The sequence below is a fragment of the Marinobacter sp. P4B1 genome, from assembly GCF_001447135.1.
Taxonomy (GTDB): Bacteria; Pseudomonadota; Gammaproteobacteria; order Pseudomonadales; family Oleiphilaceae; genus Marinobacter; species Marinobacter vinifirmus.
This window is the reverse complement of sequence record NZ_LLXM01000015.1, coordinates 220,705-334,245: the sequence shown is the minus strand read 5'-3', so window position 1 is coordinate 334,245 and position 113,541 is coordinate 220,705. Positions and strand designations below refer to the sequence as shown.

Below are 113,541 nucleotides of genomic sequence, written 5' to 3'. Positions count from 1 at the left end.
ATATTCCGGGCCTGAATGTGCCGCGCAGCAGGTTCCCGACCCCGGAACAGGAACTGCCTGAAACCGGCAGCGAAGCCCATGTGGTGCTGGCCGGTGGTTGCTTCTGGTGCGTGGAAGCGGTGTTCCTGGCTATCGACGGAGTTACCCGGGTTGAATCCGGCTATGCCGGCGGTTCGGCTGACACGGCGAATTATGAGGCGGTCTGTTCCGGCAGCACCGGTCATGCTGAAGTGGTAGATGTGCACTACAACCCGGAAAAGGTCGGTTTCGGCGAACTGCTGCGGGTGTTTTTCTCGGTGGCCCACGACCCGACCCAGCTGAACCGGCAGGGCAACGACATCGGCAGCCAGTATCGGTCTGCCGTATTCTATGAAACCGATGCCCAGAAGCAGCTGGTGCAGGCCTACATCCGGCAACTGGATGAGTCCGGCGTTTACCCGGCACCGGTGGTTACCACCCTGGAGCCGCTGACGGCGTTTTACCCGGCCGAGGCGCACCACCAGAACTTTGCGGCCCGTAATCCGTACCAGCCTTATATCATGGCCGTAGCCGCCCCGAAGATGGAAAAGCTGGCCAGCGCATGGCCGGACCGACTAAAACCCGAATTCAGCCAGGACGACCCGGACCTGGCCTGAGGAGAATGCAATGAGTGTATCGGCATCAGGCTATGACCTGACCCCGCTGAGCGAAGCGGACATTGAAGACAAGGCCAGCGCACTGAGCGCGGAAGAGCGACGGGTGTTGCTGGACCACGGCACCGAGCACCCGTTCTGCGGTACCCTGCTGGACAACAAGAAGACCGGGGTATACCACTGCCGGCTGTGTGACCTGCCGTTGTTCAGCTCCGATGCCAAGTTTGATTCCGGCACAGGCTGGCCGAGCTTCTTCCAGCCGTTTGACCCGGAACATATCCGCTACATTGAGGACACCAGCTTTGGCATGGTGCGAACCGAGATCCGCTGTGCCCGCTGCGACAGCCACCAGGGCCATGTGTTCCCCGATGGTCCGCCACCCACCGGTCAGCGGTATTGCCTGAATTCGGTGTCTCTGGTGTTCCGGGAGACAGAGCATTCAGCATGAAACGACTGAACTTGAGCCCGTTAACTGAATCGGCAACCCTGCTGCGGCGCGCGGCTGTGGTGCTGGGGTCTGTGGGATTGACGGCGCTTTATTCGTTGCTGGTTTTATTACGGGCTCTGTTCGGCAAGCTGGACCGGCGGATTGTCGACAAGTACTGCCGGGAGTGGTCTGCCGCGTTGCTGAAACTGGTACGAACCAGCCTGACCGTTCGCGGGGAGGTTCCGGACTTCAACGACGGCCGGCGGTATATCATCATGAGCACCCATGCCAGTCACTACGATATTCCGGTCAGCTTTGTTTCGCTGCCCGGCTCCATTCGTATGCTCGCGAAGAAAGAACTGTTCAAGATCCCTTTGTTAGGCCAGGCCATGGCGGCCGCCGAGTTTCCGTCCATAGACCGTTCCAACCGGCAAAATGCCGTGCATGACCTGGACCGGGCGCGGGCGATGATGGAGAGCGGGATAGTGCTGTGGGCGGCGCCTGAAGGTACCCGGTCACCGGATGGTAACTTGCTGCCCTTCAAGAAGGGGTGTTTCCACCTGGCGCTGGACACCGAAGCGGTGATTGTTCCGGTGGCCATCCGGGGTATTCACCGGGTGCTGCCCGCCCGGAGCATGCAGATTAACCTCGGGCAGCCAGTCGATGTTCGGGTAGGAACGCCCATCGATACGGCAGGAAAATCCAAGGAAGACCTGGCCGGGGTCATGGAAGAAGTGCGCCAGCGGCTGGAAGAGTTACTGGGGGATGGCGAGGCTGGCTGATGCGCCAGCCTCGCGGACGGCAAGTGGTTCAGCTTGCTGCCATGGTGGAGAACAAATAACCGGTGTAACCAACGTACACCAGCAGCAACAGGGCACCATCTACCCTTGATATCAGCTTGCGCCAGCCGGTCAGGCCGAAGCCCATCACCAGCAAGGCCAGTGTCAGCCCGAACATCAGGGTCCAGTCCCGGTAGAGTACTTCCGGGGCGACCGACAGCGGCTCAATAACAGCGGCAAGGCCCACTACAGCCAGGGTGTTGAAAATCCCGGAACCCAGAATGTTGCCAAGGATCAGGTCGTGCTCGTTCTTCTTTACTGCGGCCAGTGCCGATGCCAGTTCCGGCAAGGAGGTACCGATCGCGACGATGGTCAACCCGATAATCAGGTCGCTGATGCCCAGGCTCTGGGCGATGGTTACCGCGCCCCAGACCAGAATCCGGGAGCTGACAATCAACAGAACCAGCCCGACCACCAGCCAGGTGATGGCGCTTTTCAGGGGCATGGGGTGAGCGATCATCTCGGTTTCGGTGTCCCCGGCTAGCGGATCTTCCTTGCCCTGATAACCCTGGTAGATAGACCAGCCCATAACGGCCGCAAAAACACCCAGCAGCACCCAGCCATCAAGCCGTGACAGTTCGCCGTCCAGCAGTTGTGCACCGGCAATCAGGGTCAGCACCAGCAGCAGTGGCAGCTCCTTGCGGATAACCTGGGAATGCACGGCAATGGGCGCGATGATGGCGGTCAGGCCGACAATCAGGGCAATGTTGGTAATGTTCGAACCGTAGCCGTTCCCCAGGGCCAATCCCGGGTTGCCATCTGAAGCCGCCATGGCAGAGACCGCCAGTTCCGGTGCCGAGGTGCCGAAGCCGATAATCACCATGCCAATCAGCAAGGTAGGCATGCCCAGGTGCTTGGCCGTGGCGGCCGCACCTTCCACAAATTTGTCTGCACTCCAGACCAGCAGTACCAGCCCGGCAATAATGGCACCTATAGCCATTAACATAGGAAGACCTCGTTAGGTTCAGGTTGTCGCCGCAGGTTACGCAGGCGAGGTCACAGTTGGCGCACAAAGATACAGTAAGTGGGCGTTTCAGGTCAGCCCCCGGGCTATCGGAAATACCGCTATACGGGGTGATCCGCATAGGCCCCTGGCCGGTATCAGACTAAAGTGGCGCTGATATTGTTAACAAAACAGGCGAGAATTGCCGCAAACAAAATAGTTTGCCCGACACACGTCGATTGACAATCGCAATTTATTATTCCGTTAAAAATCGGGATAATCGCGCTCAATCTCATACCGGAAGCATACGGCAGCGCCGTCTACCTCGCGCCCGACCGGCTTCCGACAGGCCGCTTTGCTGATCGTGGAGTGGCATCAGGCTTCAACACTAAGCTAGGGTGAAAACCAATGGCCGTAAGACAGGCAGACGTAGTGCTGGTCGGAGGGGGCGTCATGAGCGCTACTCTCGGCATGATGCTCAGGCAGCTGGATCCGTCTCTGGACATCGTCATGGTGGAGCGTCTTGACCACGTTGCCCATGAAAGCACCGATGGATGGAATAATGCAGGCACCGGCCACGCCGGCTACTGCGAACTGAACTACACCCCCGAAACCGAAAACGGCGATGTTGAAATTGCCCGGGCTTTGCAGATCAACGCACAGTTCGAGGTTTCCCTGCAGTTCTGGTCTTACCTGGTAGAGCAGGGCATTCTGCCCGAGCCGTCCACCTTTATTAACCGCACGCCGCACCAGAGTTTTGTCTGGGGCGAGAAAGACGTTGCCTTCCTCAAGCGCCGTTTCCAGAAGCTGAAAGCCCACCACCTGTTCCGGGAAATGGAATACACCGAAAACCCGGAAGACCTGGCTGAGTGGATGCCACTGGTTGTCAGCAATCGGGACCCGATGCAGAAAGTTGCCGCTACCCGCATCAAGCACGGTTCTGATGTGGACTTCGGTTCACTGACCCGCAGCATGGTGAAGTGGCTGGAAACCCAGCCCAATTTCGAACTGATGCTCAGCTGCCCGGTGCACTACATCGACCAGCGTGACAACGGCCGCTGGAAAGTCCGGGTGAAGAACCAGAAAACCGGTGAGCTGACCAAGCTGGAAGCCGGTTTTGTATTCCTGGGTGCCGGTGGTGGTGCGTTGCCGCTGCTGCAGAAGTCCGGTATTGACGAAGCCCGCGGTTACGGTGGTTTCCCGGTCAGTGGCCAGTGGCTGGTTTGCCAGAAGCCGGATGTGGTCAAAGCCCACCATTCCAAGGTTTACGGCAAGGCGCCGATTGGCGCGCCGCCCATGTCGGTTCCGCACCTGGACACCCGGATCATCAACGGTGAGCCGGCGCTGCTGTTCGGACCGTTTGCCGGCTTCACCACCCGCTTCCTGAAGCAGGGCTCGGTGTTTGACTTGTTTGGTTCGGTGCGGGCGACCAACCTGCGGCCAATGCTGTCGGTGAGCAAGAGCAACATGGACCTTACCAAGTATCTGATCGGCGAAGTGTTCCAGTCCCACACTGACCGTGTGGAATCCCTGCGCAACTTCTTCCCGGATGCCCAGGAAGACGACTGGGCCCTGCAGATGGCTGGCCAGCGGGTGCAGATCATCAAGCAGACCGCCGAAGGTGGCGGCAAGCTGGAGTTTGGTACCGAGATCGTGGCGGCCAAAGATGGTTCGCTGGCGGCGCTGCTGGGTGCTTCCCCGGGCGCGTCTACCGCAGCCAATGCCATGCTGAATGTATTGGAGCGCTGCTTCCCCGAGAAGATGCAGTCTGCCGATTGGCAGGAGCGCATGAAAGAGCTGGTGCCGTCATACGGCCAGACCCTGGTGGAAGACGAGCAGTTGCTGAACAAGGTGCGGGAGCGTACGCTTTCAACCCTGAAGCTGGGCTGATACTGCAACAAAAAACCGGGTGCTTGCCTTGGCAAACCACCCGGTTTTCATCCGATCGAAATCTCTCTTCCTGAATTCAGAGTTTGCCGAAAGCTGCATCAAAATCTTTGGCGGCAGCGTCGGTAAATTCAAAGTTCTTGCGAATGTAAGCCAGGGTGGCCTTCTCGGTATCGGTCACGCCCGGGCCATCCTGGGCAGATTTGAACAGATCGGCGACCTCATCCTTCGATAACTTGCCTTCACCTCGCCCGGTTGTGTGTTTGCGGGCCAGATCGAGCAGTTCTTTTTCGTATTTTTGTCCGTCTATCGTTTCGTAAGCCATAACAATACAAACTCCGTTTCCAGTGATTCGACACCCGGACTGCCTGTTGTGGCGCCGGGTAACCGCGGGCGAAAGGCTGTGCCATCCAACTGGCCTATCGGTTTTATCCAAGCACAGGGTTTGGGGTTGTGCAAATAATGGGCAGGTTGTTTTGGTGGGACATAAACGAAAAAGCCCCGGTTTACTGGTCACCACATCCAAGCTTTCGCGCAACAGTCTCGGCCTGCGTCGGGTTATCAATTGTTTGTTTCGTTTGTTTCGTTTGTTGGTTATAGTGCTCCTTTATATATTTGTCGCTTTCACATCAGGGGGGAGATGCGATGTCTGCTCAGAAAATTGTGCATTTGCCTACGGCGGCCGAGGTGGAAGAGGCCAAACTCTCCAGTCGCACCCTGTCCAAGTACGCCGATGTAGATCGAGTACAGCTTTCGCTACGCGGCAGCAACGGCGAGTCTGACGAGTTGGTGCTGCCGGGGCATGTATTGCAGATTTTATTGGACGTACTGGCGGAGGTGTCTCAGGGCAATGCCATCAGTTTGATCCCCTATCATCAGGAAATCAGCACGCAGGATGCGGCCAACCTCCTGAACGTCAGCCGCCCGTTCCTTGTGCGGCTTTTGGAAGCTGGGGATATACCCTTCCGGAAGGTGGGTGCTCACCGGCGAGTTAAGCTGCAGGACGTATTGAGCTACAAGGAGCGGGTAGACGGCCAGCGGCAAGCAACACTGGACGAGCTGGCGCAACTGTCACAGGACGAGGGAATGGGATACTGACAGGTAATGAGTAAATTTACCGCCGTTTACGATGCCTGTGTTCTGTATCCGGCGCCATTGAGAGATGCGCTAATGCGGCTGGCATTAACTGACCTGTTCAAGGCGCACTGGACAGATCGCATCCACGACGAGTGGATCAACGCGCTATTGAGGGCGAAAAAACATTCGCCGGAAAGTTTGTTGCGGGTGAAGGAGCTGATGGATCGGCACGTGCGAGATGCAAAAGTTTACGGTTACGAACCGCTTATTGAGGGGCTGGACCTTCCGGATCCGGATGATCGACATGGCGCCAACGGTGTGTTGTCGTGCCTTTCAGGCCCAGCGGTCGGCACTGAAGAATCCGTCGCTCAGTGTCGATACCTTTCTGGCAACGCTGCAAAAGCAGCAATTACCCCAAACAGTTTCGAAGCTTCGGGAGTTTGCGGATTTTCTCTAACCACAGGTTCCTGAATGGAACACATGGGTTTGGCTGCTAACCCGGTGGAGCACTAGAGGCCGAAACTCCACAGACTGCATGTTAAGGAACTGCCGAGAAAACCTCGGTGGTTGCCGGTTTCGTATGTATGCGTCTAATCCTTGATCAAACTTTCCGGAAATGCCGGATAGTTCAAGTTATTCTGGTTTTGGCAGTTACTGCAAAATTTGCAACAACTGAACTCCCAAGGATTCTTTAGCAGTTCTGGCCCTGGCTTTTTCCAACGGGCTGAGGCTGGAGCGCGGGGTTTTCTGGTTCAAGTGTGCAATCCGTCAAGCGCCGTTGATACTTGGTTGGCACTTCAAGAAAAAGCCGAAGGGCTGAAACGAAAAAAGCCCCGGAAGTCCGGGGCTTTTTTCTGGAAGGTGGTGGAGACGGCGTCCACTGAAGTAGCGCTTCAACTTGATGATTTTGTTTTGTTTGTGGTCTTTATTGACCGAAGAATACCCACATTTATACCCACAAATATCTCTCGCTACCTCAGGGATTGCTAGGTACCCAAACCCTAGATTTTCGGCCATTGTGTGCCGGCCGGTGGCATTTTCGAGGTCAACATTTGTCAACATTTGGATTTGAGAGCCGTTCTTTGTTCAACATTTTTCAACATGGGGCATCAACTCGATTGTCCACGATGAGTAAAACATTACTCAGCTGTTTCTCATAGCCTCAACTTCTGTCGTCGGTAGCCACTCGATAGACAAGGCCTGGCCGTCCACATGGACAACACCCTGGCTCGCGTTCGGTTGGCCGTGCTGTGCCCGATAGGTCAGCAACGTGTCCAACAGCTCCATCATCTGGAACTTAAAGTCTGAGCCTTTGATTGCTTCGTAGTCTTCGTCGTTATCCAGCTGCCAGGTCGCCAGATCCAACCGGTTTTCCTCAGGGTCTCCGAAGAACAGTATCCGCCCGCTAATGTTGGTGCCGCCCAGGTGCTGCTGGGCCAGCTGGTCGAGGCGGGTTTGGTCAAAGGTACTGTCATAGGTCATCAGGCTGCTCCCGTGGCGTTCCAGTGGCTGGAGATGTGGTCGATGAATCGTTGCTTGCTGCTCATACCGTCCTGCTTCCGGTTCCACCAGGGGCAAGCGGGGTGGTGAAAGCCTGAAGAGCTCTGGCTAAGGTGCTTGCCAACGGCTCGCTTAGCTTTGGTAGAAACGAAAACGATGTGGTCGGGCCGCAGGGTATCGATCACCTGGTTGATGGTCTCAACTGCCACTTCAACATCCTGTTTCGTATGTTTAATGGAGTCTCCCTCCTTCGCTGGCCGCTGGAATGCATTCATAAAGGCCACTTGCTGGAATACGCTATCGCTTATTGGCAGGCCAGCTTTGACCAGCGCCGACTCAAGGTGACGATAGATGGCGTGGCCCCGCTTTTTCCAGCCACGGTAAGGCTTGCTCAATATTCCCCTAGTGCGCATCCATGGCTGCTCTTTCTCGGGGTTCAGGTCGCTTTCCAAGCCTAGGTACCAGCTCTCTGAGTCGTTATGAGCGGTACTGCTGGCAGGCAGGTAGTGGCTCTCAGCAATCAAAAGAATCCTCGGCCCATTGCGCCCATAGTCTGAGCCAACAAAGGGCTTCAGCAGAGGATAACGCTGGTAAATCTCGATCTTGTCCAGCTGGTCGTCGAAGTCCTCGGTGTAGTAATACATTACTTCGTCCAGTGGTTAGACAGGGCTTCCGCCTGCTCCATAATCAACTCAATAGCCGCCGGCGCTTTATCCGGCGGATACTTGTAACGCTGCAACGTCCGCCGCACCAGAATCCGCAGCTTGGCCCGCACGCTCTCTCGCACCTGCCAGTCCACGGTGGTGGATTTGCGCAGCTTGTCGGTGATTTCCACGGCGATCTTCTTCAGGATCTCGTCGCCCAGTTCCCGCACCGCGCTTTCATTGCTGGCCAGGGCGTCGTAGAAGGCCACTTCGTCCGGGTTCAGACCGAGGGCGGCATCCCGCTCCAGTTCGGCCTGGAACTGCTTGGCCATGGCGATCAGCTCTTCGATCACCTGGGCTGTCTCGATGCCCCGGTTGTTGTACTTGCGCAGCGTCTCCTGCAGGCGGTCGGCGTACTTCTTCTCCTGGACCACGTTGTTGCGGGTCTTGGCCTTGATGTCGTCCTTGAGCAGCTTCTCCAGCAGTTCCACGGCGAAGTTCTTGTAGGGCATCTGCCGCACGTCTTCCAGGAACTCGTCTGAGAGCAGGCCGATGTTGGGCTTGTCCAGCCCGCACAGGGCGAAGACATCGGTTACCCCTTCGGAGACCAGCGCGTTGTCCAGAATCTGCTTCAGGGCGGTATTCTTTTCTTCCTCGGTCAGCTTCTTGTCTACGCTGGTGAACTTCGTAATGGCGGTCTTCACCTGCGACAGGAACGCCACCTCCTTCTGCAACGCCTGAGCTTCGTCCAGGGTGGCGCACAGGGAGAAGGCCTTGTTCATGGCCAGCACGGTATCCAGGAAGCGTTTCTTGCCATCATCCAGGCTGAGCACGTAGTTGGCGGTGGGCACCAGATACTTGTGGGGCTCGGTCTCGAATCCGCTGTAGCTGAATCCCTTGCCTTTGGGGCCTGGCGCAAACATGCCGTGGATGATGTCCAGCTTCTCCAGCAGGATGGCGTAGGCTTCTTCGGCGCTGTGGGTGGGGGAGCCCTTGCCCTTGGCGTCTGTATAGGTTTTCAGGGCCTGCTTGAGCTCGTTAGCAATGCCGATGTAATCCACCACCAGCCCGCCGGGCTTGTCCTTGAACACGCGGTTTACCCGGGCAATGGCCTGCATCAGGTTGTGGCCCTTCATGGGCTTGTCCACATACATGGTGTGACAGCAGGGCGCATCGAAGCCGGTCAGCCACATATCCCGCACGATCACCAGCCTGAGCGGGTCGTTGATGTCCTTGAAGCGCTTCTCGAACCGTTTCTTGGTCTGCTTGTTGTGGATGTGCGGCTGCAGCAGGGCCCGGTCAGAGGCGGAGCCGGTCATCACTACCTTGATGGCACCTTTCTCCGGGTCGTCGTCGTGCCACTCTGGGCGCAGGGCAACAATCTCGTTATACAGGTGAACCGCAATCTCCCGGCTCATGGCCACAATCATGGCCTTGCCATCGATGGTGCTGGAGCGGGTTTCAAAGTGGTTTACCAGGTCTTCCGCCACCTGCTTCAGGCGCGGGCCGGCGCCGACCAGCTTCTCCAGCCGGCTCCACTCGCCCTTGGTTTTCTCGCGGCTGCCAACGTCTTCGTCGTCTTCAACCACTTCCTCCACCTGATCCGACAATTCCTCGATCTGTTCGCGGTTGATGTCGAGTTTGGCCAGGCGGGATTCGTAGAAGATGGGCACGGTCGCACCATCGTCCACCGCGTCCTGGATGTCGTAGATCGACACGTAATCGCCGAACACGGCCCGGGTGTCTTTGTCTTCGCTCTCGATGGGGGTGCCGGTAAAGCCGATGAACGAGGCATTGGGCAGGGCATCGCGCATGTGGCGGGCGTAGCCGAACTTGTAGGTGCCGTCCTTCTTGAGGGTGGCTTTCAGGCCGTACTGGCTGCGGTGGGCTTCGTCCGAGATCACCACGATGTTGTGGCGGTCGTTCAGAATTGGGTGGCCGGACTCATCGTTGAGCAGGGCGAATTTCTGAACCGTGGTGAAGATGATGCCGCCGGATTCCCGCTCAGATAGCAGGCGGCGCAGGGTATCCCGGTCATCGGCCTGCACGGGCTCTTGCTTCAACAATTCCCGGGCGGCGCTGAAAGTGGCGAACAGCTGGCCGTCCAGATCGTTGCGGTCGGTGACCACGATCAGCGTGGGGTTGTTCATCTCCGGTTGTTGCAGCAGCTTGCCGGCGTAACAGCACATGGAAATACTCTTGCCGGAACCCTGGGTATGCCATACCACGCCAGCTTTTTTGCTGCCGGGCAGAACCTCATCACCGTAGGTGGCCCGCTTCTCGCTGATACCATCACTGCTCATATCCCGAGCGGCAATCACGGTTGCACGAACAGCCTCACGTACAGCATGGAACTGATGGTAACCGGCGATCTTCTTGATCAGCTTGTCGGAGTCCGTCTCGAAGATCACAAAGTAGCGGATGTAATCCAGGAACAGCTCGCGGTCGAAGAAGCCCCGCACCATGGTTTCCAGCTGCCATTCCAGCAGGGGCTTGTCGTCCTCATGCTTGATGGTGCGCCAGGGCATGTAGCGTTCCTGGCTGGCGGTTAGGGAACCCACGCGGGCCAGATAGCCGTCGCTGATAATCGCCGCCTCGTTGTAGGCGAACAGATCGGAGCATTCGTCTTTGTAGGTCTGGATCTGGTTGTAGGCATCCCAGATGTTCACGTTCTCGGCGCCGGGGCTCTTCAGCTCCAGCACCGCGAGAGGCAGTCCGTTGATAAAGCAGATCACATCCGGCCGGCGCAGCTGCTTGGAGCCTTCAAGGGTGAACTGGTTGATAGCCCGGAAACGGTTGGCGGAAAGGTCGCCGAAATCCACTAGAAAGGCCAGGTCGTGGATCACCTTGTCGTCGCGTTTGTACTCAACCGGCACGCCGTCGAGCAGCAGGCGGTGAAAGGCCCGGTTGCTGATCACCACATCGAGGCTTTCCGGTTTGCGGACGACCGCTACGGCTTGCTCAATAGCACTCTGGGGCAGGTGAGGGTTAATTCGTTGTATCGCGGCCTCAAGATCCGCTAGCAACAACACCTGCCGGTAATCGGCCCGTTCCGGGGCTTCGCCCTCCGGTGCCAGGTCTGGCCCATGGGCGATCTCCCAGCCGCCTTCGGCGAACCATTGCAGGCATTGTTGTTCCAGCTGATCTTCCGTCATACATCCGTCCTATTCCCGGGTGGGCTCCTTCAGCAGCAGGAAATGCTCAATCAGCCGGATCATCAGGGTTTTCTGATCCGGCAGGCTTTCCGCCACCAGCAGGGCCAAGGCCACCAGGGTGTTGTCATTAATCAGTTGTTCCACCGGTCGCGCCAGCAAAGCGGCGTTGCGGCGCAGATACCATAAAAACAGAAACGAGCCGCACCGCTTGTTGCCGTCGGCCAGCGGGTGGTTCTTGATCACGAAGTAGAGCAGGTGAGCGGCACGGGTAGCCACGTTCGGATAAAAGAGCTCATCACCAAAGCCCTGCTCGATCGTCGCCAGCGCAGAAGCCAGACCGTCACCCCGTAACTGGCCGAACAGCTCGGTAGCCTCGCCTTTGGCGATCAGAGTCTGTTTAAGCTCGCCAATGGCCTTGAGCGCTTCGTCCAGCTCGAGTGGCTGCATATCCGGTTGCTTGATGCCGACCTCGGCCAGCTGCTGCTCGTCGTAGCCTTGCAGTAAGCTCCAGGAGCGGGCGTAGTCGCTGATCACCCGGGCAACGGCTTCGCCTTCATTGGATATCAGGCCTTGATTGGTAAGAGTGCGGCTGAGTAGATTTACGGCTTGCTCAAATTCGATGCCGCGTTCTGCCATACGGCGCTGGTTAAGGGTATAGCCCTGAACGAGGTGGTCTTTGAGAACCTGGGTGGCCCATTTGCGAAATTGCACGCCGCGCTGGGATTTCACCCGGTAGCCGACGGAGATGATCATATCCAGATTGTAGTGATCAATTTCGCGCTGAACCTGGCGCTTGCCCTCCTGGCGAACTATCCGGAATTTCCGGATAGTTGGTTCTTTCTCCAGTTCACCCTCCTGGAACACATTGCTCACGTGCTCGTTGACGGTTCGCACGTCTTTACCAAACAGCTCCGCCATCTGGATTTGGCTGAGCCAGACCGTTTCCTGATCCAGCGCCACTTCCAGCTGCGCCTGGCCATCGGTTGACGTAAAAATTCTGACTTGCTGTTCGGGCATGACATCTCTTTATGGCGTTTGGTTTGATCGGTCAATCTATTGGCGTGTCATCTAATGACGGCTGATCTTCGGCACCAACTAGAGCTGGGTGGCTCACTGTGATAATTGTTCAGTTGTAGGATCTTGCTCTCCATTAGAAGAAGCGTCCTCGAAAGACATGTCCTCTTGTCTCGGTTTTGAGAAAACCCGCTCAAGAAGGCTATCGGTGGATGCCGCGCCATATCGACTTGCCAGCGTTTTGCGGAGCTTTAGCAAACGAGCGTTGGCCGTATCGACCAAGGAACTGAACGTAACGGCTCTTACTCGTCCATACTCGGGAGATCCGAGTCGTTTGTCACGCTCTACACCGGGGGACACTCGTTGCCCTACAACCCATGCGGAAATATACGGGGTTCCGGCCATAGCACCAGAGCTGGATATGTCTTGAACATAGCCGTCCGCTTGGTTTACCTCTTTACGAGTCAGAGGGAAATCCCCACGCTTTAACTCGATGACCAGCACGCTCTGTATCTGCACTACTGTTGGATCGCTTGGATCGAACCCTTCACAGCCCGTCATCTGCCAAGTAGTTTTATCTGGGAGCACGACGATGTCAGGTCTATGCCTTTCGTTGATAAAGGTTGCGTCTTCGGAACCAAACAATTGTCGAGCGATAGTCTGGAGTGTGACGTTGGAGCAGAACTCTTGGGATTCATATTCGGGGCCGAATAGCCAGCGAGAACGTAGGATTAGGGGGTGCAGAGTATGCAGTTCGTCTGTCTCAGGGTCATCAGCTAGTCGCTTGATAGTTTCTATGACGCTGAGCCGGCTATCGATTTCGTCCAGAACCCGCAGCGCATCTTTGATTGTCCATTCTTCAAGTAATCGGTCCAGGCCATCGATGTCGCCAGCAGATAAAGCCGAGAGTTTCTGCAAGAGTGCTGCGCCGCTCTTCGTTTTTTCGAGATTGATAACAGCTTGAACAGCGGTCGATAAAAAGTCGGGGGAAATGGTCGGATGTTCTTCTGCAATAATTTTCGTGAATTCAGCGACCTCTAGGCGTGCGCCTTGACCTAATGATTCCAAGTCCGAGCGGTTCTTGATCAGTGCATCTTCTGATGTTGCCTCAACAACTTCCTTGGCGAGTTCTTGTGAAACTTTTTCTATCTGGTGGGCTGTCGCTTCGTGCAATTCTTTAACTGCGTCTGTTGAGCGGAATGCTGTCCAATCTTGCTCCACATCGGATTCGTATCCCTCAGTATCCACAATCACTTTATAGCGGCGCGCAAACCGTGTTCGGCCATCAAAGGTCAATAAATTACCAACGGACCAAGAAGGGGTCCCTACAAGTCTCTTCTGTACCCAAAAAGCTACTCCTTGGTGTATTGATGAATGGTTGAGCTTGGTTGAATCAATAACTGTAACTGTGGCGCTTCGTCCATTTCCAAGGTCGAGTGTTTCCTCGCTGACCTTGCCATCCAGTTCGTGAAAGGATAGCCGCCGATTATTTACTCTGATCTCAAATTCAGGATCGTGAACAAATCGGGCGGCCAGTACGGTTAGTATCTCTTCCGGATCAGGCAGCTTTCGAGTGACTGAGACAAGTAATCTGGTCCCAGTACCTTCTCGGTGTTCCAGAGTCTCGCTTCGAAGAACGAAGGGGCTGGGCCCCGATTCTGTGCCCACGATAAACTTTCCCAATGTCCCGTCTCGCCAAGTCTCGACTGCGTATTCATCAGCGAAGCAGAGCAGTCCATGACGCCCAACCCCATTCCGCCCATAGGCTCGGCGAGGACGTGCAGATCGATTGGCTGGAAATTCAACACTTAGCCCTTGATGCTTCTCGCGGCTGTATCGAAGAGTCATCCACCGCTTTTTAAATTGATCGGGTGTCATACCGTGACCATCGTCCGTAACGGTCAACGTGCCCCCTGTTTCATTCGGAAGAACCAGATCAACTTTTGATGCTCCGGCATCCCACGCATTAGCTACCAATTCCGTCAGAGCAACTTGTGGCACGTGAGCGACTTGGCCCAGTTCTCGTAACAGGTAATCTTCCTCAAACAATGAGCTCTGTAACGACGGGTCAGACATCATCAATTCCCTTATTGTTTTGGTCCGGCGAGGTAGGCCTGATATCTCCAGAGTTGCTACAGGCCGGCCGTAAGTCCCTTATTGAGATCCGCAGTCTTCAATTCCGGGCGAATCTTTTCCAGCGGTCCTCTTAAAGCTGTCTCTAAACGAGACATATGCTCCACAAGCCATGCAACAATATCTGACCAGTTGTCTTTATCATAGCCGTCAACGGATTCGCCGTGCTGAATGCGGCATGCTTTACGATTGGGTAAACGCAGCCAGATAAGAGGCGCACCGAAAATTCTTTCGATTTCTTGTTTCTGGGCTTCGAGTCGATCGAATACAAATTTATTAGCTTCGGCTTGAGTTCGTGCCATGGAGAACTCGACCCGTACCTCACTCTTGCCGAAAATCAGATTAAACGTCATTCCCGACAAGCCAGAGCCCGCCGCTAACCAATGGTCTTTACCCGGGCTGATGTTGTTATAAAGGTCACAGCTGCTTTGACTGAATGCTTCCAGCGTCTGGTCCCAGAACTCCAGACGCAGTCGGTGGCTTAGTCTCTGTTCTTTACTGGCGCTCTTCTCCTCAGCCTCCTTGGCCATCATGCCAATCATAAAGTCGGAGGCTTCCGGGGTGGGGATGATCTGCTCCACGTTGAGGAACAGCTCTGCACCGGCCTGGTAGGGCGTGACCTTGAAACACTGGCAGTTGACGCCGAACTGGCTCAGCCAGAGCACCGTATTGGTGACTTCCTTGCGGTAGTGGGCGGCCACCAGAATCAGGCGTTGGCTTTTCAGGGTATTTAGTTGCACAGATTGCAGGTCGTCTGCCTGCAGGAACTCCAGCAACACGCTCTCTGCATCCGCCGGTGCGCCGCCTTCGTTCTGGGCTTTCTGGTTCAGGTAGCGCTGGAAGATCTCCACCACCTGCTGCTTTTTCAGATTGGCGCAGTAGCTGGCGTACTTGAGCGCCTGCCACACTACATCCCGGCCACTGTCATCGAGTTTGTTTTCGATGATGACTAGATTGCCGTCCTTGTCGATGGCCAGCAGATCCAGCCGTTCGCGGGTGTCGTCGAAGCCGTCGAATTCCTTCTGGATAATCAGTAGTTCCTCGCCATCGCCTTGGGTAAGCGCTTGCGGGTAGTTTTCCAACCATTCCTGCAGGTGTTTGCGCTCGGTGAAGCCGAGGTCGCTGAAGCGTTTGGCTTCCAGTGGGTTGATGCGGTTGGCGGTGGAGTCGATCTTAAACATTGGTTGGTTCCACCTTTTCCAACGTTTGGTTCGCGGTTTCCGATACAGAGAGTTCGCCGGATAGGAGTTTGGGAAGCAGCGCATCGCGTAGTTCAGACAAGTATTTACTCTCTAGCCGAAGCTCAATCTGTTTATTCAGAACACTACTTAGAACCTTGCCGGCACTCTCTATAAATTTCCCATCGGGAATTGCGCACAACGCGCTCTTGAGGTGCTCGCGTTTTATATGTCCCATCGTGACCGCTTTGTCTGCAGCGATGCGCTGGAATTCTTCTAAATGATGTCGGGTGAAGTGGAAATACAACCATTTCGGATAGTTCTCAGAGGTCACCTTGAACAAGTGCTGGTTTAGTGCCGCCCTGCCTCCACACCATGTATCAACCATCAGTGAACCAGACCAAGAAAACACAACATCACCGTTGTCGATGATGCAATCTGGTTTGATATTGGGAGAGGCTTTTTCTTCGTGATCTGCGTAGCCTTTCTTGAGCTGGGCAATTTTTACCACTGGCAAATAATCGTCTTCGTTTTCGGGACGGAATTTTTGGAGAGCCAATCCGTTCTGGTACTTGGCTATCTGGTCAAGTGCCAAGCATTCCCACCCCTCCGGAATCTCCACCAGCTCACTCTCCTGCATAGCCGACGGAAACAGCTCGGCGGTCGCGCGGAGCTCGGCGTATTGCTCGGGCTGTTCGGCCTGGAGGCGGGTTAGCTCCGCCTCGTCTTTGCCGGAAACGGTCTGCATCGCGGCGAGCAGGGCGTCTTCCTCGCTGCCGTCGGCTTCCAGTGCGGCGATCTTGGCTTTGACCGGCTCGAAATCGACAAACCAGCTTTTGAAGATGGCCTGGACCATCTGTTCGAGGGTTTGGTTGATTTGGTTGTTGAGTTGGATTTTGTCATCAAGTGCAGCAAGAATCTTGGCTGCTTGGTTCTGGTGCCTGATATCAGGCAACTGAACCTGCACCTTGCCAAAGTGCCCTTTATTCAGAATCGGAGTAGCTGAACCGCCTGCAATATCTTTCAAGTCTTGCTGCATAGTTGATAGCAGATAGTAGAGATAATCAGGGTCGCATTTTTCAGCGTTAGGGATGAGCGTGTTGATTTGTTGATTTGTTACACTGTCAACGGGAATACGAACGGCTTTGCCCATATCAGAGCCGATGCAGGAAACCGCTATGCTTCCCGCAGGAACAATAGATTTTCGGACTGAGTTCGTTCCTTCTTCTGAGAGGCAGCGCTCGGTAGTCAGCACCCATTTCCTGCCGTCCATATCCTTTGGTGTGAGAAATGGCATTCCTGAATCCGAGTAAGCATTTTGGACGGCCTTTGGTGGGGTTTTTCCCGTAACAATTTGCCCTAATGCTTCTAGTGTCCACTCAGAGGTCATAGCCCAGCCCCCCAAGATTCCGCTTAATCTCAGCCTCCAGCCGGTCACTCTCCGCAAACTGCTCCCGCAACTGCAGGGTCAGCCGTGCCATCTTTTCAGCAAACGGCTCCCCATCGTCTTCCTGTTCCTGAGCACCAACATAACGCCCTGGCGTCAGCACAAAATCATGTTTCTTGATCTCGTCCAGGCTGGCGGACTTGCAGAAGCCGGCGATATCCTCATAGCCCTCGCCACGCTGCCAGGCATGGAAGGTGTCGGCGACCTTGGCGATGTCGTCGTTGGTGAAGTCCCGCAGTACCCGATCCCGCATAAAGCCCAGGTTGCGGGCGTCGATAAACAGAAACTCCTCCCGGCGGTCCCGCTTCTTCTCATTGCGCACCATGCCGTTGGCTTTGTCTTTGGTCAGGAACCAGATACAGGCCGGGATCTGGGTGTTGGTGAACAGCTGGCCGGGCAGGGCGACCATGCATTCCACCAGGTCTTCCTCCACCAGACGCTTGCGGATTTCGCCTTCGTTGTTGGTGTTGGAACTCATGGACCCGTTGGCCAGCAGCAGGGCCATGCTGCCAGTGGGCGCCAGGTGGTGGATCATGTGCTGCATCCAGCCGAAGTTGGCGTTGCCCTTGGGCGGGGTGCCGTACTTCCAGCGCACGTCGTCGGCCAGGGACTCGCTCCACCAGTCTTTGATGTTGAACGGCGGGTTGGCCATCACGAAGTCGGCGCGCAAGTCCGGGTGCTGATCGTCCAGGAAGGTGTCGGCGTTCTTCTTGCCGAAATTGAAGTCGATACCCCGGATGGCCATGTTCATGGCGGCCAGCTTCCAGGTGGTGGGGTTGGATTCCTGGCCGTACACGGAGATGTGCTTCTTCTGCTCGCTGGCGTCGTAGTGTTGTTCGCTGGCGTGTTCCTCGATGAACTTGTCGCTGGAGACAAAGAAACCGCCGGAGCCCATGGCCGGGTCGTACACACGGCCGGAGTAGGGCTGCAGCATTTCGACAATCAGGGTGACGATGCTTTTGGGGGTGTAATACTGGCCGCCCTGCTTGCCTTCGGCCAGGGCGAACTGGCCGAGGAAGTATTCGTACACATGGCCGAGGATGTCTTTGCTGTGCAGGCTCAGCTTCTCGCCCTCGAACACCGGCCGGGTGAAGGAGGTGTCGGAGAAGGTGTTGATCAGGCCCAGCAGTTTGTCGTTGTCCAGCTGGTACTGGCTGATGCGGTTGAGGATGCCCTTGAGCTTGGCGTTGCTCTTCTCGATTTCTTCCAGGGCGTTGTCGATCAGCCAGGACACGGAGCGCAGCTTTACGTCGTTACCGGCATCGTCCTGCCAGAGCACGGTGCCCACGGGCAGCACGGCTTTCTCTTTCAGGGTGCTCCAGCGGGCGGCCTTGGGCACCCAAAACACGTTGGCCTCGCGGTAGTAATCTAATACTTCCAGTTCTTCCAGCAGGGCTTGCTGGTAGTCCTCGTCGCCGTCGTAATCTTCCGGCGGCAAGTAGTAGATGTCGTCGTTCTCATCCTTGAACCGTTCCAGCAACTCTTCCTGGCGCTCCTCGAAGGCATCGGAGACGTACTTCAGGAAGATCAGGCCCAGCACCACGTGCTTGTAGTTGGCGGCATCCAGGTTGGCGCGGAGCTTGTCGGCGGCTTTCCAGAGCTTGTCGTCCAGGGCTTTGAGGAATTGCTGTTCCGTGTTGTTCATTGCTCGGTTGTTCCCTATGAGAAGTTACGACTTTCGTTCTCTGATAAAGCGTAAAGGCACGGAGCGACAGGCTGTGTCGGTTCGTGCCTTGGATTGTTCCGGAGCGTAACGGGCAATACCGGGGGTGTATTGCTTGCTAACCACTCGATATAGGGTTGTTTTACGTCAGTTGGTGGGGTTAGGCAAGGTTAAGCGCCGATGACACCTGAAGAAAAAACGGAAGGTCAGAAACGAAAAAAGCCCCTGAAATCAGGGGCTTTTCTCTTGAAAGGTGGTGGAGACGGCGGGAATTGAACCCGATGCCGCACCTGTCTATTGGCCCACATAAAACCACAATAGCCCATAAAACAGCCACTTACAAAAACGGCATTCCACACATAACCACTCAAAACCGCACTTGCGTTGACACTTTGTGGACACCTAGAAGGACTTGTAAACGGTATCTCTACGGCCAACCGTGATCACAGTGACAACCACTTTGCCATCGTCTACATGGTAGACCAGGCGAAAGCCCTGGGATCTCAGTTTGATTTTGTAGAAATCCGAAGATCCCTTCAGTTGATGCTTTGGGACCCTCGGATTCTCCAGACGGCGCTCCAGAATGTTCAGAAACTCTGCCTGGACAGTAGGGTTAAGCTTGTTCCACTCCTTGAGCGCTTTTTTCTTGAATTCCAGCTCGTAGCTCATTGATGCTCACCGGTATTGATTCATCATCCATACGCTTGCGAGCCTCCTGGAGTAACCGGTAATCCTCAAGCTGCTCTTGCATCTGCTCGAATGTTTCGACAGGCACCATATAGGCTCTTGGCTTGTTGTGACTCAGGATCACAATCGGTTCGCCATTAGCCTGGTTGAGCACCTCATTCGGATTAGCCTTCAGCTCCGAAATGGTGGCCGCAAGCCTCGCAAATAGGCTTCTCATTAAAGGTTCTCCTGTGCCGTGATCCTTCGTGCTGGTTTAATTGCCGCTTTGTGTTTCGTATCGTTTCAGCGACTTCTTCATCATGTTGCCCTTAATTTCGGCGGCACAAAAAAATTATACCAAAAAATAGACCTAAAAAAAGGGCTAAAAAAAGATCCATGGTTTTTGGCGAATTAAATTCAAGCCTCAGTTGCTAGCTAACGATAGCTTTGGGTAGTCTTTCCAGTACCGATTCAAAGGAGTGAAAAATGTCCTGGTTCAAAATGTTCTCTGCGGTTCTGGTTGCCAATATTGTCTCTTGGGTCATCGTGACCATCATCGGGTGGCTCGTCTTTTTCGTCTTTATGGACGCTCTTGGTGATGAGTTTGAGCGCAGAATGTCCAGTGGCCCCAAAATCGAGTTTCCTCAGATAACAACGCCACCGCCACCTACGCCCCAGGAGATCCAGGCGCGGAAAGAAAGGGAGCGTCAACTGGCTGCAGACCGTAAGAGGCAAGAACGAGAGAGACAGCAAAAACAGGCCGCTATTGCCGGGGCCCGTGAAAACTGCAATTTTTGGAGAACGCAGTATCAAAAAGACAACGACCCCAAAAGCCGAGCCTATCGGGATATGGCTTGTACAAGGCTTCAGAGCTATTTGAGGCAATAAAAGAAGGAGGCCAGCCATGTGCGGCCGATTCAACGTATCCGACGACCCCTTAGTCCAGGGCCTCCTGGACGAACTCGGCATCCCGCTCCGGATAGAGCCCCGGGTTAACATCGCCCCCGGAGCCAAAGCCCAGATCGTTTACGAAACCCACCAGGGCCGCACCCTGCAGGACGCCATCTGGTCACTGCTCATAGAGCGCAAACCAGACGGCACCGGCTGCCGCCCCTCGCCAAAGTACAGCACCTTCAACGCCCGATCGGGCAGCCTGGGTACCAGCCCACTCTGGAAAAAACGCTTTCACAGCCAGCGGGCCATCATACCGGCCAGCGGCTTCCATGAATGGACAGGCGAGAAAGGCCACAAACAGTGCTACAACATCCGCCCGGCCAACAGCGCCATAGCCTTTGCCGGCCTGTATGAGCTGTGGGACTTCCAGGAAGAAGTGTTGCCGTCGTTCACCATTATCACCCTGCCACCACACCCCAGGTTCAGCCACATCCATCCGAAAAGCATACCGCTCATGCTCAACCGGGAAGACTTCGACATGTGGCTAGACCCAAGCCTGACCAACACAGACCCATTCCAGGACTTACTCAAAACCCGAATCCGGCAACCCCTCCTGGTAGAGCCCATAAAATCACCTGCCACCCTGGAACAAACCGGCCAGGCAGAACGAATCGAACCGGATTAACCGGCTTCGCACAAAAGGCAGTGTGGGAAAAGTCTCACGCCGGATTAAGACAAAACGCCTAAACGTAACAGCGTGTAACGGTACACTGGCAGTGAGCCGTTTGGTCAGGAAGACCGGGGCTCACCGCCGGCAGGGATGCCAGGCAAGCGCGACACCTGCAGAGTGGTGTGACTACAGGGAGAGGTCTGTTTTGGTTCTTGTGTCGCGATATGTTATATGCTTAGATTTCATGCTAATCCTAGATTTAATTTGGTTTTTTTGGTTCAGGGAAGGCGCGCATGGCCCACAAGAAAAAGATTGAAGTTTCCGGCTTAAACATTCGTTTAACCACAAAGAACCACACTTCTGAAGATTATGTGGATCTTTTGAAGTTTGTTCAGCGTTTAGGGATTCAGGGTAAGATAGCCGGAAACGATTGGGGAGAGTTACGAGGTATTAGTCAGGAGCGTGACTATATCCAGGACTATTGTTTTTCGGGTGATATTTTACGCTTTACAGTTATTGGAGGGTGGTTTGACACAGAGAATAACTCTCAGGTATCTGATAGAGATCTAAAGAAAATTTCGATTCCGGAAAAGTTTCGTGCAAACGGCCAAAGATTGTCATTCCTTTTTTTTCCTGAGCATCATCTTTTGTTTTTTGAGGCCTACGCAGATGGCAAGCGGTTAGGGCCAACATCTTGCGAACGTCTAATGAAAGATATTTTCAGTGATTCGCGTGTAAGAGAAAAGTTTGGTGATATTGAGGTGACTAAAATTCCCGATAGGGATTCCCTCGACGAAGCTTTTGAGATTTATCTGATGGAGACACTCTCTCTACGAATTAATAGGCCTAATCCAGATGGATTTGCTGAAAACGAGAGGCGTGTGTTAGAGAGGATGGCTCGTTTAAATGTTAGAACCATTGAGTCTTCTTATAAGTCAGTCAGGGACGAAGGTATAGACGTTGACGAAGATCTCAGGAGTGAGGCTGATATCGCTGCCCGAAATGGTAAGGTATACCTCAAGGGAAAAGATGACGAGGGGAGAAAGAAGGAGTTTGATACCAGTGAGCACCCCGTTCGGCGCCCTGTGATTTATGATGAAGAAGTTGAGTTGGGCACTCAGGCATTTTTTAGTCTTGCAAAAACAATAAAAGATGAAGTCGTTAGATGGATTAATAGTTGATGAGTGATCAAAACCAAGAAACCTCAGGGTTTTGGATGGCCTATGGCGGGTATAGGGCTTTGCTGACAAGCCCTTTCTTTCACTTTTCGTTGATTTTTTCTTTGGTTTTCTTTTTCTTCGGTTTGCGTGAAAACTGGGTTGGTTACGCTCAAGACTTCTTCCCAGATTTGTTGGGCTTTACGCTTGGTGGCTTTGCTATCTTCGTATCCTTCGGTAACGAGAAGTTCGTTTCTATTCTGACGGGATCCGATGATGATGGGAAGCCATCACCATTACTTTCAATAAGTGCAAGTTTTGCTTATTTTATATTCTGTCAGATAATTGCGCTTATTTACTCAATGGCATTTGAATTTTTGCCTAATGTTTTTTCGTCTATTCCTGAGTTCCCGAAATCAAAGCTTTTCTTTTATTATGTTGAAATTATTTTCTCTTTCATAGGTGCATTTTTTACGGTTTATGCACTGTCACTAGCTATTGCGGCTACGCATTCGATATTCAGGTTGGTTTGTTTGTTTGATTTATTTGATAGTAATAAACCTAATTAGATTTCAGCTGATCCATGAAGGCCTTTCTCGCCCGTATCTTATGATTTTGGCACTCCACCATGTGCCTGTCATTCTTCCAATTATCACAACCATCAGGAGCCATGTACTGAGATTCAAATTGCTGGATTCGTGGTTTGTCGGCCGAATAGGGGCTTAGTAGGTACGGGGGAGCCTCTTTCCTCGGTGACGGAATCTCTTCTTTGTCTAGATGCTTTCGCAGAGAACGCTGAAGGGGGGTCTTACCCTCTCCTGCCATGTGTTCCAAGATCAGACGTTGTTGACACCTAGGGACAAAAAAGCCGTTCAGAAACGAAAAAAGCCCCTGAAATCAGGGGCTTTTCTCTTGAAAGGTGGTGGAGACGGCGGGAATTGAACCCGCGTCCGCCAGCACTAGGCCTTGAGATCTACATGCTTAGTGTCCTTCTATTGTTTTAACCTCAAGCGACCCGAAGGCCAGGGTGCAAGAGGCGAGCTCTTTAAATCTTAGCCTTTAGCCAGTGAGCTCTGGATAAAGGAGCATCCCGTAAGCGATGACGTCCTGAGATGTTGCTTCCGAGCTACGGGCGACCCGGTCAGGACGACTAGCAGCTTACGCTGCTAGTGCGTAGTTTTCGTCGTTTGCGACTATTGCGTTGCAGCTTTGGATTAACGAGATTGGCTGCCATCTCGACATGCACCCAAGGGTTCGCCACCAGCGTCGAAGCCATGTCGTCCCCTCTTACTTGGAGTATATGTGGGCGGCTCCCGATACTTCAAGGGGTGTTTCACTATCGTGGCGGTTATTTGTACCTATCTGTATCACGACGCAGCGCGAAGATCCCCTGCCGAGCCCTTGGCCTTTGCGGCCTGGTACAGATTCCGGAAGCTGTCGCGGAAGTATTCCATCACTGCAACCGGGTCTGCCGGGATGCCTTTGTCCACGGTAATGCCGAACTGAACGGTGCCGGCGTAGCTGAAGATACTCATGCCGATACCGATGTTGCCGCTCTGGGGCACCCAGAACATGGGTTGCACCAGTTTGCTGCCGGCCAGGTACACAGCGTGTCGGGGGCCGGGCACGTTGGTCAGTACCGCAGAGGCTTTGTTGCTGAGCAGGTCCAGTGCCCGTCGTTCCAGGATATCGGGGCCGCGACCGAACAGATCAAGCAGGCTGTAGGTGACCTGGGCCTGGTAGGAACGCTTTAGCCGGTTCATGTTTTCCTGCACCTGGCGGAAGCACATGAGAGGGTCGGTAACTTCAACGGGCAGGCCCACCAGTACCAGGCCGAACTGGTTGCCCAGGGTCTCGATCGGCTGGTCCAGCGGGCGCAGGTTGAAAGGCACTGCCACCCGAATGCCGCAGTCCGGGATGGTCTGGTGTTGTTCGGTGAAGTGCCGGCTCAGGGCACCGGTGGCGGCGCACAACAGAACATCGTTAACGGTGCCGCCGAGTATTTTGGCGCAGGCTTTGACGTCATCAAGGTCGAGCGGTTCGGCCCAGGCGACCTGTTTGCGGCCAACCAGTTGTTGTTTCAGGCTGGTTTTTGGTTCGAAGGGAGCCAGCCCGAGTTTTACCAGGTCCGCAGCAATGCCGCCGGCCGTGGTGGCGAGCTTGAGCGGGTAGTTGGGTTCTTCACGGACGGAGTCCAGGAACAGTCTCGCCTGCTGCCATCCTGCCTGGCTGCTGTCTACCAAGCGGTGCAGGAAGCGGGAGGCGGCCGTGCCTTCCGGTTTTTTGGCAGGTTTCGGTTTGCTGGAGATTTTTTTCAGCCTGGCTTCGGGGGATTTATCCGTAAGGGAAAGCAGTACCCGAACCAGGGAGATGCCGTCTGCTATGCAGTGATGAATGCGCACCAGCAGCGCGCAGCCGCCGTTAAAATTGTCGATATAGTGGATTTGCCAGAGCGGGCGCCGGAAATCCAGGGCGCTGCTGTTGAAGTCGCTGGTCAGCGCCTGGAGTTCATCCTTGCCAGCTTTGCCGGGCAGGGCAATGCGATGCAGGTGGTTGTCGAGATCGAACAGCGGGTCGTCTTCCCAGTAAACCCTGTCGCCTTTGTCTACGATGCGCTGGCGGAAACGCCGGAACTTAAGGAAGCGCTCCTCCAGGGTGCGCTTCAGGCGAGTGATGTCGATCGGTTTTTCGAACATCAACACCGCCGAAATCATCATGGGGTTTTCCGGGGTGTCCATGCGCAGCCACGACCGGTCTACCGACGACATGGCTGCCCGTTGTGGTGACATACCCCCTCCTTGTGTCTCAGCTTCAGGTGTTGGCTTCGCGCATAATTCGCTGCTTCTGCCGGTTCCAGTCCCGCTCTTTTTCTGTCGCCCGCTTGTCGAACAGCTTCTTGCCTTTTACCAGGGCGATCTCGCACTTCACTTTGTTGCCTTTCCAGTATAGCGCCAGCGGGATACATGTGTGCCCGGCCTGGTTGACCTGGCCGATAATCTTTGCAATTTCCTTGGCGTGCAGCAGCAGTTTCCGGGTGCGGGTGGGGTCGGCAATCACATGGGTAGACGCCGTGTTGAGCGGTGTAATGTGGGCGCCAAGCAGCCAGGCTTCGCCGTCTTTGAGCAGGACATAGGCATCCACCAGTTGCGCCTTGCCGGCACGCAGAGACTTCACTTCCCAGCCAAGCAGGGCCAGGCCCGCTTCGAAGCGTTCCTCGATGTGGTATTCGTGCTTTGCCTTCTTGTTCAGGGCAATGGTGTTACTGGTTGGTCCGCTTGCTTTCTTCTTGCTCATGAATCCTGTCCGGGATCGGAAGAATGACTTGGCCGGCGGTTAATAGAGGGCCGGCAAAGCGGGCATTGTAGCTCAGGTCTGCCAGACGGGTCACGATTTCGCCGCCGGGGTGCCACAATGGTCGTTTACCGCCGCCGGCATCGGCTACAATAAGCGGCTATAGCTTTTCAGGGGCCGGAATGCCGCACAAGTACCAGACATCCATAGGGTCGTTTACCCGTAAATCCAGCTTCTTCTGGGCCTCGGTTGGTGCAACCGTGGGCCTTGCCAACCTGTGGCAGTTTCCCTACCTGGCCAGTATTCACGGTGGCGGTCTGTTTATCCTGTTGTACCTGGCGTGCCTGTTGCTGGTGGCTTTGCCACTGATGGTGACAGAGGCGGTGTTCGGGCGGCACTCCCGGCACGGGATCGTGCTGGCGATGGATGGCTTTGTGCGCAACGCCGGCAGCCACCGCTTGTGGCACCTGACCGGTCCCCTGAGTGTGATTGCAGCCTTCCTTGTGCTGTCATTCACCGCTGTGTTTGGCGGCATTGTGCTGGCCTATGTGTTTGCCGGTGCTTCCGGCCAGTTCAGCGGTGCGACCACAGCTTCCGCTTCGGCGGTGCTGACCGAGCTGGTTTCAAGCCCGGAGCGTTACCGGGAGTTTATGGCCTGGCACGGGTTCTTCCTGCTACTGGTACTGGCGGTGTCGGCACGGGGTGTCGTGAAGGGATTGGAGCGTTCGCTGCGCATTGTTGTGCCTTGCACGTTAGTGTTGCTGGCGATGTTGTTTGCCCTGTCCGCCGGGCACGGGCGGCTGGAATCCGGGGTTGATCACATTCTGACCTTCCGCCCGGAACAGTTAAGCCTCGACAGCATCAAGGCAGCCTTCTTCCATGCCTTTTACACCCTGGGGCTCGGGGTCGGGGTTTGGGCGATCTTTGGCGCCTACACCACGGCGGAAACCCGCCTGAAACGATCCATTCTGGCGGTGGTGCTGATGGATACCCTGGTGGCAATTGTTGCCGGTGTGATGATGTTTTCCATTGCGCTTGACGGCACCAGCCTGGATGGCGAGCGAGGCTTCAGCCTGTTGTTTGTCTCGCTGCCGGTGGCACTGGCCCAGGTGCCGTTCAGCCAGGTAGTGATCACCGCGGTATTCCTGCTGGTGGTGCTGATTGTCTGGGCAACGTCTATCTCCCTGCTGGAGCCCGTGGTGGGCTGGTTGCGGGAATGGCTCGGCGCGCCAAGGGGATGGTCTGTGGTGTGTGTAGGCCTGGCGGTGTGGCTGGCGGGCCTGGCGTCGCTGTTTTCTTTCAACGTCTGGGCCGATTATCAGCTGGCAGGTGCCACGGTTTACCGGTGGCTGGAGCTGGTGACCGGCGGCATCCTGATTCCGGTGGTTGCCATGCTTGTTGCCACCTTCGCCGGCTGGTGTCTGACCCGCCGCTACAGCGCGCAGATTCTGGGCGATGCCCCGGCATTTTTCCGCAAGCTCTGGTATTGGGTGATGCGGCTGGTGCTGCCGGTTGTGGCGTTGTGGATCGGTATCCAGTACACCATTTTTTCACTGTCCAATCTTTGTGATAACGGCAACGATGCGATCTGGTGCGGGCCGGGTACGCCGGTTGCCGAAGCTTCGGCGCCGGTTGAAAGCGCCCCAAACGGGCCGGATATCCAGTATCATGGTGAATGACCCATCGGCCGGTGACAGCGGTTGGTGTCAGTAGTAGTAAAAAAGCGCAGGAATTCCGTTTTACATGGCTCATCAGATTGATAAAACCGCGCTGGTTATGCATTCGGCCGAACGCATGTTCCACCTGGTCAATGACGTGGCGCGTTATCCCGAGTTTCTGCCCTGGTGCGCCGGGGCGGAAGTGCACGAGCGTACCGATGCCGAGATTATGGCGTCACTGGAAATCGCCAAGGGTGGTGTGCGACATCGCCTGACTACACGCAACCAGTTGCTGATGCCCGAAAGCATCGAAATGAAGCTGGTGGATGGCCCGCTCAAGAACCTGACCGGTCGCTGGCATTTCCGGTCGCTGGACGACAATGCCTGCAAGGTTATCCTCACGCTGGAGTTTGAGTTTGGCGGCTCGTTGTCCCGAATGACCTTCGGCCCGGTCTTCAACCAGGCTGCCAACACCATGGTGGACGCTTTCTGCCGTCGCGCGGATGAAATCTATCGCGGAGGATTGGTGTGATGCAGGTAGAGGTGGCATACGCCCGGCCCGACAAGCAGCAGATTGTGCCGGTCAAGGTTCCGGAGGGCGCTACGGCGCTGGAGGCGGTAAAGCTTTCGGGTATTGTGGATATCTTTCCGGAAATCGAGCCGGACGCTATCGATATGGGCGTGTTCGGCAAGGTGATCAAAGATCCGGCCAGCCACGAGTTGCGGGAAGGCGACCGGGTAGAGCTTTACCGGGCGCTCAAGATCGACCCGAAACAGGCGCGCCTGAACCGGGCCAAGAAGAAAGCCTGAAGCTTAGTAGGCCGGGGTTTCTTCCAGCAGCTGGGCTTCGTAGTGGCTGTACTGGTCGCCGTTGTAGTAAACGATGATGCGTTGTTCTTCGATGTCACCACCCCGGCGCTGGAAGGTGTACACGTAGTATTCCCTGGAAGGATCGACCGGGTTCAGCATCAGCGGGCTGCCCAGTACCGCGTGTACCTGGCTGCGTGGCATGCCTTCGGAGAGTTCAGTCAGCTCTTCGTCGGTAACAATGTTTCCCTGCTGTACGTTGATCTTGTAAACGCCGGGGAAGACGCAGCCTGACAAGGATAAAATGCCAATAAGAATGATAGCGGTGAGCTTTTGCATCGCCAGGGGAAATCCTCTATCTTGAAATCGCCTGCCTTTGGCAGGTGTGAAACGGGTTTAACCGTTGAACGGCGGCTTCATCATACCGGAAGCCGTAAGGCACACCAACGAGTGAATAGTAGCATGCCATCTGAAAACGCCGAATTACGAAAAGTCGGTCTTAAGGTTACTCTGCCCAGGGTGAAAATCTTCAATATTCTGGAGAACGCCAAGGAGCATCACCTGAGTGCTGAAGACGTCTACAAGAAGTTGCTCGATCAGGGTGACGATGTGGGCCTTGCGACCGTTTACCGGGTGCTGACCCAGTTTGAGGCAGCTGGCCTGGTATTGCGCCACAACTTTGAAGGCGGCCATGCGGTGTTCGAAATGGCCGGTGACGATCACCACGACCACATGGTCTGCACCCAGACCGGTGAAGTGATCGAGTTTGTGGACGAGGTCATCGAAGAGCGTCAGCAGAAGATTGCGGCAGAACACGGCTACGAGATTGTCGATCACAGCCTGATCCTGTACGTAAAACCTCTGAACTCCGGCAAGAAGTAATCAAACGATAAAAAAGGGGCCAGCAAGTGCCGGCCCCGAAGCTCTCCGAATCGAGAGGGGATTTCAGTGATGGGTCGCCTGGCCCTTTACGAACATCTCCCGGGCATGGGCAATGGTGTGCTCGGTCATGTCCACGCCACCCAGCATTCTTGCTACCTCGCTGATCCTGCCCTGATCATCCAGTGCCTCAATGCGCGAGTAAGTCGCTTCTTTCTCAGTAAACTTGCTGACAAACAGGTGCTGATGGCACTGGGCGGCCACCTGCGGCAAGTGAGTCACACACAGTACCTGCCCGTTATCCCCCAGTGACCGCAGCAGTCGGCCCACCACTTCGGCAGTGCCGCCGCCAATACCTACGTCCACCTCATCGAATACCAGCGTGGGTGTGGTGGAGGTTTGTGCCACAACCACCTGGATGGCCAGGCTGATCCGTGACAATTCACCGCCGGAGGCCACCTTGGCCAGTGGGCGTGCCGGCTGGCCGGGGTTGGCGCTGACCAGGAATTCGATATCTTCCATGCCATGGGGTGCCGGCTCGTTGTCAGCATTGCCGCTCAGGTGGGTGACAAACTGCATGTTGGGCATGCTTAGCTGGGCCAGTTCCCGGGCAACCCGCTGGTCCAGCTCCATGGCGGCCTGTTCCCGTTTGGCAGACAGCTGTGCTGCCAGCTCATCGAATTGTTGGCGCAGGTTTTCCAGCTCAGCTTCAAGTTGTTCCAGGCTGCCTTCGCCGCCGTCCAGTTCGGCCAGTTCTGCGGCCAGGCGCTGGTGCAGTTCCGGCAACTCTTCCGGGGTAATCCGGTGCTTTCGGGCCATCTGGTAAATGGCGCTCAGGCGTTCTTCCACCTCGGCCAACCGCGCCGGGTCGGCTTCATAGTCGTCGACAAACCGGCGCAGGTTGTCGCCGGCTTCGGAAATCTGGATCTGTGCTTCGTTCAGCATCTGCAGGGTATCGGCCAGTGCCGGCACTTCCAGCGGCAGTTGCTCCAGTTGCTGCAGGGCCTGGCGTACCAGGGCGGCTGCGCTGGTGTCATCTTCGGTGCAGAGCAGGGCGGCCTGGTGACTGCTGTGCAGTACTGCATCCGCCTGGCTCAGCTGGGCCTGCTCCTGCTCAAGGGCCTCCTGCTCGCCGTCTTCCAGTGCCAGCCGGTCCAGCTCCTCTACCTGGTAGCGAAGCAGTTGCAGCCTGGCCTCGGCTTCGTCGGCGTTGTGCCGGCGCTGTTCCAGTTTCTGTCGGGTAGCGTTCCAGGCTTTCCAGGCGTTGCGGGCCTGGTCGGCCAGTTGTTCGGCGCCGGCGAACTCGTCCAGCAGTTTGCGGTGGGTGTCTTTGCGCAACAGTGACTGGTGCTGGTGCTGGCTGTGGATGTCCATCAGCAGGCCGCCCAGTTCTTTGAGCTGGGACAGCGGGCAGGGCTGGCCGTTAATAAACGCTTTGCTGCGGCCATCTTTGCGGATGGTGCGGCGCAGGATGCAGTCTTCCTTGTCATCCAGTTCGTGGGCTTCAAGCCATTGCCGGGCTTCCGGAATTCTCGAGATATCGAAACTGGCGTTGATATCGGCACGCTCGGCTCCGTGGCGCACAGCTCCGGCGTCTGCGCGGCCGCCCATGGCCAGGCCCAGGGCATCCAGAACGATAGACTTGCCAGCACCGGTTTCGCCGGTGAGTGCTGTCATGCCCTTGCTGAACTGCAATTCAACCCGTTCAGCAATGGCGTAGTTCGAGACCGTCAGTTGGATAAGCATGCTGATTACCTCCGTTCAGAGTCTGTTGTCTCTGAAAATTTCGAATACTGTGATTCCATACAGTTGCTGTGAATATATACAGGGTTTTTCCTGTTTGCAAATAACCTGTGCCCCGAATTTGTAAAGAATGCATCCCGGAAGGTTGAAACCCGCCCGGCGGGCCCCATATTCGTTCGCAAAGTCGTATTTTCCTGCCCTGAAACGGGCGGGGCTTAAACCAGCCGCAGGCCTTCGGGCCCTGGGAAAATCCATCAGGAGTTGTCATGAGTGCTGACGAAAAGCGCAACGAACAGGTAGAAGAAGAGCTGAACGAAGCCGCACAGGCGGAACAGACTGATGCCGAGCCGGAAGCTGGCGAGGCGGGGCAAGAGGGTTCCGAGCTGGATGCCCTGAAGGCCAAGCTACAGGAGTATCAGGACCAGGCGTTGCGCTCCCAGGCAGAAATGCAGAACGTGCGCCGCCGGGCCGAGATCGACGTGGAAAAGGCGCACAAGTTTGCGCTGGAAAAATTCGTCAAGGAATTGCTGCCGGTGGCCGACAGCCTGGAGAAGGCCGTGGAAAGCACGGAAGGGCAGGAAGACGCCAGCGAACTGGTGGCTTCTATCCGCGAAGGCGCGGAAATGACCCTCAGCCTGTTCATGAGCAGCCTGAAGAAATTCAACGTGGAGCAGCTGAACCCGGTGGGTGAACCGTTCGACCCGCAGCAGCACGAAGCCATGTCTATGGTGCCAGCCCCGGATGCCGAGCCCAATAGCGTGGTGGCGGTGGTGCAGAAGGGTTATCTGCTGAACGGCCGTGTTGTTCGTCCGGCCATGGTTGTAGTGGCAAAAGCAGAAAATTGATCAAAAAAGGCGCCGTCGGGGCTTGAAAAGCCGCTGAAAGCGCCAATATAGCGATTAAACAGCGACAGCCGGGGTGGTCTCACTCCGGAGCAGAATTCAGAAAGATCTTGGAGTGATTCGATGAGCAAAATTATTGGTATCGACTTGGGAACCACCAACTCCTGCGTGGCCATCATGGATGGTGACAAGGTAAAGGTAATCGAGAATGCCGAGGGTGATCGTACCACCCCGTCCATCATTGCCTACACCGACGATAACGAAACACTGGTTGGCCAGTCTGCCAAGCGCCAGGCGGTCACCAACCCGGCAAATACCCTGTACGCCATCAAGCGTCTGATCGGTCGTCGTTTTGAAGACGACGTGGTTCAGAAGGACATCAAGATGGTGCCGTACAAGATCGCCAAGGCTGATAACGGCGATGCCTGGGTAGAAGTGAAAGGCCAGAAGATGGCTCCGCCGCAGGTTTCTGCCGAAGTCCTCAAGAAAATGAAGAAGACTGCAGAAGACTACCTGGGCGAGACAGTAACCGAAGCGGTTATCACCGTGCCGGCTTACTTCAACGACAGCCAGCGCCAGGCTACCAAAGATGCAGGCAGGATTGCCGGCCTGGAAGTTAAGCGGATCATCAACGAGCCGACTGCTGCTGCGCTGGCCTACGGCATGGACAAGCAGAGCGGCGACCGTACCGTAGCGGTCTACGATCTGGGCGGCGGTACCTTTGACCTGTCCATCATCGAGATTGCCGACGTAGACGGTGAGCACCAGTTTGAAGTACTGGCTACCAACGGTGACACCTTCCTGGGTGGTGAAGACTTCGACATGAAGGTCATCGAATACCTGGCGGACCAGTTCAAGAAAGACAGCGGCATCGACCTGCGAGGTGACTCCCTGGCCATGCAGCGCCTGAAGGAAGCCGGCGAAAAGGCCAAGATCGAGCTGTCCAGCAGCCAGCAGACCGACGTAAACCTGCCGTACATCACTGCAGATGCGTCTGGTCCCAAGCACATGAACGTGAAACTGACCCGCGCCAAGCTGGAATCGCTGGTAGAAGAGCTGGTTCAGCGCAGCCTCGAGCCCTGTAAAGTGGCTCTGCAGGACGCTGGCATGAAGGCCTCTGAAATCGACGAAGTTATCCTGGTGGGTGGTCAGACCCGTATGCCGCTGGTGCAGGAGAAGGTTAAGGAATTCTTCGGCAAAGAGCCGCGTAAAGACGTAAACCCGGATGAAGCCGTAGCCATGGGTGCTGCCATTCAGGGTGCGGTACTGTCTGGCGACGTGAAAGACGTACTGCTGCTGGACGTAACCCCGCTGACCCTGGGTATCGAAACCATGGGTGGTGTGGCCACTCCGCTGATCGAGAAGAACACCACGATTCCGACCAAGAAATCGCAGACCTTCTCCACAGCGGACGACAACCAGACTGCGGTAACCATCCACGTTGTTCAGGGTGAGCGCAAGCAGGCGGCACAGAACAAGTCACTGGGTCGTTTCGACCTGGCCGACATTCCGCCGGCACCCCGCGGTGTGCCGCAGATCGAAGTGACTTTCGACATTGACGCCAACGGTATCCTGAACGTGTCTGCCAAAGACAAGGCGACCGGTAAAGAGCAGTCCATCGTAATCAAGGCCTCTTCCGGCCTGAACGATGACGAAATCGAGAAGATGGTGCGCGATGCCGAGGCCAACGCCGAGGAAGATCGCAAGTTCGAAGAGCTGGTACAGGCTCGTAACCAGGGCGATGCCATGGTTCACGCCGTACGCAAGACCCTGACCGAAGCCGGCGACAAAGTCACCGAGGCCGAGAAAGAGTCCATCGAAGGCGCCATCAAGGACCTCGAAGAAGCTCTGAAGGGTACCGATAAGGAAGATATCGAAGCCAAGACCCAGAAGCTGACTGAAGTCTCTTCCGAGCTGGCCCAGAAGATGTACGCGGATCAGGCTGACCAGGCGCAGCAGGCCGACGGGCAGGAAGGTGCCCAGGCTGCAGACGACGCGGTTGATGCCGAGTTCGAAGAAGTCAAAGACGACGACAAGAAGTAAATCCGAAGTACATCAGGCAGTTGGAAAACGCGGGGGTAGCCCCGCGTTTTCCGCGTTATAGCAACAGGGTTTTGAAGTATGGCCAAGCGCGATTATTACGAAGTACTCGGGGTTGCCCGGGGAGCGGATGAGAAGGAAATAAAGCGGGCATATCGGAAGCTCGCGATGAAGTACCATCCAGACCGTAACCCGGATGACCAGGATGCCGACAGTAAATTCAAAGAGGCCACCGAAGCCTACGAGGTGCTCGCTGACTCCGGCAAGCGCGCTGCGTATGACCAGTTTGGTCATGCCGGGGTAGACGGCCAGGCCGGTGCCGGTGGCTTCGGCGGTGGCGGCAGCTTCTCCGACATCTTCGGAGACGTGTTTGGTGATATCTTCGGTGGTGGTGGCGGTCGTGGCCGCAATACCCGTGGCTCAGACCTGCGCTACACCCTCGAGCTGGACCTTGAAGAAGCCGTTAAGGGCAAGTCCGTCGAAATCAAGATTCCGGGCCACAAGGAATGTGACGTCTGTGAAGGCAGCGGCGCCGAAAAAGGCTCCCGGCCGGAAACCTGTGGCACCTGTCAGGGTATGGGGCAGGTACGAATGCAGCAGGGTTTCTTCACCGTGCAGCAGGCCTGTCCGACCTGCCGTGGCTCTGGCCAGATCATCAAGGATCCTTGCAAGGCCTGCCACGGTCAGGGTCGTGTTCGCCAGGACAAAACCCTGTCGGTCAAAGTGCCGCCCGGCGTGGATACCGGCGACCGCATCCGCCTGTCTGGCGAAGGGGAAATGGGCGTAGATGGTGGACCGCCAGGCGACCTGTACGTTCAGGTGGCTGTGCGTGAACACTCCATCTTCACCCGCGACGGCCGCAACCTGTACTGCGAAGTGCCCATCAGCATCGTGGATGCTGCACTGGGTGGTGAGCTGGAAGTGCCTACACTGGATGGCCGCGTAAAACTGAAAATCCCGGCCGAAACCCAGACCGGCAAGCTTTTCCGCCTGCGCAACAAAGGCGTGAGCCCTGTGCGTGGTGGCCCTGCCGGTGACCTGCTGTGCCGGGTGATGGTAGAAACCCCGGTGAAACTGACCAAGCGCCAGAAAGAACTGCTGGAAGAATTCCAGCAAACGCTGGACGGCAGCAACGGCACCCATCATGCTCCGAAGAAAACCTCCTGGTTTGAGGGTGTGAAAAACTTCTTCGACGAAATGAAATTCTGAGGGCAGAACAGATGCGGGTAGCAATCATCGGCGCCGCCGGGCGCATGGGCAAGGTACTGATCGAAGCGGTAGACGGCACCGAGGGCCTTGAACTCGGCGCCGCCATCGTCGAGCCGGGCAGCAGCCTGATCGGCGCCGACGCCGGCGAAATGACCAGCGTTGGCAAAACCGGCGTAAAAATGGCTGGCAGCCTGGACGACGTCAAAGACGACTTCGACGTACTGGTGGACTTCACCTTCCCGGATCTGACCCTGGAAAACGCCAGGTTCTGCAGCGCTAACGGCAAGATGCTGGTCATCGGCACCACCGGCATGACCGACGCCGAAAAAGAGCAGCTCGCCCTGGCCGCTGAATCCACCCCGGTCGTCTTCGCTCCCAACATGAGCGTGGGCGTTAACGTCGTCCTCAACCTCCTGCGCACCGCCGCGGCGACCCTGGGCGACGACTACGACGTGGAAATCATCGAGGCCCACCACCGCCACAAAAAAGACGCCCCCTCCGGCACCGCCCTGCGCATGGGCGAAGTCGTAGCTGACGCCTTGGGGCGCGACCTGAAAGAGTGCGCAGTGTACGGCCGCGAAGGCTTCACCGGCGAGCGCACCCGCAAGGAAATCGGCTTTGAAACCATCCGTGCCGGGGACGTGGTAGGCGACCACACAGTGCTGTTCGCCACCGAAGGCGAGCGCATCGAGATTGCCCATAAAGCCAGTAGTCGGATGACCTTTGCTAAGGGGGCCATGCGGGCGGCTCTGTGGCTTGAGGGTAAGGCGGCTGGTCTCTACGACATGCAGGATGTTTTGAACCTGAAAGGCTGAACTTGAGCCGCATACTCAGAGGCCGCGGGAGCAGGACGCCTTCCCGAAAATTTCGGAGGCCATGGATGGCCGGAGAGAAGCGCACATGGATGTGCTCGTAGCGGTTTTCGGGAAGGCGTCCTGCTCCCGTGGCCGGGGTTAGAGTCAGGGCGGGCGCAATTCGGCGTGGACAAAAATGGCCAGAATCGCTTACAATAAGGCGATTTGACTGCACCAAGCGTACCTTTGAAAAGTTTATAAGAAAGCGGGACCGGGTTTTTACTCTGTCTCGCTTTTTTGCAACCTGAATTTGCGCTTGCGTTCCTGTTCGTGACGAACTTACGCCACTCGATGAGGATACAAGCCTTGAGCACACCAGCAATCCTTGCACTCGCAGACGGAAGCCTCTTCTACGGCACCGCCATCGGCGCAGACGGAGAAACCAGCGGCGAGGTAGTGTTCAACACTGCCATGACCGGCTATCAGGAAATCCTGACCGACCCGTCCTACTCCCGCCAGATCGTCACCCTGACGTATCCGCACATCGGCAACACCGGTGTGAACGGCGAAGACGTAGAGTCCGACCGCATCCACGCCGCCGGCCTGATCATTCGTGACCTGCCGCTGATCGCCAGCAGCTGGCGTAACCAGCAGAGCCTGGATGACTACCTGCGAAGCAACAACATTGTTGGCATTGCGGACATCGACACCCGCCGCCTGACCCGTACCCTGCGTGACAAAGGTTCCCAGAACGGCGCCATCGTTGCCGGCGAGAACGCCACCGCCGAGCGTGCACTGGAACTGGCCAAGGCCTTCCCGGGCCTGAAAGGTATGGACCTGGCCAAGGAAGTGACCAGCGAGAAAACCTATCAGTGGAGCCAGACCGAATGGGACATCACCGACGGCTACGGTGAACAGTCTGCTCCGAAGTTCAAGGTTGTCGCCTGGGACTACGGCGTAAAGTTCAACATCCTGCGCATGCTTGCTGCCCGTGGTTGCGACATCACCGTGGTGCCGGCGCAAACCCCGGCTTCGGAAGTGCTGGCCATGAACCCGGACGGTATCTTCCTGTCCAACGGCCCTGGCGACCCCGAGCCGTGCGACTACGCTATCAAGGCCATCCAGGAAGTGCTGGAAACCGAGATTCCGGTATTCGGCATCTGTCTTGGTCACCAGCTCCTGGCCCTGGCCAGCGGTGCCAAGACCATGAAAATGGGCCACGGCCACCATGGCGCCAACCACCCGGTGCAGGACATTGCCAAGGGCACGGTGATGATTACCAGCCAGAACCACGGCTTTGCGGTAGACGAAGCAACCCTGCCGGCCAATGTGGAAGCCACCCACAAGTCGCTGTTTGACGGCACCCTGCAGGGCATTCGCCGCACCGACAAGGCGGCCTACAGCTTCCAGGGTCACCCGGAAGCCAGCCCAGGCCCCCATGATGTGGCACCGTTGTTCGACGAGTTTATCCAGCTGATGGAAGCGCGATCTGCCTGAGGGCAAGGCCATCGACGATAGCTCACCGGCGCTGAACACCGCGCTGCAAGAATTCAAAAGTTGCTGACAGGTTTACCGAGACATGCCAAAACGTACAGACATCCAAAGCATCCTGATCCTGGGCGCTGGTCCCATCGTGATCGGGCAGGCGTGCGAATTCGACTACTCCGGAGCCCAGGCCTGTAAGGCGCTGCGCGAAGAGGGCTACCGGGTTATCCTGGTGAACTCCAACCCGGCCACCATCATGACCGACCCGGCCATGGCCGATGCCACCTACATCGAGCCGATTACCTGGAAGACGGTCGAAAAGATTATCGAAAAGGAAAAACCCGACGCCCTGCTGCCCACCATGGGCGGCCAGACCGCGCTGAACTGTGCGCTGGACCTGGAAAAGCATGGCGTACTGGAGAAGCACGGCGTTGAAATGATCGGTGCTAACGCCGATACCATCGACAAGGCCGAGGACCGGGACCGTTTCGACAAGGCCATGAGAAAGATTGGCCTCGAATGTCCGCGTGCGACGATCGTTCACTCCATGGCGGAAGCCTGGGAAGCGTCAGAGGATATCGGTTTCCCCTGCATCATCCGTCCGTCCTTCACCATGGGCGGCTCCGGTGGTGGTATCGCCTACAACAAGGATGAGTTCGAGGAAATCTGTACCCGTGGCCTGGACCTGTCTCCGACCAACGAACTGCTGATTGACGAGTCCCTGATCGGCTGGAAAGAGTACGAGATGGAAGTTGTCCGTGACAAAAACGACAACTGCATCATCGTTTGCGCCATCGAGAACTTTGATGCCATGGGCGTGCACACCGGTGACTCCATCACCGTGGCCCCGGCCCAGACCCTCACTGACAAGGAATACCAGATCATGCGGAACGCCTCACTGGCGGTGCTGCGTGAAATTGGTGTGGAAACCGGCGGTTCCAACGTGCAGTTCGGTATCAATCCGGACACCGGCCGTATGGTCGTGATCGAGATGAACCCGCGGGTATCCCGTTCCTCCGCGCTGGCTTCCAAGGCCACCGGTTTTCCGATTGCCAAGGTGGCCGCCAAGCTGGCCATCGGTTACACCCTCGATGAGCTGCAGAACGAAATTACCGGAGGCGTAACCCCGGCCTCGTTCGAGCCCAGCATCGACTACGTGGTTACCAAGATTCCGCGCTTCACCTTCGAGAAATTCCCCCAGGCCGACGCCCGCCTGACCACCCAGATGAAGTCTGTGGGTGAAGTCATGGCCATCGGTCGTACTTTCCAGGAGTCCATGCAGAAAGCCCTGCGTGGCCTGGAAGTGGGCTCTGATGGTTTTGACGAGAAACTGGACGAGCTGGATTCGGACAGCAGCCGCGAAACGCTGATCCGGGAGCTGAACGTACCCGGCGCCGAGCGTGCCTGGTATATCGGTGATGCCTTCCGCGCCGGCATGACGGTTGACGAAGTGTTCCGTCATACCAAGGTTGACCCCTGGTACCTGGTGCAAATTGAAGACCTGGTCAAAGAAGAGCAGGCCCTGAAATCCGCCGGCAAGGCCGATATCGACAAGGCCACACTGTTTCGCCTGAAGCGCAAGGGCTTCTCTGACGCCCGCCTGGCCAAGCTGCTGGGCATTTCCGAAGTCAGCCTGCGCAAGCTGCGCCACGACCTGGGCATTCGCCCGGTTTACAAGCGGGTAGACACCTGTGCGGCTGAGTTTGCATCCGACACCGCCTACATGTACTCCACTTACGAGGAAGAGTGCGAGGCGGAGCCGTCTGACCGCGAGAAGATTGTGGTGATCGGTGGCGGTCCCAACCGTATCGGCCAGGGCATCGAATTCGACTACTGCTGTGTGCACGCGGCCCTGGCCATGCGTGAAGACGGTTACGAGACCATCATGATCAACTGCAACCCGGAGACCGTGTCGACCGACTACGATACCTCCGACCGGTTGTACTTCGAGCCGATCACCCTGGAAGACGTGCTGGAAATCATCAACGTCGAAAAACCGAAGGGCGTCATTGTGCAGTACGGTGGCCAGACCCCGCTGAAACTGTCCCGTGGCCTGGAAGCTGCTGGTGTGCCCATTATCGGCACCAGCCCGGATGCTATTGACCGTGCCGAAGACCGTGAGCGTTTCCAGCAGATGATCCAGCGCCTGGGCCTGAAGCAGCCCCAGAACGCCACCGTGCGCAGCCATGAAGAAGGTATCCTGGCGGCCCGCGAAATCGGCTATCCGCTGGTGGTTCGTCCATCCTACGTGCTGGGCGGCCGTGCCATGGAAATCGTCTATGACGAAACCGAGCTGGTGCGTTACATGCGCAGTGCCGTTCTGGTATCCAACGACAGCCCGGTATTGCTGGACCACTTCCTGAATGCCGCCATCGAGGTGGATATCGATGCCATCAGTGACGGCACCGACGTGGTTATCGGTGGCATCATGCAGCACATCGAGCAGGCTGGTGTTCACTCCGGTGACTCTGCCTGTTCACTGCCGCCCTACAGCCTGCCGAAAGAAGTGCAGGATGACATGCGCGAAGCGGTCAAGAAAATGGCCATCGAGCTGGATGTTATCGGCCTGATGAACGTGCAGCTGGCCTGGCAGGACGGCGAGATCTACGTGATCGAAGTGAACCCGCGGGCTTCCCGTACCGTGCCGTTCGTATCCAAGGCCATCGGTGTGTCCCTGGCGGCGGTAGCGGCCCGCGTAATGTCCGGCAAGACCCTGAAGGAACTGAACTTCACCCAGGAAATCGTGCCGACTTACTATGCGGTGAAAGAGTCCGTGTTCCCGTTCAACAAGTTCCCGGCGGTTGACCCGATCCTCGGCCCGGAAATGAAGTCTACCGGTGAGGTGATGGGGCTGGGTGACAGCTTCGACGAAGCCTTCGCCAAGGCGTCCCTGGCCGCGGGTGAGCGCCTGCCGGCCAAGGGTGTGGCCTTTATGTCGGTTCGTGACGTCGACAAGCCGGGGGCGGCCAAGGTTGCCCGCGACCTGGTTGATGCCGGCTTCCGGATTGTCGCCACTACCGGTACAGCCAAGGCTCTGGAAGCCGAGGGTGTCGAGGTTGAGCGGGTCAACAAGGTTGGTGAAGGCCGGCCGCACATTGTTGACTCCATCAAGAACGGCAAGGTTCAGCTGATCATTAACACCACCGAAGGTCGTAAGGCCGTTTCCGACTCGGCGCAGATTCGCCAGTCCGCCTTGCAGACCAAGGTAACTTACACAACGACGCTGGCGGGTGGCGAAGCCTTCTGCCGCGCAATCAAATTTGGCCCGGAGCGCACCGTTCGTCGCCTCCAGGACCTACACGCAGGGAAGTAAGATTATGGCTGAAAGAGTACCCATGACGCAGACTGGCGAAGCCCGTCTGCGCGAGGAGCTGAAAAAGCTGAAGTCCGAAGATCGTCCGCGGGTCATCCAGGCTATCGCCGATGCCCGTGAACACGGAGATCTCAAGGAAAACGCCGAATACCACGCAGCCCGTGAACAGCAGAGCTTCATCGAAGGCCGTATCCAGGAAATCGAAGGCAAGCTGTCAGTGGCTCAGGTGATCGACGTAACCACCATGGAGAACACCGGCAAGGTGATCTTCGGCACCACAGTGCACCTGGTGAATATGGACACCGATGAAGAAGTGACTTACCAGATCGTGGGCGAAGACGAGGCAGACATCAAAGCCGGCAAACTGTCGGTATCGTCTCCCATCGCCCGGGCGCTGGTGGGCAAAAACGAAGGCGATGTGGTGGCCATCCGCATCCCTTCGGGCACCGTGGAGTACGAGATTTCCGAAGTAGAATACATCTGACGAAATCCGCGCACACACGAAAAAGCCGGCTGGGGTTACCCGAGCCGGCTTTTTTTTATAACTTATTCCTTAGCAGGTTAGACAGCTTCGGATTAGGCTTCCTGGCTCGGCGCAGGATGACGGCGATTTTGCCGATGGTTTGTACCAGCTCGGCGCCGGAGCTTTCGCACAACGCCTGGATAGCTTCCTGGCGGGCCTCGCGGTCTGTGCTGGCTACCTTGATCTTGATCAGCTCATGGTCGTTCAGGGCTCGCTCCAGTTCTTCCTGGAGCCCCTCGGACAGGCCTTTGTCGCCAACAATGATGACGGGCTTCAGATTGTGGGCAATGGCCCGGTATTCCCGGCGCTGTTCCGGTGACAGACTCATGATGTAATCTCTTTATCGGTGCAATTAACAAAAGGTCAGCGGCGAACTGGCTGACAACGTCGTATAATTTCGTGATTGTAACAGATAGCGCACCGCCACAAATGGTCGTATTCACTTACAACCGGCGTTGCAATCGGCCCCGGAGTGCCCAATATAAGTGGTAGTGCGGCCGTTTTCCCTTAGGCCGTTTCTGGTTTACGAACGTACAATTAGTGTAAGGTGTCGGAAAAGGGTTCGCGGCTTCGACGCGGCAGCCCTGCAATTCACAGGTGATGATCCTTGAACGATATGGCAAAAAATCTGGTTCTCTGGCTAGTGATAGCCGCCGTGCTGCTGATGGTGTTTCAGAATTTCACTCCCACCACCAGCGGGCAACAAGTTAACTATTCCCAGTTTGTCGAAATGGTCCAGCAGGGCCAGGTACGGCAGGTGACGATTGATGGGCTGCAGGTGCAGGGTGTCCGTGGTGACGGCTCCCAGTTCCAGACCATCCGCCCGCAGGTATCCGATAACAAGCTGATGGACGATCTCCTGGCCAATGAGGTTGAGGTGATCGGTAAGGAGCCGGAGCGCCAGAGCCTGTGGACTCAGCTGCTGGTGGCCGCGTTCCCGATACTGATCATCATTGCCCTGTTTGTCTTCTTCATGCGCCAGATGCAGGGCGGCGGTGGCGGCAAAGGCCCCATGTCGTTCGGCAAGAGCAAGGCGCGCCTGCTGAGCGAAGATCAGATCAAGACCACCTTTGCTGACGTGGCTGGTGTCGACGAAGCGAAGGAAGACGTCAAAGAGCTGGTGGACTTCCTGCGCGATCCGAGCAAGTTCCAGCGTCTGGGTGGCCGCATTCCCAAGGGCGTGCTGATGGTAGGTCCTCCCGGTACCGGTAAAACCCTGCTGGCCAAGGCCATTGCCGGTGAAGCCAAGGTGCCGTTCTTCTCTATCTCTGGTTCGGACTTCGTGGAAATGTTCGTGGGCGTGGGTGCTTCCCGTGTTCGCGACATGTTCGAGCAGGCCAAGAAACAGAGCCCCTGCATCATCTTCATCGACGAGATCGATGCCGTGGGTCGCCATCGTGGCGCCGGTATGGGTGGCGGACACGACGAGCGTGAGCAGACCCTGAACCAGTTGCTGGTTGAGATGGACGGCTTTGAAGGTAATGAAGGCGTTATCGTTATTGCCGCAACCAACCGTCCGGACGTTCTGGACCCTGCGCTGTTGCGCCCGGGCCGCTTTGACCGCCAGGTGGTGGTGAGCTTGCCGGATATCCTGGGTCGCGAGCAGATCCTGAAGGTGCACATGAAGAAGGTTCCCCTTGCCGATGGCATCGATCCGGCGGTGATTGCCCGTGGTACGCCTGGCTTCTCCGGTGCAGACCTGGCCAACCTGGTGAACGAGGCTGCCCTGTTTGCGGCGCGCCGTAACCAGCGCCTGGTGTCCATGGAAGAGCTGGAACTGGCAAAAGACAAGATCATGATGGGCGCCGAGCGCAAGTCCATGGTGATGAGTGAGAAAGAGAAGCGGAACACCGCGTACCACGAGTCTGGCCATGCGATTGTGGGTCGACTCGTGCCGGAGCATGACCCGGTCTATAAGGTCAGTATCATTCCCCGTGGCCGGGCACTGGGTGTCACCATGTTCCTGCCGGAAGAGGACAAGTACAGCCACTCCAAGCGCTATCTGACCAGCTCGATCTGTAGCCTGTTCGGTGGTCGTATTGCCGAGGAGCTGACTCTGGGCTTTGAGGGTGTGACCACCGGTGCGTCCAACGATATCGAGCGAGCCACCAGCCTGGCCCGCAATATGGTCACCCGCTGGGGTTTGTCCGAGAAGCTGGGCCCGCTGCAGTACGATACCGACAGCGAAGAGCCGTTCCTGGGTCGTTCTGCCGGGCAGTCTCATACCGTGTATTCGCCGGAAACGGCACAGCGTATCGATGAGGAAGTCCGTAACATCATTGATACCTGCTACGAGACCGCCAAGCAGATCCTGATTGATAACCGGGACAAGCTCGACATGATGGCGGAAGCGCTGATGAAGTACGAAACCATCGATCGCTTCCAGATTGACGACATCATGGCCGGCAAAGAGCCGCGCCCGCCGAAGAACTGGGGCGATAGTGGCCCCGCTGGTGGCGTAAAGGCAGAAGAGCCGGAGCAGGCTCCGGAGCCGAAAGGCTCTGACGACGGGCGCCAGCCCGGAGTAGGGCGTCCGGCCGGCGAGCACTGACTCGCAGCCGAAGCCTGAGTGATATAACGCGCCGCCCGGCCTCCGGGCGGCGTTTGTTTTTGTTTCCCCGAAAGTACTGCCCCTGGAATCCTCGCTATGAAAATGAACTTTGCCGGCCGTGAACTGGACCTCTCCCTGTGCCATGTAATGGGCATCCTGAATGTAACCCCGGATTCGTTTTCGGACGGTGGTCGCTTCAATTCGCTGGAATCCGCCATGATCCGCGCCCGCCAGATGGTGGCGGACGGTGCAGTATTTATTGATGTGGGCGGTGAATCCACCCGGCCGGGAGCGGCAGAGGTTTCCACCCAGGAAGAGCTGGACCGGGTGTGCCCGGTGGTCGAGGCCATTGCCCGGGAGCTGGACGCCGTTATTTCTGTAGACACCAGCAACCCGGCGGTAATGGCAGAAACCGCAAAGCTCGGCGCGGGCCTGATCAACGACGTCCGTGCCCTGCAGCGTGACGGAGCGCCGGAGGTCGCCGCAAAGGCGGATATTCCGGTGTGTATCATGCACATTCAGGGTGAGCCGGACACCATGCAGAACGATCCCCGTTACCGGAATGTGCGCCGGGAAGTCAGCTCGTTTCTGACCGAGCGCATGCGCGTGGCCGAGGCCGCCGGGGTGAACCCGGACAAGATCATCCTGGACCCCGGCTTTGGCTTTGGCAAAACCGTCGAGCACAATGTGCAGTTGCTGGCGACCCTGGAGCAGCTGCACATGCTGGGCCATCCGCTGCTGATCGGTCTGTCCCGCAAATCCATGCTGGGAGCAATCACCGGCCGGGATGTGAATGAAAGGTTGCCCGCAAGCCTCGCGGCCGCGACAATATCGGCCATGAAAGGTGCGAGTATCCTCAGGGTGCACGATGTAAGGGAAACGGTAGACGCCGTTAAGGTAGTAGCGGCGGTTAAGGAGGCAATCTGATGTCCGAGCGTAAATATTTTGGTACCGATGGCATTCGTGGCCATGTTGGCGAAGGCCCGATTACCCCGGAGTTCATGCTCCACCTGGGTTGGGCTGCCGGCCAGGCGTTCAAGAAAGATGGCCAGCGCAACAGTGTGCTGATCGGCAAGGACACCCGGTTGTCCGGTTATATGTTCGAGTCGGCCCTGGAGGCCGGCCTGTCTGCCGCCGGAGTGGATGTGAAGCTGCTGGGCCCGATGCCGACACCGGCCATTGCCTACCTCACCCGTACCTTCCGCGCCTCTGCCGGTATCGTTATCAGTGCGTCCCATAACCCGCACCACGACAACGGTATCAAGTTCTTCTCTGCCGCTGGCACCAAGCTGGACGATGCCCTGGAAGCTGAAATCGAGCGCTGGCTGGACCAGCCCATCAAGGTCTGTGAGCCCAACGAACTGGGCAAGGCGACCCGGATTGATGACGCGCCCGGTCGCTACGTGGAATTCTGCAAGAGCACCGTACCCAACGAATTTACCCTCGATGGCCTGCATATCGTCCTGGATTGTGCCCACGGTGCCACCTACCACGTGGCGCCCAAGGTGTTCCGGGAGCTGGGTGCAAAGATTACCGTGATCGGTGCCGAGCCCGATGGTCTGAACATCAACCTGAATGTTGGTTCCACCCACCTGGATGCTCTTAAGCAGACAGTTGCCGAGAAAAAAGCCGACCTGGGCATTGCCTTCGATGGCGATGGTGACCGGGTGCTGATGGTTGACCGTGACGGCTCCGAGGTGGACGGCGATGAGCTGCTGTACATTCTCGCGTACCAGCGCCAGGCCGAAGGGCGCCTCAAAGGCGGTGTGGTGGGTACCCTGATGACCAACCTGGGCGTTGAGTTGGCCCTGCGTGAACTCGGCATCCAGTTCGAGCGGGCGAAAGTGGGCGACCGCTATGTGATGGAGCGGTTGCTGGCTAACAACTGGGTGGTCGGGGGTGAAGGTTCCGGCCATATGGTCATTCGTGACTGCACCAGCACCGGCGATGGTATTGTGTCTGCCCTGCAGGTGTTACTGGCCGTGCGCAATTCCGGTAAAACCCTGAGCGAGCTGCGTCAGGGAATGAGCAAGCTGCCCCAGAAAATGGTGAATGTGCGGGTGGCGCAGCGTTTTGATCCGTTTTCCCGCGCGGATATTGTCGAGGCTGTGCGCCAGGCTGAAGCCGGCCTGGGCGATGCCGGTCGTATCTTGTTGCGGGCATCCGGAACCGAGCCTTTGATCCGGGTGATGGCAGAGGGCCGGGATGCCGCAGAAATTACCCGTGTGGCCGAAGAGCTGGCCCGGGTGGTGGAGCGTTCAAACCCCTGAGTGGCGGTGCGGGGAGCGGGTTGTGTGCAGGAAATGACTGCTGTATAGTTCGCGCTCCCTTTTGTTCGGGGTTTTCGGGATAGCTGAGAATAAGTATGCGTCGCAGGATTGTAGCCGGTAACTGGAAAATGAACGGGTCGAAAGACCTGGTGCAGCAACTGGTTGGCCCGGTTCGCGAGCAGGCTGGCCGTCTCGATAACGGTGCAAAGGTGGTGATTATTCCTCCTGCGCTGTATGTAAGTGCTGTTCAGGCTGAGGCAGGAGATGACCTGGCGACAGGTGTCCAGAACGTCAGCCAGTGGCAGTCCGGCGCCTACACCGGTGAAGTTTCCGCTGATATGGCCCGTGATATGGGTTGCGGTTACGTGCTGGTTGGGCACTCCGAGCGTCGCCAGTTGTTTGGTGAGACCGATGAAGTGGTTGCAGACAAGGTTGAACAGGTTCTGCAAAGCGGTCTGACGGCGGTGTTGTGCGTTGGGGAGACCCTGGAGCAGCGTGAAGCCGGTGATGCCGAGCGTGTTGTAGCCACCCAGGTCATACGCGGGCTGGCCCGTGTCGAGGGTGAAAGCTGGTCGCAGGTGGTTGTTGCCTACGAGCCTGTCTGGGCTATTGGCACGGGCAGAACCGCAACCGCAGAGGACGCCCAGGCTATGCATGCGGAAATCCGCAATGTGCTTTCGAGCATGAAAGCGCCTGCCGAATCCATTTCGGTACTTTACGGCGGCAGCGTAAAAGCGGATAATGCGGCCGCTCTGTTTTCAGAGCCGGATATCGATGGTGGTCTTATTGGCGGAGCATCGCTGAAGGCCGATGAGTTTATCAGTATCTGTCGGGCATTCCCGACGGGTGCGTAATCCGAAACGTTTACGAGAGTCTGTATGGATTGGTTGGAAACACTGGTAGTTGTAGTTCACGTCGTGATCGCCGTGGCGCTGGTGGGCCTGGTTCTGATCCAGCAGGGCAAGGGCGCGGATGCCGGTGCGGCATTTGGTGGCGGTGCCTCGCAGACGGTTTTCGGTAGTCAGGGCAGCGGCAGCTTCCTGACCAGGATGACCACCCTGATGGCGGTTGTCTTCTTTGTGACAAGTTTTTCGCTGGCGATCTTTGCCAAGCAGCGCGCTGAAGTAGCAGGTGAGGCGGGTATTCCGACAGTTCAGGAATCTACCCAGGCCCCTGCAAGTGATGCCAGCGCGCCGGCTATTGAAGAAGGCGCAGGTAGCGAAGCCGGGGCCGGGGAGTCTGATCTCCCTGACCTCGAGTAAAGAGTGTTGCCCGGGTGGTGAAACTGGTAGACACGCCATCTTGAGGGGGTGGTAGCGAAAGCTGTGCCGGTTCGAGTCCGGCCCCGGGCACCATATTTGAAGAAGACGGCTTGGCAAACCCAGGCCGTTTTTTTTGGTCAGTCCTTGACCACTCCGCGCGGTGTCCTCTATACTCCGGCGGTTATTGGAGTCAGTGTTTTTTCTGGCTTCCAGGCAGGCCAGGTGTCTGTCGGCAGAGAGCATGGTTGGGTTAGCTTTCTGCGAATTCTTGCAACAAAAGGCCCCATTTTCAGGGGCTTTTTGATTAAGGGGCCTGGCGCAAGGGCCCTGGTGCATAAAAGGGCTGATTAACAGCCCTTTTTTTGTTTTTGTACCCTGAAAATCTGAATACGGAGGCGGCGACACTTGTCAGCCAAGCTTAAACAACTGGAAGACATCCTGCGCCCGGTAGTGGAAGGGCTCGGATTTGAATTCTGGGGCATTGAATTTCGTTCCCGCGGGCATCAGTCCATGCTCCGGGTGTTTATTGATGATGCCGAAAACGGCATCAGCATTGAAGACTGTGAAAAAGTCAGTCGGCAGGTCAGCGGTGTGATGGATGTGGAAGACCCCATTCAGAGCGAATACACCCTGGAGGTTTCTTCCCCGGGCATGGACCGGCCGTTGTTCCGCCTGGAACAGTACGAGGCGTTTGTCGGCCATAAAGTGCAGATCAAGCTGCGCATGGCCTTCGAGGGTCGTCGCAAATTCCAGGGGCTGATCAAGGGCGTCGAGGGTGACGAGGTTGTGGTCGTGGTTGATGACCACGAGTACCTGTTGCCGTACGACAGCATTGAAAAGGCCAACATCATTCCGGTTTTTGAATGACACATTCGAACAAATCTGTAGATGTATCGATTATTTTGAGGGCAGGGCAATCCAATGAGTAAAGAGATCTTGCTGGTAGTGGAATCCGTCTCGAACGAGAAAGGCGTCGAGAAGGATGTGATTTTCGAGGCGATCGAACTCGCACTCGCTACCGCTGCCAAAAAACGTTACGAAGACGAAGAAGCCGACATCCGGGTTGCTATCGATCGCCGTACCGGCGAATACGAGACCTTCCGCCGCTGGCTGGTGGTAGACAACGACGCGGTTCCGGCACTGGGCACCGAGCTGACCATGCAGGAAGCCGAAGAGATTGATACCAATCTCCGGCCGGGCGACATGCACGAAGAGAAGGTGGACTCTGTGGCATTCGGGCGTATCGGTGCCCAGGCCGCCAAGCAGATCATCTTCCAGAAAGTGCGCGAAGCCGAGCGCATGAAGATTGTCGACAGCTACCGTGATCGCATCGGTGAGCTGGTATCCGGCACCGTCAAGAAGGTGACACGGGACAACGTTATTGTAGATCTCGGTGGTAACGCCGAAGCGCTGCTGCCACGTGAACACCTGATCCCGCGGGAAACCTTCCGCATGGGTGACCGGGTACGTGCCCTGCTGCTGGAAATCCGTACTGATCATCGCGGCCCGCAGCTGATTCTCAGCCGTACCGATGCCCAGATGCTGATCGAACTGTTCCGCATCGAGGTTCCGGAAATCGCCGAAGACCTGATCGAGATCCGTGGCGCCGCCCGTGATCCCGGTTCCCGCGCCAAGATCGCGGTGAAGACCAACGATCGCCGGATCGACCCGGTGGGTGCCTGTGTTGGTATGCGGGGCTCCCGCGTGCAGGCGGTCTCCAACGAGCTGGGCGGCGAGCGCGTAGACATCGTGCTGTACGACGACAACCCCGCGCAGCTGGTGATCAACGCCATGGCACCGGCGGAAGTGGCCTCCATTGTGATGGATGAAGACCGTCACACCATGGATGTCGCCGTCGCTGAAGATAATCTGGCCCAGGCCATCGGTCGTAATGGCCAGAACGTTCGCCTGGCCACTGAGCTGACCGGCTGGACCCTGAACGTGATGACCGAAGAAGAAGCCGGTGAGCGTCAGGAACAGGAATACAACCGCCTGGTTGAGCACTTCACCGCTCACCTGGACGTTGATGAAGAGTTTGCCGGTGTTCTGATCGAAGAAGGCTTCACGTCTATCGAAGAAGTGGCCTATGTACCGATGGAAGAAATGCTGGCGATCGAGGGCTTTGACGAAGACACCGTTTCTGAATTGCGCCGCCGTGCCAAAGACGTGCTGCTGAATCAGGCGCTGGCAAGTGAAGAAGCCCTGGAGGGTGCAGAACCCGCTGAAGATCTTCTGAATATGGAAGGTATGGACCGTGGCCTGGCGTTCAAACTCGCCGGGATGGGTGTGCGTACCATGGAAGATCTGGCCGAGCAGTCTGTGGATGATCTGCTTGATATTGAAGGTATGGATGAAGAGCGCGCCGGTCAGCTGATTATGATCGCACGCGCACCCTGGTTTGAAGACCAGGCCTGATTCGGGAGAGGAGGACCAGTATGGCTGAAGTAACGGTAAAACAACTGGCCGCAGATGTAGGCGCTCCCGTGGATCGTTTGCTGAAGCAGATCGTTGAAGCGGGCCTGAAAGCCCGCAGTGAGAACGACGCTGTCACCAGTGATGAGAAGCAGCAGTTGCTGGCTTATCTGAGAAAGACCCACGGTGAAGCTCAGGCAGAGCCGAACAAGATTACCCTGAAGCGTAAAACCACAACCACGTTGAAGGCCGGCAAGGCAAAGACTGTGAACGTGGAAGTACGCAAGCGCCGCACCTATATCAAGCGTGCGGAATTGCAGCCCGAGCCGGAGGTGGCAGCACCGAAGCCGGAAGAAGTGGCAGAGCAGCCGGTAGCGGAACAGCAAGCGCCGGAACAGGCACCGCAGGTAACTGCAGAACAGGCACAGCCGGAGACATCCGCTGCTGCCCCGGCACCGGAGCAGGAACAAGCTGCTGCCGAGCCGAAGAAAGCCCAGGAGCCCGAGCCGGCACCGGAGGACATTCCCATGCCTCCGCCGGAAGATGAAGGACGGGATCGCAAGCCCAAGAAGAAAAAAGAAAAGGTACGCGAGCGCGGCGACGAAATCGAAGAAGGCAAGCCCAAGAAGAAGCAGGCTGGTCATCGCGGCCCTCGCAGCCGTCCGGTTGAAGAACCTCTTGTTATTTCCGAGGACGATGAAGAAAACCGTCCTCGCAAGCAGCTGCGGGCTAAAAAGAAACCGAAAGAAAAGCGTCATGCTTTCGAGAGGCCAACCAAGCCCATGGTAAGAGAAGTACAGATTCCGGAAACCATCACCGTAGGTGACCTCGCCCAGCGTATGGCTGTCAAAGCCGCTGATGTTATTAAAACCCTGATGGGTATGGGCGTAATGGCCACCATCAATCAGGCGCTGGACCAGGAAACTGCGGTTCTGGTAACCGAAGAGCTGGGCCACAAGCCCAGGGCTGTCAGCGAAGATGCCTTTGAAGAAGAAGTGCTGAGTGAAATCACCGGCGACGACTCAGGCAAAGAGAAAATCAAGCGGGCACCGGTTGTCAGCGTGATGGGTCACGTTGACCACGGTAAAACCTCGCTGCTGGATTACATCCGTCGCGCCAAGGTTGCTGCCGGCGAGTCCGGTGGTATTACCCAGCATATCGGTGCCTACCACGTAGAAACCGATCACGGCATGGTGTCTTTCCTGGATACCCCGGGCCACGCGGCGTTTACCGCCATGCGGGCTCGCGGTGCCCAGTGTACTGATATCGTTATCCTGGTGGTGGCGGCCGATGACGGCGTTATGCCGCAAACCAAGGAAGCCGTTCAGCACGCCCGCTCTGCAGGCGTACCCCTGGTGGTTGCCATCAACAAGATGGACAAGGAAGAAGCCGATCCAGACCGCATCAAGAACGAGCTGTCTGCACTGGACGTGATTCCGGAAGACTGGGGCGGCGACGTTCAGTTCGTGCCGGTTTCAGCGCATACCGGTATGGGTATCGACGACCTGCTGGAAGCGGTGCTGCTGCAGGCCGAGATCCTCGAGCTGGAAGCTTCTCCGGATGCGGCTGCGAAAGGTGTTGTGGTTGAATCCAGCCTGGAACGTGGCCGTGGTTCCGTAGCCACCGTTCTGGTTCAGAACGGTACCCTGCGCCAGGGCGACATGGTGGTGGCGGGTTCCTTCTTCGGTAAGGTTCGCGCCATGACCGACGAAGCCGGGCGCCAGGTAAAAGAAGCTGGCCCGTCCATCCCGGTCGAGATTCTGGGCCTGAACGGCACACCAGACGCCGGTGACGAGTTCTTCGCCGTAGCCGACGAGAAGAAGGCCAAGGAACTGGCTGAATTCCGTCAGACCCGCGAGCGTGAACAGCGTCTGCAGCGCCAGCAGGCGGCCAAGCTTGAAAACATGTTCGAGAACATGGGCAAAGACGAGGTCAAAACCCTCAACGTTGTGCTCAAGACCGACGTGCGTGGTTCCCTGGAAGCCATTACCAAGGCCCTGCAGGACCTGGGTAACGAAGAGGTTCAGGTGAAGATCGTGTCCTCTGGCGTGGGCGGCATTGCCGAGACCGACGTCAGCCTGGCCATGGCCACCAACGCCGTTATCTTCGGTTTCAACGTGCGTGCGGATACCGCATCCAAGCGCCTGGTTGAGCAGGAAGGCCTGGATCTGCGTTACTACAGCATCATCTATAACCTGATCGATGATGTGAAAGCGGCCCTGACCGGTATGCTCAAGCCGGAGTTCCGCGAAGATATCGTGGGCATCGCCGATGTGCGTGACGTGTTCCGTTCACCGAAGTTCGGCCAGGTGGCTGGCTGTATGGTGACCGAAGGTACCGTATACCGGAACAAGCCGATCCGCGTACTGCGTGACAACGTGGTGATCTTCGAAGGCGAGCTGGAATCCCTGCGTCGCTTCAAGGATGACGTGCCGGAAGTTCGCAACGGTATGGAATGTGGTATCGGTGTTAAAGGCTACGACGTGAAAGTGGGCGACCAGATCGAAGTATTCGATCGCGTCCGTGTTGAACGTCAGCTTGAATCCACGGGGGCCTGATGGCACGGGAATACAGTCGCGTAGAACGCATTGGCGACCAGATGCAGCGTGAGCTGGCCCAGCTCATCCAGCGCGAGGTGAAAGATCCTCGCGTTGGTATGGTCACGGTGAACGACGTAAAGGTCAGCCGTGACCTGGGCTACGCCGATATCTATGTTTCACTGCTGTCTACCGAAGAGCTCACCGAGGAATCGCCCGAGGTGAAGGAATCGCTGGCAGTGCTGAACAATGCCTCCGGCTTTTTGCGGGGCCAGGTAGGCCGTGCGATGAAACTGCGGGTGGTTCCCCACCTGCGCTTTCACTTCGATACCCTGCTGGGCCAGAGCCGTAAGATGGATCGGCTGATCCGCGAGGCGGTAGGCGACAAGCCGGCCGTACCCCGGGACGACAACGACGATCCCGTTTCCGACAACCCGGAGCGTGATGCTTGAGCCGTAGACGCAAAGGCCGTGATGTAAACGGCATTCTGGTGATCGACAAGCCTCAGGGCGTTACCTCCAACGGAATCCTGCAGCAGGTCAAGCGCCTGTATGGTGCGGCCAAGGCCGGCCATACCGGAGCGCTTGATCCGCTCGCCACCGGCGTATTGCCGCTGTGCTTCGGGGAGGCCACCAAGTTCTCCCAGATGATGCTGGACAGTGACAAGGCCTATATCACCACTGCGAAGCTGGGTATTCGTACCGAAACCGGCGACAGTGAGGGTGCGGTGGTGGAAGAAAAGCCGGTACCGGCGCTGACCGAAGCGCAGGTGGAGGCTGTTCTGGAAAACTTCCGGGGTGATATCCAGCAGGTTCCTTCCATGTATTCCGCCCTGAAGCACCAGGGCAAGCCCCTGTACGAATACGCCCGCGAAGGCATCGTGATTGACCGGCCGGCCCGGCCGGTCACCATCTACGAGCTGACGTTGCTGGCGGTGCGCGAACAGGAGCTCGACCTGGCGGTTACCTGCACCAAGGGTACGTATATTCGCTCACTGGTCGAAGATATCGGCGAAGCCCTGGGATGCGGTGCCCATGTGTCTGCCCTACGCAGAACCCTGGCCTCCGGTTACACCCTGGCAAATGCCCGTGATGTCAAAGACCTGGAAGCCATGCGTGAGCGGGGCGAGAGTCTGGATGGCCTGTTACTGCCGCCGGAAAGCGCCCTGACCATGTTCCCCGAGCACCGGTTGGCGGGGCCTGCGCTGGTATCGATCTTGAACGGACAACCGGTTAGAATACCCGGTCAGTCTCTGGAAGGCTTCGTGCGCATTTATGGCGACCGTTCCTTTGTGGGGCTGGCTGAAGCTATGCCGGAAGGCGACGACACCAATCTGGTGCCGCGCCGGCTGGTAAAAAACAACGGCAGGTAACCCCGCCGTTGTTTAGCCGGGCTGTAGAGATGCGCGGTTCGGCCGGATTTAACAGCATCGCAACCTATGAGGTGTAATATGGCACTTTCTGCCAGTGAGAAAGCTCAGATCGTTAAGGATTTTCAGCAAGGTGATGGCGATACCGGTTCCCCTGAGGTTCAGGTAGCTCTGCTGAGCGCCAACATCAACAAGCTGCAGGATCACTTCAAGGCCAACAAGCAGGATCACCATTCCCGCCGCGGCCTGATCCGGATGGTAAACCAGCGTCGTAAGCTGCTGGACTACCTGAAGCGTAAAAACGCCGACCGTTACCTGGAACTCATCCAGCGTCTGGGTCTGCGTCGCTAATCCGGGTTTCGACCTGAAGGTAAAGGCCGGGCTTGTCCCGGCCTTTACCGCGCTGTTCTCCCGTTATTTTTACTGCAGTTGATTTGTCAGTGAAACCGAAGGATTTTCTCTGTCTAATGGAAAGCCGATATTGATAGCAGGTTGTTGAAAGCCCGGGTGCTGTCGGGAAACCACAGTCCCAGCCGGGGTTTTACAACAGCCTGTTAGCTTTCAGACGGGTTGCCTTTCGGTTCACAGGTCAAGCTGCTGCAGTTGAAACCCGAGTTCATAACTGAAAAAGCAGGAGTTTATTGTGGATCTGCAACCACGTATTAAAACATTCGAAATGGGTGGCGAAACCTTCACCCTGGAAACTGGCCGCATCGCCCGCCAGGCCACTGGCGCAGTACTGGTCAGCTGTGGTGACATCTCTGTTCTGGGCACCGTTGTAGGCGCCAAAGAGCCCAAGCCGGGCCAGGGCTTCTTCCCCCTGACCGTGAACTACCAGGAAAAAACCTACGCCGCCGGTAAAATCCCGGGTGGCTTCTTCAAGCGTGAAGGTCGTCCGTCCGAGAAAGAGACCCTGACCTCCCGCCTGATCGACCGTCCGATCCGCCCGCTGTTCCCAAGCGGCTACATGAACGAAGTCCAGGTTGTGCTGACGGTTATGTCGTCCAGCAAGAACCAGGACCCGGACATCGCTGCCATGCTGGCTGCCTCTGCAGCCCTGGCCATCTCCGGTATCCCGTTCGACGGCCCGATTGGTGCTGCCCGTGTGGGTTACACCAACGAGAAAGGCTACTTCCTGAACCCGACCTTCGAAGAGCTGGGCAGCTCCCTGCTGGACATGGTTGTGGCCGGTACCGACGAAGCGGTACTGATGGTTGAGTCCGAGGCCAAGGGCCTGACTGAAGACCAGATGCTGGGCGCCGTACTGTTCGCCCACCAGGAAATGCAGACTGCCATCAACGCCATCAAGGAATTTGCTGCTGAAAACGGCAAGCCGCGCTGGGAATGGCAGCCTGAGGCAGAGAACACTGACCTGCTGAACGCGATCAAGGCCGAGTTCGGTGGTGCCATCGAAGAAGCCTACGCGATCCGCGACAAGATGGCCCGTTACGAGCGTCTGGGCGAGATCAAATCTGCCGCCGTTGAAAAGCTGGCCGGTGAAGAAGAAGGCCAGCCTTCCGAAGAGGAAGTGAAGAAGTACTTCGGCAAGGTCGAGAAGTCTGTGGTTCGTCTGCAGGTTATCGAAGGCAAGCCGCGTATCGATGGCCGTGACAACAAGACCGTTCGCCCGATCAAGGTCGAAGTTGGTGTACTGCCGTCCGTTCACGGTTCCGCCCTGTTTACCCGTGGCGAGACCCAGGCCATCGTAACTGCCACCCTGGGTACCACCCGTGACGTGCAGATCATCGATGCCCTCGAAGGTGAGCGCAAAGACCCGTTCCTGTTCCACTACAACTTCCCTCCGTACTCCGTAGGTGAAGCTGGCCGTATGGGGAGCCCGGGCCGTCGTGAAATCGGTCATGGTCGCCTGGCCAAGCGTGGTGTCGCCGCAGTTATGCCGACCATCGAAGAATTCCCGTATGCCATCCGTGCGGTATCCGAGATCACTGAATCCAACGGTTCCAGCTCCATGGCTTCCGTATGTGGTTCTTCCCTGGCGCTGATGGACGCGGGTGTGCCCCTGAAGGCGCCGGTTGCCGGTATCGCCATGGGTCTGGTCAAGGAAGGCGACAAGTTCGCGGTTCTGACAGACATCCTGGGTGACGAAGATCACCTGGGCGACATGGACTTCAAGGTTGCCGGTACCAAAGACGGCGTAACTGCCCTGCAGATGGATATCAAAATCCAGGGTATTACCGACGAAATCATGGAAATCGCCCTGGAGCAGGCCAACGCTGCGCGTCTGCACATCCTGGACGAGATGAACAAGGTAATCGCCGAGCCCCGCGCCGAACTGTCTGAGCGCGCTCCGAGCATCACCACCATCAAGATCCATCCGGACAAGATCCGTGATGTTATCGGTAAGGGTGGTGCTACCATCCGTGGTATCTGCGACGAGACCGGTGCGTCCATCGACCTGGATGACGACGGCAACGTGAAAATCTACGCCGCTGATGCCGCTGCCGCTCAGGCTGCTGTAAACCGGGTCAAGGAAATCACTGCCGAGATCGAAGTGGGCGCAATCTACAAGGGTCGCGTTGAGCGCATTGTAGACTTCGGTGCCTTCGTTAACATCCTGCCGGGTAAGGATGGTCTGGTACACATTTCCCAGATCTCCGAGCGCCGTATCGAGAACGTGACTGACGAGCTGAGCGAAGGTCAGGAAGTTCTGGTTAAGGTTCTGGATGTCGACAACCGTGGCCGCGTTAAGCTGTCCATGAAGGAAGTTAAGGAAGGCGAGCAGCCGACTGACTTCGCTGACTGATTTTTCAGTTAGTCAGTAACACGAAAACCCGCCTTCATGGCGGGTTTTCTGTTTAATAAGCTTTTATTCTTTCGTGTGATTTTGTGGCTTTCGTGGCTAAAAATTCCTTTCCATAAACTCCAGCACTGCTTCCCTGTATGCCGGAATCACAAACGTCGCCGCATGGGGAGTATCTGTTCGCAAAAATTCCTTGGGCTGCTCCGCCGCTTCATACAACCGCACACCATGTTCAAACGGAATAATGCCATCACGCACGCTGTGGATAATCATCACCGGCACCGGTGACACGCCGGCGATCCTGTCGGTGCCTTCGTAGTCATCCGGGATGGTCCAGCTCAGGGGGTACTGGAACGGCCAGGTGAGCCAGAACAGGCCGAGTTTTTCGCGGGCGATGTAGCGGAAGCCGGAGAAGGTGCCATCGAGGATGAGGCCATTGAGTTCGGGTTGTTCGTTGCGCTGCACCCATTCGCTGGCGAGGGTAAGGCCCAGGGCGCCGCCGAGGCTCTGGCCGAGGAGGTAAAGCGGGCGGTTTTGTGTGTCTTCCTGTTCGATCAGCCAGCGCAGGCCGGTTTCTACGTCGTGCAGGGCGCCTTCTATATCGGGTGCGCCGGTGGACTGGCCATAGCCGCGATAATCGAGGGTGAATACGTTGTAGCCCTGTTCTGGCAGCCATGCGGCGTTGAGGATATGGGCGCTGACGTTCTGGGCGTTGCCGTGCAGGTAGTAAACCGTGCCCTTGGCAGGCTCGTTGGTGAGGGCGGGGAGCCACCAGCCGTGGAGGGTTTCGCCGTCGGCGGTGTCGAGATAGACGTCCTCATAGTCCAGGTTGAGCCGGTCCGGGGTGATGTAGGTGGTGTTGTCCGGGTAGAAGAACACGCTGCTGCAGCCGGTTTGCAGCAGTGCGGTGATGGCCAGCAGGGCGACGATGGCCGCCCTGGGGTTCAGAAGTAGGCGTGTAGGCCGGCTTGCCATGTGCTCTGGTACCTGTCGAAGTGGTCTTCCCGGGTGAATTTGGCGAATACGCTGAACTCCCGGCCGATGTGCCAGTTGCCTTCGGCGTACAGCTGGTCTTGCCGGTGCTGGCTGCTGATGATCCAGGCCTTGGTTTTTGCGCCGGCCAGCAGGCTGAAGCGGTTGTTCTGGTGCAGCAGGCCGAGGTCTGCACCGGGGGCGAAATCGTGGCCGCGGCGCAGGTCGTCATCGATTTCCACATCGGCGGTGGCAATGGCGAACGCCTGGGTATTCTGGCCAAGGCCCCAGCTGCCACCGGCGCCCCCTTCCAGATAGGGCGTGAGCACGCGGTCATCACCGGTATCGGTGCGGCGGCCACCGAAGCCCACCTGCCACGAGATTGGCGAGAAGAACGGGTTTCTCGGGCTCAGGGAGCGTATTTCCACCCCGGTGATCTGCTCCACCTGCAGTTCGTTATTGTCGTGGTACAGGCGGGCGTCGAGGCGCAGGAATTGAAGCTGCGCACCGGTGCGGTAACCGGCGGGCGGGTCCAGCACATCGTGGTAAGCGGGCCGGAGGGTCAGCTGGGTGAATTCGCTGTGGGCCATTTGGCCGGAGCCCAGGCTCAGGCGGAAAGTGTCATGGCCCTGGTCGTCGCGGATTTCAGGTTCCGGTACCTTGGGCAACTCTTCCGCTCCATCAATCTTGCTGCGGGATACCAGCAGCTGGTGGGACAGCGGTGCCGCATGCTCCCGGGGCCAACCCTCGGCTTCGCTCTGGTAGCGCACGTAGTCGTAGGTCGCGTCCAGCAATTGGGCGCGGTCGTTCTTCTCCAGCTCCCGGACTTCCGGCCCGTTCACATCCACATAGCCGTTGGCGACCGCAGCGGCGATGGTCCGGTGTTCAGGAGGCAGGCTGTCGAGGCTGTGGGCAACGGAGGTGGCGGCGGAGGGGCGGTAATGAATGCTTTCCACCAGCCCGGCATCCCGTACCCAGCGTACGGTGTCAGACGGAATGGCGTGAGTGCTTACTTCATCCAGCAGGTCTGTGCCCGGGCGGGCGGCGTCAATCAGTGCCAGCAGGCGGTAGGCGCAGTTCTCATCGAAGAAATAGTAATCAAAGTTCTTGTCCTGAATCTCCCAGGTATGGGCCAGCAGCGTGTCGACCTCCGGCTGGGTCAGGTTCAGGGTGTATTCCCACAGGTCCCGGTGTTCGATGTCGTTGTACAGCCGGATCATTTCGTAATAGGGCTGGATAGCCGTGATGCCCGGATAGCCACCGAAGATTCCGCGATAGGCAAACAACAGTTCGCTGTCGTGTTCGGCGGCATCGGCTGCATAGGAAATGGTGTTGGCCAGTAGCAGATCGGTTTCTTCGTCGTCCTGGGGCGGGTCCAGCCGCAGGAAGGTGTGGCCGAACATGGAGGACGGGCTGTTCAGGTACGAGGCCGCAAACACCAGGGTGACTTTCTCGGTGTTCAGGGCCTCGGCCCATTCGTCGTAAGCCGGGCAGTCTACCGGGGTGTCCGGTAAATCCAGTTGTTCCCGCAACCAGGCATCCCGGGCCGGGAAACGGCAGCGGGCATGGTCATCACCACCGCCGGGCTGGCGGATGGCTTCCAGGGTTGCCTGTAGTTCTGCTTCCGGCGAGGTTTTGCCATTCTCGCTCAGGAAAAATGCAGGGTCGTCTGCCTGGCTGGTGAAACCGGAGCCCAGGGTATCCTGGTGGTAGTGGCCGAGCGTGAGCCATACCGGATGTTCGTGAAGGTTGTCGGGAATGGCGGCAAAGGTTGCCGGGGTTGCGAGTGAACATGCAAGCCAGAGTGCAGCCTGCCCAGTGCGCAAGGGGTAGCCCATGGGAATTGTTTACGTCCGGTTTGGATTGGTACAGCGATAGTGCGCCATCCATGGCGCGGGTTCAATCCTTCGGGTTTAGCCGATCAGGCGGCTACATACTTGCTCAGAGACTCGTCCTGTTCCATCAGGGAAACGATGGAATCTACCGCTTCACCGGAGGTGGTGTCAGAGTTCGGGAAAATGGCTGCAAAGTTGTCTTGCAGTACTTTGCGGAAGGTATCACGGTCGGCTTCTTCTACACCCAGCAGAACGGCCAGGGTGTCCAGGTTTTCGCCGGAACCACGGGACATGTCACGGGCAACCTTGTCGATGTTGCTGTCCATGTACATAGCCATGGATTGCACAGACTGGTTGGTGGAGCAGCCCAGAGTACCGGTGGTCATACCGAAAGTCTGGTTGCCGAAGGTTCCGTTGGTGGTGGCGGCCAGTACGTGTGGAGCAATACCGGATTGGCCTTTCCAGATCATGGCGCCAACACCACAGCCAGGCTGGGCGAATGCCATGGAAGATGCGCCAAGAAGAATTGCACCTGCGATCAGTTTTTTCATTATCCACTCCTTTATGTGGTTTTTTGCTTCGTCGCATACCCTGCAACCGGAATTTCCTGGGTTGGCTGCAAGACAACGGCCCCGGCCGGTGCCGGTTTGGTTGAAGACCGTTACTACGAGTATAGATCAAAACTGGCTTGGGTAAATAAATCAGTGTATTGGAAGAGGGAAGGGTTGGCGGGGAGGCGTGGCGAAGAGGTTTCTTATGCCTAAATGTGATGGTTTTCTCAAAATTTAACCGATCTTGTCATAAGCAGGCGCTTTCAGTATAGTGCGCGCGGCCATGACGGCCGAGTAACAACACATGGAGAAGTTTTGTGAAAAAAGCACTGATTGCATCTACCCTTCTGGTAGCCGGCGCAATGTCCGGTTGTTCCTCCCTGAATGTCAGCTCTAACCCGGTTCCCCTGCATGGCAGCGTGACCACCGATATCAAGGCCGATATCGAAGTGGGTGAGAAGATTACTGGCAAATCCTCCGCAACCAAGATCCTGTTCTTCACCATGAGTGACGACAGCGAATACGCCGATGGCATGACCTACGGCAACGGCGGCGGCAGCGGTCTGGGGCTGGGTGGCCTGGATCCGGTTTCTGCGGTGAAGTCTGCTGCTGCCTATAATGCCATCAAAACCTCTGGCGCCGATGTGATTGTAGCTCCACGCTACATCGTAAAGAAGAATGACTATCTTGTTTACGGCACCATCGACGTAACCGTTGAAGGTTATAAGGGCACGATCCGCAGCGTAGAGTAACGGATCTGGCCATGCCAGAAAAAAGCCGGAGCAGGGCAGGATCTCTCCGGCTTTTGTGTTTTTCAGGCAGCCTTAACCCCCCAGATACGCCTCCCGCACCTCCGGGTTCGCCAACAGGTTTTTGCCGGTATCGTGCAGGCGGATACGACCGGTTTCCAGGACATAACCCCGGTCTGCCAGGTTCAGTGCCTGATGGGCGTTCTGCTCCACCAGGAAGACTGTAATGCCTTCTTCGCGCAGGTGACCGATGATCTCGAAGATCTGCTGGATGATGATCGGCGCCAGACCCAGTGACGGCTCATCCAGGATGATCATTCTGGGTTTGCTCATCAACGCCCGGCCGATGGCCAGCATCTGCTGTTCACCGCCCGACATGGTGCCGGCCCTCTGGTGCTCCCGCTCTTTCAGGCGCGGGAACAGCTCGTAAACGTGATCCTGACTTTTGCGGATTTCGGCCTTGGTGTTGAAGAACCCCCCCATGTGCAGGTTCTCTTCCACCGTCAGCCCCGAGAACACCCGCCGGCCTTCCGGCACAATGGCAATGCCGGAACGCATGATGTTGGAAGTGGCTTCGTTGGTGATATCGCGGCCTTCCAGAATGACCCGGCCGGCGCTGGCTTGCGGGTTGCCGCAAACGGTCATCAGCAGGGTGGTCTTGCCGGCGCCGTTGGCACCGATCAGGGAGACAATTTCGCCTTTGTTCACCTCCACAGACACCCCGTGCAAGGCCTCGATCTTGCCGTAGTGGGTATGAACGTTTTCCAGTACTAGCATGGTGTTTCCTCAGGCCTCGCCCAGATAGGCTTTGATCACATCGTCGTTCTGGCGGACTTCTGCCGGGGTGCCGCTGGCCAGGGGGCGGCCCTGGTTGATCACGGTTATCCGGTCGGAAATGTCCATAACCAGGCTCATGTCGTGCTCGATCAGCAGTACCGACACGTTGTAGTCGGACTTCAGGCTGACAATCAGCTGGTTGAGGTCTTTGGTTTCGGCCGGGTTCAGGCCGGCGGCGGGTTCGTCCAGCATCAGCAGCTTGGGCTCGGTCACCATGCAGCGGGCAATTTCCAGCCGCCGCTGCTGGCCATAGGCCAGGTTGCCGGCTTCCCGGTTGGCCAGGTCCAGCAGGCCTACCCGGTCGAGCCAGTAGGTGGCCCTGTCCAGTGACTTCTGTTCCCGCTCCCGGTAGTTCGGGGTTTTAATCAGGCCTGCCAGCAGGTTGGTGTTCAGGTGCCGGTGCTGGGCCACCAGCAGGTTTTCCACCACCGTCATCTGGTTGAACAGCCGCACGTGCTGGAAGGTGCGCACCATGCCCAGGCGGGAGATCTTGTAGTCAGGTGTACCCTGAATCTCACGCCCTTCGAACAGGATCTTGCCGCCGGTCGGCTTGTAGAACCCGCTGATGCAGTTGAACACCGTGGTTTTACCGGCTCCGTTCGGGCCGATGATCGATACGATTTCCCGTTCCTGTACGTCCAGGCTTACCTGGTCGACTGCCAGCAGGCCGCCAAAGCGCATGGACAGATTGGATACTTCTAGCATGCCTGTCACTCCTGCCGTTTCAGTTCAATGTGAATCCGGCGCATGGGCATCAGCCCCTGCGGCCGCCATACCATCATCAGCACCATGGCCGCACCGAAGATCAGCATGCGGTAATCGGCAAACTCCCGGGCCAGCTCCGGCAGGATGGTGACCGCAATGGCGGCGAGGATAACGCCGATCTGCGAGCCCATGCCGCCCAGCACTACAATGGCCAGGATGATGGCGGATTCCAGGAACACGAACGACTCCGGGCTGATAAAGCCCTGCTTGGAGGCAAACACCGTACCGGCGAAGCCGGCAAAGAAAGCACCGATGGTGAAGGCGGAGAGCTTCACCGCCGTGCGGCTGAGGCCGAGCGAACGGGCAGCAATTTCATCTTCCCGCAGGGCTTCCCAGGCCCGGCCAACGGGCATGCGCATCAGCCGGCGGATCACCAGTGCGGTAATCACCGCCAGCACCAGGGCAATCAGGTACAGGAAGATCACCTTGTGCTCGCCGCTGTAGGCAATGCCAAAGGTTTCGTGGAAGGAGGTATTTCCTTCTTCCTTCACCCGCCGGCCGAATTCCATGCCGAACAGGGTGGGTTCGGGAATGCCGCCAATGCCGTTGGGGCCGCCGGTTACCGCCGTCCAGTTATTCAGCAGGATGCGGATAATTTCCCCGAAGCCGAGGGTCACGATGGCCAGGTAATCACCCCGTAACCGCAGCACCGGAAAACCCAGCACCAGTCCGAAGAGGGCCGCCAGGCAGGCACCAATGGGCAAGGCCGCCCAGAAGCTGAAGCCGAAATACTGCGACAGCAGCGCAAAGGTGTAGGCACCTACCGCGTAAAAAGCCACGTAGCCAAGGTCCAGCAGGCCAGCCAGGCCTACTACCACGTTCAGGCCCAGTGCGAGCATGACGTAGATCAGCACCAGCGTCGCGAGGTCCACCGAGCCGCGGGACACCAGGAACGGCCAGAACAGGGCAAATACCACAATGGCAGTGAGTACCCAGGATTCCAGCTTTGCCCGTTTGGCCTGGGGCATGGGCTCGCGCCCGCTCAGCGGGTTCAGTTTCGGCAGTTTGCCCAGGCTGCCCATAATGCTGTCGCGGAACAGCTGGAAGAAAAACACCACGAACGCGGCCAGTACCACCGAGATCACGGTAGACGTGGTGGCGCCTTCCAGGCCCACCTTTGTGCCTTGCGCCACCAGGTTCAAGCCCAGAATGGGGTAGGCAATAATCAGCGTTACGATTGCGCAGAACAGTGCATGTTTGAAGTTGGGAGTGGCCATTAGATCTTCTCAACCTCCGGTTTGCCAAGCAGTCCGGTGGGCTTGAACAGCAGGATCAGGATCAGCAGGCTGAACGACACCACATCTTTGTATTCACCACTGAGGTAGCCGGAGGTCATGCTCTCGGCCACGCCCAGAATCAGGCCGCCGAGCATGGCGCCCGGAATGCTGCCAATGCCGCCCAGTACCGCTGCGGTAAAGGCCTTCAGGCCTGCAATAAAGCCGAATAGCGGGTCAACCGAGCCGTAGTACATGCCTAGCAACAGGCCCGCCACCGCAGCCAGCGCCGCGCCAATCACAAAGGTGGCAGAGATGATGCGGTTGGTGTCGATACCCAGCAGGTTGGCCATGCCCAGGTCCTGCGACACGGCCCGGCAGGCGCGGCCGATACGGGACCGGGAGATAAACAGGCTGAGGATGGTCATGCACACCAGGGTGGTGATAAAGATGGTGATTTGCATGTAAGACAATGAAAGCTGGAAGCCCTCTGCCGAGCCGAAGCGGAAGCTGCCTTCCATCAGGGCCGGAAAACCGATGTTGCGTGAGCCCTGGGCCAGGTGCACATAGTTCTGCAGGAAGATGGACATGCCGATGGCGGAAATCAGGGGAATCAGCCGGTGCCGGCCACGAACCGGCCGGTAAGCAATCCGTTCTACCGCCCAGCCCATGGAGCTGGACACAATCACGGCGCACAGCAGTGCGACAATCAGGATCAGGGGAAGCCAGGCAATGCCGAGGGTAGCCAGGCCGGTAATGGCAATAAGCGCGGTGTAGGCGCCGATCATATAGATTTCGCCGTGGGCGAAGTTGATCATGCCGATGATGCCGTAAACCATCGTGTAGCCGATGGCGATCAGGGCGTAGGTGCTCCCGATCGTCAGCCCGTTAATGAGCTGCTGAAAGAAATACAGGAGGTCTTGCATGGGTGTGGAGCTCCGAGAAACAGCGCCCAGAAAGGCACCTTCCCCCGGATCACGGCGGGAAGGTGCCCTCGTTTATACTGCAATTAAACGAATCTGGCTTAGTTTGCCGGAGTCTTGCTGCCGTCGGCGTGCCACTCGTACACAACAAATTCGAAGGCTTTGAGATCGCCGGCCTTGTCGTACTGTACGGTGCCGATCGGAGTTTCAAAGGTGCCGGAACGCAGGGCGCTGGCTACCTCGAACGGGTCCTTGGAATCTGCCATCTCGATACCTTCGGCAATCAGCTGAACCGCGGTGTAGGACGGCAGAACGAACGGGCCGGAGGGGTCTTCACCTTTCTCGGCGAAGGCCGCCACCAGTTCCTGGTTTTCTTCTTTCTGGTCGAACGCCGGTGGCAGGGTTACCAGCAGGCCTTCCGCGGCATCGCCGGCAATGGTGTTGATGTCTTTGTTGCCCACACCTTCAGGCCCCATGAACTTGGCATCCACATCGGCCTGGCGTGCCTGGCGCAGGATCAGCCCCAGCTCCGGGTGGTAGCCGCCGTAATAAACGTAGTCCACGTCGGCCTGCTTGATCTTGGTAACCAGGGAAGAGAAGTCCTTGTCGCCGGCGGTGATGCCTTCAAACATGGCGATTTCAATGCCGGCGTCTTTCAGGGTGTCGCGCACGGCCGTGGCAATACCTTCACCGTATTGCTGCTTGTCGTGAACCACCGCCACGCGCTCGGGCTTCTGGGCGGCAATGTAGTTGCCGGCAACCGGGCCCTGCATGCTGTCCAGGCCAATGGTCCGGAACACCAGCTCGTAGCCGCGCTGGGTGATTTCCGGGCTGGTGGAGGCCGGGGTAATCATCAGGATGCCTTCGTCTTCGTAGATGTCAGACGCCGGCTGGGTAGAGCTTGAGCAAAGGTGACCCACCACATATTGAACGCCTTCGTTCACCAGTCGGTTGGCGACGGTTACGGCCTGCTTGGGGTCGCACACGTCGTCCACTTCAACGGCAACGAGTTCTTCACCCATCACACCGCCGGCGGCATTGATGCGTTCGATGGCCATGCGTGAACCGGAGAACTGCATGTCGCCATACTGGGCTACGGGGCCGGTCATGGGGCCTGCAATACCAATCTTGATTTCAGCAGCAGCCTGGCCGGCAGCCATCAAGGCAACGGAGGCGCTTACAGCGGTAACGAGTTTCTTTACGGAGATATTCATCGTGTTTGTCCTGTTTGTGTCAGGGTTATTCTTATGTTCTCAGAGACTTAAGAAACACCACCACCCGAGCCTTGTCAAGCATGGGAGCTGAGGCATTTGCTCCGGAACACAGCGTTGCTATTCGAAGTTGAAATAGCAAACGCCGTGCCGGTCTCCGGATGATTACGCGTCCGTGCTGTCGTCCTGGTCAATAAAGACCAGGTTCCTGAAACTCTCGTGATCCTGCAGCTGTTCAAAACTCGGGTCTACCGAGGCGTCATCCCGGTAGGCCTCGGAAATGTCGATGGCTTTTTCCAGCGTGGCCACCGCATCTTCCCAGCGGCCGATCTCGGCATAGGCGCAGGCCAGCTGGTAATGGGCGTGGCCGTTATCCGGAGCCAGTTTCAGCGCCCGCTGGCACAGGCTGATGGCCCACAATGGCTCGCGTATTTCCAGCACCGCGTCGGCCTTGTAGCTCAGGGCCTCTACGTCGTCTGGCCGCAGGTCCAGAATCTGGTCGTAGGCAGCGATCTTGTTCTGCTGGGAGGTTTCCTGGCTTGCCTTCAACCAGAGCGCGTGCACCTCGTTGGTGCGCTCAATCTCCGCCTGGTTCTGGTGGATGATCTCGGATTTCTGCTGCAGCTGTTCTTCAATAAACTTCAGCCGCTGTTCGTATTCCACCACCAGTTCGTTCACCCGCTTTTCGGCCAGGCTGGTGAGCTGGTGGCGCATATCGCGGATGGAGTTCCAGCCGATCACCACCAGGATGGAGGTGGCACCGGCAATCAGGTAGAAGAAGTAGGTAACGGTATCGGTGGCGTAAGACATGGACTTGTCGGCCACGGACAGTTCTTTCTCTACCACCTTTTCGATCAGCTCGGCCCGGGTGTCCTGCATTTCCTTGCGCAGGGCCTTGGACTCGTCCAGCAGGTACAGCTCCACAAAGGGAGTGTACATGGGCTTTTCGAGGGTTTTGATGCTTTCCTCAACGTCTTCTGCGGTGAGCTCTTTGTCCGGCCCCAGTTGCTGCTGTTGTGCCTGGAGTGTGGTGGCGAAGGCGAGTGCAAAGACGAACGCTAGAAAGTACCTGATCATCAACCGTTTCCGTTTTCTGGTGCATGTATTGGCTAGCAGGTGATGACCTTAGCATAGTGGCTGGCGGAAATAATGCCGCATGGGGCGTTGAATACAGCGGGCACAAAGAACGCAAGCTAGGTAATATCCGCCACTTGCATTCTGTGGTGCAAAGACCTCTAATAATTAGAGGTATAAATAACTGGTCCTGAGTGGAGTAGGGTGTGAATAATTACGAGCAGGTGTTGGTAGCACTTCGGCGGGTTATCCGGGCAACGGATCTGCATTCCAAGCGGTTGAGCAAGCACGCAGGCCTGACCGGGCCGCAGCTTCTGATTATGCGCACCATCCGGGACTTGGGTGAGGTGACCATCGGCACCATTGCCGAGAATGTGAGCCTGAGCCAGGCCACGGTGACCACCATTCTGGACCGCCTTGAGTTGCGCAAGCTGGTGTACCGGGTGCGCAGCACCCAGGACAAGCGCAAGGTGCACGCCCACCTGACCGAAGCCGGTAAGGAAATCCTGGCCCGCGCGCCGAACCCCCTGCAGGAAGATTTCATCCAGAAGTTCCAGAGCCTGGCGGAGTGGGAGCAGACCATGATCCTGGCCTCGCTGCAGCGCGTGGCCAATATGATGGACGCCGACGACATCGACGCCTCGCCGGTACTCACCGTAGGCTCCGTCCTCAAAGACGACGGCTGGAAAGAAAAAGCCTGAAAGCTAAGCCCCGCAGTCTGGTAAGGGGGCTGGCAAGGGGTCTGTCCCTACGTGGACAGACCCCCATGGCACAAGGCTTATTCGGGCTCCCCTCCATGGCACCCAACTTGGGCACCCAACCTGAAACCCATGGTGGCTGGTTGCGGGCGGGGTACGGGTTTTCTTTGGAAAAACAACTCGCTTCGCTCAGACATCTTTTTCCGGCAGAAAACCTGTACTCCGCCCGCAACCGGCAAGCTTGTGAGTTATAGTCCGTGGCAAGAAAATCAGTGCACCGAAGCCCCTTTCCTGGGCTTATTCCCAAAGCAAACCTGAAACACATCGTTATAGTGCTTCGCAAAGTTCACCGTAATCCCTTCCTTCAGATACTCCGGCAATTCCTCATAATCTCCCCGGTTCGCCTCCGGCAATATCAGGTTATTGATCTTCTGCCGGCGCGCAGCAATCACCTTTTCGCGAATACCTCCCACCGGCAACACCTGCCCGGTTAAGGTCAGCTCCCCGGTCATGGCGATGTTCTGCTGCGGGGCTTCCTTGCGGGCGATGGAGAGCAGGGCGGTGGCCATGGTTACGCCGGCGCTGGGGCCGTCTTTCGGGGTGGCCCCTTCCGGTACGTGCAGGTGCACGAAGGATTTGTCGAAGAAGGTCGGGTCGCCTTTGAACCGTTTCAGGTTGGACGACACAAAGCTATAGGCAATCTCTGCCGATTCCTTCATCACATCCCCCAGCTGCCCGGTAAGCTTGAACCCGCGCTGGCTGGTGTGAACCTGTGACGCCTCGATGCTCAGGGTGGCGCCGCCCATGGCGGTCCAGGCAAGGCCGGTGACTACGCCGGTGCCCTTCATGGATTTCTCTTTGCGGAACGCGGGCTGGCCCAGGTAGTCCGGCAGGTCGGCAACGCCCACTTTTACCGGCTTGTCCGGGTTTCCGAGCAGTTTCACGATGCCTTTGCGGATGATCTTGTGCAGCAGCTTTTCCAGGTTCCGCACGCCGGCTTCCCGCGCATAGCCTTCAATCACCTGCCGGAGCGCGGCATCGGTAATGTTGAGCTGTTTCTTCAGCAAGCCAGCCCTTTTCAGCAGCCGCGGCATCAGGTGGTGCTTGGCGATGGCGAGTTTTTCTTCGCCGATGTAGCCGGACAGTCGAATCACATCCATGCGGTCGAGCAATGGCCGGGGAATGGTGTCCAGCTGGTTGGCGGTACACACGAACAGCACCTTGGACAGGTCCATGCGCACGTCCAGGTAGTGGTCCAGGAATTCCTTGTTCTGTTCCGGGTCCAGAGTTTCCAGCAGGGCCGAGGCCGGGTCGCCCTGATAGGAACTGCCGATCTTGTCGATCTCGTCCAGCATGATCACTGGGTTGGCCACTTTGCTGTCTTTCAGGGCCTGTACGAACTTGCCGGGCATGGCGCCGATGTAGGTTCGGCGGTGGCCTTTGATTTCGGCTTCATCGCGCATGCCGCCCACGCTGAACCGATAGAACTCCCGGCCCAGGGCATCGGCCACCGAACGGCCGATGGAGGTTTTGCCCACCCCCGGCGGGCCGACCAGCAGCAGTATGGAACCACTCACTTCGCCTTTGAAGGTACCTTCGGCCAGGAACTCGATGATACGGTCTTTTACATCGTCCAGGCCGTCGTGGTCCCGGTCCAGAATTTTGCGGGCTTCGGCCAGGTCGAAGTGGTCTTCGGAATGCACGCCCCAGGGCACCTGGGTAATCCAGTCCAGATAATTGCGGGTCACGCCGTATTCCGGGGAGCCTTGCTCCAGCACCTGCAATTTCTGAATTTCATCTTTGAACCGTTCAACCACAGCTGCTGGCGGATTCAGCTTGGCCATGCGCTCTTCGAAGCGCTCCACGTCAGCGGTCTTGTCGTCTTTGGCGATCCCCAACTCCCGCTGGATGACTTTCAGCTGCTCACGCAGGAAGAATTCGCGCTGGTGCTTTTGAACCTTCTCGTTTACTTCCTCGTTGATCTCGGATTGCAGGCGCGCCACCTCCTGCTCCTTGCGCATGAGCAGTAATACCCGCTCCATGCGCCGAAGCAGGGGCACGGTATCCAGCACATCCTGCAACTCGCGGCCCGGGGCGCTGGTCATGGAGGCACCGAAATCCGCCAGCGGCGAGCTGTCTTCCGGGCCAAAGCGGGACAGGTACTGCTTCACCTCTTCGCCATACAGTGGGTTGGTGCGCAGCAGCTCCTTGATGGCGCTGATAATGGCCAGGGTGTAGGCCTTGAGCTCATCGGCCGGTTCTTCCGGCTCCTCCGGGTATTCCACTTCAACCAGATAGGGCGGGCGACGGCGGAGCCACTGCACGATTTTGAAGCGCTGCATGCCCTGGGCAATAAACTGAACCTTGCCACCTTCGCTCTGGGCATGGTGAACCTTCACCGCGCACCCAATGGTTTCCAGGTCGTCGCTGGCGGGAATGCCGGTGTCGGATTCCGGATCTTCCACAAAGCAGATACCCAGAACCTTGTGCTCGGTTTCACCCACCCGCTTCAGGGTCTCCTGCCAGGGATTCTGGTTGACCACCACCGGCTGCACCTGCGCCGGAAAGAACGGCCGGTTCGACACCGGCAACACATACATACGCCGCGGTCTGGCCTGCTGCGGCAGGATCAGGCTTTTGCTGTTCTCGTCTTTGCCGATGTACTCGGTTACATCGTCTTCAAATTCTTCCAGGGAGTCTTTGCGGTTCTCGTCATTCATACCGTGTTGCTCTCAGGGCTGAGTGGTTAAAGACCTATGTGACGACGAAAGCCAGGTTTTCAAGCTGGCTTGATTTTTCTGCTGCCGGCTCCATATCTTTAGGCAATTTTATTCATTCTGGTTCAGGTTCCCGACATATGAGCAATTCTCCGTATATCTTCGACGCCACCGCCGACAACTTTCAGCAGAAGGTAATGGAAGCCTCCGCCACCACGCCAATCCTGGTGGACGTATGGGCCGAATGGTGCGCGCCTTGTAAGCAGCTGATGCCGATTCTGCAGAAGCTGGCGGAGGAGTATCAGGGCAACTTCCAGCTGGCCAAGGTGAATGCGGACGAGCAGCAGGAGCTGACCGCATCTCTGGGCGTGCGCAGCCTGCCCACCATCATTCTGGTGAAGAATGGCCAGGCGGTGGATGGCTTCAACGGTGCCCTGCCGGAAAGCGAAATCCGCAAGGTACTGGAAAAACACATCGAAGCCCCGGCGGAAGACCCGTATGAAAAGGCCCACGCCTTGTGGGACGCTGGCGATGTAGATGGTGCCCTGGCGATCCTCACCGAAATGAATCAGAAAGATCCGGAAAACCTGGATGTGCTGATCGACCTGGCTCAGCTGAAAGCCGAGCAGGGCGATCTGGACACCGCCGAGCAGGTGCTCAACAGCCTGCCGCCGGAAGAAAAAATGCAGCACAAGGCCAAACAGCTGGCAGCCAGGGTGAAGTTCCTGAAACAGTCCGGCGAGCTGCCGCCGCAGGCCGAGCTGGAAGCTAAACTGGAAGCCAATCCGAAAGACCCCGAGGCTCTGCACCAGTTATCCCTGCACATGGTGTTACAGGACAAGAACGCCGAAGCCATGGACCTGTTGATTCGCCTGATGCAGGCGGACGGTGCTTATAAAGACGGCATCGCTAAAACTACGCTGGTGGAGCTGTTCGAGAAGCTGGGGAATAACAATCCGGATGTGCGGGCTTACCGTAGGAAGTTGTATACCCTGATGCACTGAAGCTCCTGTTACACGGGTGGCGAGAGCCACCTGTGTCGCCCCTGACTTCCATTGGAGCCCATCCTCGTTCGACTCCTACCTACCCCCCAAATAACGCCCATACCTCGCTAGTCGCCCCTCATGCCGGCAAAAGTGTGTCTAAAAATTAGTCACATGTTTTACGAACATTAACATTTGTCAATTGAGTTGTAAGCTAAGCTCCGAAGGTCTGCTGTGCAGTCAAGGACCAAGGAATAATTACTCAGGAGTTTTTATGATTCATCTCAAGAAGGCCGCTCTTGCGCTGGCGGTTGCATCCAGCATTACATTGGTTGGTTGTAATAACAGCGGTGCATATATCCCGACAAGTGGAGAAAGTGCCGGTAGTGAAACTGTTGCAGGTGCGGCAGTAAAAGGTGTTTTGAAGAACGCAAATGTCACAGTTTATGAACTTGATAACTCTGGCACCCGTATCCGGTCGTTCGAGAGCGTAACCACAGATGCTAACGGCGAGTACGAAGTTGCTCTGAGTGACGCCTATGAAGGCGGTCTTCTTGAGGTGGAAGTGACAGCGGTGCCCGGTCAGACCAAGATGGTTTGTGATGCCTCTGGCTGTGCGAAAGATGGGATAAGCTTCGGGGATGAAATTGAGGTTCCCGCCAACTTCGTGCTGAGCTCAATTGCCAAGAAAGACGCTGGCAGTGACAAAATTAGCGCACCGGTAACGGCATGGACGACCATGGCAGCTAATCGTGCAAAGGCGAAAGCGAGCGCGGCGGGCGGTCTGGATAAATCTTTGGCTGAGGCAAACTTCAAAGTTCAACAACTGGTTGGCTTTGACCCATCGAAAGTGGCGGCTAAGGATGCAGCGGATCCCGCAAAACTCGGCTCGGCTTCGTCTGAGGAGCAACAGGCAGCGGTAATGAATGCTGTGGTGGCTGAGTTGATCTTCTCAGGTGGTTCAGCAGATGTTGCGACAAAGCTGGAATCATTCACCAAGTCTATTGAGAATGATGATATCTTCGGTGATGCGATTGATGATGGATTCTCGGTAGCAGAATTTGCCGCAGCCGGTGAGCAGACGTTGTCCGTCGTTCAGGTACCCGATTCTACCGCTGCCAGCAAGTTGCAGAAGCAGCAAGAAGTGTTCAGCGATCCTGCGAATGCTGGCGGTGTGTCGACGCCAGAATACAACCCTGACCTGGTTGTTGGCGATAATGCCACTCAGGCTGAGAAGATCGAAAGCTTCAAGAACTTCGTTGCAACAGTTCGGGCTTGGGCCACTTCAATCGAAGATCTGGACACCGCTCAACTGGGTGAAGTGGTCGATGTTGAAACCATCCAGACTGTATTCAGTGAAGGCCCGGTTACAAGCCTGAAGCTTGCTCAGGAGATCGTAAACCAATCACTGGATCAGGTAACCCTCACTCCCACAGAAATGGGGGAGCTGCTGGATACTGGTAACACCAAGCAGATTTCTATGCTGGATAACGGCGTTGAGGTTGGTTCTGCTGTTTTGTCTGTAACCGACGAAAATGGCGTGAAGATTAATGTTGTTGGCCAAATGACCGGTGAAGCCCACACTAATTTCTTGCCATTCAACCTGACCATCAAAACCAACTTGCCGGTGTCTGCTTTTGATCTGACTACCGAAACCATCAAGAGCCTGCTGGCCAGCTCCGAAGTGGTTATCAGCGGTGCAGTCGAAAATGGCAGTGGGCAGGCTATTGCTCGCCTGAATGATGTCACTGCCCGTTTACAGCTCGCAAATGCTCTGAGTGCCGGAACCGAAGGCTTTGTTACTGATGACCAGGTTATCCAGGCGTTTGTTGGTGCTTCGCTGTCCGGTAACGTTGAGTTGTTCGCTGAAACAGGAGAATCTTTCTCCGGTAATGTTGAAGCGCAGGTGACCAAGCTGGCAAAAAACCGCTTTGCACTGAACGATGTTCCTGTTTCTATCCGCAAGCTTCGAGTGGCTGGAACCTTCACTGCTGCTCAAGGCGAAACCTTCGATGCCTCAGCAACTCTGAACGTTAACAATGCGTCTGAGTTCGACACGTTGGCTTGGCTTGACTATAGCGAGGATGACCGTTGGGTGAACGAGCCAATTGACGGCAGTGCGGTGCTGGATGTGTTTGGCACTGGTGAAAGCGATATCATCAACCCATTCGTAGATATTAATGTCTATGAGTATGAGGGTGAGCGGTCTGGTTACTTGTGGGCTGGTGGTTTTGTCGCAGACGGAACGGAAAAGCAGTACTGGCCGTATTATGAGTCAGAGACTGGTGTTGGATCAGTTATTTCTCAGGATATTGTTGCCAACTTGGCTGAGTCCATTTCTCCCATCATGATGGAAACTTGGACTGAGGCGAATGGGCTGGAGTACATCTCAGTCGATATTGCAGATGCCCTTTCTGCTGGAAATTTAGATATCCATTGGAGCGGCCCGAACCCTGAGTTTCCTGAGAATTGGACCGGCTTGAGCATTGACACGGCTCAGGTGCCTGTTGAATACCAGAATATCGAAGCATACGTTTCGATGCTAACAGAGGATGGTGGTGAGATATCGGCTTCTTTGTCGCTTGACGGTACTTTTAACATTTTCATCACTGGTGGAAATGTTAATGATGACGTTATAGCGGCTCTTAACAGCTCTTTTGCTATATCTGAAGCAACTTGGCGTCAGTTTAACGTTAGCTCTTATGACGGATCAGCCTCCGGAGCGTTTGTTCGCCCAGCCACCGTTGAGCTCTATAACGAGTGTTTGGCCAACCCAGAGCAGCTGCTGGCTGTTTTGGGTGAGTCCGATAGATTGGACTGGCAGTCTGGCGACGTGGCTTGTGCAGAAACAACTCTTTCTTGGGATTATTTCGATGAGCAGCTTGATGGCCCCGCCATTGCTGCGGCGGATGAGCTTGTGCGCTCGACCCTAGTAGGTCGCTATGGTTCAGATCTTGTAAGCCAGCTCACCCTGAACGACTATTACCTGAGCGCGTCAGAGAATAACGATTGGAGCTACCTCAGTGCAGGTATCGAGTTCCCGAATCTTGAGTCTGAAACCAGCTTCATCGATGCCTCTCTGACTTTGTCTGCAACAGCAAGAAACATCCCGGATATGCCGGAAGCCAAGGTAACTGTTACTGCTAACCGTAACAGCTTCCTGGGTGGTCAGTTGTTTGCAACGTTGAAGTACGACCAGGGTCAGTATGAAATCGAGGTGTCTTCCGACAACCTTGATCAACCTACTGAGATCAACGGTCGCTTCTATGATGCCTACGGCAAGGAATTGGTGTTGAAGGCGAACTTCAATGCTGAGGGTGATTTCTCTGGCCTGTCTGGTGATGCCTTCGTCAACGGCGAAGACATCGGCGATGTCACGCTGCGTAACGGCATCCCGCTTCTCACCTATCCGAACGGTGATACAACAGAGTTTGAGAGCCTGTTCTGATGACAAACCCGGGAAACCGGAATAAAAGGTGGGGCTTCGGCCCTGCCTTTTTTTTCGGATTGATAACAGTAAGCCCCCAAGTGCTGGCGAGTTATGAGGTGTTTGGTGGTTTTGCGACGACATTGGTCAGTGAGCCAGAATCGGTCAAGGCTACCCTCGATGACTGGGGCTCGGAATTTACCAGTGGCGAGCGACAGTGGGCGCTGGCTCGCTTGGAAGCTGGGGTCCGTATGGATTCAGGTTTCGAAGTGTCGGTATTTTCAAGGGCGCTGGCCGACATTCGTATGAACGAAGAGGCTGTGGCTTTCTACGGCAAGATTTCCCGCAAGGAAGACCTGGAAACCGGGCAAAGTGTGCCGGTTCAGGTGGCTGTAAACGGCTTTACTGGTCACGGCTTTCGTCTGGGCTACCTGCATCAGGATGACCAGTGGACGGTTGGCTTGGGTGCATCGCTATTCAGAACCGGGCACCTGATGACAGGTGACTTGTCTGGTCAGTTCACGGCAGTCAATGACTCTGATTACAACTTTGATGCCAAAGTCGACTACGCCTACTACCGTGACGTGATCTTTAAGCGCCCGGATGTTGACGAAGCGGCAGGGCTCGGCTTCAGCCTTGACGTGGCAATGGCCTACAAAGTAGATGAGAACTGGTCTTGGTCCCTGCGTGCCGAGGACTTGCTGGCGCGGATTCGCTGGCAGGATGCGCCCTTTACAGTGGCGTCCGCCAGTACCGATCAGAAAAGCTATGACGAGAATGGCTATGCTGTCTTTGCCCCACTGCTTAGTGGTAGAGAGGGGTATCGAGACAGCTTTATGCAGAATTTGGATGCCAGGTATTACGGCGCCGTAAAGTATCAGCACAATGCTTGGTCGGCAGAGCTTCGAGGCCAATACCAGTTCGGCTATGGCTATGCCGGAGTAGGTGGTGGTTATCGGTTTGCCAACGGTTTTGCTGTTACCGGGTTGTTCTGGCCCGAATATGATCAGTTCGGGATCGAGGCAAAATCCGGGAACTGGCGGGGCACGCTGGTGCTGGATCAGTTTGACTGGAATGAAGTACAGGCGATGTCGGTTGGTATTGCTTACGGTTACTAAGCAGCAGGAAAAGCTGTAAAAAAGCCGGATGGCGAAACCATCCGGCTTTTTTCGTCTAGTTCAGGCTAGAGCCTCAGGCGTTCCCCTGCTTCATCGCCTCAAACTCATCCTCAAAGAAGAACTTCTCCTCCCCAAAGGCGGGCTCCAGCTCGTGCAGCCAGGTGGCCGTCTCGCTGTACTTGGCAAAGAACGGGCGCTGTACCCAGTCCGGGTTGCGGCCTTGCAGGAAGCGCAGCACGAACACCTTTTCGCCTTTGATTTCGGTTACGCCCTGGATTTCTACCTTACCGGGGCCTGCGCTCATGCTGGGGCCTCGGGCGGTGCGGGCCAGGCCGCTGACCTGCTTCATGGCTTCGCGGTAGATGTTGTAGGCCTCGGCCAGGGGCACTTCGAAGTAGTTCTTGGCGCCGGTGTCCCGCTCTACAAACATGTAGTAGGGGATGATGCCCAGCTTCACTTCTTTCTTCCACAGCTTGGCCCAGGCGTCGGCATCGTCATTCACGTGCTTGATCAGCGGGCCCTGGGCGCGGATTTCGGCACCGGTGGCACGGATGCGGCGAATGGCTTCTTCCGCAATGTCGGTGGTGATTTCCTGCCAGTGGTTGTAGTGGGCCATGATGGCCACGTGCTTGCCGGCATCAACCAGTTTGGCGAACAGTTCGATCAGCTCGTCGGCATCTTTATCGGTCACAAAGCGGTACGGCCAGAAGGTGAGGGCCTTGGTGCCGATGCGGATGGTCTGGATGTGGTCGAACTCCGGCTGCAGCAGCGGCTCCAGGTACTGCACCAGGTTCTTGGTTTTCATGACCATGGGGTCGCCGCCGGTCACCAGCAGGTCGGTAACTTCGGTGTGTTCCTGCAGGTAGCCGTGCAGTTTCTCGGCATCGGTGCTGGCCATTTTCAGGTCTTTGTCGCCCACAAACTGCGCCCAGCGGAAGCAGAAGGTGCAGTAGCTGTGGCAGGTCTGGCCCTGGGACGGGAAAAACAGCACGGTCTCACGGTACTTGTGCTGTACGCCGTCCAGTACTTCGCCATCCAGCTCCGGCATGTTCATTTCCATCTGGCCGGCCGGGTGCGGGTTCAGCTCGTCGCGGATTTCCTTGGCTGCGGCCTGGATGTCCTTTTTCTCTGCGCCTTCGCGGTGCAGCTTGGCCATGCGCTCGTAATGTTCGTCTTTCAGCATGCCTTTTTGAGGGAAGACAAGCTGGTAGATGGGATCGTTAGGTACCTTGTCCCAGTTGATCAGTTCGTTGATCACGTATTCGTTAACCCGGAATGGCAGCACGCTGGCTACCACTTTCATCTCGAACAGGGTGTCTTCAGGGAGATTCTGGATCGCCTCAATTTTGTCGAGCTGGCGGTCAGTAAAAACCTTGAACCGGCGTTCCTCGAATTCCTGAACCGGGATGCGGTTCGGAAAGGTGACGATGGAGTTCATAGATCGCCCTCTGTTGTGTGTCGGAAAATCAAAAGGAGGGGTGTTTTCCTCCTTCACTGGTCAAAAATCGGGCAGGCAAGTATACATAAATCGCAATTCATTTTCAGGTCTAATTAATAGTAGAGATTCCTGGCGCTGATCAGTGCCTTTAAAAGTGTCAAATTGCATGGATTTGTGCCGTTTTTCGGCTAAGTTCGTCAAAAAATCTTTAAGGTCAGTGTTTAGTCAGGCGATGGAATTATCGTTGGAAGTACGTGTGAGACATTGGTCTGAGAGCGTCTTGTCCCTGCCATCGAAAGTGGTCATTATTACGTAACTAATGCTAATTAAAGTACTTTCAAACGCCTGTTTGTTTGTTTTTGGGCGCCGTTTTGTAGTAAAAGTACGAAAGTTTTGTTCCTGAATGCTCTTCTGTTGTTCAGCAGGAAAAATGCCAGAGCTGTTCTATGCTTGTGAGAGCTTAAATTGTTCCCGAGGGGGAGGGTTTGATGTACCGCGATGATGATCCCATTGAAACCAGCGAATGGCTCGACGCACTAGAGTCGTTAATCGAAAACGAAGGCGTCGACCGTGCCAAATATATTCTGGAGCGCTTGTCTGAGCGCGCCAGCCGCGACGGCACCGAGCTGCCGTATTCCATTACCACGCCGTTCCGCAACAGCATTCCCGTTACCCAGGAATCCCGGATGCCGGGTGACCTGTTCATGGAGCGCCGTATCCGTTCCCTGATTCGCTGGAACGCCATGGCCATGGTGGTGCGGGCCAACAAGCGCCCGGGTGACCTGGGTGGCCATATCTCCACCTTCTCTTCTGCAGCCACCCTTTATGACGTGGGCTTCAATTACTTCTTCCACGGCGGTGGCGACGAACGCGCGTCAGACCTGGTGTATTTCCAGGGCCACGCATCGCCCGGTATCTATGCCCGTTCCTTCCTGGAAGGCCGCTTCAGCGAAGCGCAGTTGGACAAGTATCGTGAAGAGGTAGATGGCGACGGCCTGTCTTCCTACCCGCACCCCTGGCTGATGCCGGATTACTGGCAGTTCCCGACTGTATCCATGGGTCTGGGCCCTATCCAGTCTATCTACCAGGCCCACGTAATGAAGTACCTGCACAGCCGTGAGCTGATCGACATGGACGGCCGCAAGGTGTGGGCATTTGTGGGCGATGGTGAGTGCGATGAGCCGGAAACCCTGGGTTCTATCTCCAAGGCCGGCCGCGAGAAGCTGGACAACCTGATCTGGGTGGTTAACTGCAACCTGCAGCGCCTGGACGGCCCGGTACGGGGCAACGGCAAGATTGTCCAGGAACTGGAAGGCGTGTTCCGTGGTGCCGGCTGGAATGTGATCAAGGTGGTCTGGGGCCGTATGTGGGATCCGCTGTTCGAGAAAGACGAAGACGGCGTGATGCAACGGGCCATGGACGAGATCTGTGATGGCGAGCTGCAGAACCTGACCTTCAAGGGCCCGGCTTACACCCGCAAGGAATTCTTCGGCAAACACCCGGAGCTGGCCAAGCTGGCGGAGGATATGTCGGATGAAGATATCCAGAAGCTGAACCGCGGCGGCCACGACCCGTACAAGGTATATGCGGCCTACCACAAGGCGGTGAACCACGCGAACGGCAAGCCCACCGTGATTCTGGCCCACACCATCAAGGGTTATGGCTTCGGTGCAGCGGGCGAAGCCCAGAACACCGCGCACTCCCTGAAGAAGCTGGATATCGACACCCTGAAATCCTTCCGTGACCGCTTCGGTGTTCCGTTGAAGGACGAAGAGCTGGAAGACGTTCCATACTACCGCCCGGCGCCGGACAGTCCGGAGCTGGTGTACATGAAGAAGCGCCGGCAGGAGCTGGGTGGCTTCTATCCCAAGCGTAACAAGGACTGCCAGCCGCTGCAGATTCCGGAACTGGATATCTTCAAGCAGGTGCTGGAAGGCTCCGGTGGCCGTGAAATCTCCACCACCATGGCGTTCGTGCGCATCCTGACCGCGCTGGTAAAAGACAAGCGCATCGGCAAGCGTGTAGTACCCATCGTGCCGGACGAAGCCCGTACCTTCGGTATGGAAGGCATGTTCCGCCAGCTGGGTATCTACACCGCGGAAGGGCAGAAGTACGTGCCCCAGGACCGCGACCAGATCATGTACTACCGGGAAGACAAGAAGGGCCAGATCCTTCAGGAAGGCATCAACGAAGACGGTGCCATGTCTACCTGGATGGCCGCGGCTACGTCCTATAGCACCAACAGCTTCCCGCTGATTCCGTTCTACGTGTTCTATTCCATGTTCGGCTTCCAGCGCGTGGGTGACCTGGCCTGGGCTTCCGGCGACATGCAGGCCCGAGGCTTCCTGATCGGCGGTACCGCCGGCCGGACGACCTTGAACGGCGAAGGCCTGCAGCACCAGGACGGTCACAGCCACGTACTGGCGAACACCATTCCGAACTGTAAGGCCTACGACCCGGCCTACGGTTATGAAATGGCCGTGGTGATCCGTCACGGTATGAAGGAGATGTTCGAAGACAACCAGAACGTCTTCTACTACCTGACCATCGAGAACGAGAACTACGAACAGCCCGCCATGCCGAAAGACTGTGAAGACGGCATCATCAAAGGCATGTACAAGTTCGAGTCTGTGGAAACCAAGGGCCGCAAGAAGAGCCCGCGGGTTCAGCTGCTGGGCGCCGGCTCGATCATGAATGAAGTGCGCGCCGCCGCACAGATGCTGAAGGACGACTGGGGTGTGGCTTCCGATGTGTGGAGCGTGACCAGCTACAACGAACTGGCCCGTGATGGCCAGCACGTGGAGCGCTGGAACCACCTGCACCCGGACGACAAGCCCCGCAAGGCCTACGTGACCCAGTGCATGGAAGATGCGCAGGGCCCGGTGGTGTCGTCTACCGACTACATCAAGCTGCACTCCGAGCAGCTGCGGGCATTCATCCCGAAAACCTACATGACCCTGGGCACCGACGGTTTCGGCCGCAGTGACACCCGCGAGAAGCTGCGCAGCTTCTTCGAAGTGGATCGTTACTACGTGGCGGTAACCGCGCTGGCAGCCCTGGCCAAAGACGGTGAAATCAAGCAGGAGCAGGTTCTCGAAGCTATGCGCAAGTACGGAATCGATCGCAACAAACCGAACCCGGTGCTGAGCTAAGGAGACCGCTATGAGTGAACAGGAAATCAAGGTTCCCGATCTCGGCGGTGCAGATGAAGTTGAGATCATCGAAATCATCGTCAGCGAAGGGGACTCGGTTGCAGAAGAAGATCCGATTCTGACCGTTGAGTCTGATAAAGCCTCGGTAGAACTGCCAGCCCCGGCGGCTGGCAAGATCACCAAGATCACCGTGAAAGTGGGTGACAAGGTGAAGGAAGGCGATGTTATCGGCATGTTGTCTGCCAGCGGAGACGCTGGTGGCTCTGACGATGCGGAAGCGGACAAGCCTGAAGAAAAGGCCGAGGAGAAATCCGAGGAGAAATCCGAGGCCAGGTCTGAAGACAGCAAGCCTGCACCGAAGAAGAAAAAGTCTGGCGGCTCCCGCACCGAAGTGGTGAAGGTGCCTTCGCTGGATGGCTTCGACGACGTGCCGGTGATCGAAATCAACGTGGCCGAAGGCGACACCATTGGCGAGGATGATCCGCTGGTTACCGTGGAGTCCGACAAGGCCACCATGGAAATTCCGTCCCCCTATGCCGGCAAGGTTGGCAAAATCCTGGTGAAGGAAGGTGACAAACTTTCCGAAGGTTCTGACCTGCTGGAAATGACCATCGAAGATGATGGTGAGGATGAGGGTGAGGACGAAGCGGTAGATTCCGGTGACAGTGCCAAGGCCGAAAGCCCGGCCAGCAAGCCGGAGAAGAAAGACAGCAAGCCTGAAGCGGCCCCTCAACCGCAAGGCTCTACCTACGAGCCGCCGGCACCGGGCACCAAGGTGCATGCCGGCCCCGCCGTGCGCAAACTGGCACGGGAACTGGGTGCAGACCTGACCCGAGTGAAAGGCTCCGGCCCGAAAGGCCGCATCATCAAGGATGATGTGCACGCCTACGTGAAGAGCCAGTTGCAGCAGGCCCAGCAAGGTGGCGGCGTGGCAGTCGGCTCGGGCATTCCGGGCGTGAAACTGCCGGACTTCAGCCAGTTTGGTGAGATCGAGCGTGAGGGCATGTCCCGCATGATGGCGGCCACGGCCACCAACATGCAGCGCAGCTGGCTGAACGTACCCCACGTAACCCAGTTCGACGATGCCGACATCACCGAAATGGAAGCCTTCCGCAAAGGCCAGAAAGCGGCCGGCGAAAAGCGTGGCGTGAAAATGACCCCGCTGCCGTTCCTGCTCAAAGCCTGCGCGGCAGCACTTGCGGAACTGCCTCAGTTCAATGTGTCCCTGGACATGGAGCGCAAAGAGGTGGTTCGCAAGAAGTACATCCACATCGGTATTGCGGTGGATACGCCTCATGGCCTGATGGTTCCGGTGATCCGGGATGTCGACCAGAAAGGTCTGTGGGAGCTGGCAGCGGAAAGCGCCGAGCTGGCCCAGAAGGCAAGGGACAAGCAATTGAAGCCAGCAGAAATGCAGGGCGCCTGCTTTACCATCACCAGCCTGGGCGGTATTGGCGGCACTGCGTTCACACCGATTGTGAACACGCCGGAAGTGGCAATTCTGGGTGTCTCCAAGGCTTCTATGAAGCCGGTGTGGGACGGCAAGGAATTCCAGCCGCGGCTGATGCTGCCGTTGTCGCTCTCTTACGACCACCGTGCAGTGAACGGGGCAGATGCCGCCCGGTTTACCAATCTGCTGACGCAGCTGCTGGGGGATATTCGGACCTTGTTGCTGTAGTCCTGAGTCGAGGGCCGCTCCGTAGCTTTTTAGTTGCGGGGCGGCTTTCTCGTCTTTACGTTGAGCCCAGCCAAATCTATACCAATTTGCTGTCAGGGCTCATCGTAGTGGCCGCCGATGGCGAAGATGTAAATGGCGTTGTCATCGAATCGATATACCAGGCGGTCTTTCTGTGATATCCGCTTTGACCAAAGTCCAGAGAGGTTGTGCTTGAGCGGTTCAGGCTTTCCCAGACCGGCAGACGGGTCTTCGGATCGCAGCATTTCTTTCAGCAGTTTGCACAAGGCTTTGTGCAATAGTTTATCCTTCTCGCGCATGGCCTCATACGCTTGCCAGGTATTGCCCTCAAATACCAGTGATCTCATCCATCTGCTCGTCAGTCGGTTTATAACCTTCCCCACGGTTGTGGGTTTCAAGGGACGCCGCAATTTGCTGCATAAGGCTCTTACTTTGGAGCACGTGAAGGGTTTCCTGCTCTCGCTCCCAGTCCTCAGCGCTCATCACCACGAAAGCTTCTCCGGCTCGGCGCGTAACCTTGACCGGTTCATGCTGACTAATTATCTGCTCAACAACATTTTTCAGGTTATCTCTAAACTTATTCACGCTGATTGTGTCCATAAAACACCTTTATGTACGGATATTCCGTACAACTATACATCACAAGCCCTGGCGCAGTCATCAGGCTCGCTCTGGCTTTCGGCCTCCGACGGATGCCCCTGTCGGGTCGCCGTTTATGGCTGGCCCGCGACATGCTCGGTGGCAATGGCATCAGTGACGAATTCGGTGTTGCCCGGCATTCAGGCTTTCTTTTGATAAAATCAGTCTCTTCGGCCAATGCCCGGTTCGCCGGGCAGATCCACTATCAGCCTCATGGAACCCGCAAACTACTGAGGCCCTTATGACTCCCGCAGAACTGCTCTCTCAGCCGCTCAAGCTCCCTAATGGCTCTGTCATCCCCAACCGCTTTGCCAAGTCCGCCATGAGCGAGACTCTGGGCACCATTGACAACCACCCCACCAAAGAGCTGGCAACCCTGTATCGTGCGTGGGCAGAGGGCGGCACCGGGCTGTCGATCACGGGTAATGTAATGATCGACCGCCGGCACATCGGGGAGCCACAGAACGTGGTTATTGAGGATGAAAGCGATCTCGAGCTTCTGACCGCCTGGGCCAAGGCCGGGCAAAAGGGAGGCAAACAGATCTGGATGCAACTGAACCATCCCGGCAAGCAAAGCCCCAAAATGCTGAACAAGGACCCGGTCTCGCCCAGCGCGATACCATTCAAAAAAGAGCTCCGCAGCATGTTTGCCACACCCCGCGCCCTGACCGGCCCGGAAATTGAGGATGTCATCCAGCGCTTTGCCCGCAGTGCTGCCATTGCCCAGAAAGCCGGATTCGACGGCGTGCAAATCCACGGCGCCCACGGCTACCTGGTGAGCCAGTTCCTGTCGCCCCATCACAACCAGCGCACAGACGAGTGGGGTGGCTCTGCCGAGAAACGCCGCAGCTTTGTGCTGGCGGTGTACCGGGCTATCCGGAAAGCTTGCGGTGAAGCGTTCAATATTGGCATCAAACTGAACTCCGCAGACTTCCAGCGCGGCGGTTTTACCGAGGACGAATCGCTGGCGGTGATCAAGGCACTCGTCGCAGAGGGGATTGACCTGGTAGAAATCTCCGGCGGTAACTACGAGAACCCAGCCATGGCCAGGGGTGCGGAAGACGGCGAGGTAAAAGCCAGTACCCTGGCGCGGGAGGCCTACTTCCTGGAGTTCGCCGAGAAAGTGCGCAAGCTCACTGACGTACCCTTGATGGTGACGGGCGGCTTCCGCACCGAGACCGGAATGGCCGACGCGTTGGCTTCCGACGCCACGGACCTGGTGGGCCTGGCGAGGCCGTTGGTGGTGGAGCCGGATTTGCCGAACCGGATTATGAAAGGCGATCAGGTGACCAGCGCGGTTAGGCCCATCAAAACAGGGATTCGACTGATTGATGACATGGCCCTGATGGAAGTGAGCTGGTACACCCGGCAGATCGGCCGGATTGCCAGGGGCAAATCACCGAAACAGCATGACCGGGGGATTCTGTCGTTGATGGAGGTTCTTGGCGTGATGACAACCCGAAGCGTCCGTAGCAGGCTCCGGGCGGGTGAGTAGGCAGTTTGCAGGGCGGGGCCTTTGGCCCCGCCCTGCATCGTCCCCTGGTTAGTTCGCGAAGTACATCCAGTCAAAGTAATCGTGTAGATCCTGCATGGCATAGGCTTCTGCGGCTTGGGTAAGTTCAAACAACAGGCTTTGGTCTTTGGCAAGTTTCATGGCATTACCTCACAGAGTTGCAGCGGTTGATGCGGTGAGTGGTTTTCACCGGCTTGCAATTTGGTATTTGCATGAGCTGTGCCAGATTGTTTTCTGGCTTGTAAAGTATTGAATACCCGAGGGAAAGGCCAGAGCCGGGCAGGTGTGGGTTTTGGAAATTGAGCCAGAATGGTGCGTGTGCACCAGCCAGAAACGAAAAACCCCGGCCGGAGCCGGGGTGATTCTGAGTTAACTTCTGATAGGGACGATCAGAAGTTGTATTGGGCTGCGAACATCAAGCGGTTGGCGTCATCGTCGTCGCCGCCTTGGTTTTCACTGGCGAAATAGCCGTACTCAACCCCCATCTTAACGTTGTTAACTGGAGTCCACATATAGTTAACAAAGGCGCTACTGTTTCTTTCAAGAGCAGTTGCGCCCAGATCGTCAACGTCCAATTGAGTCATGCCGTACTGAATGTTGATGCTGCGTCCACCACCCAAGCTGATGGAGGTGCCGATTACGCCACCGTACCCGGATATGGTTTCCAGGTCCGTTCCGTCTAGATAAGCATCATCACCCCCGGAGCGGTAAAGGTATGCGTTGGCACCATCACTGTAGTTCAGTGCGCCTTGAATGCTGATCATGTCACTAAGCGCCATCTTGGCAGCGACAAATGCGGCATACCCCATGGCTGAGTCATCTTGAGTTCCGGTGTCGTAGGAGTTCTGTTTTACGAGAGCTGCTGCAGAATATGATAAGCCGCCGGCGCTATCTTCCAGCCTTGCAGTTACTGCGGGCATACCGTCTTTGCTGTCATCGAAGCCGCCGCCTTTAGGGTCCTCGATGGAGAATGATAGGGGGCCGCTGGTGTAACGCAGCTGGGCTGAGCGAAGTTGATAACCCGCATTACCTGCAGAACCACTGAAATCAACGGTTGGGGTGTTACCTACGAAACTGTTGTAATTTGACCATGTCTGACCAGCAAGAATGCCGTTGTAGCTTCCGTAAGCGTGGCGAAGGCGGAACCCACCACCGCCATTTCCGTAGAAATCACCTTCGACATTAAAAGTGACTCCGTCTGCATTGGTTGCTTTTACACCAATGCGGCTTTGTGTTGCAGAGGCACCAAAATGTCCATCTACTTCGTTGGTGTCGGTAATAGTTGGGAAGGTTCCGGATTGGCTATTGTCAGCAACGTTCTCGTCAAGATCGTAGCTCATGTTCAGCTTCGCATAGCCGTAAATGCTTGCATCTACATCGCCAGCACTGAAATTGAAGGCGTGCGCATGCGCTGCAACACCAAAAATTGCCGCAGCCGCCGTCGCACGAATGGCCATTCTCAATTTGTTATTTTGCATCGTTGTTGTCTCCACATCTTTATTTTTGTTGGACCCACAAATAAGTTAGTTACGGTTAGGTGACAATTCAAACAGAATTGATCACTCTTTAGACGAATGTCTATAGGCCCTGAGCTCAAGGTGAGCTAAACCAAAGTTGAGCAATCTGCGTACGGTCCATGATGACAACCAGAAACACACCCTTGCAGCAAGAAACCTTCGCTTTCCTGGATATTGAAACCACCGGCGGAAACCCGCAGCGCGACAGGATTACGGAAATCGGCATCCGGTTCTGGCGAGCCGGTGAGGTGGTGGGGGAATGGCAAACCTTGCTGAACCCGGAGGCCAGAATTTCCGGTTTTATTGAAAGGCTCACTGGCATCACGAATGCGATGGTGGCTGATGCGCCGCTGTTTGCCGATATCGCTGACAAGCTGGAGCAGCAGCTGCAGGGAAAGGTCTTTGTTGCCCACAACGCCCGCTTTGACTATGGCTTCATAAAGTCCGAGTTCCGTCGTTTGGGCCGGCCGTTCAGTGCGAAGGTTTTGTGCACGGTGCGCCTGTCCCGGGCGTTGTATCCGGAACATAGCCGGCACAACATGGATGCCCTCATTGCCCGTCACAATTTACCTGAGGTGGAGCGGCATCGGGCCATGGGCGATGTAGCGGCGATGCTGGCGTTTTTCGAGCATGCCCGCGCAGAGCACGGTTCGGATGCCAGCAACAACGCTATTCGGAAGCTCTTGCAGCGCCAGAGCACGCCCTCAAACGTACCTGCCGAATTATTCGCCGGACTGCCCCATGGCTCGGGGGTTTACCGGTTTTACGGTGACAACGATGTGCTGTTGTACGTTGGCAAAAGCACCAACATAGCGCAGCGGGTGGCATCCCATTTCTCGGGAGACCATCAGTCCAGCCGCGGCCTACGGCTGTCTGAAAGCCTGCGCCGGGTGGAGTTCACAGAAACCGCCGGTGAGTTGGGTGCGTTGCTGCTGGAACTCAAACAGATCAAAACCCTGAATCCCCTCTACAACCGCCGCTCCCGGGCGGCAAAGCAGTTGGCCAGCCTGGTGTTGGAAGAGGGTGCCGGCGGCTATCTGCAGGCACGCATTGCCCGCAGCCTGCAGCCGGATCAGTTGGGGCAGTATTACGGCCTGTTTCGCAGCAAGCGGGATGCGGTGGCGGCGTTACGGGGCATTGCTGGCAAGAATGACCTTTGCGGCAAGCTGCTGGGCCTGGAACCTACAGGCCCCGGGCCCTGTTTCCAGCGAAGCCTTGGGCGCTGCAAAGGTGCCTGTGAGGGTGCCGAGGACGTAACCCGCTACAACCTGCGCATGCAGATTGCCTTCCATGGCTTGCGCCTGAAAACCTGGCCCTGGGCCGGTCCGGTAGCTCTGGTGGAGCAGAATCCGGATAACGAACGCACAGACCTGCTGGTTATCTGGAACTGGATACACCTGCAAACCCTGCACAGTGAAGAGGAACTGGTAGACTTTCAGCCTGGAAACGAACCGGTCACCTTCGACCTGGATTCCTACAAACTGCTGGCCAAGGCACTTCTGGGGAAAGACAAAAACCATCACCGCATCATCGAGTTGCCCGCTGTTGCACAACCGGCTGTTCTTATGCCGTGAGTGGCGTATTATGGGCAGATTCACCCTGTCACTTAGCAATGAGTCACTGAGAGAAACCGATGAACAGAGAACCCGTGTCCCGCGAACTTTTCGATGAAGTTATGGTGCCCAACTACGCCCCCGGAAACATCATTCCGGTGCGAGGCGAGGGCTCCCGCGTGTGGGACCAGGAAGGGCGAGAGTTTATCGATCTTCAGGGCGGCATTGCGGTCACCAGCCTTGGCCACGCCCACCCGGGCCTGGTTGGCGCGCTGCAGGAACAGGCCGAAAAGGTCTGGCACCTGTCCAACGTAATGACCAACGAACCGGCTCTGCGCCTGGCCAAAACCCTTTGCGACCACACCTTCGCTGAGCGAGTATTCTTCGCCAACTCCGGTGCCGAAGCCAACGAAGCCGCGTTCAAGCTGGCCCGTCGTTATTCCTGGGAACACTATGGCCCGGAGAAGCATGAAATCATCTCCTTCAAAAACGCCTTCCACGGCCGCACCCTGTTCACCGTCAGTGTGGGCGGCCAGCACAAGTACCTCGAAGGCTTCGAACCGGCCCCGGGCGGCATCCATCACGCAGATTTCAACGACCTGGATTCGGTAAAAGCACTGATCTCCAAGGAGAAAACCTGTGCCGTGGTGGTTGAGCCCATCCAGGGCGAAAGCGGTGTGCTGCCGGCCGATCCCGAATTCCTCAAGGGCCTGCGCCAGCTGTGCGACGAAAACAACGCTCTGCTGGTGTTCGACGAAGTGCAAACCGGTGTCGGCCGCACCGGCTACCTGTACGCCTACGAAATGTACGGCGTAACCCCCGACATCCTGTCCAGCGCCAAAGGCCTGGGCGGCGGTTTCCCGGTAGCCGCCATGCTGACCACAGCCAAAGTCGCCGCAAGCCTCGGCGTCGGCACCCACGGCAGCACCTACGGCGGCAACGCCCTGGCCTGTGCCGTGGCCCAGAAGGTGATCGACACCGTCAGCCAGCCGGAAATCCTCAAAGGCGTCAACGCCCGCTCCGACAAGCTCCGCAAAGGTATGATGAACATCGGCGAGCGTTACGGCGTGTTCTCCGAGGTGCGCGGCGCCGGTTTACTGCTAGGCTGTGTACTGACCGAACAGTGGCAGGGCAAGGCCAAGGACTTCCTTAACGCCGGGCTGGAAGAAGGCGTGATGGTACTGATGGCCGGCGCCAACGTGATTCGCCTTGCGCCGTCCCTGATCATCCCGGAAGTCGACATTGAAGAAGCGCTGGAGCGTTTCGAGGCAGCGGTTGAAAAGCTGACGGCATAATTCCGTAGCTGCGCGGCTGATGACACAGTAGGTGATGGGCCGGGAACGCCCTTCCGGAAATTTCGCAGGCCATGGATGGCCGGAGAGAAGCGCACAGGGAAGTGCTTGTAGCGGTTTCCGGAAGGGCGTTCCCGGTTCAGCACCGGTCGGCTAACGACGTTGTATGTCTTACCGGAAGAGGGAGCAAGCCCATGTGGCGAGTCCGTCCAGCAAAACTGGATGACCTGCAACAAATACTGGACATAGCCGGAACCCAGGGCGCCAGGCTGTCGTCTACGCTACCCAAAACCGAACAACGCCTGGCCGAACGCATCAGCCACGCCCAGGCGTCTCTCGCCGCCCAGGCTCCCAAAACCCCACGGCGCATCCTGCTGGTGCTGGAAAACACCGAAACCGGCCAGATAGCAGGTACCGCCGGCATAGACAGCCGGGCCGGCAACGGCGAACCCTTCTACAACTACCGCCGCGACCACCTGATCCATGCCTCCCACGAACTGGGCACCTCCCGGCGAGTCGAGGTGCTTTACCCCAGCCACGGACTAACCGACCACACCTTGCTGTGCGCCTTCAGCCTGCGCCCCGAACTGCGCGAGACGACCGCTTTCGAGCTGCTCTCCCGGGCCCGGATGCTGTTCATTGCCAGCCACCGGGACTGGTTCAGCTCGCGCATGGTGGTGGAAATTCAGGGCGTTCAGAACGAAGACGGCAGCGTACCCTTCTGGGACAGCCTGGGCCGGCACTTCTTCAACATGGACTTTGAAACCGCAGACCAGTACTCCGGCCAGCTCAGCAAAACCTTCATCGCCGAGCTGATGCCGCCTAACCCCATCTACGTCACCCTGCTGAGCGACTTCGCCCAGGCCGCCATCGGCCAGCCCCACCGCCAGACCCGGGCAAATTATGAGTTGCTTCAGCAGGAAGGCTTTCTGCCCGGTAATTACCTGGATATCTTCGATGGCGGGCCGGTTCTGGAGGCCCGCACGGATGGCCTGCGAACCCTGATCACCAGCCACCCGAAAACCCTGCATGGCAGCCACGACGAGCATGGTGAAAACTGCCTGGTTGCGGCCGGTGAAGGTGAGCATTTCCGGTGCCTGCTTACCCCGATGGCAGAAACCCTCACCGACGATGTGAAAGTGCCGGTCAGTACCTGGAAGGGGCTGGAAAAGAGTGCCGGCGACCGGGTAAGGATCTCTCCGCTATGACCACGAAAAAGGGGAGGACACCAACATGCTTTTGATCCGGCCACTGCAGGAAAACGACCTGGATGCCCTGTATGCTATGGCGCAGAATGCCGGCAAAGGCCTGACCACACTGCCGGCAGACACGGAGCTGCTGCAACGCAAGATCGACCGTGCCCGGGACTCCTTCAGTCAGCGTTGTGCCCCGGAGGCGGGCCTTTACCTGTTTGCGCTGGAAGACACCGAAACCGGGCAGGCGGTGGGCATCAGCGGCATCGAAGCCCGGGTGGGGCTCGAGGAAGTATTCTACAACTATCGCCTGAGCCTGACCGTAAACGCCTCCCGCGAGCTGGGTGTGCACGTGCGGACGCCCACCCTGCACCTGTCCAACGACATGACCGACACCACCGAAATCTGCTCTTTGCTGCTGGCAGACAATTACAAGGGCGGCGGCAACGGGTTGTTACTGTCCCGCTGCCGGTTCATGTTCCTGGACGAATTTCGCAAGCATTTCTCCGACAAGGTGTTCGCAGAAATGCGTGGCGTGTCGGATGCCAATGGCCAGAGCCCCCTGTGGGATGCCCTTGGCAGCAAGTTCTTCGACATGGAGTTCAGCCAGGCGGACCGGCTTTCCGGCCTGGGCAATAAGTCCTTCATTGCTGAACTGATGCCGAAATACCCCATTTACTTGCCCATGCTCCCCGACAGCGCCCGGGCGGTGATTGGCCGGGTGCACGACAACACCCTGCCGGCCCTGAAGATGCTGGAAGCCGAGGGCTTCAACTTTAACGGCATGGTCGATATCTTCGACGGCGGCCCGGTGGTGGAAGCCTTCATTCACAACATCCGCAGTATCCGCGAATCCGTCAACCGGCACGCCATGGTGGTGAGTAAACCGGTCGATCTCGATGTGCCGCCGGAGCAGCGGGTGATGATCTCCAACCGCTCGTTCCGGGATTTCCGGGTAACCACCATCCCCGTGGACTGCATCGAGCCGGATACCATCCGGTTGCCCCGGGAGGTGGCAGATGCGCTTCGGGTAGAGTCCGGAGACCCGGTTCGGCTGGCGCCCCTGAAAGATCAATTACGAATTCCGCACCGAAGGTGAGAGAGATGGCAACACACGCAGTTGAAGCGAACTTCGACGGCCTGGTCGGCCCTACCCATAATTACGCCGGGTTGTCCTGGGGTAACGTGGCGTCGAAGTCTAACGTGAACGCCGTGTCCAACCCCAAAGAGGCAGCCTTGCAGGGCCTCGCCAAGATGAAAAAACTGGCAGACAGGGGCTATGTTCAGGCGGTTCTGCCGCCCCACGAGCGGCCCCATATTCCTACCTTGCGGGCCCTGGGCTTTGCCGGCAGCGACCGGCAGGTTCTGGAGCAGGCTGCGCAGGCGGATCCGGCCATCCTGGCGGCGGTGTCGTCTGCCTCGGCCATGTGGACCGCCAATGCCGCTACGGTATCGCCAAGCGCCGATACCGCGGACCACCGCGTGCATTTCACCCCGGCCAACCTGAGTGCCAAGTTCCATCGCTCCATCGAACATAAGGTGACGGGCCGGGCCCTGAAAGCGATCTTCACCGATGAAAGCTATTTCGCCCACCATCCGGCCCTGCCATCCGTCAGTCACTTTGGTGACGAAGGTGCCGCCAACCATACCCGTTTGTGTGCCGGTTATGGCGACCCCGGAGTGGAGTTGTTTGTGTATGGCCAGGCGGCGTTCAATGAAAGCGCTCCGGCACCGGTGAAGTACCCGGCCCGGCAGACGCTGGAGGCCTCCCGGGCGATTGCAAGGCTGCACGGGCTGGACGACCGCCATGCGGTATTCGCCCAGCAGAACCCGGCGGCCATTGATGCCGGGGTGTTCCACAACGATGTGATTGCGGTGGGTAATGGTAACTGCCTGTTCTACCACGAGCTGGCGTTTCTGGATGAAGGCGGAGTGCTGTCGGATATCCGGGCGCGTTTGGCCGGAACCGAGCTGCAACCGGTGCGGGTTTCGGCAGCCGAGGTGCCGATTGAAGATGCCGTAGCTTCGTACCTGTTCAACAGCCAGCTGCTGAACACCCCGGATGGCATGTTGCTGGCGGTGCCGGGCGAGTGCCGCGAGGTCGCGTCGGTCAGCCGTTACCTGGACAGCCTGCTGCAACAGAATGGCCCCATTACCGCAGTGGAAGTGTTCGATGTAAAGCAGTCCATGCGCAACGGCGGCGGCCCGGCCTGCTTGCGGCTGCGAGTGGTGCTGAGCGATGAAGAGCGGCGTGCCATCAATCAGGGTGTGGTTCTGACCGATGCCCTGTACGAACGCCTGACCGCGTGGGTAAATGCCCACTACCGGGATGAGCTGAGCCAGCAGGACCTGGCAGACCCCATGCTGCTGGACGAAGTGCGCAAGGCCCTGGATGAACTGACCGGTATACTGGGGCTGGGCTCTATCTACGATTTCCAGCTGTGACAGGCTTCAGCGGGCAATCGAGCGGGTGAGCATGTCCATGGTGTGATGAATCAGGTTGTCGGCGGGAAAGTCCGGGTTTTCCCCCGCTTCTGCCTGACACAGCATGATCACCCCGTGCAGGGCACCGCGCAGATACAGCGCGGTCTGGGCCGGCGAGGCAATGCGCTCCCGGCTCATGGTGCCGTCTTCCAGGCCCTTGTGGATGGCCGCTTCCATCAGCTGCATCAGTTCGTTCTTCGAGCACAGCATGTCCAGGGCCTGGTCTTCCTCCGCCTCTGCCATGGCGGTTGAGGCCTTGGTCAGGGCTGAAAAGTAATCCGGCGCTTCCCGGTAAAAACGGTAATAGGCATCCCCCATGGCCCGGATCTGGGCCAGCCCGGTATCTGCCGTACTCAGGGCGTTCTCGAATCTTTCCACCAGGCTTTGCCCGGCCCTCAGCATGATGCCCCGCTGAATGGCGGCTTTGTCCTTGAAGTACACATACAGCAACGCGCGGCTCAGGCTGGCGGTGCGGGCGATGTCGTCCATGGAGGTGCGATCGTAGCCTTTCTCGGAAAACACCAGCTCGGCGGCGTCCAGAATGGCATCGTACCTTGCCTGTTTTTCCCGTTCCCTGCGTGTTTTCAACGGCTCGTTCATGGTGCTTCCGGTGTTGTGGTCATGGCCTGAATGATAACTGATAGAGGATAAAAGCCGATTATTGACAATTTGTCAAAGAGTGACATGATGTCGGGAAAACAACGGCGGCTTCTGACGGAAACAGGCGCCAACAAATCATCTATTCAGGGAACGGGGCTGACCAGTCATGTCTCTCTTCGCGCGTTCATTGCCAATAACTCTGGCCAGCATGCTGCTGGCTGTCGTGTCTTTATCCGGCTGCAACAGCAGTGCCTCCGAACAGGCTGCAGACCAGCCGGTATCGGTTCGGGGGGCCGAGGTAACCGGTGGCCAGGTGGTGGAAATTCCGCTGCGCTTCTCCGGTATTGTGCGGGCGGCCCAACGGGCCACCCTGACTTTTCAGGTGAGCGGTACGCTGAAAGAGCGACCGGTGGAACTGGGGCAGACAGTGAAAGCCGGAGATGTGCTGGCCAGTGTGTATAACCCGGCCCTGGAACCGGCAAGGGATTCTGCTGCGGCCCGGCTGGATGAACTGAAAACCCAGTACGACCAGGCCCAGCGGGAATGGGAACGTTCCAGCCGCTTGCATCAGCGCGGTGTGGTCTCGGAACAGAATCTGGAACAGATCGCCGCCCGGAGGGATTCCCTGCGGGCCAGCATGGCTACGGCCCGGGCCTCCCTGGCGGAAGCTACCCGGTTACTGGAAGAAAGCGTATTGAAAGCCCCGTTTGCCGGCCAGGTAGAAGCCCTGCTGGTAGAGCGGGACGAATTTGTCGCCGCCGGGCAGCCGGTGGTTCGCCTGTCTTCCCCACTGGGCCGTGAAGTGGAAGTGCGGGTGCCCGCGCATCTGTTGGGTCATGTGCGGCTCGGGCAGGAGCTGCCGGTCTGGCTGGTGCAGGACCGCAACCGGGAGCCGGCTACCGGCACGGTGGTGGAAATTGCCCAGGGCAGCTCCATCCGTGGCGAGCTGCATCCGGTATTGGTGAGCCTGCCACCGAATTCCCTTTCTGCCGGTGAACCGGTGGAGGTCGGCATTGCCCCGGTTCAGGAATCTGCGGTTACCGTGCCGCTGCTGGCGGTGATGCGGGACAGCACTGGAACCAGCGTGTTCCGGGTTGAAAATTCCGTGGCCTACAAGGTGCCGGTGGAGGTGGACCGGGTGATCGGTGAACGGGTAATGATCCATACCGGTGCCCTGAACCCGGGGGATCAGGTGGTCTATGCCGGTATGACCCGGCTGGTGGATGGTGACACCGTGGAGGTGCGCTGATGACCCGCCGCCTGCTGAATTACCAGCGCTTGCTGGGCATGGTGGTAACCATGCTCTGTGTGCTGGGTATCGCCGCCTACAGCACCATGCCACGCCAGGAAGACCCTACCTTTCCGTACCGGGCCGGCATGGTGACTGTGAGCTATCCGGGCGCCAGCGCCGAGGCGGTTGAGCGCCTGGTACTGCGCCCGTTGACCGATGAACTGCGCCAGGTGGAAGAGCTGGACTGGAGCCAGGGCACAGCACGCACCGGCGTGGCGCTGGCCCGCCTGAAACTGCGTGATCACATCTACGACACTGACAGCGCCTGGGACCGGGTGCGCCAGGCCATGGAACGGGCACGGCAGGATTTCCCGGACGATGTCGGCCTGATGACCCTGGATGACCGGCTGATTGATATTCCTGCGGTGGTGCTTGCGGTGGGTGGTTCGTCGTCCGTCACCGAACTCTCCGGTGTGGCGGAGAAACTGAAGCAGAACCTGCTGGATATTCCCGGCATCTCCCGTATCGACCTTGAGGGCGACGCCGACGAACAGATTACCCTGGCGCTGGACGACGCCGCGCTTTACCGCCTTGGTGTAGCGCCCAAACGCATCCTGGATACCCTGGCCCGGCGAAACCAGACCATCCCCGGGGGCTTTGTGGTGGTGGAAGGCAAGCGGTTGTCGGTTCTTCCCAATACCGAGTTTGCTGATATCGACGCCATTCGCGCTACGCCCATCGAGTTGCCGGATGGCTCCCAGGTGCCGCTGGCGGCAGCCGCGGAAGTCTGGCGCGGCCCGGCGGAGCCCCGGCAGCCGGAAACCTGGTTTGATGGTGAGCGGGTCGTGCTGCTTTCGGTGATCATGGAAGAAGGTTCCACCGACGCCATCCGTTTCGGCGAGCGTATTCGCGAGCGGCTGGAACAGGTACGTGCTGACTTCGAGCCCTACGAAATCCGCGAAATGTTCTTCCAGCCCGACAAGGTATCCGACCGGCTGGACGACCTGGCCTGGAGCCTGGTGCTGTCGGTGCTGATTATCGTAGCGGTGGTGTTTACCGGCATGGGTATTCGCATGGGGCTGCTGGTGGCATCCATCCTGCCCATGGTGGCCCTGATCAGTGTGGGGCTGTACGACCTGGGCGGTGGCGTGCTGCACCAGATTGCCGTGATCGGCATGGTGATCTCGCTCGGTATCCTGATTGATAACGCCATTGTGATTGTGGAGAACATCCAGGGTCACCTGGACGAAGGCATGCGCCGGCTGGATGCCCTGCGCAAGGCCGTTGGCGAGCTGGCCGGGCCACTGGGTGCGTCTACCGGCACCACGCTGGCAGCCTTCGCACCCCTGCTGATGGCCAAGGGCGGTGCGGCTGATTTCACCCGTGGCGTGCCGGTGATGATCATGCTCACGCTGTCGGTCAGTTACCTGCTGGCCATTTCCGCCGTGCCGCTGCTGGCGGCCCGGTTCCTCAAGCCGCGAAAGAATATCCACAAAGACCGGCTGATGGGCCTGGCCCGTTCGCTGGGGGGCCTGGTGTATCGCTATCCGGGCCGTTTGATTGTCGCGGGCACTCTGTTGGTCGCCATCAGCGTGGGCATGACGCCGTTCATGGCCCAGCAGTTTTTCCCCAACGCAGACCGGCCCCGGGTTATTGTCGAAGTGTATCTGCCCGAAGGCACCGACCAGGCACAAACCTCCGAGGCCGCTGCGGAGCTGGAACGGGCCATTCGCGCCCGCCCGGAAACCCTGGAAGTGCACCGGTTTGTCGGTTTCACCGGCCCGGCGTTTTACTACAACCTGCAGCGAGCGCCCCAGGCACCTAACCGGGCCAGGCTGGTGGTGCGTACGCCGGCGCTCGAAGACACCACAGACCTCGTAGACTGGATTCGCCATGAGCTGGCGCCCACCGTGCCGGAGCTGGATATTTCTGCCGGTATTCTGGGGCAGGGGCCGCCGCGTACCGCGCCGGTTGAAGTGCGAATTTATCACCCCGATGACGCTACCCGGGCCCGTGCCACCGAGCAGGTGTTCAGTGTGCTGCGTGGCGTAACCGGCACCGTTGACGTACGGCACGACCTGGACATCGGTGTGCCCAGCATTGCCATCAACGTAGACGACGCCACCGCCGCCCGTTACGGCCTGACCCGTGCAGACGTAGCCCAGAGCCTGTACGGCCAGAGCTATGGCGTGGTGGCCGAGCGTTACCGGCAGGAAGATGATCCTATCCCCATCATCCTGCGCTCCCGGGAAGGCACCGCGTTGTCGCTGTCACGCCTGTTGTCGGTGAACACCTACAACGACCAGGGGGATGCCATTCCGCTGTCGGCCGTGGCCACGGTTGAAACCACCTGGGAGCCGGCGGCCCGATACCTGAGAAACGGCGTGCGGGTGAATGCGGTAACGGCGAACCTGGAAGACGGCTACAGCTTCAGCCAGGCCCTGGACGGCTTGTTCGCAGCACTGGACGAACAACCCCTGCCCGCCGGTACCCGGGTAGAGCTGGGCGGCGATGCCGAAGGCTCCAACAATGCCAACAGTGCCCTGCTGACCGCAGCGCCCATCGGCATCCTGTTGCTGCTGTTTTTCCTGCTACTGCAGTTCAACTCCTTCCGTCGGGTTGGCATCATCCTGCTGACGGTGCCGCTGGCCACCGTGGGAATCTTCCCGGGGCTGGTCTTGTCCGGCTCGCCGTTCGGCTTTCAGTCGTTGCTGGGGGTGATTGCGCTGGTGGGCATTGTGGTGAACAACGCGATCGTATTGCTGGATGTGATGGACCGGGAGCTGGAAAAAGGCCGGGCCATTGCCGATGCCGTGCGCACCGCGGTAGAACAACGTACGCGCCCCATCCTGCTGACCACAGCCACCACCGTGGCCGGCCTGCTGCCGCTGGCATTCTCCAGCTCCACGCTGTGGCCACCCATGGCCTGGGCCATTATCTCCGGCCTGCTGGCCAGTACCGTGCTCACCCTGCTGGTGATTCCATCGGTGTGCGCCAAGGTCATCAAACTGCCAGTTGCCGAGCCGGAAAACGCCCCGGCGTAAAACAACAGGGCCGGGTCATCACCCGGCCCTGAACTCGTTCTTCGCCCGAATCATCAAACCCACGCGCTGCCCAACCGGCACATGGGGATTGGGAAACACCACCGCCTCCGGCGCCGTACCCACCCGGTAGCTTGTTCTGTCATCTTCCCAGATCACCGTGCCGGGCTGGTACTGGGTAAAATTCGCCACCTCATCCGGTACATGAAACCGGAACGACGGCCCCGTGTTCAACACCTCATGCACCACCTCGAACACCGTTAACCGGTCAAATGGCGGCCGGGCCTGTGGCGCCGGCTTCCCGCAAAACCGCCGGCGCAATGCCCGCTCAATGCCGCGGAACCGTCGCAAATCATTCCGTCCGAACGGTTCAACCTTGCCCAGCTCCACTGTAAAACTCTCGGCCTTCAAAAGGCTGGATGTAAACGACGAAAACACCGTGGATTCCTGGTGTTGAAGCAGCAACGTCTCCACCTCCGCCTCCAGTAAAAACTCACACTGGGCCGCCGGCACCGACCGCCCCGACACAAACGGATACAAGGCAAACCGCTCCCGCTTCGATGGCCGAATCGCCGTATGCAAATCATAGTGACTCAACGCCAGCCCATGATGCGCCATCGCAAACTGCCGGCAGATCTCCTCCAGAAACTGCGCCCGCCGCGCCTCCGGCAAACCCTTATACTTCGCCTGCCCATGGGCCCCGTTAAACAGCCGGTTCATATTCACATCCACAAACCGCTGCCCCGCCACCATCGCCGGCGGATTACCCAGAATCAGCAACAACGGACACCCCAGCTGCCACTCGCCGGCAAACAACTCCGACACCAACCCGTTCAACACCTCAATCGGCGCCGTCTCATTCCCATGAACCCCGGCCGACACAATCAGCGCTTCCTTGTTCACATTCTCCCGCCCGGCCGGCGGCGTCAGCCACAACACGCCGTTGGCCTTCCGTGAAACCTGTGTTCCGTCCGGCAGCTGTCGCTTGGTTTCGGGTAGGTCAGAGGAGGCAGAGGCCAGGGTGTGAGCCAGCCAGTCAGGGTGGAAGTCAAAGAGGTGATTTGTAGCGTTCATAGGCTCTCCGCAGAGAAGAGGCGAAACAGGAAGCCCCGTCAGATGTTTGGGGACAGCCGGCAGGGAGCGCCTTCCGGGAATTTCGAAGGCCAAGGATGGCCTGAGAGAAGCGCACATGGATGTGCTCGTAGCGGTTCCCGGAAGGCGCTCCCTGCTGGCTGGCCTTGGCACCGATGCTGGCGGCCAGGAATCACGAACATGAAATCAGGAGTTCACAGGCCGCTGATGCCGCAAAAGATGATTCTCCAATTTGCGGAAAACAAACACCAGGATAAACGTCAAAGCCATGTAGCAAAGCGCCACAAAAATAAACGCCTCAAAAGGAGCATAGAACCGCGAATAAATATTCCGCGCCGCCCCCGTAAGATCCACAATCGTCACCACACTGGCAATCGCACTCGCATGAAGCATAAAAATCACCTCATTCGAGTATGCCTGAACCGCCCGCCGCGCCGCACTCGGCAGAATAATCCGCCGCATCCGCAGGAACCAGTTCATACCGTAAGCCTTCGCCGCCTCAATCTCGCCATTGGGTGTGGAAATAATCGCCCCCCGGATAATCTCCGTGGTATAGGCAGCGGTATTCAGGGTAAACGCCAGCAGGGCAGGGTACAGCGGCTCCTTGAAAATCTCCCACCAGAAAGTGTCCTGAATACCCGGAATCTGGGCCACACCATAGTAAATGATATACAGCTGGATCAGCAGCGGTGTGCCACGGAACAGATAGGTGTACAGCCAGATAGGGCCAGACACGAACGGATTCTTCACGGTGCGCAGGATCGCCAGTGGCACCGCCACAACCAGGCCAATCACCAGCGACAGGAACACCAGATGCACCGTAGTGACCAGGCCATCCCAGTACTCCATGATGGTCATGGCATTAAAAATATCGTTCTGGTTCAGCCACTCAGCAATGAAATCAGGCATCACTTAATTCCCCCGAACCACGCCGACATTGGCCCGCTTGTCGAGCCACTTGATGAACAACTCCGAACCCGCCGTCAGCGCCAGGTAAACCGCCGCCACCGGAATAAAGAAGTGGAACGGCATGCGCTCGGCCTTGGCGGCTTCTTCCGCCACCCGCACCATATCGGTCAGGCCGATGATCGACACCAGCGCCGTGGTCTTCAGCAGCACCTGCCAGTTATTGCCGATGCCGGGCAGGGCGTGGCGCAGCATTTGCGGAATCATCACCCGGCGGAAGGTGTGCCAGGTGGAAAAACCATAGGCCCTGGCGGCCTCGATCTGGCCCTTCTCAACGGCCAGGAACGCGCCCCGGAAGGTTTCCGTCATATAGGCGCCGAAAATCAGCCCGATGGTCACCACGCCAGAGATGAACGGATCGAACTGGAAAAAGAAGTCGATTTCACGGGTTTCCCACAGATAGTCCGACAGGGCATTCACCGCCACCTGGCCGCCGTAATAGAACAGCAGCATCATCACCAGGTCTGGCACGCCACGAATCAGCGTGGTGTAGGCGGTGGCGACACCGGTCAGCACCCGGCTGCCAGAAAGCTTCGCTGAGGCGCCAAGCAGGCCCAGGGTGAGGGAGAGTGCCAGTGAGAAGAAGGCCAGTTCAATGGTAACCACGGCGCCTTCGGCGAGGGCCGGGCCATAGCCTTTCAGATCAAGCATGGGAATGTCCGGAAAGCAGGGGAGCAGCCTTCAGGCTGCTCCCGGGGTCGTCAGATCTTGATGTCGTAGCTGAAGTACTTCTGCATGATGGTGTCGTAGGTACCATCTTCTTTCAGCTTCTTCAGGGCCGCGTTCACGTCGTCAGCCAGCTTGGCATCACGCTTGCGCATGGCAACGCCCACACCTTCGCCCAGCTTAACCGGCTCGCCCACTTCCTTGTAGCCTTCCTTGTTCAGAACGGTCTGCTCACCCACCGGATAGTCTACGAAAACCACGTCCAGACGCTGGCCTTCCAGGTCCAGGACCATGTCTTCAGCGGTGGTGTAGCGCTTGATGTTCACCACGCCACCCATGTTCTCGGTTACGTAGGTGTCCATGGTGGTACCGCGCTGCACGCCTACGGTCTTGTCTTTCATGGCGTCCATATCGGTTACGTCAGTGTTGAAAGACTCGGGGCCGAACCAGCCGCCCGGGGTGATGTAGTACGGTTCGGAGAACAGTACCCGCTCGGCGCGCTCCGGGGTGATCGACATGGAAGACATGATCAGGTCGAATTTACGGGCCAGCAGGCCGGGAATCATGCCGTCCCATGCCTGGATAACGAACTCGCAGTTGGCCTGCAGTTCTTCACACATGGCGGTGGCCAGCTCTACTTCGAAGCCGGTCAGTTCGCCGTTGTCGTCGCGGTACTCGAACGGCTCGTAGGGAATATCAAAGGCGATCCGAAGATCCTGGGCCTGGGCGGTGCCGGTCATCATGGCCAGGGCACAGCTTGCTGCAACAATCAGTTTTTTCATGTGTCACTTCTCCAGTAATTTGCCGTTAAGGCTTTATTCTTTGTGGAAGTTTCAGTTCCATTACCGGTTTCAAGATAGCACCGGGATTCAGAACTTGGGAGCAAGAAATTGCTTCATGCGCTCGGATTCCGGGTGATCGAACACCTTGTCCGGCGATCCCTGCTCCTCAATCACGCCCTGATGCAAGAACAGGACCTGAGTAGACACATCCCTTGCAAAAGCCATCTCGTGGGTAACCACAATCATGGTGCGGCCTTCCTCGGCCAGACTTTGCATAACTTTCAATACTTCGCCCACCAGCTCCGGGTCCAGGGCCGAGGTGGGTTCGTCAAACAGCATCACTTCCGGCTCCATGGCCAGGGCTCGGGCAATGGCCGCACGCTGCTGCTGTCCGCCGGACATCTGGGCCGGGTAGTAATCCTTGCGTTCGTAGATGCCGACTTTGTTCAGGTACGCCTCGGCCCGCTCGATGGCTTCCTTTTTAGGAATTTTCAGGACATTCACCGGGGCTTCTATAATGTTTTCCAGGACGGTCATGTGGGACCACAGGTTAAAACCCTGGAAGACCATGGACAGCCGGGCGCGAATCAGTTCTACCTGCCGGTTATCGGCCGGAATGCGCTCGCCCTTGCGGTTGTTTTTGAACCGGATTGGGTCACCGTGCACGATAATGTCGCCAGAAGTGGGTGTTTCCAGCAGGTTAATGCAGCGCAGAAAGGTACTTTTACCTGAACCGGAGCTGCCGATCAGGGAAACCACATCGCCCTTGCGGGTTTCCAGAGAGATGCCCTTGAGGACTTCAAGCTGATCAAAGGTCTTGTGGATGTCCCTGCAAATCAGAGGCGCGGGTTCCGCCATGGGGTGACTCCTGGGGGCTGTCATTCAAAGGCGCATGTTTTACGGACTGTAGCCGTGGAAATCAATACCGCTTTGTAGGGTTTTGGTGAAAATAGCAGCAGTTTCCTGCAGAATATTCTGGCGTAATGTTTGATCAATGCAAGCAATACCATAACCAGATTAGTCATAAACACTTTCACAGGATGTGGAATCATGCCAAGGATAATGGCCCTGAGCCTGCTATGTGTGGCGCTGGCAACACCCGCGACCGCCGAAATCTACCGCTGGACGGATGCCAACGGCGCCATCCACTTCTCCGATACGCCTCCGAAACAGCAGCGGCATTCCAATGTGACGGTACAGCCGCCGGTGACTGTGCCGATGAGTGAGAACATTCGCCAGGCCGATAAGGTGCGCCGTAGCCGGGCTGAAGTGGACCGCCTGCTGGAGCCCGGTTCCAACGACCGCTATGCCCGGGCCCGGGAAACCGCAAAACTGGCCAAACAGTGTGAGAAATACCGAAAGCAGCTGGACCGGATTCAGGGCCAGCTCAGGGCCGGATACGGCAATGACCGGGGCAACAGGCTGCGGCAAAAACGGCGCCAGGTCAGTCAGTTATACAGCCGGGAGTGTATGCTCAATTAGTCGGGTTTGCGGAAAACTCTGATTGCTGTTTGATAATAATTACTGTTAGCTATCTACCTTGCACAGGAGGTAGATTTTGTCCCACTTTCAGCTCGCACTGTTACTCGGCATGACCGTTGCGCTGGGGCCGTTGGCCCTGGATGCGTATTTGCCGGCGTTTCCCAGCATCGCCGATGGCTTCGGCATTCCCCATGCCGATGTTGGCCTTACCCTGAGTGCCTATGTGGCGACGCTGGGGCTTGCGCAGCTGGTGGGCGGGCCGCTGTCGGACCGTTACGGGCGCCGGAACATCCTGTTTGCGGGGCTTGCGGTGTTTGCGGTGGCCAGCCTGATGGTCGCGCTGGCCGACAACCTCACCAGTATGATCGCCTGGCGGGTGGTGCAGGGCATTGGCGGTGCCTTCTGTGCGGTATCGGTACCGGCCATTGTGCGGGACCAGGTTGGCGGACAGGAAGCCGCCCGACTGTTCGGGCTGATCGGGCTGATCATGTTTATTGCCCCGGCGGCGGCACCGTCCCTTGGTGCCCTTATGCTGGCGCTGGGCGACTGGCACCTGATCTATGTGTTCCTGGCCGGCTACGCCTTCTTCCTGGCCGTGGTGCTTCAGCTGGCTTTGTTTCCCCGTCTCAAGCCCCGGCCCCGGGCAACAACTCCCGTCAAAACCCTGGTGACCAACTACATGCTGGTGCTCAGGCACCGCACCACCATGCGATTTATCGGCATCCAGGTAATGTGCTTCAGCAGCATGATGCTGTTTATCACCCATTCGTCATTCATCTACCAGGAGTGGTTCGGGCTGTCGAACAGCACCTTCTCCATGCTGTTTGCCGCCAATATCGGTTTGATGGCGGTGCTGAACCTGATCAACCGGCCACTGCTGCGCACCTTCTCATCGGTGGTTTTGCTGCGGGTGCAGGTGATTATTCAGTTCGTGATGCTGCTTGGCCTGGTTGCGGTGGTGATGATGGACGGCCCCTTGTGGGCGGTGGCCGGGTTTATTATCGCCGCGGTGGGCTGTCAGGGCGGTATTGTGCCGAATAACATGGCGAATGCCCTGGAGTTCTTCCCGCATATGGGCGGCACCGCAGCGGCTATGTTGGGGGCGTCCCAGTTTACCCTGGCGGGGACCATCAGCGCCCTGTCTGCCGCATTCGGGGGTGAAGCGTTGCTGCCGATTGCCCTGAGTATGCTGGCCTGTTCAGTGGGCGCAGTGTTGCTGTCACTGGGTGCCCCGGCGGCAGTAGCCCGGGAGAAAGCCGCAGAAGCGTCGGCGGAGGCTGCGGCCTGAGGTTCAGGCCGTGCTGAAGTTGCTGTTGCGCCGCACATTCACCAGCAGCGGGCTGCCGGTAGCCGGGTCCTGAATCAGGTCGCAGCTTACCCCGTAAAGTTCCTGTACCAGCTCCGGCGAGACAATCTCCGCCGGAGTACCTTCCTCGATAATCTTCCCGGCTTTCATGGCCACCATGTGGTCCGCATAGCGGCAGGCGCTGGCCAGGTCGTGCACCACCATGGCGATGGTCTTGCCTTGCCCGCTCAGGGTACGAATCAGTTCGAACACTTCAATCTGGTGGCCCAGGTCGAGCGCCGAGGTGGGTTCGTCCAGCAACAGCAGTGGCGTTTGCTGGGCCACCGCCATGGCAATCCAGGCCCGCTGGCGCTGTCCGCCCGAGAGGGTATCCAGCGCACGCTCCGCCAGGCCGGCAACATCTGCCGCCTGCACTGCATGATCAAACGCCTGCTGATCGTCGTTTGACCACTGCTTCATCCAGCCCTGATGGGGCTGGCGGCCGAAACGTACCAGGTCGGCCACGGTCAGGCCTTCCGGGGCGGTGTTGTCCTGGGGGAGCAGCGCCAGTTTGCGGGCTACGTCTTTGGACGGCAGGCGGTGAATGTCCTTGCCGTCCAGCAGCACCGAGCCCTTTGCCGGAGCGTGGATGCGGGCCAGGCCGTTCAGCAGGGTGGATTTGCCGCAACCGTTGGGGCCGACAATGGCGGTCACCTTGCCGGTGGGCAGGGCCACGCTCAGGTTTTCGGCCACGGTGAAATGGCGATGGGCCAGGGTAATGCTGTCTGCCGCCAGGGTCGCGGTTTGTGCAGGGCTCATGTCAGGCTCCTTCGGGAAGGTTTCAGCAGAATCCACAGCAGGTAGGGGCTGCCAACAATGGCGGTAATGATGCCCACCGGAATTTCCAGTGGCGAAAACAGGGTGCGCCCGAGCAGGTCTGCTGCCACCATAAAAGTGGCTCCGGCCAGTGCCGAGGCCGTCAACGGAACCTTGCCGGGCCGGCAGATAGTTCGGGCCAGCTCCGGTGCCAACAGGGCAATGAGCCCCACCGGGCCGCATACAGACACCGCCAGGCCGGTGAGCAACACCGACAGCGCCAGCCCCAGAATACGGGTCGCTTTCAGGCGGGTGCCCAGGGCGATCGCTACAGCATCGGAAAACTGTAGGGTATTCAGGGCCCGGCTGATCAACATCAGGATGGCATAGCCGGCGGCCAGGCCGATAGCCAGTACCAGCACGCTGTTGCCGGAGCGGGCATTCAGGCTGCCCACGGTCCACGGATAGGCGGCGTTGGCAGCGTCGATGGCCACCCGGCTGAGCATCACCTGGGTGACCGCGCCAGCGATGGCGCCAATGCCGATGCCGGCCACAATAAACCGGTAGCCCCGGGTGCCGTTGGCGCCGGCCAGGCCAAAGGCGATGGCAGTAGCGCAGGCGGCACCGGCCAGGGCCATGGCAGAGGGGGCCAGCGACAGGCCCACACCCACCACGGATGCTACGGCAAAGGCAGTGGCGGCGTTATCGATACCGATTATGCCCGGCGTGGCCAGGCGGTTCCGGGCCAGGGTCTGCATCAGGCAGCCGGCCATGGCCAGGGCTGCGCCGCTGAGCAGGCCGGCAACAACCCGGCTAAGACGCAGTTCATTGACGACAAAGGCGGTCATTGGGTCTGCGTTGCCCATGAGGGCCTGCAGAACATCCGGTGGTGGGACCTGAACGGTGCCCATCGATAGCGATGTGATCACCGCCAGTAGCAGCAAAACCAGCAGGCTGCTGTTGGCAAGGGTGGTGCGTTTATCCGGCATGATTAATCAGTAAACCTCAGGGTTACAGCGACGGCATACGGCCGGCACGAACAATGGCCAGCAGCACCGGGGCGCCGATCAGTGCGGTGACTACACCAAGGGGCAATTCCGCCGGGGCGGCGATCAGGCGTGAGACCACGTCTGCGGCCAGCACCACCGCCGGGCCCACCGGCACACACAGCCACAGGGTTTTGCGGATATCCGGCCCGGCAAAGGCCCGGGCAATAAAGGGCACCACCAGCCCGACAAAGATCAGCGGCCCGGCCAGGGCGGTGGCTGATCCCACCAGCAAGGCCACCGCCAGCACGATCAGGAACCGGATGCGCCCCGGATGATGCCCCAGGCCTACGGCCGCTTTTTCGCCCAGCGCCATGGCGGCGAGAGGCCGGGCAACGATAACGATAAGAATCAGTGCAGCCAGGATCGAGGGCAGGGTGGCTTGCAGCATGCTGAGCGGTTTGCCGGCGATGCTGCCGGTAATCCAGAAACGGATTTCATCAGCGGCACGTTGGTCCATCAGCATCAGCATGGAGGTAAGGGCCAGCAGCAGGCCGGTTAGAGTGGCACCGGCCAGAATCAGCCGGACCGGGTCGTTACCCAGCCCCTGTACACGAGTGGCCGCGATAACCAGTGCACAACCGGCCAGGGCGCCCAGCTGGGCAACGAAGCTGGTCAGGGTGGCGGTGCTGGCGCCAAACAGAATGGCCAGGGCCACGGCAAAGCCACTGCCGGCACTTACGCCCAACAGGCCCGGCTCGGCCAGCGGGTTGCGGGTCATCGACTGCAGCAAGGCGCCGGCCAGGCCAAGCGCAAGGCCGGTCACCAGGCCGATGATCGTGCGTGGCAGCCGTAATTCGCTCACCACAAACCGGGCTTCTTCGCTGCCACTGCCGGCGAGCACCATAAAAGCTTCGCTGGCCGAGATCGGGCCGGCCCCGTAGAGCAGGCTGGCGATGATGATCAGAAACAACAAAAGCCCCGCCGCAATAAGCGGCAGGGAAAGAGCGCGAGACGCAACTGCGCTGGTTGGGGATAAAGCGTTCAAGGGCTCGGCCTTCAGGGCTGGATTGCGTTCACGGCAGCTTCGATATCATCCAGGATCGCAAGCGCGGCAAGGGGGCCAGTGGCGCTGGTCCAGAGCTGGCCGCTGACACCGATAACCCGGTCGTTCTGCACCGAATTCAGCCGGGCAAAGGCCGGGGACTTGCGGGCGGCGTCCAGCGCCTTGTCGCCGTCTTCGTTCAGCGTGGCCAGGAACACCCAGCTCTGGTCCATGCTGGACAGGTTTTCCAGGCTCAGAGGCTCGCTGTGCGGGCGTCCTTCTTTCACCAGATCCTTGTCGGTCAGTTCAAAACCCACGGCCTGCAGCAGCGATGCGGAAAACAGGCCCTCAGCCATCACCAGCGGCCCCTGGGGCATCCAGCGCACCAGGGCAGCATCACGCTGACCGGCCGGGATCTTTGCAGAGACCACTTGCGCCACCTCGGTAATCCGCTCCTTCACCTGTCCGATTACCTTTTCAGCCTCGGCTTCGCGGCCCATGGCCTTGGCGAACAGCCGGGTTTCACGTTCCCAGCTGTCTGTCTGGAACATAGGCACGTTGGAGGCAACCACCGGCGCAATACGGGACAGCAACGCTACCTGCTGCTGGTTAATGCGGGGCGGGGCCAGGATCAGGTCCGGCTGTGCGGCAATCACCGCTTCGATGTTGGTTTCCGCCGGTGCACCGACAATCGCGATGTCGCCGGCTTCGGATTTGATGTACTCGGCCACATCGCTGCCGCCACGGGTAATGACTGCCCCCACGGCATTGGCATCAACCGCCAGCGCAGCGTCCAGTGCGCCTTCGTACAGGGTGACTACACGCCCTGGCTGGCCGTTGATCTGCACCGGACCGTATGCGGATTCAACCGTGCGGGTTTCGGCCATGGCCTGGCCGAGGCCACCAGAAGCTACGGCGACAACGGTCAGGGCTTGAACCAGTGTGCTGCGAAGGCGGTTTGATAGCTGTGACATACCGGAAATTCTCCATGCCGTGGCGTTAGATAGTTTGCAATTCAAAGTGGAAAAGAATGATAATGGTTCGCATTAATATTTTAAAGCCTTAAACCGGAACGGTCTGTTGCAAAATATGGAACGAACAATGTACGACCTCGAAGAGCTGGAAGCCTTTGTCTCGGTAGTGCGCACCGGCAGCCTGACAGCCAGCACCCGGGACCTCGGCTGCCCGAAATCTACCCTCAGCCGGCGTATTCGCCAGCTGGAAGAGGCGGTGGGCCAGCCCTTGTTGCTGCGCCAGTCCAGAAAAGTGGTACCGAACGACGCGGGGCGGGTGTTCTATCGATACAGCAACGACATCCTGGAACTGGCGGCCCGGGGAAGGGAGGCCCTGGACGAACTGAAAGAGGAAGTCAGCGGCCAGCTGGAGCTGCGCTGCCATGAATCTTTGGTGCGCGGCTGGTTTGCCGGCGTGGTGGAAGCCTTTATGGACGACTACCCGGACCTGCGGGTGGCGCTGCATACCCAGCAGCAGATGCCGGAAAAGCTGGATAACGGAATCTGCCTCTGGCTTGGCGCCGTGCCGCAATGCCCGTTACGACAGGAACGGCTGGGGCTGCTTGCCCAGAGTGTGTATGCCAGCCCCGGCTACCTGGAACGGTCTGGCTTGCCGGCAACTCCCGGAGAGCTCGGGCGACACGCCTGGGTGGATATGCTGGACCGCCATGGCGGGGGAAACGTGCTGCACAATTCGGCGCTGGGCACTTATCCGCTATCCGCTCCGGAACGACAATTTACGGTTGACCAGTTCTGTGTTCAGGGCGATGCCATCGCCGCTGGCCGGGGCCTGGGGCTGATGCCGGACTGGCTGGTAGAACAGCGTATGCGCGCCCATCCCGGCAGTTTCCGCCGCTGCCTGCCGGATTGGCGCGGCCCGGATTTGCCAGTAACCCTGCTTTACCCCCACGGCCACCTGCCGCGCCGGGTCCGGGCTTTTATTGCCCATTTGAGAAGCTCGGTACCCATAGCCTGGCTGGCCGGCTCCTGCGTAGCGGAGGACGTTGTTCCGGATATTGGAACAGATCATATCAACACCTGAACCCTTGCCTTGTGTTAATGTTGTCGCAACTAATAATGATTCGCATCTGCATGGCGAATCAAAAGTCAACGTTGCACAACACAAGGAGTTTTCATGCGTCGTCCTCTTCTGGCCTCCGCGATCGCACTGGTGAATGCCGGAGCTGCTTTTGCCCAGCCGGCCCCGGTTGAACTTGGTGAAATTGTAGTTACAGCATCGGGGTTTGAGCAGAACATCTCCGATGCGCCGGCGAGTATTTCAGTGATCTCCAATGATGAACTGGCCAAGAAATCCTACAAAAGCATTGTCGACGCGGTGAATAACATCCCGGGTGTGTACGTCACCGGTGGTGGCGGGGCACAGGACATCAGCATCCGGGGCATGGACGACAGCTACACGCTGTACCTGGTGGACGGTCGGCCAGTGTCTGCCGGTCGCTCGGTAAACACCAATGGCCAGGATGGTGGCAAGCAGATTGCCCTGCCGCCAATTTCAATGATCGAGCGGGTGGAAGTGATCCGCGGGCCCATGTCTTCACTCTATGGCTCTGAGGCCATGGGCGGTGTCATCAACATCATCACCCGTAAAAACCGGGGTGAGTGGGCTGGCACTATATCCTCCGAATACACCCAGTCTTTCAACGATGTGAGCAACGACAGCAAGCAAACCAGCCTGTTTGCCGGTGGTGCGTTGGTCGAAGGTTTGCTGAGTGCCGAGGTTAATGCCTCCTGGTCGGGTGACGATGAAAGCGATTTCGCCGGCGCCGACGATTCCGCCAGAAGTACCCCGGAAAGCAAGCGCACGATGGGCGGAGCCAAGCTGATTTTCACTCCGGATAACCAAAACGAATTTGCCCTGAGCTATGACAGCTCCCGCCTGGAAGAAACCAGCACTCCGGGCAAAAGCGTGGCCCTGGATGAAACCGGGTCAACCTACATCTACGACAAAGACGTTTACGTGCTCTCCCACGCCGGTAACTACGGTAACTGGATGACCAGGAGCTTTGTTCAGCACGATCTTTCCGAGCGGGTGCAGGACCAGACCAAGAAAGAGCAGGTGTCGATGCTGGATACCCAGGCAACACGGTTCTGGGGTGATCATGTGGTTACCGTGGGTGGCCAGTACAAGCAGGAAAAACTGACTGACGAAACCAACGGTTTGCTCACATCCAATATCCCGGGTGCCGTGCGCAGTGTTGACCGCTGGATTGCCGCTGTTTACTCGGAAGTGGAGTGGGGCCTGACCGACGACTTCTCGGTGACCACCGGCCTGCGTTACAACGACGACGAACTGTTTGGCGGCGAGTTCTCGCCCCGGGTCTATGCGCTTTACGACCTGACGCCTGAGCTGACCCTGAAAGGCGGCGTGTCGACCGGCTATCGCCAGCCCGGACTGGCGGATGTCACGGAAGGGTTTGGCCGTGGCACCGGTGGCGCTGGCTCGCCTGCACCTCACCCCCGAGCGCTGATCATCGGCAACCCGGATCTCGACCCCGAGTCCAGTATCAGCTATGAGGCCGGTATGGTCTTCGACAGCCGGGCCATGGGCCTGAATGCGAGCGTGATGCTGTTCCAGACCGATTTCAAAGACAAGATTGCGGAAGATCGCTTCTGCGAATCCCCGAATGGCGACAGGGGTGACCCAGACACCTGGACCTGCGCATTCGAGGGCAATGACTACCTGTTCCTGAGTACCCGGGCCAACATCGACGAAGCCGAAATGCGCGGTATCGAGCTGACGCTCGACTACGACCTGACCGATGCGGTAACCCTCAGTTCCAGCTACACCTACACCGATTCCGAGCAGAAAACCGGTGATTTCAAGGGTGAGCCCCTGAACAAGGTTCCCGAACACATGGCTAACGCCAACCTGGACTGGCAGGCCGGCGGCCGCCTGAACCTGTGGTTCCAGACTAACTATCGTGGCGAAACCAGTGACTTCCTTGGCCGCAGAGATATGGAGAGCGGAACGCCGGGTTACACGCTGATGGATGTGGGCTTGTTGTACCGGCTGACGGATACCGCCCGGGTAACAGCGGGCCTGTACAACCTCGCCGATAAAGAAATTACCAACGATGACTACGGCGTGGTGCTGGATGGCCGCCGCCTGAACCTTGGCCTTGCGGTCGACTTCTAAGGAGAATTGCATGAACTCACTGAAACTCACCCTGGCCGGAGCCCTGGCAGGCCTTACGCTCGCGGGCTGTGCAACCACCGCTTCGGACACCGGCCCGACCGTGGTCAGCTACGACCACGGTGCCCTGGACACGCTGCTGGAGTTGGGGCTGGAAGATAAGGTCCTGGCCATTCCTCAGCAGGGGCTGCCGGACTACCTGGCTGATCTTGGGGCCAAACTGCCGGATGCCGGCAGCTTGAAAGAACCTGACCAGAAGCTGCTGGCAGACCTGCAGCCGGAGCTGGTTTTGATGACCGGTCGTCAGGGCGCCGATGCCCAGATTTCGGCAGCAAAGGTTGCCCCTGTGCGCGATGTAACCCTGGCCACAGGCGACTTTCGTGATGCGGTAAGCGCCAATGTTATCAGCCTGGCGAGTTACTATGGCCTTAAAGAAACCGCAGGCCTCAAGCTGGGCGAGCTCTGGCAGCATGTGGGTGAACAGAAAGCGGAGCTGGCTGATGCCGGCACAGTTACCGTGGTTACCCACAACGATGGCAACTTTTCTTTGCGCAGCGAGCCCGCTGTTTATGAGCTGCTGGCGCTGACGCCGGCAATCGTTCCGGACTCTGTAGCGCCGGTTACGCGCGGCGAGCGCACCTTCTATCCGGTGAACGTCGAGACCCTGGCAGAGATGGCTCCGGATACCCTGCTGGTAGTGGATCGCAGCGCCGCGATCGGTGCTGAGCCGCTGCCGCAACAGGCACTGCAATCAGCCTTGAATGATGCCGGCGCCTCCACCCACGTTGTAGTGCTCAATCCCGGCCTTTGGTACCTCTCCGGCGGTGGCTTGCAGAGCGTACGCCTGCAGGTGGATGAGGTGGTCAGCGCCCTGCGCTGATGGGTTCGTAAAGGCAAAAAAGGGCCTGTCGGAGTGTTCCGGCAGGCCCTTTTGCGTGCTCTAAAACCGGATTATTGTGCCGGCTGCCAACTGACAGTCAGTTGCTCACCGTCTTTCATCGCGGCGGCAAACCGTTCCAGATGTGAGCCAATCACCTGCTGCACCTTGCTGAGGTCTTCTGCCGTTGTTGCGACCGCTTTCAGTGTGAGCACGGAATCCCTGGCCTCGAGAAAGCAGGTGCCCATATCAAACTCGACTTTACCCTCGGTTTCAGTCCACTCGACTTGGCGCTTGTGGCTGAAATGGCGGCACAGACGCGCCAGATAACGGGGTGCATTCGCGGACTCGATACGGGCTGTACTGGTGATCATCGTTTCTCGCTCCTGAAGAGTGTAGTGGCCTGCGGATCGCGGGATAGAAGGATGATTATCCATGATTCTTTCTGTATATGAAACTCATTCTCATTAATGGTCTGTCACCGATGGCGCATCAGGCCCGTTTGAAGCTGGCCAGAGCCACCGCCGCAGTGACAAGCAGGCCGCCGAAAACGCGGTTCATCTGCCGCTGGCGGTAAGGCGTTGTCATAAAGCGGAACAGTTGGCTGGCCAGCAGGGCATAACCCACCATGACCACAATATCCACCACAATCAGGGTGGCCCCCATGGTGGCTAGCTGTTGCCCGTGAGGCGACCCGGCACTCAGAAACTGGGGGAACAGGGCAATCAGAAAGATGGTCGCCTTGGGGTTGGTCAGATTAACCAGTGCGCCATTCCAGAACTGCTGGCGGGGGCTGAATCCGGACAGGTCTGCGCGGGTGGCTTCCACCGGTGCTTCGCGCCATTTCTGAATGCCCAGCCAGACCAGGTACACCACGCCAATCCACTTGATCACCATCAGGGCCGTGTTAGATGAAGCCACAATGGCACCCAGGCCTGCGCCCACCAGCACAATCTGTACGCCATATCCGAACTGCTGGCCGGCAATGGTGGGTAAGGACTTACGCACACCATAACGCAGGCCGCTGCTCATGGAGTTGACCGCGCCGGCACCCGGAGAAACACTGATCAGAAGGGCGGCGACCAGAAATGTGAGCCACACAGTGAGTGTCATTGCTTACGCTCGCGAAATTCAGGGGAATGTTATAATACGCGCCGTTAGAACCGAGCCAAACGAGGAGATACCGAGATGGCCAGAAAGAAGGCGAAAGCCACACAGCACAGTGCCGTGCAGCGCGAACTGAGAACGCCAAAATACCAGATGCGAGTAGTTGAAGACAAAACCAGGTACAAGCGCAGCCGGGACAAAAGTGTGCGGATGGAGGGCTTCCGCAAAGCCGCGTGAGCGTGGTTTTACGAAAGCCTTCCTTTCTGCCTGCCGGCTCCCGCGATAACTGTCATAAAAGCTTCATAGTTGCTGTCTTGGTGCCTGTTACCCTGTAATGTTTGGTAACAACGGATACAGCAGGAGCTCCCGTCCATGAGAATCATCGCCTTCTACAGCCCCAAGGGTGGCGTAGGCAAAACCGCCGCCGCAGTGAACACCGCTTATCTCGCCAGCCGCGCCAACATCAGCACACTGCTTTGGGATCTCGACCCGCAAGGGGCTGCCAGTTTTTACCTGGCGGGTGCGGAGGTCGTCAAAGGCCGTAAGCTGTCCAAGCTGTTAGAAGGCAAATCCCCCATTGCCCGCTTTATCCACGAAGACGTCTACCCCAATCTCGACTTTATCCCCGCCCACAGCAGCTTTCGCAACTTCGATATCAAGCTTGAGCACGAGGAAGGGCACAACGTCCTGAAAGACCTGCTGGCTCCGCTTTCCGAAGACACCAGTCTGGTGGTTCTGGACTGCCCGCCGACACTCTCGCGCCTGACCGAACAGGTTCTGGAAATGGCCGATAAGGTTTACGTGCCGGTGGTCCCTACCTGGTTGTCCCTCAACAGCTGGAATCAGTTACGGGAGTTTGTGAAAGACAAAAAGCTGGGTAACAAGAAACTCCGGCCGTTTTTCTCCATGGTCGACCGTCGCAAGAACCTGCACAGGGACATACTGGCCCAGGCGGAGGAGGTTTTCGGCCACCCTGCACCCGCGGCGGTACCCTACGCCAGCGCCGTGGAGCGCATGGGCGAGGAAGGTCAGCCCCTGGAGCTGCTGGCACCGAATACGCCTGCGGCGGCGGAGTTCCGAAAGCTTTGGGAGAGTGTTCGGAAGGATCTTTGGGCCAGGTGATGCGGAAAATGTTAAAGTCGCCGGTCTTTTCCTGATTTCCGGAGGCCCGATGACCACCCTGAACACCCTGCAAATCGACACCGGCGACAATCCCGAAACCACCATCATCTGGCTGCACGGCCTGGGCGCCAGCGGCCACGATTTCGAGCCGGTGGTTCCGGAGTTCCGGTTCTCCCGCGAGAAGCCAGTCCGCTTTATTTTCCCCCACGCCCCCGAGTTGCCGGTAACCATCAACGGTGGTTACGTGATGCCAGCCTGGTACGACATCCTCGCCATGGACGTAGACCGAAAGGTGGATGCCGAACAACTGCGGGCCTCGGCGGCGATGGTGGCAGAGCTGATCCGGCAGGAGCGGGAGCGTGGCATCGCCAGTGAGAACATCATCCTTGGCGGCTTCTCCCAGGGCGGTGCCGTGGCCTATGAACTGGCACTGAGCTATCCCGAGCGACTGGGTGGCCTGTTCGCCCTCTCCACCTATTTTGCCACCGCTGATTCTATCGAGCTGAGCGAGGCCAATCGCCGGCTTCCCGTCTTTATTGCCCACGGCCGGTTTGACCAGGTTGTTGCGGAACATCTTGGACAGGCGGCTCAGCAGAAACTGCAGGAGCTGGGGTACGAGCCGGAGTATCACGCCTATGGGATGGAGCACAGCCTTTGCCTGGAAGAAATTCGGGATCTGGATGTGTTTCTGGCCAAGCGGGTGGCGGGCGCAAAGTGACAGACCAGCCGGTTTCCAGACGATCTCCTTCACTCATCGGCGGCGCCAGCATCATCGCCAGCGTCTGTGTGGGCGCGGGTATGCTTGGCCTGCCAAGTTCCGGCGCCGGTGCATGGACGCTGTGGTCCAGCTTTGCCCTGATTCTCACCATGGTGGTGATGACGCTGTCCGGCTGGATGCTGCTGGAGGCCCTGAAGCATTATGACCTGAGGGCGTCGTTCAATACGGTCACCAAGTCCATGCTGGGGCCGCGGGTGAATATCTTCAGTAACCTGATGGTCTATTTTGTCGGCGGCATTCTGCTCTATGCCTACATTACGTCGTCCGGGCTGATC

Annotated in this window: 100 protein-coding genes, 1 tRNA gene and 1 other RNA gene (2 of these 102 cut by a window edge); 58 read left to right on the top strand and 44 right to left on the bottom strand. The window is 57.8% G+C overall.

Features of this window, described 5'->3' with window-relative positions; genetic code table 11:
* The 3 genes in view from msrA to AQ621_RS13185 are tightly spaced (at most 10 nt apart) and all read left to right on the top strand, a layout consistent with a single transcriptional unit that may run on beyond the window.
* Window positions 1-635, top strand: the 3' portion of a protein-coding gene (gene msrA / locus AQ621_RS13195; RefSeq protein ID WP_058341827.1) for a peptide-methionine (S)-S-oxide reductase MsrA. Its footprint begins 16 nt before the window's first position; only the last 635 of its 651 coding nucleotides appear in the window; its start codon lies beyond the left edge, outside the window; the stop codon is at window positions 633-635.
* A gap of 10 nt (window positions 636-645) precedes the next feature.
* Window positions 646-1,080: a peptide-methionine (R)-S-oxide reductase MsrB gene (msrB, locus tag AQ621_RS13190; RefSeq protein ID WP_058341826.1), complete on the top strand. Its 435-nt coding sequence runs from the start codon at window positions 646-648 to the stop codon at window positions 1,078-1,080.
* On the top strand, window positions 1,077-1,841 hold the full coding sequence (locus AQ621_RS13185; RefSeq protein ID WP_058341825.1) for a lysophospholipid acyltransferase family protein: 765 nt from the start codon (window positions 1,077-1,079) through the stop codon (window positions 1,839-1,841). The genes msrB and AQ621_RS13185 overlap by 4 nt, the downstream gene beginning before the upstream one ends.
* A 28-nt stretch (window positions 1,842-1,869) precedes the next feature.
* Here AQ621_RS13185 and AQ621_RS13180 read toward each other — a convergent pair whose 3' ends face one another.
* Window positions 1,870-2,844, bottom strand: coding sequence for a calcium/sodium antiporter (locus AQ621_RS13180; protein WP_173637052.1), 975 nt, complete (start codon window positions 2,842-2,844; stop codon window positions 1,870-1,872).
* A 405-nt stretch (window positions 2,845-3,249) separates the two neighbouring features.
* On the opposite strand from AQ621_RS13180, the gene mqo reads away from it, so the two are divergent.
* Complete coding sequence (gene mqo, locus AQ621_RS13175; RefSeq protein WP_058341824.1) at window positions 3,250-4,731, top strand: malate dehydrogenase (quinone); 1,482 nt, start codon at window positions 3,250-3,252, stop codon at window positions 4,729-4,731.
* 76 nt (window positions 4,732-4,807) lie between these two features.
* Here mqo and AQ621_RS13170 read toward each other — a convergent pair whose 3' ends face one another.
* The gene (locus AQ621_RS13170) at window positions 4,808-5,053 is read right to left on the bottom strand and encodes a hypothetical protein (protein ID WP_058341823.1); all 246 of its coding nucleotides are present in this window, start codon (window positions 5,051-5,053) and stop codon (window positions 4,808-4,810) included.
* 320 nt (window positions 5,054-5,373) lie between these two features.
* Here AQ621_RS13170 and AQ621_RS13165 point away from each other — a divergent pair, with 320 nt between their 5' ends.
* Both AQ621_RS13165 and AQ621_RS13160 read left to right on the top strand, forming a co-directional pair.
* A complete protein-coding gene (locus AQ621_RS13165) occupies window positions 5,374-5,826 on the top strand; it encodes a helix-turn-helix domain-containing protein (RefSeq protein ID WP_058341822.1) in 453 nt (150 codons plus the stop codon).
* A gap of 6 nt (window positions 5,827-5,832) precedes the next feature.
* The gene (locus AQ621_RS13160) at window positions 5,833-6,276 is read left to right on the top strand and encodes a PIN domain-containing protein (protein WP_227508336.1); all 444 of its coding nucleotides are present in this window, start codon (window positions 5,833-5,835) and stop codon (window positions 6,274-6,276) included.
* A gap of 672 nt (window positions 6,277-6,948) precedes the next feature.
* On the opposite strand, the gene AQ621_RS13155 is transcribed toward AQ621_RS13160, so the two are convergent.
* The 10 genes from AQ621_RS13155 to AQ621_RS13115 all read right to left on the bottom strand — a co-directional run bounded on the left by AQ621_RS13155 (window position 6,949) and on the right by AQ621_RS13115 (window position 19,443).
* The gene (locus AQ621_RS13155; protein ID WP_058341821.1) at window positions 6,949-7,287 is read right to left on the bottom strand and encodes a hypothetical protein; all 339 of its coding nucleotides are present in this window, start codon (window positions 7,285-7,287) and stop codon (window positions 6,949-6,951) included.
* Window positions 7,287-7,949 carry a uracil-DNA glycosylase family protein gene (locus AQ621_RS13150; protein WP_058341820.1) on the bottom strand — a complete coding sequence of 221 codons (663 nt, stop codon included), beginning with the start codon at window positions 7,947-7,949 and terminating at the stop codon, window positions 7,287-7,289. Before AQ621_RS13150 ends, AQ621_RS13155 begins: the two co-directional genes overlap by 1 nt.
* Window positions 7,949-11,104: a type I restriction endonuclease subunit R gene (locus tag AQ621_RS13145; protein ID WP_058341819.1), complete on the bottom strand. Its 3,156-nt coding sequence runs from the start codon at window positions 11,102-11,104 to the stop codon at window positions 7,949-7,951. The genes AQ621_RS13150 and AQ621_RS13145 overlap by 1 nt, the downstream gene beginning before the upstream one ends.
* Window positions 11,105-11,113: 9 nt before the next feature.
* The gene (rhuM, locus tag AQ621_RS13140; protein WP_058341818.1) at window positions 11,114-12,121 is read right to left on the bottom strand and encodes a virulence RhuM family protein/type II toxin-antitoxin system death-on-curing family toxin; all 1,008 of its coding nucleotides are present in this window, start codon (window positions 12,119-12,121) and stop codon (window positions 11,114-11,116) included.
* A gap of 93 nt (window positions 12,122-12,214) precedes the next feature.
* Entirely contained in the window at window positions 12,215-14,194 is a 1,980-nt protein-coding gene (locus AQ621_RS17395) for an ATP-binding protein (protein WP_082641080.1), read from the bottom strand.
* A gap of 56 nt (window positions 14,195-14,250) precedes the next feature.
* Window positions 14,251-15,432, bottom strand: a complete 1,182-nt coding sequence (locus AQ621_RS13130; protein ID WP_058341817.1) for a DUF4268 domain-containing protein — start codon at window positions 15,430-15,432, stop codon at window positions 14,251-14,253.
* The gene (locus AQ621_RS13125; RefSeq protein ID WP_058341816.1) at window positions 15,425-16,819 is read right to left on the bottom strand and encodes a restriction endonuclease subunit S; all 1,395 of its coding nucleotides are present in this window, start codon (window positions 16,817-16,819) and stop codon (window positions 15,425-15,427) included. Before AQ621_RS13125 ends, AQ621_RS13130 begins: the two co-directional genes overlap by 8 nt.
* Window positions 16,809-18,521: a class I SAM-dependent DNA methyltransferase gene (locus tag AQ621_RS13120; protein WP_058341815.1), complete on the bottom strand. Its 1,713-nt coding sequence runs from the start codon at window positions 18,519-18,521 to the stop codon at window positions 16,809-16,811. Before AQ621_RS13120 ends, AQ621_RS13125 begins: the two co-directional genes overlap by 11 nt.
* Window positions 18,522-18,941: 420 nt before the next feature.
* Window positions 18,942-19,208: a type II toxin-antitoxin system RelE family toxin gene (locus AQ621_RS17390; RefSeq protein WP_082641078.1), complete on the bottom strand. Its 267-nt coding sequence runs from the start codon at window positions 19,206-19,208 to the stop codon at window positions 18,942-18,944.
* The gene (locus AQ621_RS13115) at window positions 19,153-19,443 is read right to left on the bottom strand and encodes a type II toxin-antitoxin system Phd/YefM family antitoxin (protein ID WP_011786787.1); all 291 of its coding nucleotides are present in this window, start codon (window positions 19,441-19,443) and stop codon (window positions 19,153-19,155) included. The genes AQ621_RS17390 and AQ621_RS13115 overlap by 56 nt, the downstream gene beginning before the upstream one ends.
* 248 nt (window positions 19,444-19,691) lie before the next feature.
* Here AQ621_RS13115 and AQ621_RS13110 point away from each other — a divergent pair, with 248 nt between their 5' ends.
* From AQ621_RS13110 to AQ621_RS13095, 4 genes are all read left to right on the top strand, one after another.
* Window positions 19,692-20,093 carry a hypothetical protein gene (locus AQ621_RS13110; RefSeq protein WP_227508335.1) on the top strand — a complete coding sequence of 134 codons (402 nt, stop codon included), beginning with the start codon at window positions 19,692-19,694 and terminating at the stop codon, window positions 20,091-20,093.
* Between the two features lie 16 nt (window positions 20,094-20,109).
* Window positions 20,110-20,784, top strand: coding sequence for an SOS response-associated peptidase (locus AQ621_RS13105; protein ID WP_058341814.1), 675 nt, complete (start codon window positions 20,110-20,112; stop codon window positions 20,782-20,784).
* 278 nt (window positions 20,785-21,062) lie between these two features.
* Window positions 21,063-21,950: a DUF4747 family protein gene (locus AQ621_RS13100; RefSeq protein ID WP_058341813.1), complete on the top strand. Its 888-nt coding sequence runs from the start codon at window positions 21,063-21,065 to the stop codon at window positions 21,948-21,950.
* Window positions 21,950-22,495 carry a hypothetical protein gene (locus tag AQ621_RS13095; RefSeq protein WP_058341812.1) on the top strand — a complete coding sequence of 182 codons (546 nt, stop codon included), beginning with the start codon at window positions 21,950-21,952 and terminating at the stop codon, window positions 22,493-22,495. The genes AQ621_RS13100 and AQ621_RS13095 overlap by 1 nt, the downstream gene beginning before the upstream one ends.
* Window positions 22,496-22,846: 351 nt before the next feature.
* On the opposite strand, the gene ssrA is transcribed toward AQ621_RS13095, so the two are convergent.
* The 3 genes from ssrA to smpB form a co-directional block, all read right to left on the bottom strand.
* Window positions 22,847-23,211, bottom strand: a transfer-messenger RNA (tmRNA) gene (gene ssrA, locus AQ621_RS17385).
* An 82-nt stretch (window positions 23,212-23,293) separates the two neighbouring features.
* Window positions 23,294-24,715: a WS/DGAT/MGAT family O-acyltransferase gene (locus tag AQ621_RS13090; protein ID WP_058341811.1), complete on the bottom strand. Its 1,422-nt coding sequence runs from the start codon at window positions 24,713-24,715 to the stop codon at window positions 23,294-23,296.
* 22 nt (window positions 24,716-24,737) lie between these two features.
* Window positions 24,738-25,220, bottom strand: coding sequence for an SsrA-binding protein SmpB (gene smpB / locus AQ621_RS13085; RefSeq protein WP_022988316.1), 483 nt, complete (start codon window positions 25,218-25,220; stop codon window positions 24,738-24,740).
* 179 nt (window positions 25,221-25,399) lie between these two features.
* Between smpB and AQ621_RS13080 the strand changes: the two genes are divergently transcribed.
* The 3 genes from AQ621_RS13080 to AQ621_RS13070 all read left to right on the top strand — a co-directional run bounded on the left by AQ621_RS13080 (window position 25,400) and on the right by AQ621_RS13070 (window position 27,685).
* Window positions 25,400-26,896: a sodium-dependent transporter gene (locus AQ621_RS13080; protein ID WP_082641076.1), complete on the top strand. Its 1,497-nt coding sequence runs from the start codon at window positions 25,400-25,402 to the stop codon at window positions 26,894-26,896.
* A 64-nt stretch (window positions 26,897-26,960) separates the two neighbouring features.
* On the top strand, window positions 26,961-27,407 hold the full coding sequence (locus tag AQ621_RS13075) for a type II toxin-antitoxin system RatA family toxin (RefSeq protein WP_022988314.1): 447 nt from the start codon (window positions 26,961-26,963) through the stop codon (window positions 27,405-27,407).
* Complete coding sequence (locus AQ621_RS13070) at window positions 27,407-27,685, top strand: RnfH family protein (protein WP_058341810.1); 279 nt, start codon at window positions 27,407-27,409, stop codon at window positions 27,683-27,685. The genes AQ621_RS13075 and AQ621_RS13070 overlap by 1 nt, the downstream gene beginning before the upstream one ends.
* A gap of 3 nt (window positions 27,686-27,688) precedes the next feature.
* Here the strand turns inward: AQ621_RS13070 and AQ621_RS13065 are convergent, their stop codons facing one another.
* Window positions 27,689-28,021: an outer membrane protein assembly factor BamE gene (locus AQ621_RS13065; RefSeq protein WP_058341809.1), complete on the bottom strand. Its 333-nt coding sequence runs from the start codon at window positions 28,019-28,021 to the stop codon at window positions 27,689-27,691.
* A 123-nt stretch (window positions 28,022-28,144) separates the two neighbouring features.
* On the opposite strand from AQ621_RS13065, the gene fur reads away from it, so the two are divergent.
* Complete coding sequence (gene fur / locus AQ621_RS13060) at window positions 28,145-28,564, top strand: ferric iron uptake transcriptional regulator (RefSeq protein ID WP_058341808.1); 420 nt, start codon at window positions 28,145-28,147, stop codon at window positions 28,562-28,564.
* A 63-nt stretch (window positions 28,565-28,627) separates the two neighbouring features.
* On the opposite strand, the gene recN is transcribed toward fur, so the two are convergent.
* The gene (recN, locus tag AQ621_RS13055; protein ID WP_058341807.1) at window positions 28,628-30,307 is read right to left on the bottom strand and encodes a DNA repair protein RecN; all 1,680 of its coding nucleotides are present in this window, start codon (window positions 30,305-30,307) and stop codon (window positions 28,628-28,630) included.
* Between the two features lie 263 nt (window positions 30,308-30,570).
* Between recN and grpE the strand changes: the two genes are divergently transcribed.
* The 7 genes from grpE (at window position 30,571) to greA (ending at window position 40,471) form a co-directional block, all read left to right on the top strand.
* Window positions 30,571-31,149, top strand: coding sequence for a nucleotide exchange factor GrpE (gene grpE / locus AQ621_RS13050; protein ID WP_058341806.1), 579 nt, complete (start codon window positions 30,571-30,573; stop codon window positions 31,147-31,149).
* Window positions 31,150-31,269: 120 nt separating this feature from the next.
* Window positions 31,270-33,189, top strand: coding sequence for a molecular chaperone DnaK (dnaK, locus tag AQ621_RS13045; protein WP_058341805.1), 1,920 nt, complete (start codon window positions 31,270-31,272; stop codon window positions 33,187-33,189).
* Between the two features lie 78 nt (window positions 33,190-33,267).
* Window positions 33,268-34,395, top strand: a complete 1,128-nt coding sequence (gene dnaJ / locus AQ621_RS13040; protein WP_022988307.1) for a molecular chaperone DnaJ — start codon at window positions 33,268-33,270, stop codon at window positions 34,393-34,395.
* An 11-nt stretch (window positions 34,396-34,406) separates the two neighbouring features.
* Complete coding sequence (gene dapB, locus AQ621_RS13035; protein ID WP_058341804.1) at window positions 34,407-35,210, top strand: 4-hydroxy-tetrahydrodipicolinate reductase; 804 nt, start codon at window positions 34,407-34,409, stop codon at window positions 35,208-35,210.
* 345 nt (window positions 35,211-35,555) lie between these two features.
* The gene (gene carA, locus AQ621_RS13030) at window positions 35,556-36,686 is read left to right on the top strand and encodes a glutamine-hydrolyzing carbamoyl-phosphate synthase small subunit (RefSeq protein WP_227508334.1); all 1,131 of its coding nucleotides are present in this window, start codon (window positions 35,556-35,558) and stop codon (window positions 36,684-36,686) included.
* A gap of 82 nt (window positions 36,687-36,768) precedes the next feature.
* A complete protein-coding gene (gene carB / locus AQ621_RS13025) occupies window positions 36,769-39,987 on the top strand; it encodes a carbamoyl-phosphate synthase large subunit (protein WP_058341802.1) in 3,219 nt (1,072 codons plus the stop codon).
* A gap of 4 nt (window positions 39,988-39,991) precedes the next feature.
* Window positions 39,992-40,471: a transcription elongation factor GreA gene (greA, locus tag AQ621_RS13020; protein WP_081697550.1), complete on the top strand. Its 480-nt coding sequence runs from the start codon at window positions 39,992-39,994 to the stop codon at window positions 40,469-40,471.
* Window positions 40,472-40,526: 55 nt separating this feature from the next.
* On the opposite strand, the gene yhbY is transcribed toward greA, so the two are convergent.
* A complete protein-coding gene (gene yhbY / locus AQ621_RS13015) occupies window positions 40,527-40,838 on the bottom strand; it encodes a ribosome assembly RNA-binding protein YhbY (protein WP_058341801.1) in 312 nt (103 codons plus the stop codon).
* A gap of 279 nt (window positions 40,839-41,117) precedes the next feature.
* Between yhbY and ftsH the strand changes: the two genes are divergently transcribed.
* From ftsH to pnp, 13 genes are all read left to right on the top strand, one after another.
* The gene (gene ftsH / locus AQ621_RS13010) at window positions 41,118-43,061 is read left to right on the top strand and encodes an ATP-dependent zinc metalloprotease FtsH (protein ID WP_173637051.1); all 1,944 of its coding nucleotides are present in this window, start codon (window positions 41,118-41,120) and stop codon (window positions 43,059-43,061) included.
* A gap of 96 nt (window positions 43,062-43,157) precedes the next feature.
* Window positions 43,158-43,988: a dihydropteroate synthase gene (gene folP, locus AQ621_RS13005; protein ID WP_022988300.1), complete on the top strand. Its 831-nt coding sequence runs from the start codon at window positions 43,158-43,160 to the stop codon at window positions 43,986-43,988.
* The gene (glmM, locus tag AQ621_RS13000) at window positions 43,988-45,331 is read left to right on the top strand and encodes a phosphoglucosamine mutase (protein ID WP_058341800.1); all 1,344 of its coding nucleotides are present in this window, start codon (window positions 43,988-43,990) and stop codon (window positions 45,329-45,331) included. Before folP ends, glmM begins: the two co-directional genes overlap by 1 nt.
* A gap of 95 nt (window positions 45,332-45,426) precedes the next feature.
* Entirely contained in the window at window positions 45,427-46,185 is a 759-nt protein-coding gene (gene tpiA / locus AQ621_RS12995; protein ID WP_082641075.1) for a triose-phosphate isomerase, read from the top strand.
* Window positions 46,186-46,209: 24 nt separating this feature from the next.
* Complete coding sequence (gene secG, locus AQ621_RS12990; protein WP_058341798.1) at window positions 46,210-46,593, top strand: preprotein translocase subunit SecG; 384 nt, start codon at window positions 46,210-46,212, stop codon at window positions 46,591-46,593.
* An 8-nt stretch (window positions 46,594-46,601) separates the two neighbouring features.
* Window positions 46,602-46,686, top strand: a tRNA-Leu gene (locus tag AQ621_RS12985).
* A gap of 312 nt (window positions 46,687-46,998) precedes the next feature.
* Complete coding sequence (gene rimP, locus AQ621_RS12980) at window positions 46,999-47,460, top strand: ribosome maturation factor RimP (protein ID WP_022988296.1); 462 nt, start codon at window positions 46,999-47,001, stop codon at window positions 47,458-47,460.
* A gap of 54 nt (window positions 47,461-47,514) precedes the next feature.
* Window positions 47,515-49,008 (top strand): transcription termination factor NusA, encoded by a 1,494-nt coding sequence (gene nusA, locus AQ621_RS12975; protein ID WP_058341797.1) that lies wholly within the window; start codon window positions 47,515-47,517, stop codon window positions 49,006-49,008.
* 20 nt (window positions 49,009-49,028) lie between these two features.
* Complete coding sequence (infB, locus tag AQ621_RS12970) at window positions 49,029-51,563, top strand: translation initiation factor IF-2 (RefSeq protein ID WP_022988294.1); 2,535 nt, start codon at window positions 49,029-49,031, stop codon at window positions 51,561-51,563.
* Window positions 51,563-51,994 carry a 30S ribosome-binding factor RbfA gene (gene rbfA, locus AQ621_RS12965; RefSeq protein WP_022988293.1) on the top strand — a complete coding sequence of 144 codons (432 nt, stop codon included), beginning with the start codon at window positions 51,563-51,565 and terminating at the stop codon, window positions 51,992-51,994. Before infB ends, rbfA begins: the two co-directional genes overlap by 1 nt.
* A complete protein-coding gene (gene truB / locus AQ621_RS12960) occupies window positions 51,991-52,914 on the top strand; it encodes a tRNA pseudouridine(55) synthase TruB (protein WP_058341796.1) in 924 nt (307 codons plus the stop codon). Before rbfA ends, truB begins: the two co-directional genes overlap by 4 nt.
* A gap of 78 nt (window positions 52,915-52,992) precedes the next feature.
* Window positions 52,993-53,262 carry a 30S ribosomal protein S15 gene (gene rpsO, locus AQ621_RS12955; protein WP_011786757.1) on the top strand — a complete coding sequence of 90 codons (270 nt, stop codon included), beginning with the start codon at window positions 52,993-52,995 and terminating at the stop codon, window positions 53,260-53,262.
* Window positions 53,263-53,560: 298 nt separating this feature from the next.
* Complete coding sequence (gene pnp / locus AQ621_RS12950; RefSeq protein WP_227508385.1) at window positions 53,561-55,675, top strand: polyribonucleotide nucleotidyltransferase; 2,115 nt, start codon at window positions 53,561-53,563, stop codon at window positions 55,673-55,675.
* A 96-nt stretch (window positions 55,676-55,771) separates the two neighbouring features.
* Here pnp and AQ621_RS12945 read toward each other — a convergent pair whose 3' ends face one another.
* From AQ621_RS12945 to AQ621_RS12935, 3 genes are all read right to left on the bottom strand, one after another.
* Complete coding sequence (locus AQ621_RS12945; RefSeq protein ID WP_058341794.1) at window positions 55,772-56,647, bottom strand: alpha/beta hydrolase; 876 nt, start codon at window positions 56,645-56,647, stop codon at window positions 55,772-55,774.
* Entirely contained in the window at window positions 56,617-58,482 is a 1,866-nt protein-coding gene (locus AQ621_RS12940; protein WP_058341793.1) for an Lnb N-terminal periplasmic domain-containing protein, read from the bottom strand. The genes AQ621_RS12945 and AQ621_RS12940 overlap by 31 nt, the downstream gene beginning before the upstream one ends.
* Before the next feature lie 83 nt (window positions 58,483-58,565).
* Entirely contained in the window at window positions 58,566-59,030 is a 465-nt protein-coding gene (locus tag AQ621_RS12935; RefSeq protein WP_058341792.1) for a DUF3015 domain-containing protein, read from the bottom strand.
* 317 nt (window positions 59,031-59,347) lie between these two features.
* On the opposite strand from AQ621_RS12935, the gene AQ621_RS12930 reads away from it, so the two are divergent.
* Window positions 59,348-59,782 carry a hypothetical protein gene (locus AQ621_RS12930; RefSeq protein ID WP_082641074.1) on the top strand — a complete coding sequence of 145 codons (435 nt, stop codon included), beginning with the start codon at window positions 59,348-59,350 and terminating at the stop codon, window positions 59,780-59,782.
* Between the two features lie 72 nt (window positions 59,783-59,854).
* Here the strand turns inward: AQ621_RS12930 and AQ621_RS12925 are convergent, their stop codons facing one another.
* The 6 genes from AQ621_RS12925 to AQ621_RS12900 all read right to left on the bottom strand — a co-directional run bounded on the left by AQ621_RS12925 (window position 59,855) and on the right by AQ621_RS12900 (window position 65,806).
* Window positions 59,855-60,556, bottom strand: coding sequence for an ABC transporter ATP-binding protein (locus AQ621_RS12925; RefSeq protein ID WP_058341791.1), 702 nt, complete (start codon window positions 60,554-60,556; stop codon window positions 59,855-59,857).
* Window positions 60,557-60,565: 9 nt separating this feature from the next.
* Entirely contained in the window at window positions 60,566-61,321 is a 756-nt protein-coding gene (gene livG, locus AQ621_RS12920; RefSeq protein ID WP_022988285.1) for a high-affinity branched-chain amino acid ABC transporter ATP-binding protein LivG, read from the bottom strand.
* A 5-nt stretch (window positions 61,322-61,326) separates the two neighbouring features.
* Window positions 61,327-62,598, bottom strand: a complete 1,272-nt coding sequence (locus AQ621_RS12915; protein ID WP_058341790.1) for a high-affinity branched-chain amino acid ABC transporter permease LivM — start codon at window positions 62,596-62,598, stop codon at window positions 61,327-61,329.
* Complete coding sequence (gene livH, locus AQ621_RS12910) at window positions 62,598-63,521, bottom strand: high-affinity branched-chain amino acid ABC transporter permease LivH (RefSeq protein ID WP_058341789.1); 924 nt, start codon at window positions 63,519-63,521, stop codon at window positions 62,598-62,600. Before livH ends, AQ621_RS12915 begins: the two co-directional genes overlap by 1 nt.
* A 98-nt stretch (window positions 63,522-63,619) precedes the next feature.
* Window positions 63,620-64,732, bottom strand: a complete 1,113-nt coding sequence (locus AQ621_RS12905; RefSeq protein WP_058341788.1) for a branched-chain amino acid ABC transporter substrate-binding protein — start codon at window positions 64,730-64,732, stop codon at window positions 63,620-63,622.
* Between the two features lie 162 nt (window positions 64,733-64,894).
* Window positions 64,895-65,806 (bottom strand): tetratricopeptide repeat protein, encoded by a 912-nt coding sequence (locus AQ621_RS12900; protein WP_022988281.1) that lies wholly within the window; start codon window positions 65,804-65,806, stop codon window positions 64,895-64,897.
* Window positions 65,807-66,009: 203 nt separating this feature from the next.
* On the opposite strand from AQ621_RS12900, the gene AQ621_RS12895 reads away from it, so the two are divergent.
* Window positions 66,010-66,504: a MarR family winged helix-turn-helix transcriptional regulator gene (locus AQ621_RS12895; RefSeq protein ID WP_058341787.1), complete on the top strand. Its 495-nt coding sequence runs from the start codon at window positions 66,010-66,012 to the stop codon at window positions 66,502-66,504.
* Between the two features lie 266 nt (window positions 66,505-66,770).
* On the opposite strand, the gene lon is transcribed toward AQ621_RS12895, so the two are convergent.
* Window positions 66,771-69,221, bottom strand: a complete 2,451-nt coding sequence (gene lon, locus AQ621_RS12890) for an endopeptidase La (RefSeq protein ID WP_058341786.1) — start codon at window positions 69,219-69,221, stop codon at window positions 66,771-66,773.
* A 137-nt stretch (window positions 69,222-69,358) separates the two neighbouring features.
* Between lon and trxA the strand changes: the two genes are divergently transcribed.
* The 3 genes from trxA to AQ621_RS12875 all read left to right on the top strand — a co-directional run bounded on the left by trxA (window position 69,359) and on the right by AQ621_RS12875 (window position 74,746).
* Window positions 69,359-70,222: a thioredoxin gene (trxA, locus tag AQ621_RS12885; RefSeq protein ID WP_058341785.1), complete on the top strand. Its 864-nt coding sequence runs from the start codon at window positions 69,359-69,361 to the stop codon at window positions 70,220-70,222.
* Window positions 70,223-70,475: 253 nt separating this feature from the next.
* Window positions 70,476-73,649: a hypothetical protein gene (locus tag AQ621_RS12880; RefSeq protein ID WP_058341784.1), complete on the top strand. Its 3,174-nt coding sequence runs from the start codon at window positions 70,476-70,478 to the stop codon at window positions 73,647-73,649.
* Complete coding sequence (locus AQ621_RS12875) at window positions 73,649-74,746, top strand: hypothetical protein (RefSeq protein WP_145840285.1); 1,098 nt, start codon at window positions 73,649-73,651, stop codon at window positions 74,744-74,746. The genes AQ621_RS12880 and AQ621_RS12875 overlap by 1 nt, the downstream gene beginning before the upstream one ends.
* Before the next feature lie 73 nt (window positions 74,747-74,819).
* Here the strand turns inward: AQ621_RS12875 and AQ621_RS12870 are convergent, their stop codons facing one another.
* Window positions 74,820-76,184 (bottom strand): KamA family radical SAM protein, encoded by a 1,365-nt coding sequence (locus tag AQ621_RS12870; RefSeq protein ID WP_058341782.1) that lies wholly within the window; start codon window positions 76,182-76,184, stop codon window positions 74,820-74,822.
* A gap of 488 nt (window positions 76,185-76,672) precedes the next feature.
* On the opposite strand from AQ621_RS12870, the gene aceE reads away from it, so the two are divergent.
* Window positions 76,673-79,336: a pyruvate dehydrogenase (acetyl-transferring), homodimeric type gene (gene aceE / locus AQ621_RS12865; RefSeq protein WP_058341781.1), complete on the top strand. Its 2,664-nt coding sequence runs from the start codon at window positions 76,673-76,675 to the stop codon at window positions 79,334-79,336.
* Between the two features lie 10 nt (window positions 79,337-79,346).
* Complete coding sequence (aceF, locus tag AQ621_RS12860) at window positions 79,347-81,014, top strand: dihydrolipoyllysine-residue acetyltransferase (RefSeq protein WP_058341780.1); 1,668 nt, start codon at window positions 79,347-79,349, stop codon at window positions 81,012-81,014.
* Window positions 81,015-81,106: 92 nt separating this feature from the next.
* Here the strand turns inward: aceF and AQ621_RS12855 are convergent, their stop codons facing one another.
* Window positions 81,107-81,379, bottom strand: coding sequence for a Txe/YoeB family addiction module toxin (locus AQ621_RS12855; protein ID WP_058341779.1), 273 nt, complete (start codon window positions 81,377-81,379; stop codon window positions 81,107-81,109).
* The gene (locus tag AQ621_RS12850) at window positions 81,360-81,632 is read right to left on the bottom strand and encodes a type II toxin-antitoxin system Phd/YefM family antitoxin (RefSeq protein WP_058341778.1); all 273 of its coding nucleotides are present in this window, start codon (window positions 81,630-81,632) and stop codon (window positions 81,360-81,362) included. The genes AQ621_RS12855 and AQ621_RS12850 overlap by 20 nt, the downstream gene beginning before the upstream one ends.
* Before the next feature lie 280 nt (window positions 81,633-81,912).
* Between AQ621_RS12850 and AQ621_RS12845 the strand changes: the two genes are divergently transcribed.
* Window positions 81,913-83,166, top strand: a complete 1,254-nt coding sequence (locus tag AQ621_RS12845) for an NADH:flavin oxidoreductase/NADH oxidase family protein (RefSeq protein WP_058341777.1) — start codon at window positions 81,913-81,915, stop codon at window positions 83,164-83,166.
* A gap of 407 nt (window positions 83,167-83,573) precedes the next feature.
* Here the strand turns inward: AQ621_RS12845 and AQ621_RS12840 are convergent, their stop codons facing one another.
* Window positions 83,574-84,662, bottom strand: coding sequence for a DcaP family trimeric outer membrane transporter (locus AQ621_RS12840; protein ID WP_058341776.1), 1,089 nt, complete (start codon window positions 84,660-84,662; stop codon window positions 83,574-83,576).
* A 161-nt stretch (window positions 84,663-84,823) separates the two neighbouring features.
* Between AQ621_RS12840 and AQ621_RS12835 the strand changes: the two genes are divergently transcribed.
* From AQ621_RS12835 to astB, 5 genes are all read left to right on the top strand, one after another.
* Window positions 84,824-86,275, top strand: coding sequence for an exonuclease domain-containing protein (locus AQ621_RS12835; protein WP_058342427.1), 1,452 nt, complete (start codon window positions 84,824-84,826; stop codon window positions 86,273-86,275).
* A gap of 59 nt (window positions 86,276-86,334) precedes the next feature.
* The gene (locus tag AQ621_RS12830) at window positions 86,335-87,549 is read left to right on the top strand and encodes an aspartate aminotransferase family protein (protein ID WP_058341775.1); all 1,215 of its coding nucleotides are present in this window, start codon (window positions 86,335-86,337) and stop codon (window positions 87,547-87,549) included.
* A gap of 191 nt (window positions 87,550-87,740) precedes the next feature.
* A complete protein-coding gene (locus AQ621_RS12825) occupies window positions 87,741-88,754 on the top strand; it encodes an arginine N-succinyltransferase (RefSeq protein WP_058341774.1) in 1,014 nt (337 codons plus the stop codon).
* A 25-nt stretch (window positions 88,755-88,779) separates the two neighbouring features.
* Window positions 88,780-89,838 (top strand): arginine N-succinyltransferase, encoded by a 1,059-nt coding sequence (gene astA, locus AQ621_RS12820; protein WP_058341773.1) that lies wholly within the window; start codon window positions 88,780-88,782, stop codon window positions 89,836-89,838.
* A 5-nt stretch (window positions 89,839-89,843) separates the two neighbouring features.
* Window positions 89,844-91,184 (top strand): N-succinylarginine dihydrolase, encoded by a 1,341-nt coding sequence (gene astB, locus AQ621_RS12815; protein ID WP_058341772.1) that lies wholly within the window; start codon window positions 89,844-89,846, stop codon window positions 91,182-91,184.
* Between the two features lie 6 nt (window positions 91,185-91,190).
* Here astB and AQ621_RS12810 read toward each other — a convergent pair whose 3' ends face one another.
* Window positions 91,191-91,823 carry a TetR/AcrR family transcriptional regulator gene (locus tag AQ621_RS12810; protein WP_058341771.1) on the bottom strand — a complete coding sequence of 211 codons (633 nt, stop codon included), beginning with the start codon at window positions 91,821-91,823 and terminating at the stop codon, window positions 91,191-91,193.
* 166 nt (window positions 91,824-91,989) lie between these two features.
* On the opposite strand from AQ621_RS12810, the gene AQ621_RS12805 reads away from it, so the two are divergent.
* The gene (locus AQ621_RS12805; RefSeq protein ID WP_058341770.1) at window positions 91,990-93,072 is read left to right on the top strand and encodes an efflux RND transporter periplasmic adaptor subunit; all 1,083 of its coding nucleotides are present in this window, start codon (window positions 91,990-91,992) and stop codon (window positions 93,070-93,072) included.
* Window positions 93,072-96,098 (top strand): efflux RND transporter permease subunit, encoded by a 3,027-nt coding sequence (locus AQ621_RS12800; RefSeq protein ID WP_022988119.1) that lies wholly within the window; start codon window positions 93,072-93,074, stop codon window positions 96,096-96,098. The genes AQ621_RS12805 and AQ621_RS12800 overlap by 1 nt, the downstream gene beginning before the upstream one ends.
* A gap of 18 nt (window positions 96,099-96,116) precedes the next feature.
* Here the strand turns inward: AQ621_RS12800 and AQ621_RS12795 are convergent, their stop codons facing one another.
* From AQ621_RS12795 to AQ621_RS12775, 5 genes are all read right to left on the bottom strand, one after another.
* Entirely contained in the window at window positions 96,117-97,169 is a 1,053-nt protein-coding gene (locus AQ621_RS12795) for a succinylglutamate desuccinylase (RefSeq protein ID WP_058341769.1), read from the bottom strand.
* A 204-nt stretch (window positions 97,170-97,373) separates the two neighbouring features.
* Complete coding sequence (locus tag AQ621_RS12790) at window positions 97,374-98,096, bottom strand: ABC transporter permease (protein ID WP_058341768.1); 723 nt, start codon at window positions 98,094-98,096, stop codon at window positions 97,374-97,376.
* Window positions 98,097-98,099: 3 nt separating this feature from the next.
* Window positions 98,100-98,804, bottom strand: a complete 705-nt coding sequence (locus AQ621_RS12785; protein ID WP_022988122.1) for an ABC transporter permease — start codon at window positions 98,802-98,804, stop codon at window positions 98,100-98,102.
* Window positions 98,805-98,854: 50 nt separating this feature from the next.
* Window positions 98,855-99,601 (bottom strand): transporter substrate-binding domain-containing protein, encoded by a 747-nt coding sequence (locus tag AQ621_RS12780; RefSeq protein WP_058341767.1) that lies wholly within the window; start codon window positions 99,599-99,601, stop codon window positions 98,855-98,857.
* Window positions 99,602-99,688: 87 nt separating this feature from the next.
* Window positions 99,689-100,459, bottom strand: a complete 771-nt coding sequence (locus AQ621_RS12775) for an ABC transporter ATP-binding protein (protein ID WP_058341766.1) — start codon at window positions 100,457-100,459, stop codon at window positions 99,689-99,691.
* A 192-nt stretch (window positions 100,460-100,651) separates the two neighbouring features.
* Here AQ621_RS12775 and AQ621_RS12770 point away from each other — a divergent pair, with 192 nt between their 5' ends.
* Window positions 100,652-101,083 (top strand): DUF4124 domain-containing protein, encoded by a 432-nt coding sequence (locus tag AQ621_RS12770; protein ID WP_058341765.1) that lies wholly within the window; start codon window positions 100,652-100,654, stop codon window positions 101,081-101,083.
* 76 nt (window positions 101,084-101,159) lie between these two features.
* Window positions 101,160-102,371: a multidrug effflux MFS transporter gene (locus AQ621_RS12765; RefSeq protein ID WP_058341764.1), complete on the top strand. Its 1,212-nt coding sequence runs from the start codon at window positions 101,160-101,162 to the stop codon at window positions 102,369-102,371.
* 3 nt (window positions 102,372-102,374) lie between these two features.
* Here AQ621_RS12765 and AQ621_RS12760 read toward each other — a convergent pair whose 3' ends face one another.
* The 4 genes from AQ621_RS12760 to AQ621_RS12745 form a co-directional block, all read right to left on the bottom strand.
* On the bottom strand, window positions 102,375-103,187 hold the full coding sequence (locus tag AQ621_RS12760; RefSeq protein ID WP_058341763.1) for an ABC transporter ATP-binding protein: 813 nt from the start codon (window positions 103,185-103,187) through the stop codon (window positions 102,375-102,377).
* Window positions 103,184-104,173, bottom strand: coding sequence for a FecCD family ABC transporter permease (locus tag AQ621_RS12755; protein WP_058341762.1), 990 nt, complete (start codon window positions 104,171-104,173; stop codon window positions 103,184-103,186). Before AQ621_RS12755 ends, AQ621_RS12760 begins: the two co-directional genes overlap by 4 nt.
* A gap of 22 nt (window positions 104,174-104,195) precedes the next feature.
* Complete coding sequence (locus tag AQ621_RS12750) at window positions 104,196-105,146, bottom strand: FecCD family ABC transporter permease (protein ID WP_227508332.1); 951 nt, start codon at window positions 105,144-105,146, stop codon at window positions 104,196-104,198.
* Window positions 105,147-105,229: 83 nt separating this feature from the next.
* Window positions 105,230-106,189, bottom strand: coding sequence for an ABC transporter substrate-binding protein (locus AQ621_RS12745; RefSeq protein WP_058341761.1), 960 nt, complete (start codon window positions 106,187-106,189; stop codon window positions 105,230-105,232).
* Window positions 106,190-106,316: 127 nt separating this feature from the next.
* Here AQ621_RS12745 and AQ621_RS12740 point away from each other — a divergent pair, with 127 nt between their 5' ends.
* The 3 genes from AQ621_RS12740 (at window position 106,317) to AQ621_RS12730 (ending at window position 110,262) form a co-directional block, all read left to right on the top strand.
* Window positions 106,317-107,270, top strand: coding sequence for a LysR family transcriptional regulator (locus AQ621_RS12740; protein WP_058341760.1), 954 nt, complete (start codon window positions 106,317-106,319; stop codon window positions 107,268-107,270).
* Window positions 107,271-107,363: 93 nt separating this feature from the next.
* Entirely contained in the window at window positions 107,364-109,385 is a 2,022-nt protein-coding gene (locus AQ621_RS12735) for a TonB-dependent receptor domain-containing protein (RefSeq protein ID WP_058341759.1), read from the top strand.
* A 10-nt stretch (window positions 109,386-109,395) separates the two neighbouring features.
* Window positions 109,396-110,262: an ABC transporter substrate-binding protein gene (locus AQ621_RS12730; protein WP_058341758.1), complete on the top strand. Its 867-nt coding sequence runs from the start codon at window positions 109,396-109,398 to the stop codon at window positions 110,260-110,262.
* A 71-nt stretch (window positions 110,263-110,333) separates the two neighbouring features.
* Here the strand turns inward: AQ621_RS12730 and AQ621_RS12725 are convergent, their stop codons facing one another.
* A complete protein-coding gene (locus AQ621_RS12725) occupies window positions 110,334-110,633 on the bottom strand; it encodes a DUF2218 domain-containing protein (RefSeq protein ID WP_058341757.1) in 300 nt (99 codons plus the stop codon).
* 118 nt (window positions 110,634-110,751) lie between these two features.
* Window positions 110,752-111,372 carry a homoserine/homoserine lactone efflux protein gene (rhtB, locus tag AQ621_RS12720; RefSeq protein WP_058341756.1) on the bottom strand — a complete coding sequence of 207 codons (621 nt, stop codon included), beginning with the start codon at window positions 111,370-111,372 and terminating at the stop codon, window positions 110,752-110,754.
* A gap of 75 nt (window positions 111,373-111,447) precedes the next feature.
* Between rhtB and AQ621_RS17690 the strand changes: the two genes are divergently transcribed.
* The 4 genes from AQ621_RS17690 to AQ621_RS12705 form a co-directional block, all read left to right on the top strand.
* Complete coding sequence (locus tag AQ621_RS17690; protein WP_022988135.1) at window positions 111,448-111,603, top strand: hypothetical protein; 156 nt, start codon at window positions 111,448-111,450, stop codon at window positions 111,601-111,603.
* 135 nt (window positions 111,604-111,738) lie between these two features.
* Window positions 111,739-112,488 carry a ParA family protein gene (locus AQ621_RS12715; RefSeq protein WP_058341755.1) on the top strand — a complete coding sequence of 250 codons (750 nt, stop codon included), beginning with the start codon at window positions 111,739-111,741 and terminating at the stop codon, window positions 112,486-112,488.
* 49 nt (window positions 112,489-112,537) lie between these two features.
* Window positions 112,538-113,206: an alpha/beta hydrolase gene (locus AQ621_RS12710; protein ID WP_058341754.1), complete on the top strand. Its 669-nt coding sequence runs from the start codon at window positions 112,538-112,540 to the stop codon at window positions 113,204-113,206.
* Window positions 113,203-113,541 carry the 5' end (the start) of an aromatic amino acid transporter gene (locus AQ621_RS12705; protein WP_058341753.1) on the top strand. The gene runs 897 nt beyond the window's last position, so 339 of the gene's 1,236 nt are visible here — the first part of the coding sequence; it begins with the start codon at window positions 113,203-113,205; its stop codon lies beyond the right edge, outside the window. The genes AQ621_RS12710 and AQ621_RS12705 overlap by 4 nt, the downstream gene beginning before the upstream one ends.

Excerpts from the sequence above, each read along its gene's own strand:
- AQ621_RS13090 (WP_058341811.1), bottom strand. The coding sequence starts at position 24,715 with ATGTCACCACAACGGGCAGCCATGTCGTCGGTAGACCGGTCGTGGCTG.
- smpB (WP_022988316.1), bottom strand. The coding sequence starts at position 25,220 with ATGAGCAAGAAGAAAGCAAGCGGACCAACCAGTAACACCATTGCCCTG.
- AQ621_RS12730 (WP_058341758.1), top strand. The coding sequence starts at position 109,396 with ATGAACTCACTGAAACTCACCCTGGCCGGAGCCCTGGCAGGCCTTACG.
- AQ621_RS12825 (WP_058341774.1), top strand. The coding sequence starts at position 87,741 with ATGTGGCGAGTCCGTCCAGCAAAACTGGATGACCTGCAACAAATACTG.
- AQ621_RS12800 (WP_022988119.1), top strand. The coding sequence starts at position 93,072 with ATGACCCGCCGCCTGCTGAATTACCAGCGCTTGCTGGGCATGGTGGTA.
- AQ621_RS12760 (WP_058341763.1), bottom strand. The coding sequence starts at position 103,187 with ATGAGCCCTGCACAAACCGCGACCCTGGCGGCAGACAGCATTACCCTG.
- AQ621_RS17395 (WP_082641080.1), bottom strand. The coding sequence starts at position 14,194 with ATGTCTGACCCGTCGTTACAGAGCTCATTGTTTGAGGAAGATTACCTG.
- AQ621_RS12755 (WP_058341762.1), bottom strand. The coding sequence starts at position 104,173 with ATGCCGGATAAACGCACCACCCTTGCCAACAGCAGCCTGCTGGTTTTG.
- AQ621_RS12715 (WP_058341755.1), top strand. The coding sequence starts at position 111,739 with ATGAGAATCATCGCCTTCTACAGCCCCAAGGGTGGCGTAGGCAAAACC.
- AQ621_RS12740 (WP_058341760.1), top strand. The coding sequence starts at position 106,317 with ATGTACGACCTCGAAGAGCTGGAAGCCTTTGTCTCGGTAGTGCGCACC.
- glmM (WP_058341800.1), top strand. The coding sequence starts at position 43,988 with ATGTCCGAGCGTAAATATTTTGGTACCGATGGCATTCGTGGCCATGTT.
- dnaK (WP_058341805.1), top strand. The coding sequence starts at position 31,270 with ATGAGCAAAATTATTGGTATCGACTTGGGAACCACCAACTCCTGCGTG.
- AQ621_RS17390 (WP_082641078.1), bottom strand. The coding sequence starts at position 19,208 with ATGAGCTACGAGCTGGAATTCAAGAAAAAAGCGCTCAAGGAGTGGAAC.
- AQ621_RS13165 (WP_058341822.1), top strand. The coding sequence starts at position 5,374 with ATGTCTGCTCAGAAAATTGTGCATTTGCCTACGGCGGCCGAGGTGGAA.
- mqo (WP_058341824.1), top strand. The coding sequence starts at position 3,250 with ATGGCCGTAAGACAGGCAGACGTAGTGCTGGTCGGAGGGGGCGTCATG.
- AQ621_RS12935 (WP_058341792.1), bottom strand. The coding sequence starts at position 59,030 with ATGAAAAAACTGATCGCAGGTGCAATTCTTCTTGGCGCATCTTCCATG.
- AQ621_RS13155 (WP_058341821.1), bottom strand. The coding sequence starts at position 7,287 with ATGACCTATGACAGTACCTTTGACCAAACCCGCCTCGACCAGCTGGCC.
- rhtB (WP_058341756.1), bottom strand. The coding sequence starts at position 111,372 with ATGACACTCACTGTGTGGCTCACATTTCTGGTCGCCGCCCTTCTGATC.
- AQ621_RS13145 (WP_058341819.1), bottom strand. The coding sequence starts at position 11,104 with ATGACGGAAGATCAGCTGGAACAACAATGCCTGCAATGGTTCGCCGAA.
- livH (WP_058341789.1), bottom strand. The coding sequence starts at position 63,521 with ATGCAAGACCTCCTGTATTTCTTTCAGCAGCTCATTAACGGGCTGACG.
- AQ621_RS13075 (WP_022988314.1), top strand. The coding sequence starts at position 26,961 with ATGGCTCATCAGATTGATAAAACCGCGCTGGTTATGCATTCGGCCGAA.
- AQ621_RS17690 (WP_022988135.1), top strand. The coding sequence starts at position 111,448 with ATGGCCAGAAAGAAGGCGAAAGCCACACAGCACAGTGCCGTGCAGCGC.
- AQ621_RS12840 (WP_058341776.1), bottom strand. The coding sequence starts at position 84,662 with ATGCAAAATAACAAATTGAGAATGGCCATTCGTGCGACGGCGGCTGCG.
- AQ621_RS12905 (WP_058341788.1), bottom strand. The coding sequence starts at position 64,732 with ATGAATATCTCCGTAAAGAAACTCGTTACCGCTGTAAGCGCCTCCGTT.
- AQ621_RS12880 (WP_058341784.1), top strand. The coding sequence starts at position 70,476 with ATGATTCATCTCAAGAAGGCCGCTCTTGCGCTGGCGGTTGCATCCAGC.
- AQ621_RS13105 (WP_058341814.1), top strand. The coding sequence starts at position 20,110 with ATGTGCGGCCGATTCAACGTATCCGACGACCCCTTAGTCCAGGGCCTC.
- carB (WP_058341802.1), top strand. The coding sequence starts at position 36,769 with ATGCCAAAACGTACAGACATCCAAAGCATCCTGATCCTGGGCGCTGGT.
- AQ621_RS12940 (WP_058341793.1), bottom strand. The coding sequence starts at position 58,482 with ATGGGCTACCCCTTGCGCACTGGGCAGGCTGCACTCTGGCTTGCATGT.
- AQ621_RS12915 (WP_058341790.1), bottom strand. The coding sequence starts at position 62,598 with ATGGCCACTCCCAACTTCAAACATGCACTGTTCTGCGCAATCGTAACG.
- AQ621_RS12925 (WP_058341791.1), bottom strand. The coding sequence starts at position 60,556 with ATGCTAGTACTGGAAAACGTTCATACCCACTACGGCAAGATCGAGGCC.
- AQ621_RS12835 (WP_058342427.1), top strand. The coding sequence starts at position 84,824 with ATGACAACCAGAAACACACCCTTGCAGCAAGAAACCTTCGCTTTCCTG.
- rbfA (WP_022988293.1), top strand. The coding sequence starts at position 51,563 with ATGGCACGGGAATACAGTCGCGTAGAACGCATTGGCGACCAGATGCAG.
- yhbY (WP_058341801.1), bottom strand. The coding sequence starts at position 40,838 with ATGAGTCTGTCACCGGAACAGCGCCGGGAATACCGGGCCATTGCCCAC.
- AQ621_RS12830 (WP_058341775.1), top strand. The coding sequence starts at position 86,335 with ATGAACAGAGAACCCGTGTCCCGCGAACTTTTCGATGAAGTTATGGTG.
- AQ621_RS13115 (WP_011786787.1), bottom strand. The coding sequence starts at position 19,443 with ATGAGAAGCCTATTTGCGAGGCTTGCGGCCACCATTTCGGAGCTGAAG.
- AQ621_RS12785 (WP_022988122.1), bottom strand. The coding sequence starts at position 98,804 with ATGCTTGATCTGAAAGGCTATGGCCCGGCCCTCGCCGAAGGCGCCGTG.
- AQ621_RS12945 (WP_058341794.1), bottom strand. The coding sequence starts at position 56,647 with ATGGCAAGCCGGCCTACACGCCTACTTCTGAACCCCAGGGCGGCCATC.
- AQ621_RS12745 (WP_058341761.1), bottom strand. The coding sequence starts at position 106,189 with ATGTCACAGCTATCAAACCGCCTTCGCAGCACACTGGTTCAAGCCCTG.
- folP (WP_022988300.1), top strand. The coding sequence starts at position 43,158 with ATGAAAATGAACTTTGCCGGCCGTGAACTGGACCTCTCCCTGTGCCAT.
- AQ621_RS12735 (WP_058341759.1), top strand. The coding sequence starts at position 107,364 with ATGCGTCGTCCTCTTCTGGCCTCCGCGATCGCACTGGTGAATGCCGGA.
- AQ621_RS13065 (WP_058341809.1), bottom strand. The coding sequence starts at position 28,021 with ATGCAAAAGCTCACCGCTATCATTCTTATTGGCATTTTATCCTTGTCA.
- grpE (WP_058341806.1), top strand. The coding sequence starts at position 30,571 with ATGAGTGCTGACGAAAAGCGCAACGAACAGGTAGAAGAAGAGCTGAAC.
- astA (WP_058341773.1), top strand. The coding sequence starts at position 88,780 with ATGCTTTTGATCCGGCCACTGCAGGAAAACGACCTGGATGCCCTGTAT.
- AQ621_RS13100 (WP_058341813.1), top strand. The coding sequence starts at position 21,063 with ATGGCCCACAAGAAAAAGATTGAAGTTTCCGGCTTAAACATTCGTTTA.
- AQ621_RS13185 (WP_058341825.1), top strand. The coding sequence starts at position 1,077 with ATGAAACGACTGAACTTGAGCCCGTTAACTGAATCGGCAACCCTGCTG.
- AQ621_RS13150 (WP_058341820.1), bottom strand. The coding sequence starts at position 7,949 with ATGTATTACTACACCGAGGACTTCGACGACCAGCTGGACAAGATCGAG.
- AQ621_RS12875 (WP_145840285.1), top strand. The coding sequence starts at position 73,649 with ATGACAAACCCGGGAAACCGGAATAAAAGGTGGGGCTTCGGCCCTGCC.
- AQ621_RS12845 (WP_058341777.1), top strand. The coding sequence starts at position 81,913 with ATGACTCCCGCAGAACTGCTCTCTCAGCCGCTCAAGCTCCCTAATGGC.
- aceE (WP_058341781.1), top strand. The coding sequence starts at position 76,673 with ATGTACCGCGATGATGATCCCATTGAAACCAGCGAATGGCTCGACGCA.
- greA (WP_081697550.1), top strand. The coding sequence starts at position 39,992 with ATGGCTGAAAGAGTACCCATGACGCAGACTGGCGAAGCCCGTCTGCGC.
- tpiA (WP_082641075.1), top strand. The coding sequence starts at position 45,427 with ATGCGTCGCAGGATTGTAGCCGGTAACTGGAAAATGAACGGGTCGAAA.
- rpsO (WP_011786757.1), top strand. The coding sequence starts at position 52,993 with ATGGCACTTTCTGCCAGTGAGAAAGCTCAGATCGTTAAGGATTTTCAG.
- astB (WP_058341772.1), top strand. The coding sequence starts at position 89,844 with ATGGCAACACACGCAGTTGAAGCGAACTTCGACGGCCTGGTCGGCCCT.
- AQ621_RS12900 (WP_022988281.1), bottom strand. The coding sequence starts at position 65,806 with ATGATCAGGTACTTTCTAGCGTTCGTCTTTGCACTCGCCTTCGCCACC.
- fur (WP_058341808.1), top strand. The coding sequence starts at position 28,145 with ATGCCATCTGAAAACGCCGAATTACGAAAAGTCGGTCTTAAGGTTACT.
- trxA (WP_058341785.1), top strand. The coding sequence starts at position 69,359 with ATGAGCAATTCTCCGTATATCTTCGACGCCACCGCCGACAACTTTCAG.
- AQ621_RS12850 (WP_058341778.1), bottom strand. The coding sequence starts at position 81,632 with ATGGACACAATCAGCGTGAATAAGTTTAGAGATAACCTGAAAAATGTT.
- dapB (WP_058341804.1), top strand. The coding sequence starts at position 34,407 with ATGCGGGTAGCAATCATCGGCGCCGCCGGGCGCATGGGCAAGGTACTG.
- AQ621_RS13120 (WP_058341815.1), bottom strand. The coding sequence starts at position 18,521 with ATGAACAACACGGAACAGCAATTCCTCAAAGCCCTGGACGACAAGCTC.
- AQ621_RS12870 (WP_058341782.1), bottom strand. The coding sequence starts at position 76,184 with ATGAACTCCATCGTCACCTTTCCGAACCGCATCCCGGTTCAGGAATTC.
- AQ621_RS12810 (WP_058341771.1), bottom strand. The coding sequence starts at position 91,823 with ATGAACGAGCCGTTGAAAACACGCAGGGAACGGGAAAAACAGGCAAGG.
- AQ621_RS12795 (WP_058341769.1), bottom strand. The coding sequence starts at position 97,169 with ATGAACGCTACAAATCACCTCTTTGACTTCCACCCTGACTGGCTGGCT.
- AQ621_RS12710 (WP_058341754.1), top strand. The coding sequence starts at position 112,538 with ATGACCACCCTGAACACCCTGCAAATCGACACCGGCGACAATCCCGAA.
- livG (WP_022988285.1), bottom strand. The coding sequence starts at position 61,321 with ATGCTAGAAGTATCCAATCTGTCCATGCGCTTTGGCGGCCTGCTGGCA.
- AQ621_RS12770 (WP_058341765.1), top strand. The coding sequence starts at position 100,652 with ATGCCAAGGATAATGGCCCTGAGCCTGCTATGTGTGGCGCTGGCAACA.
- AQ621_RS13130 (WP_058341817.1), bottom strand. The coding sequence starts at position 15,432 with ATGTTTAAGATCGACTCCACCGCCAACCGCATCAACCCACTGGAAGCC.
- AQ621_RS12805 (WP_058341770.1), top strand. The coding sequence starts at position 91,990 with ATGTCTCTCTTCGCGCGTTCATTGCCAATAACTCTGGCCAGCATGCTG.
- AQ621_RS12780 (WP_058341767.1), bottom strand. The coding sequence starts at position 99,601 with ATGAAAAAACTGATTGTTGCAGCAAGCTGTGCCCTGGCCATGATGACC.
- rhuM (WP_058341818.1), bottom strand. The coding sequence starts at position 12,121 with ATGCCCGAACAGCAAGTCAGAATTTTTACGTCAACCGATGGCCAGGCG.
- AQ621_RS13180 (WP_173637052.1), bottom strand. The coding sequence starts at position 2,844 with ATGTTAATGGCTATAGGTGCCATTATTGCCGGGCTGGTACTGCTGGTC.
- AQ621_RS12775 (WP_058341766.1), bottom strand. The coding sequence starts at position 100,459 with ATGGCGGAACCCGCGCCTCTGATTTGCAGGGACATCCACAAGACCTTT.
- AQ621_RS13080 (WP_082641076.1), top strand. The coding sequence starts at position 25,400 with ATGCCGCACAAGTACCAGACATCCATAGGGTCGTTTACCCGTAAATCC.
- AQ621_RS13160 (WP_227508336.1), top strand. The coding sequence starts at position 5,833 with ATGAGTAAATTTACCGCCGTTTACGATGCCTGTGTTCTGTATCCGGCG.
- secG (WP_058341798.1), top strand. The coding sequence starts at position 46,210 with ATGGATTGGTTGGAAACACTGGTAGTTGTAGTTCACGTCGTGATCGCC.
- infB (WP_022988294.1), top strand. The coding sequence starts at position 49,029 with ATGGCTGAAGTAACGGTAAAACAACTGGCCGCAGATGTAGGCGCTCCC.
- dnaJ (WP_022988307.1), top strand. The coding sequence starts at position 33,268 with ATGGCCAAGCGCGATTATTACGAAGTACTCGGGGTTGCCCGGGGAGCG.
- AQ621_RS13110 (WP_227508335.1), top strand. The coding sequence starts at position 19,692 with ATGTCCTGGTTCAAAATGTTCTCTGCGGTTCTGGTTGCCAATATTGTC.
- msrB (WP_058341826.1), top strand. The coding sequence starts at position 646 with ATGAGTGTATCGGCATCAGGCTATGACCTGACCCCGCTGAGCGAAGCG.
- AQ621_RS13095 (WP_058341812.1), top strand. The coding sequence starts at position 21,950 with ATGAGTGATCAAAACCAAGAAACCTCAGGGTTTTGGATGGCCTATGGC.
- AQ621_RS12725 (WP_058341757.1), bottom strand. The coding sequence starts at position 110,633 with ATGATCACCAGTACAGCCCGTATCGAGTCCGCGAATGCACCCCGTTAT.
- AQ621_RS13170 (WP_058341823.1), bottom strand. The coding sequence starts at position 5,053 with ATGGCTTACGAAACGATAGACGGACAAAAATACGAAAAAGAACTGCTC.
- AQ621_RS13070 (WP_058341810.1), top strand. The coding sequence starts at position 27,407 with ATGCAGGTAGAGGTGGCATACGCCCGGCCCGACAAGCAGCAGATTGTG.
- recN (WP_058341807.1), bottom strand. The coding sequence starts at position 30,307 with ATGCTTATCCAACTGACGGTCTCGAACTACGCCATTGCTGAACGGGTT.
- AQ621_RS12790 (WP_058341768.1), bottom strand. The coding sequence starts at position 98,096 with ATGCCTGATTTCATTGCTGAGTGGCTGAACCAGAACGATATTTTTAAT.
- nusA (WP_058341797.1), top strand. The coding sequence starts at position 47,515 with ATGAGTAAAGAGATCTTGCTGGTAGTGGAATCCGTCTCGAACGAGAAA.
- aceF (WP_058341780.1), top strand. The coding sequence starts at position 79,347 with ATGAGTGAACAGGAAATCAAGGTTCCCGATCTCGGCGGTGCAGATGAA.
- AQ621_RS12855 (WP_058341779.1), bottom strand. The coding sequence starts at position 81,379 with ATGAGATCACTGGTATTTGAGGGCAATACCTGGCAAGCGTATGAGGCC.
- lon (WP_058341786.1), bottom strand. The coding sequence starts at position 69,221 with ATGAATGACGAGAACCGCAAAGACTCCCTGGAAGAATTTGAAGACGAT.
- AQ621_RS13125 (WP_058341816.1), bottom strand. The coding sequence starts at position 16,819 with ATGACCTCTGAGTGGACACTAGAAGCATTAGGGCAAATTGTTACGGGA.